Genomic DNA, 84,796 nt, shown 5'->3' on the forward strand with positions numbered 1-84,796 from the left:
TCACTCACCGCGCTCCCCCGCCCCGCGCTCCCCGGGGGGGGGCCCCCCCCGCCCCCCCCCGGCCCGTTATGAGGAGTAAGCATGGCTGTCTACAACTACGACGTAGTGGTGCTGGGTTCCGGCCCGGCGGGTGAGGGGGCGGCGATGAACGCTGCCAAGGCCGGGCGCAAGGTTGCGGTAGTGGACAACCGCCCGTTGGTCGGCGGCAACTGCACCCACTTGGGCACCATCCCGTCCAAGGCCCTGCGTCACTCGGTACGGCAGATCATGCAGTACAACACCAACCCGCTGTTCCGCCAGATTGGTGAACCGCGTTGGTTCTCCTTCCCTGACGTGCTGAAGAGCGCGGAGCGGGTGATCGCCAAGCAAGTGGCCTCGCGCACCGGCTTTTACGCGCGCAACCGTGTAGACGTGTTCTTTGGCACCGCCAGCTTCGCCGACGAGCAAACCGTGGAGGTCGTCTGCGCCAGCGGTGTGGTGGAAAAGCTGGTGGCCAAGCAGGTCATCGTCGCCACGGGCTCGCGCCCCTATCGCCCGGCAGATGTCGACTTCAACCATCCGCGCATCTACGACAGCGACACCATTCTCAGCCTCACCCATACACCGCGCCGCATCATCATTTACGGTGCCGGGGTGATCGGCTCCGAGTATGCGTCGATCTTCAGCGGTCTGGGCGTGCTGGTGGACCTGATCGACAACCGTGACCAGTTGCTCAGCTTCCTCGACGACGAAATCTCCGACGCTCTCAGCTACCACCTGCGCAACAACAACGTGCTGATCCGCCACAACGAGGAGTACGAGCGCATCGAGGGCCTGGAGAACGGTGTGATCCTGCACCTCAAGTCCGGCAAGAAGATCAAGGCCGACTGCCTGCTCTGGTGCAACGGCCGTACCGGCAACACCGACAAGCTGGGCTTGGAGAACATTGGCATCAAGGTCAACAGTCGCGGCCAGATCAATGTCGACCAGTACTACCGTACCGAGGTCAGCAACATCTTTGCCGCCGGTGACGTGATCGGTTGGCCGAGTCTGGCCAGCGCCGCCGCCGACCAGGGGCGCTCGGCAGCCGGTAGCGCGGTTGAGAACGATAGCTGGCGCTTCGTCGACGATGTGCCCACCGGCATCTACACCATTCCGGAGATCAGCTCTATCGGCAAGAACGAGAAGGAGCTGACCCAGGCGAAGATCCCCTACGAAGTGGGCAAGGCCTTCTTCAAGGGTATGGCGCGTGCGCAAATCTCCCATGAGCCGGTAGGGATGCTGAAGATCCTGTTCCACCGAGAGACCCTGGAGATTCTCGGCGTACACTGCTTCGGCTACCAGGCCTCGGAAATCGTGCACATTGGCCAAGCGATCATGAACCAGAAGGGCGAGGCGAACTCCATCAAGTACTTCATCAATACGACCTTCAACTACCCGACCATGGCTGAAGCCTACCGGGTGGCGGCGTTCGACGGCCTCAACCGGCTTTTTTGAGCGGCACCGGCCGGGTGCCTGAGCCGGCCGGGGAGGACCCTCTCGGCGATCCGCGCCTGTGGCGCTGGCCGAACCGGGAGAGCTTCTGATCAGGCGACGCCATGAATGAAGAACCGGCCCTCGCGGCCGGTTCTTCTTTATGGCTCAGCGCATCCCGACGGTCGCGCTCGCCAGACCGGGGAAGTCGGTGATGATGCTGTCCGCACCGAAATCGGCGAGGCGGCGCATCAACGCCGGTTCGTTGACCGTCCAGACAGAGACGTGCAACCCTTCCTTTTGTGCGCGTAGCAGGCGCTCCGGGGTGCATAGCGTCCAGTTCAACGCCAGCAGGTTGCAGCCGTGGTGCTTGGCCACTTTCAACGGGTCCAGCCAGGCATACTCGGCCACCAAGCCACGAGACAGCTTTGGCGTCAGCCTGTTAAGCGCGCGCAGTACCTCCCGCGAGCTTGAGGTGACCGTCACCTTGTCCGTCACGCCGTAGCGTTCGGCCAGTTCCTGGATCGCCAGCACGGTTCGCGCCGCTCGCACCCGTGAGGCGCTCTTCACCTCCAGTTGCCAGTGTTCGAAGTCGCAATGCTCGAACAAGGTCGCCAGCCGCGGGATGGGGCAGGGCTGTTGCCAGCCCGGGCCACCCAGTCTGGCGTCATAGGTCACCAGCTCCTCGGCGTCATGCTCCGCCACTTTGCCGCGACGGCCAGTGGTGCGTTTCAGACTGGGGTCGTGGATCACCATCAGCTCGCCGTCACGAGACAGGTGCAGGTCCAGCTCGCAACGCTTCACACCATGTGATAGGCATTGCCGGAAGCTGGCCAGGGTGTTTTCAGGGCATTCGCCCTTGGCGCCTCGATGGCCGTAGATCAGGGTCACGTTTATTCCCTTGGTGCTCTGGGTTGATGGTGGCGGACGCTGTCGATGACGCGTCCGCTTTCGAAATAGACCGAGAAATCGCGGTAGTCCCAGCGACTGATGGGTGGCTTGCCCACCGCAGCATGTTCTTCGTCGGGCAGACCGAAACGCTGCAGAACGCTGCGCTGGCTCTCGCCGCGAGCTGGTAGCGAAACACCTTTGTCGCCCTGATTGCCAACGGGAATTTCGATGGTTTCGGCACCAACGGGCAGTGCGAGGAGAAGACAGGTCAGCAACAGGCCGGGGCGCATCATGCGAGGGTCTCAGGGAGTAGGGGAGGAGCGTTCGCGAGCCTGGCGTCGCTGCTGGGCCTGCTTTTGCAGAATGTGCCGTGCCAACAACTGACGCTGAGCGTCGGTCAGTGCCTCGAACTCAGTACCGATCTCGAACTGACCGTCATCACGGGGCTGGCTGTGGATCACCACTGCGCGCAGCATCAGGCCGAGGGCCTGTGGCATCAGAACGATCTTGATCGCCAGGTGGGTGCCCAGCTCGATGGATTGGGCGCTGCTGAAGCCGATGCCGCCTTCGGACAGGGTGACTTGGCGTGCCGGGCCTATGTCGCGCAATAGGCTGTGGGCCACGGCTTGGCCAAGCAGATCGATGCGCTTGTTGATGACCTTGAGGTAGCTGGCCAGCGTCCGATCGCGCTCATGGATATGCCGCAACAAGTGCTGGGATTCGAAGTCCATAAGATGCAATTCGCTGAGGAGATTGAACAGCTGCGAAGCACTGTCCACGCCGCTTCCATCAGCTGTTTCGCCCTGTTTCAGCGGGCGAAATTCCAGTGCGATCGTATCTTCGATGCGGTAGTATTCGCGGCGGTCATCCGCGTCTCGTGTCGACATGGCGAACCCATGGCAGCAGTGGTGGTCGAAGAGCTGTTCCGTATTTGCAAGTCCGTTTGCGTCGCCCGGGGCGCCGCAGCAGATCACGAACAGAATTTGAGTGTAAACGCTGCTTGCCAAGCCCCGCCACAAGGACGTCCCTTCTTTCGCCAGCGAACTCCACTTCCATGTTCAGACCGCTGTCCCTGTATATAGGCGCCCGGTACACGCGCGCCAAGCGCCGCAACTACTTCGTCTCCTTCATTTCCCTGACTTCCATGATCGGTCTGGCACTCGGCGTGCTGGTCATGATCCTGGTGCTGTCGGTCATGAACGGCTTCGATCACGAGATGCGCACCCGCGTGTTGGGCATGGTGCCCCACGCCACCGTGGAGTCCGCGGTGCCAATCAACGACTGGCGCAAGCTGGCCGAAGATGTTGTCCGTCATCCCGAAGTGAAGGCCGTGGCGCCCTACACGCAGGTGCAGGGGCTGCTGACCGCCGACGGCAAGGTGCAGAAGGTGCTGGTCAACGCCGTGGACCCGCAGGAAGAGTCCAAGGTTTCCATCATCGGCGACTTCTTCCGCCAGGGCAGCCTGGCCGCCCTGAAGCCCGGTGAATTCGGCATCGTCATCGGCGACCGCGCCGCCAGCAAGCTGGGCGTAGGCATGGGTGACAAGGTCACCTTCGTGCTCCCCGAAGTGGCGGTGACCCCAGCCGGCGTCTTTCCGCGCATGAAGCGCTTCACCGTGGTCGGTATCTTCCACGTCGGCGCGGGCGAACTGGATGGCTTCCTGGCCATCGCCAACCTGTCCGACGTCGCCCGCCTAAAGCGCTGGCGGCCCGACCAGGTGCAGGGGCTGCGCCTGAAGCTCGATGATCTGTTCCAGGCGCCCCAGTTGGCCTGGCAGATCGCTGGCGAGTTGAAGGGCGAAGACTTCTATGCCCGGGACTGGACCCGTACCCACGGCAACCTCTACCAAGCAATCAAGATGGAGAAGGCCATAATCGGCCTGCTCCTGCTGCTGATCGTGGCCGTCGCCGCCTTCAACATCATTTCCACCCTGGTGATGGTAGTGACCGACAAGCGCGGTGACATCGCCATCCTGCGCACCCTTGGCGCCACGCCCAGGCAGATCATGGGCATCTTCATGGTCCAGGGCACGGTAATCGGCGTCGTCGGCACCGCCATCGGCGGTGTACTGGGCGTTCTCGCGGCGCTGAAGGTGAGCGATGCCATTGCCCTGCTGGAACGCCTGATGGGGCACAAGTTCCTCAGTGCCGAGGTCTATTTCATCGATTACCTGCCATCCCAGCTGATGGTCGAGGACGTGGTGCTGGTCTGTTCGGCCGCGCTGGTCCTGAGCTTCCTTGCCACCCTTTATCCCGCCTGGCGTGCCGCCCGCACCCAGCCAGCAGAGGCTTTGCGCTATGAGTAACAAGGCAGTCCTGAGTTGCCGCAATCTGGGCAAGAGCTACGACGAAGGCCCTCAGTCTGTCGAGGTGCTGTCGGGCGTTGAGCTGGAGCTGCATCCGGGAGAGCGAGTGGCCATTGTCGGCAGCTCCGGCTCCGGCAAGAGCACTCTGCTGAACATGCTGGGCGGGCTGGATACCCCGAGCAAAGGGAGTGTCTGGCTGGCTGGCGAGGAACTGTCCGCCCTCAGCGAGACGGCCCGTGGCCTGCTGCGAAACCGTGCCTTGGGTTTCGTTTACCAGTTCCACCACCTGCTGCCGGAGTTCACCGCCCTGGAGAACGTCTGCATGCCGCTTCTGATTGGTCGTACTGCCATTGGCGAAGCGCGCCAGCGAGCCACCGCACTGCTGGAGCGCGTGGGGCTGGGCCATCGCCTGTCGCACAAACCGGCAGAGCTCTCTGGCGGTGAGCGTCAGCGCGTGGCCATCGCACGTGCCCTGGTCAATAACCCGGCCCTGGTGCTGCTCGACGAGCCTACGGGTAACCTCGACCAGCACACAGCCCATGGCATCCAGGATCTGATGCTCGAGCTGAGCGGCTCTGTGCAGACCGCGTTCCTGGTGGTGACTCACGATTTGCAACTGGCCCGCCAGATGGATCGGGCGCTGCGCCTTGAAGACGGCCGACTGGTGGCTGCCTGAGATGTTCAGACCTCTTCCGATCTTCATCGGCACGCGCTATACCCGCGCCAAACGCCGTAACCACTTCATTTCCTTTATCTCGCTGACCTCGATGATCGGTCTGGCGCTGGGCGTGCTCGCCATGATCGTGGTGCTCTCGGTGATGAACGGTTTCCAGAAGGAGATGCGCTCGCGCATCCTCGGCATGGTTTCCCACGCCACCCTGAGCGCGGAGCAGCCCTTGGAGGATTGGCGCCGGGTGGCCGATGCAGCGATGAAGCACCCGGAGGTGGTGGGGGCGGTGCCCTTCGCCGAGCTGGAAGGCATGCTGTCCTACAAGGGCATGATGCAGCCGGTGCAGATCAACGGTGTCGATCCAGCCGAGGAGCCCAAGGTTTCCATTATCGGCAAGCACATGGTTCAGGGTGACCTGAATGCCCTGAAGCCTGGCGAATCCGGCATCGTCATCGGCGAGATCACCGCGCGGCGTTTCCGACTCAACGTCGGTGACAAACTGACCCTGATCGTCCCCGAGGTGAGCAGTGCGCCAGGCGGCATCACCCCGCGCATGCAACGCCTCAATGTGGTAGGCGTCTTCAAGGTTGGCGCCGAGCTGGACAGCTCCCTGGCGTTGATCAACATTGCTGATGCGTCGGCTATCCAGCGTCTGCCGGAAGGGCAGGTGCAAAGCGTACGGATTGCCCTTAAGGATTTGTTCCTGGCACCGGAGGTGTCGAAGCAGATCGCCGCAGAGCTGGGGCAGGGCTACCGTGCAGATGACTGGACTCACACCCAGGGCAGCCTGTTCAGCGCCATGAAGATGGAAAAGACCATGATCGGCCTGCTCCTGCTGCTGATCGTGGCCGTGGCTGCCTTCAACATCATCGCCACGCTGATCATGGTTGTGGCCGACAAGCGCGCGGATATCGCGATCCTCCGCACTTTGGGGGCGACGCCGCGGCAGATCATGGCCGTGTTCATGGTTCAAGGCAGTGTGATCGGTGTCATCGGTACTCTGATCGGTACTGTTCTGGGTGTCATCACCGCGCTCAACGTCAGTCAGTGGATCGCCGCCCTGGAGCGTGCCAGCGGTCGGCAGATCTTCAGCTCAGACGTTTACTTCGTGAGCTACCTGCCGTCCGAACTGCAACTCGGTGATGTGATGTTGATCTGCACCGCTGCCCTCGTGCTGAGCTTCCTGGCCACCCTCTATCCGGCGTGGCGAGCGGCGCAGACCCAGCCAGCCGAGGCCTTGCGCTACGAGTAATCGGCTGTGACCGCAAATAAAAACGCCGCTTTCGAAGCGGCGTTTTTCATGTCGGAATGCGGGGTCATGCGTCATCGGCTCTGCCTGTGACGATCGAAATGCCTGGTGTACAGGATGAAGTCGGATTGTCTGTAGGAGCCCGAATGAATCCGCGATGCCCCCTTATAGGAGCCAAAGGCAAGTCCATGTTTTACGAACGTGGATGTTTACTTCAGCGGCTGGTTTCTCGGCGCGCTTTCTGGCGCTTGCGCCAGCTATGGCCAACCCACCAACGCCAATAGAGCATGGTCAGCATGTAGGCCAGTGCCCCGACCAATACGCCGCAGACCAGCGAGCCTAGGAGAAATGGCTGCCAGAGCGTGGAAAGTTCCTGGGTGATCCATTCCCAGGTCAGTTCATCGGGTAGGGCGCGCGGAGAAATCTGCATGATCCAGGCCCCCATCTTGTAGGTGCAGTAGAAGACCGGCGGCATGGTGATGGGGTTGGTCAGCCAGACCAGGCCTACCGAGATCGGCAGGTTAGCGCGCACCGCGATAGCCAGGCCGGCGGCCAGCAGCATCTGCATGGGAATGGGGACGAACGCCGCGAACAGACCCATGGCCATGGCGCGGGCGACCGAGTGGCGATTGAGGTGCCAGAGGTTCGGGTCATGGATGAGCGTGCCGAGAAAACGCAGGGACTTGTGTTCCCTGATAGTGTCCGGATTCGGCATGTAGCGTTTGAAGATGCGACGCGGCATGAGCGGTCTCTGGCGGACGAAAGCGCCGGGTATTATGCACACCCGGAAATGACAGCGCCGGGTCAGATTGTGTCGGCAAGTTTAACGGGAATTGCACCGGTCGGATCGACCCGTGCAGGGTGGCACAGGATGTTGCCGCGCTTTTCATCCCAGGGAAAGGGAGTTGGATACCCATGGTGTCGGGTCTGGCGACGCTTGCCGTCGGCCTTCTTCTACTGCGTTGGATACCCAGTCTGCCGCCTGTCTGGTGGCTCTATTTCCAGCTGGTTCTCGGTTTCGGGTTGCTGATGTCACGCGCCTGGCGCCCCGGCCTCTTTCTCCTCGGCCTTGGCTGGGCGTGTCTGAGTGCCCAGTGGGCGCTGGATGACCGATTGGACTCGCGTCTGGATGGCCAGGTGCGCTGGCTGGAAGGGCGGGTAGTCGGTTTGCCGAGTGCTGCCGACGGTGTGGTGCGCTTCGAGCTGTCCGATCTTCATTCCTCACGGGCACAGCTGCCTGGCCGCCTGCGCTTGTCCTGGCACGATGGGCCGCGTGTGCTCGCGGGTGAACGCTGGCGCCTGGCGGTCCGTCTCAAGCGGCCGCGGGGTTTGGTGAACCCGGCGACTTTCGATTACGAAGCCTGGTTGCTGGCGCGGCGTATAGGTGCGACCGGCTCGGTAAAGGCTGGCGAACGTGTCCAGCCGGCTGACGGCCTCGTTGCCTGGCGTGATGCACTGCGTCAACGTTTGCTGGAAGTGGATGCCAACGGGCGGGCCGGAGGACTCGCCGCCCTGGTGCTGGGCGATGGTTCCGGCCTGCAGGATCGGGATTGGCGACTGCTGCAGGACACCGGAACCACTCACCTGATGGTGATTTCAGGCCAGCACATAACTCTCTTTGCCGGCGTGCTCTATAGCGTGGTCGCGGCGCTTGCGCGATTCGGACTCTGGCCCCGGCGCCTGCCCTGGCTGCCCTGGGCCTGCTTCATGGCTTTCGCCGGAGGCCTTGGCTACGGCGTGATGGCTGGCTTCGACGTGCCGGTGCAGCGGGCCTGTGTGATGCTCGCCGTTGTCCTGCTCTGGCGTTTGCGTTTTCGCCACCTGGCCTTCCTCACGCCGCTCCTGGTTGCTCTTTGCGTCGTGTTGTCAGCGGAGCCACTGGTGATCCTGCAGCCGGGTTTCTGGTTGTCCTTCGGTGCAGTGGTCTTGCTGATCCTGGCCTTCGCCGGCCGTCTCGGCGCTTGGCCCTGGTGGCATACCTGGTGGCGTGCCCAGTGGGTGATGGGCTTGGGACTTGCGCCGCTGCTGCTGGCCCTGGCTTTGCCCATCAGTCTCAGTGGTCCATTGGCGAACCTGGTGGCGGTGCCCTGGATCAGCCTGGTGGTATTACCGCTGGCGCTGCTGGGTACCTTGCTGCTGGGCATTCCTGTTGTGGGAGACGCGCTGCTCTGGTTGGCTGGAGGCGCACTGGACCTTCTGTTTCAGATGCTGGCTTGGATGGCGGCGCAGCTACCCGCCTGGATCCCGGAGCAGGTCCCGCTTTGGGCCTGGCTCCTGGGGGCATCAGGCGTCCTGCTTCTGATCGCTCCGGCGGGTGTGCCGCTGCGGGCTCTTGGCCTGGCGTTGCTGATGCCGATGCTGTTTCCGTCGAATGAGCCCTTCGCGCACGGTCAGGCCGAGGTGCGGGTGCTGGATGTGGGGCAGGGACTTTCGGTGTTGGTGCGCACCCGCGAGCATGCGCTGCTCTACGATGCCGGACCACGCCGGGGTGACTTCGATATCGGTGAGCGGGTAGTGGTGCCGACCTTGCGCGGCCTGGGGGTGTCCAGGCTTGACCTGATGCTGATCAGCCATGCCGACTCCGACCACGCCGGGGGAGCCCTGGCGGTGCAGCGGGGGGTGGCCGTGGAGCGAGTGCTGGCTGGCGAATTGGAGCGCCTGTCTCCTGAGCTGGGGGCGGAACGCTGTTCGGCGGGGGATGCCTGGACCTGGGATGGGGTGGACTTCCTGGTCTGGCAGTCGCCGCTGACCGGGGACAGTAACGACGATTCATGCGTACTGGCGATCGAGGCCGCTGGTGAGCGCATTTTGCTCAGCGGCGATCTGGGCATCCGTGGCGAAGCGGCTTGGGTTGCGAGCGGCCAACCACTGGTCGCGCGCTGGCTGGTGGCCGGTCACCACGGCAGTCGGACGTCTTCCAGTAGCGCCTTCCTGCGTGTCGTGGCGCCTGAGAAGGTGCTGATCTCCCGTGGCCACCTGAATTCCTACGGTCACCCGCATCCACTGGTCGTTTCGCGTATACGCGCGCTGCCGGCCGATATCCATGACACCGCGGAACAGGGCCACTTGCTGCTGCGCCTGGGGGCGAATCGCGAGCCCGAAAGCGGGCGAGAAAAGTCTGTGTTCTGGAGGGAAAAATGAGAACAGCGACGGTCGGCGCAGGCCCGACCCTATGCTAGAGTGGCGCCACTTTTCCGAAGGGGATTTCCTACCGTGTGGGAGTTGGTCAAAGCCGGTGGCTGGATGATGCTGCCGATCATTCTGTGTTCCATCGCCGCCACTGCTATTGTCGCTGAACGCCTGTGGACCCTGCGTCTCAGTCGGGTCTCGCCTCCGCATTTGCTGGGTCAGGTCTGGCGCCAGATCAAGGACAAGCAACTGAACAGCCAGAAGCTCAAGGAGTTGCGCGCGTCTTCGCCCTTGGGTGAAGTGCTGGCTGCGGGCCTGGCGAACTCCAAGCATGGCCGGGAAATCATGAAAGAGTGCATCGAGGAAGCTGCCAGCCGGGTCATCCATGAACTGGAGCGCTACCTCAATGCCCTGGGCACCATCGCCGCCATGGCGCCGTTGCTGGGGCTGTTGGGTACGGTCTTCGGCATGATCGAAATCTTCGGCGGATTCATGGAGAACGGCATGGCCAATGCGCCGGTCCTGGCCGGCGGCATCGCCAAGGCCCTGGTGACCACTGCGGCGGGCCTGATCGTTGCCATCCCGGCCGTGTTCTTCCATCGCTACCTGTTGCGTCGTGTCGACGAACTGGTGGTCGCGATGGAGCAGGAAGCGATCAAGCTGGTGGAAGTGGTCCAGGGTGATCGCGAAGTCGACTTCGCAGAGGAAGCCAAAGCGTGAAGTTCCGCCGCAGGGCGGGCAATGTCGCCCGCGAAGAGGTGTTCCTCAACCTTACTTCGTTGATTGACGTGATCTTCGTGCTGTTGCTGTTCTTCGTGGTGACCACCACCTTCAGCAAGCCCAACCAGTTGAAGATCGAGCTGCCTGAAGCGGTGAGCGGCACGCCGCCCGAAGAGACGCAGCTGAAGACGCTGGAGCTTTCCATTGGCGCCGATGGCCAGTATTCGCTCAATGGCCAGAATCTGGTGAAGAGCGACCTGGAGACCCTGATCTCTGCGCTGGGACGTGAGTCGGAGGGCGACAACAGCCTGCCGCTGGTGATCACCGCTGACGCTCGCACCACTCACCAGGCGGTGATTACCGCCATGGACGCCGCCGGAAAGCTGGGCTTCAGTCACCTGCGAATGACCACCGTCGAGGCCGAAGCGGCCAAGAAGCCCTGATGGCCTTCTCCGATCGTCTGCTGGACGCCTGGTACCGGGGCCACCCGGCCCTCGGCCTGCTAAGCCCGCTGGAGTGGCTCTACCGTCGGGTGGCCAAGCGCAAGCGCGCATCATTCCTGGCGGGGCAGGGCAACAGCTATCGCCCGCCCGTACCGCTGATCGTGGTCGGCAACATTACCGTTGGTGGCACCGGCAAGACCCCGATGATTCTCTGGCTGATCGAACACTGCCGGGCGCGCGGACTGCGCGTTGGCGTGGTCAGTCGTGGTTACGGGGCGAAACCGCCACAGCTGCCCTGGCGGGTGCGTGCCGAACAAGGCACCGAACAGGCCGGTGACGAGCCGCTGCTGATTGTCCAGCGCAGTGGCGTGCCCCTGATGATCGACCCTGACCGTTCCCGTGCAGTAAAGGCCCTGCTGGAGCAGGAAGAGCTGGACCTGATCCTCAGCGACGATGGCTTGCAGCATTACCGCCTCGGGCGCGACCTGGAGCTGGTGCTGATCGACGCTGCCCGTGGCCTTGGCAATCGTCGCTGCCTGCCGGCCGGGCCCTTGCGTGAGCCGCCGGAGCGCCTGGACTCTGTGGATGCGGTGCTGCGCAATGGCGCCGAGGCCGATTCCGCCGAAGGCTTCTCCTTCAAACTGCAACCCGGCGTGCTGGTCAACGTGCAGAGCGGCGAGCGTGTGGGGCTGGCGCATTTTCCGTCCGGCCAAGCCGTGCATGCGGTGGCGGGCATCGGCAACCCTCAGCGTTTCTTCACGACTCTGGAGGCGCTAAACTGGCGCCCGATTCCGCACCCCTTCGCCGATCACGCGGTCTATAGCCCGGAAGCCCTGGATTTCAAGCCGCCGCTGCCCGTGCTGATGACCGAGAAGGATGCGGTGAAGTGCCGGGCCTTCGCTGCCGCCGACTGGTGGTACCTGGTGGTCGATGCCACACCGTCGCCGGCCTTCGTCACCTGGCTCGACGATCAACTGGCCCGCCTGCTGCCGGACCGCTTCTAACCTCAGGTAGCCCTCGGGCTGCCGCCTCAAGGATTGCCCCATGGACCCGAAACTTCTCGATATCCTCGCCTGCCCCCTGTGCAAAGGGCCGCTGAAGCTGGCCGATGACAAGAGCGAGCTCATCTGCAAGGCCGACGCCCTGGCCTTTCCGGTACGCGACGGTATCCCGGTAATGCTGGAAGGCGAGGCCCGTCCCCTCAATGTCGATGAGCGTCTGGACAAATGACCCAGGCTTTCACCGTCGTCATTCCCGCTCGCTACGCCTCGACCCGCTTGCCCGGCAAGCCGCTGCAGGATATCGCCGGCAAACCGATGATCCAGCACGTCTGGGAGCAGGCAAAGCGCAGCGCGGCTCAGCGCGTGGTAGTGGCCACCGATGATGCGCGCATCGTCGACGTTTGCCGGGCCGTTGGTGCCGAGGTGCTGCTGACCCGTGAAGATCACAACTCGGGCACCGATCGCCTGGCCGAAGTGGCCAGCCAGTTGGGCCTGGCCGATGACGCCATCGTGGTCAACGTGCAGGGTGACGAACCGCTGATCCCGCCGGCTATCATCGACCAGGTGGCGGCTAACCTGGCCGCGCACCCGGAAGCTGGCATCGCGACCCTGGCCGAGCCGATCCAGGACGTGCAGGCGCTGTTCAATCCCAATGTGGTGAAAGTGGCCGCCGACCTCAACGGTCTGGCTCTGACCTTCAGCCGTGCGCCACTACCCTGGGCCCGCGATGCTTTCGCTTCCGACCGTGACCAACTGCCGGAAGGCGTACCGTATCGCCGGCATATCGGCATCTACGCGTACCGCGTTGGCCTCCTCCACGACTTCGTCGCCTGGGGACCGTGCTGGCTGGAGAACACCGAATGTCTGGAACAATTGCGTGCGCTCTGGCACGGCGTGCGTATCCATGTGGCTGATGCACTTGAGGCGCCGCCCACCGGCGTCGATACCCCGGAAGACCTCGAGCGCGTCCGGCGCTTGCTGGGGGCCTGATGCGAGTGCTCTTCGTTTGCCTGGGCAATATCTGTCGCTCGCCAACCGCTGAGGGCGTGCTGCGCCACAAGCTGCGTGAGGCCGGGCTCGCCGGGCAGGTGCAGGTGGACTCAGCAGGCACCGGTGACTGGCACGTGGGCAAGGCGCCAGACGCTCGCACCCGCGTGGCTGCTCAGCGTCGTGGTTACGACCTGTCCCAGCTGCGCGCGCGCCAGGTGGCCGTGGACGACTTCGGCCACTTCGACCTGGTCCTGGCGATGGACGAGAGTAACCTGGCCGACCTGCATCGTTTGCGTCCCGGCAACGCCGCCGCTGAACTTGACCTGTTCCTGCGCCGCTACCAGCTTGAGCTGGACGAGGTGCCGGACCCTTACTACGGCGGCGAAGCAGGCTTCGAGCAGGTCCTCGACCTGGTGGAGCAGGCCTGCGATGCACTGATCCTGGAAATCAAGGGGCGCCTGTGAGCCTGGTCCTGCACGAATATCTGTCCCTAAAGCCGTACAACACCTTTGGCGTAGACGTTAAGGCGCGGTTGTTCGCCGAGGCGCATGACGACGCCGAGGTGCGTGAAGCTATCGCCCTGGCGGCCGAGCGTGACCTTCCGCTGCTGGTGATCGGTGGCGGTAGCAACCTGCTACTGACACGCGATGTAGAGGCCTTCGTCTTGCGCATGGCCAGTCGAGGTGTGCGTGTTCTGGCGGATGACGGAATGAATGTGCTGCTGGAGGCCGAAGCCGGCGAGCCTTGGCATCCTCTGGTGCTCTGGACGTTGGAGCAGGGCCTGGGGGGGCTGGAAAACCTCAGCCTGATTCCCGGTACCGTGGGGGCTGCGCCCATGCAGAACATTGGTGCCTATGGCGTTGAACTGAAGGACGTGTTTGTCGGGCTGGTCGCGCTGGACCGGGAAACCGGCGAGCTGCGCGAGTTTGCGCTGGAGGACTGCCAGTTCGCCTACCGCGACAGCCTGTTCAAGCGTGAAACCGGCCGCTGGCTGATCCTGCGGGTGCGCTTCAATCTCAGTCGCGCGCCGCAGCTGCATCTGGATTACGGTCCGGTGCGCCAGCGCCTGCAGGCCGAAGGCATCGATGCACCAACGCCCAAGGATGTCAGTCGCGCCATCTGCGCCATTCGCAGCGAAAAACTGCCGGACCCGGCCGAGCTGGGCAATGCTGGCAGTTTCTTCAAGAATCCGCTGATTAGCGCTGAGCTCGCGCAGCACCTGCGTGACGAATATCCCGATCTGGTCGCCTATCCCCAGACAAACGGGCAGGTCAAGCTGGCCGCTGGTTGGTTGATCGAGCGTGCTGGCTGGAAGGGGTTCCGCGAAGGTGATGTTGGCGTCCATCGCCTGCAGGCGCTGGTGCTGGTCAACTACGGCTCAGCAACGGGGAGTCAGCTGCATGACCTGGCCCAGCGCATTCGTGCGGATATTGCCAAGCGCTTTGGCGTGGAGCTGGAAATGGAGCCGAACCTGATCTGAATGGCGCTGCCTGAAACAAAGAAACCGGCCTGATGGCCGGTTTCTTTTGTGCTGACGTTTAGCGGTATTCACACAGGTAAGCGGTGTCCTGGGCGACTTTCAGCTGGAATTTGCTGTTGGCCGGAACGGTGAACTTGCTACCGGAGGCGAAGGTTTCCCAGGCGTCGCTGCCCGGCAGCTTTACAGTCAGGGCGCCGGCGATGACGTGCATCACTTCCAGCTGGCTGGTGCCGAATTCGTACTCGCCAGCGGCCATCACGCCGATGGTGGCCGGACCTTCAGTCATGCCGAACGCAATGGATTTGACGGTGCCGTCGAAGTATTCGTTGACCTTGAACATGCTGGGCTCCTGGATGGGGTCTGAAAGGGCTCGACAGTATGCCCAAGGCCGGTTTTGCCGTCACTAGGTCCGCAAGCTTCAGGCGGGGAGTACAAGGGGCAGCAGGCGTGCGGTGTTGCGGGCGTCTTCGAGGGCTCGGTGTTGCTGGCCCTGGAAGTGCAGGCCAGCCAGTTGCAAGGCGGTGTGCAGGCCTACCGCGCGCTTTAGCTGACGCGCATCTGCGAACCGCTGTTTGAGGTTCAGATGGGGTATGGCGGCCAGGAGGCTGTGCAGCCCGTGCAATTGCCACTCTTGCTCCAGTTGGCGACGGTCATAGTCACCCCAGCTTGCCCAGCCCGCCAGGCGCGGGCTGTGGTGGCCGAGCCAGCGCTCGAAGGTCTGCCAAACTTGGGGCAGGTGTGCGGCACTGTCCACGTTGGCCTGGCTGATATGCGTGAGCTGGCGGCAGAAGCCGGTCAAGCAGGGACGGCGTGCGGGGCGGACAAAACGCTGGAAATGGTCCACCTCATGACCGTCCGCACGAACCAGGGTGGCGCCTATCTCGATGATTTCCATTTCTTCCAGTGGCCAGCCACCTTCTTCGGTGGTGGCTTCCAGGTCGATGACCAGCCAGTGCGGCATGGGGTTCTCCTTGGCATAGGGGCGGCTGGGCCGGCCTGGACCGAGTATGGTGGTGCTTTCGCGGGGCGGCAAACTGCGTGTTAGGCTTTTCCGCAGGTCGACGAAGGAGAACAACAATGGCTGAAGTAGCGTTCATCGGTCTGGGGGTCATGGGCTTCAATATGGCTGGGCACCTGGCTTGCGAAGGGCACTCGGTGCGGGTTTACAACCGCACGCCGGGCAGGATCTCACTGTGGTGCGACGAGTTCGGCGGCGATGCCTTTGCCACGCCGCGCGAAGCGGCCGAGGGGGCGGAGTTCGTGATGGTCTGCGTTGGAAATGACGCTGATCTGCGTGCGGTTCTGCTGGGGGAGGACGGCGCCTTCGCCGGGATGGCACCCGGCTCGATCCTGGTGGACCACACCACGGCGTCGGCGGATGTGGCGCGGGAAATGGCCACGCTGGCTGCCGAGCGCGAGCTGGGCTTCCTCGATGCACCGGTTTCTGGCGGCCAGGCGGGCGCCGAAGCGGGCATGCTGTCTGTGATGGTTGGTGGGGAAGGGGTTTTCTACGACCGCGCCGTGCCGGTAATCGACAGCTACGCCAAGATGATTCGACATATGGGGCCGGCAGGTAGCGGCCAACTGACCAAGATGGTCAACCAGATCTGTGTTGGCGGCCTGCTGCAAGGGCTGGCCGAGGCGCTTCACTTTGCCCAGTGCGCCGGCCTGAACGCGCAAGGCGCCATGGAGGTGATCAGCAAGGGGGCCGCCCAATCCTGGCAGCTGGAACATCGTCACCAGACGATGCTGGAGGGCAATTTCGATTTCGGATTTGCCGTGGACTGGATGCGCAAGGACCTGTCCATTGTCCTCGATGAGGCGGCGCGTAACGGGGCGCAACTGCCGGTTACGGCGCTGGTTGACCAGTTCTACGCTGAGGTCCAGGCCATGGGGGGTGGGCGCTGGGATACGTCCAGCCTGATCGCGAGGCTGAAAAAGCCCGCGTAGCGAGTGATGTCGGCGTCCTGAGCAAAAATCAGGCTAGGCGGAAGGCGGGGAGAAAGCGGAGTTGACGACCGTCAATGAGCATTTTGAGCTGATTTCCAACAACGCCTGGTCGACGATCAGGTCGCCTAGCTGCGGAAAATGAAGTAGACCGCGCCTAGCAGGCATAACCCCGCCCAGAGGTAGTCCAGCTTCAACGGCTGTTGCATGTAGAGCACGCTGAACGGCACGAAGATCGCCAGGGTGATCACTTCCTGCATGATCTTCAGCTGGCCAACCGAGAGCTCGGTGTAGCCGATCCGGTTGGCCGGCACCATGATCAGGTACTCGAACAAAGCGATGCCCCAGCTGATGAGCGCCGCAATTACCCAGGGTTTGGTGTTCAGGGTCTTCAGGTGGCCATACCAGGCAAAGGTCATGAAGACGTTGGACAGGGTGAGCAGGGCGGCGGTCTGCATCCATACCGGCATGATCTGAGGCTCTGTGTTGAGGGCGACGCGCAAGCCTAATGGGTGCTGATTCTCAAGGAAAGGGGAGAGCCATGGCCTTCTGGCGTGGATTGGGATTCGCGGCGCTGGTGCTGCTCGGGGTTGTAATCGCGACGCTGCGAGGCATTGATGTCGCGCGCAAGCAGCCGGTGATCGCGGAGCTGCACCTGCCGCCGGCGTTCGCGGCGGCGCGGGATTTCGATTTCGGGCGCTACCGCCTGTCCTGGCGTGGCCAGGGGTTCGTGGTTTATCCGCGAAGCCGGCCGGAGAAGGTGCTCTGGGCTGTCGATGGTGGCTTCCTGGCGGCGGGTACCGGGCAGGCTGAGCCTGATTCGCTCAAGCCGGGGCAGGAGCTGCGCGACCGGCGTGAGTTGATCTGTCGCGAACAGAGCCTTGAAGCGTTCGAGCGCCTGGGGAGTAAGTTGATGCTGAAAGGGCGCCTGCGCTGCGTCGACGGCAGTCTGAGCCGCTACGTGGTGGCCTTGGTGGATGATGGTGAGCGTGGCCTGGTGCTGGAAGTGACCCTTGAAAATCCAGATTTAAACCGGCTTTTCCTGAGCTGGCGCCGGGAAGCGGGCGAGCGGGTGTTCGGTTTCGGCGATGCTTCCGGGGCGTACGACATGTCCGGTAGGCGTATGGTTGTGCCAGCTGCCGGGAGCTCGCCAGTAGAGGAGGGGGGCTCGGTCGCCGCCCAGGCCTTCTACGCCACCTCGCGCTTGCGAGCTTTCCACAGTCAGTCTGCGGCCTATCAGTTGTTCGATCTGCGTGAGCCGCAGCGTGTGGGGCTGGAAGTGCATGAAAGGTGGCTCGTGGCACGTATCTACAAGGGCGATAGCCCGGAGGAGCTGCGTGAGCATCAGGCATCGGTCGTCGGGGTCGTGTCAACACCGCCTCCGGCCAAGTAAAATGCGCCTTCGTGCTGCCAATCCTATCGTTCGAGGTTCTTCATCATGCTCTGCCGCCCCGGCTGCGGTGCCTGCTGCATTGCGCCGTCCATCAGTTCCCCGTTGCCCGGTATGCCTTCAGGCAAGCCTGCGGGCGAACGCTGCCTGCACTTGTCCGCTGAGAACCTCTGTCAACTATTCGGCGACCCGCGCCGGCCAGCAGTGTGCGGCGACTTCGATGCTGATCCCGAGGTTTGCGGTGACAGCCGGGAGGATGCCATCCGCCTCCTTGGCTGGTGGGAGCAGGCAACCTCGGCGGCCTAATCTTTCAGCCTGCTTTCGGTCGGTACTGTTCGAGCAAGGAGAGATCATGAGAATCAAGGTTGTGGCGCTCTGTGCCCTGGGTTTGCTGGCGGCATCCGTTGCCCATGCCGAGGACTGGAAGCTGGCCAAGGACGAAGACGGCATCAAGGTTTTCCTGAGTGAGGTGCCGGGTTCCAAGTACAAGGCCTACCGCGGTGTTGCCACCATGAAAACTGATATCGCCACCCTGCGTGCCCTGCAGGAGGATGTCGCCGGTTCCTGCGCCTGGATCCATGAGTGCAAGGATCAGAAGTTGCTCAAAAACGAAGGGGCCCAGAGCTGGACCTACACCCGCTTCAATACGCCCTGGCCGGTCACGCCGCGGGATTCAGTGATCCACGTGACTTCCGAGCTGGCGGCGGATGGAGGCGTGACGCGCATTCTTGAAGGGGTGCCGAAGTACCTTCCGGAGGCTGACGGCTATGTCAGGGTGACTCAGGTGGTCGGTTTCTGGAAGCTGGTGCCAAAGGGGGCGGGGGAGGTGGAAGTGACCTATCAGGCGCACACCGAGCCGGGCGGTAGCGTTCCATCCTGGCTTGCAAATAGCTTCGTGGTCGATGCGCCCTTCAATACCTTGAAAGCGATGCGCCAGCGGGCGGAAAAGCGCTGAAGGGCTAGACAAAGTTGAAATAAAAAAGGCTGCCGATCGGCAGCCTTTTTCATGGTGCAGTCAGCCTTACTTGCGGCCGTCCAGCGAGACGAAGTCACGCTTTTCGTAGCCGGTGTAGAGCTGGCGCGGACGGCCGATCTTGTACGGGCCGGAGAGCATTTCCTTCCAGTGCGAGATCCAGCCGACGGTGCGTGCCAGGGCGAAGATCACGGTGAACATGCTGGTCGGAATGCCGATGGCCTTCAGGATGATACCCGAGTAGAAGTCCACGTTCGGGTAGAGGTTGCGCTCCTTGAAGTAAGGATCGTTACGCGCGATCTCGTCGAGCTTCATGGCCAGTTCCAGCTGCGGGTCGTTGATGCCTAGCTCAGCCAGGACTTCGTCGCAGGTCTGCTTCATGACCTTGGCGCGCGGGTCGAAGTTCTTGTACACGCGGTGGCCAAAGCCCATCAGCTTGAACGGATCGTTCTTGTCCTTCGCTTTAGCGATGAACTTGTCGATGTTCGAAACGTCTCCGATCTCGTCCAGCATGCTCAGCACGGCTTCGTTGGCGCCACCGTGTGCCGGGCCCCAGAGGGCGGCGATGCCGGCTGCGATGCAAGCGAAGGGGTTGGCGCCGGACGAGCCGGCCAGGCGTACGGTGGAGGTGGATGCGTTCTGCTCGTGGTCCGCGTGCAGGACGAAGATGCGATCCATGGCCTTGGCCAGTACCGGGCTGATCGGTTTGATCTCGGCCGGGGTGTTGAACATCATGTGCAGGAAGTTTTCCGCGTAGTTCAGGTCGTTACGCGGGTACATCATGGGCTGGCCCATGGAGTACTTGTAGGCCATCGCCGCGATGGTCGGCATCTTGGCGATCAGGCGCATCGCCGAGACTTCGCGGTGCTGCGGGTTATTGATGTCCAGGGAGTCGTGGTAGAAGGCGGAGAGGGCACCGACCACGCCGCACATGATCGCCATCGGATGGGCGTCGCGACGGAAGCCGTTGAAGAAGCTCTTCAGCTGCTCGTGAACCATGGTGTGGTTCTTGATGGTGCCAACGAACTTGGCCTTCTCTTCAGCGTTCGGCAGCTCGCCGTTCAGCAGCAGGTAGCAGGTTTCCAGGTAGTCGGATTTCTCTGCCAGCTGTTCGATTGGATAGCCACGGTGCAGCAGTACGCCCTTGTCGCCGTCGATGTAGGTGATCTTCGACTCACAAGAGGCGGTCGACATAAAGCCAGGATCAAAGGTGAAGCAGCCCGTGGAGGTCAGGCCCCGCACATCGACTACATCGGGTCCCATGGTTCCGGACAGAACGGGCAGCTCTACGGGGGCTGCGCCCTCGATGATCAACTGCGCTTTTTTGTCAGCCATAGCGGCCTCCTAGTTATGCTTGAAATCATCAGACAGCCCCCCACGCAGGGCCCGGGACACTATAGAGGTATAAATTCGAATGTCAATTTGAAGAAACCCATGTGGCAGTGGGGTTTGCGTGGGTTTTTCGGCGAAAAAAGAGGGGCTACTTACGCCTTTTATATAGGCAGTGCAATCCGCTTTTAGGGGCAGGTGTTCGCATTGTCATTAGTCAGCTAACTGTCTATACTCAGCGCCCGATCGCCAGGGGCCTTAAGCCCGTATTCTGGAGGTCGGCACTCCCTTTGGTGAGGGGTACCTGATCAGTGCACTTCCCGACAACTTGCCCTGTTAGTTAGGGGCCTCAGTGTGAAAAAAAAGCCGTGAATAGCCAACGACCTGTAAACCTAGATCTCAGGACCATCAAACTCCCCATCACTGCTTACACGTCCATCCTGCATCGTATCTCTGGTGTCATCCTCTTCTTCGGCATTGCCGTGCTGCTGTTCGCACTCGACAAGTCGCTGAGCTCCGAGGAAGGCTTCGAGCAGGTCAAGGCGTGCCTGACCAGTCCGCTGGCCAAGCTGGTGGTTTGGGGCCTCCTGTCCGCACTGCTTTACCACTTGGTTGCCGGTGTGCGCCATCTGGTAATGGATGCGGGCGTCGGCGAGACGCTCGAGGGCGGCAAGCTGGGCTCGAAAATCGTCATCGTAGTTTCTGCGGTGCTGATCGTGCTGCTGGGAGTGTGGATATGGTAACCAACGTTACGAACTTCTCGCGTTCGGGCCTTTATGACTGGATGGCCCAGCGCGTTTCTGCGGTCGTTCTCGCGGCTTATTTCCTTTTCCTGCTGGGCTACCTGCTGTTCAGTCCGGGTCTGACCTACGCCGACTGGCACGGTCTGTTCTCCCACACCGCGATGCGCATCTTCAGCTTGCTTGCCCTGGTCGCCCTGAGCGTCCACGCATGGGTCGGCATGTGGACCATCTCCACCGACTACCTGACGCCGATGGCGCTGGGCAAGGCGGCGACTGTCGTGCGTTTCCTGTTCCAGGCGGTATGCGGCATTGCAATGTTCGCGTTCTTCGTCTGGGGCGTGCAGATTCTCTGGGGTGTGTGATCCATGGCTAGCATTCGTACTCTTTCTTTCGACGCCATCATCGTAGGTGGCGGCGGCGCCGGCATGCGTGCTGCGCTGCAACTGGCTCAGGGCGGCCACAAGACCGCCGTTGTGACCAAGGTGTTCCCGACTCGCTCTCACACCGTTTCGGCCCAGGGTGGCATCACCTGCGCAATTGCTTCGGCCGACCCGAATGACGATTGGCGCTGGCACATGTACGACACCGTCAAGGGTTCCGATTACATCGGTGACCAGGACGCAATCGAATATATGTGCTCCGTTGGTCCGGAAGCCGTGTTCGAGCTGGAGCACATGGGCCTGCCGTTCTCCCGTACCGAGCAGGGCCGCATCTACCAGCGTCCGTTCGGCGGTCAGTCCAAGGACTTCGGCAAGGGCGGCCAGGCTGCCCGTACCTGCGCTGCGGCCGACCGTACCGGTCACGCCCTGCTGCACACCCTGTATCAGGCCAACCTGAAGAGCGGCACGTCGTTCCTCAATGAGTGGTATGCCGTAGATCTGGTGAAGAACCAGGACGGCGCCGTGGTGGGCATCATCGCGATCTGCATCGAGACTGGTGAAACCGTCTACATCCGTTCCAAGGCCGTGGTTCTGGCCACCGGCGGTGCCGGCCGTATCTACGCCTCCACCACCAACGCCCTGATCAATACCGGTGACGGCGTGGGCATGGCCCTGCGTGCAGGCGTGCCGGTTCAGGACATCGAAATGTGGCAGTTCCACCCGACCGGTATCGCCGGCGCCGGCGTGCTGGTGACCGAAGGTTGCCGCGGTGAGGGTGGTTACCTGATCAACGCCCATGGCGAACGCTTCATGGAGCGCTATGCTCCGAACGCCAAGGACCTGGCTGGCCGCGACGTGGTCGCCCGCTCCATGGTGAAGGAAGTGATCGCCGGCAATGGCGTGGGCCCGAACAAGGACCACGTACTGCTGAAGCTCGACCACCTGGGCGAGGAAGTTCTGCACAGCCGTCTCCCCGGCATCTGCGAACTGTCGAAGACCTTCGCGCACGTCGACCCGGTCGTCGCGCCGATCCCGGTTATCCCGACTTGCCACTACATGATGGGCGGCGTTGCCACCAACATTCATGGCCAGGCCATCACTCAGGACGCAAACGGCAACGACACCATCGTCGAAGGCCTGTTTGCAGTGGGCGAAGTGGCTTGCGTATCGGTACACGGTGCCAACCGTCTGGGTGGCAACTCGCTGCTCGACCTGGTTGTGTTCGGTCGTGCCGCCGGTCTGCACCTGGAGAAGGCACTCAAGGAAGGTATCGAGGCGCGCGGCGCCAGCGAAACCGACATCGAGCAGTCGCTCAAGCGTCTGTCCGGCGTCAACGAGCGCACCAGCGGCGAAGAAGTTGCCCCGCTGAAGCGCGAGCTGCAGCAGTGCATGCAGAACTACTTCGGTGTGTTCCGTACCGGCGAATACATGCAGAAGGGCATTGCCCAGTTGGCCGACCTGCGTGAGCGCATCGCCAACGTCAAGATCAACGACAAGAGCCAGGCCTTCAACACCGCGCGCATCGAAGCGCTCGAGCTGCAGAACCTGCTGGAAGTCGCCGAGGCTACCGCGATCGCCGCGGAAGTCCGCAAGGAGTCTCGTGGTGCTCATGCCCGTGAAGACTTCGAAGACCGCGACGACGAGAACTGGCTGTGCCACACCCTGTACTTCCCGGGTGATAAGCGCGTTACCAAGCGCGCCGTCAACTTCGCGCCGAAGACCGTTCCGGCGTTCGAACCCAAAGTACGTACTTATTAAGGGTGGCCGACATGTCCAACACTCTCACTGTCAGCGTCTATCGCTACAACCCGGAGCGCGACAGCGCTCCGACCATGCAGGATTTCCAGATCGATACCGACGGCAAGGACGTGATGGTCCTCGACGTACTGGCGCTGATCAAGGAGCAGGACGAGGGTTTCTCCTACCGTCGCTCCTGCCGTGAAGGCGTCTGCGGTTCCGACGGCATGAACATCAACGGCAAGAACGGCCTGGCGTGCATCACTCCGCTGTCCGCCGCCGGCCTGAAGGGCGGCAAGCTGGTGATTCGCCCGCTGCCCGGTTTGCCGGTCATTCGTGACCTGGTCGTTGATATGAGCATCTTCTACAAGCAGTACGAGAAGGTGAAACCCTTCCTGCAGAACGATACGCCGGCTCCGGCCATCGAACGACTGCAGTCTCCGGAAGAGCGCGAGAAGCTGGACGGTCTGTACGAGTGCATCCTGTGCGCTTGCTGCTCGACCTCCTGCCCGTCCTTCTGGTGGAACCCGGACAAGTTCCTCGGCCCCGCTGCACTGCTCCAGGCCTACCGTTTTCTGGCCGACAGCCGTGACAGCAAGACCGAAGAGCGCCTGGCTGCGCTGGATGACCCGTTCAGTGTGTTCCGCTGCCGCGGCATCATGAACTGCGTGAACGTTTGTCCGAAGGGTCTGAACCCGACCAAGGCAATCGGTCACGTACGCACCATGCTGCTGCAGAGCGGTACCTGATTCGATTGCGGTACCCGTAACACCTGCGGCACCGGCCTGGCTGGTGCCGCAGTAAAACCAGGAGCGCAGCTCACAAAGCCGTGTTCCTTATTTGAAAAATATATAGATGACCAGCAGGGGCAACCGGGCTGGTGCCCGGACTATCAGCGGGATCCTTGGTGGCTTACCGAAGTCGCTGTGCCAGGACTTCTAAGCCCTAGTGGTGTCCATGCCGATGGCGTCCCCTTATCGAGGGTGACAAAGCATGCAAGAAAGCGAAATGCAGCGCATGTGGAACAGCGCCCACCTATCCGGTGGTAACGCTGCATATGTGGAAGAGCTCTATGAGCTCTACCTGCACGATCCCAACGCTGTGCCCGAAGAGTGGCGCACCTACTTCCAGAAGTTGCCGACCGACGGCAATCTTGCCACCGACGTTTCGCACTCCACTATCCGCGATCATTTCGTTCTGCTCGCCAAGAACCAGCGCCGCGCTCAGCCGGTTTCCGCTGGTGCTGTAAGCAGTGAACACGAAAAGAAGCAGGTTGAAGTCCTGCGCTTGATCCAGGCTTTCCGCATGCGCGGCCATCAGGCCTCCAAGCTCGATCCGCTTGGTCTGTGGCAGCGTCCGGCTCCGGCTGACCTGTCGATCCGTCATTACGGACTGACCGATGCCGACCTCGATACCACCTTCCGCACGGGTGAACTCTACATCGGCAAAGAAGAGGCTACTCTGCGTGAGATTCAGCAGACCCTCAACGAGACGTATTGCCGCACCATCGGCGCGGAGTTCACTCACATCGTCGATTCCGAACAGCGCAAGTGGTTCCAGCAGCGTCTGGAAAGCGTGCGCGGTCGTCCGGCATTCTCGCCGGAAGTTCAGAGTCACCTGCTTGAGCGTCTGACCGCTGCCGAAGGCCTGGAAAAGTACCTGGGCACCAAGTACCCGGGCACCAAGCGTTTCGGCTTGGAGGGTGGCGAGAGCCTGATCCCGCTGCTGGACGAGATCATCCAGCGCTCGGGCTCCTATGGCTTGAAGGAAATCGTCATCGGCATGGCCCACCGCGGCCGTCTGAACGTTCTGGTCAACACCTTCGGCAAGAATCCACGCGACTTGTTCGACGAGTTCGAAGGCAAGAAGACCGAGGGCCTGTCTTCCGGTGACGTGAAGTATCACCAGGGCTTCTCCTCCAACGTCATGACCCCGGGTGGCGAAGTTCACCTGGCCCTGGCGTTCAACCCGTCCCACCTGGAAATCGTTTCCCCGGTGGTCGAGGGTTCCGTGCGTGCCCGTCAGGATCGTCGTCAGGACAAAACCGGTGACAAGGTACTCCCCATCTCCATCCATGGCGACGCGGCCTTCGCTGGCCAGGGCGTGGTCATGGAGACGTTCCAGATGTCGCAGACCCGTGGTTACAAGACGGGCGGCACCATCCACCTCGTGATCAACAACCAGGTCGGCTTCACCACCAGCCGTCCGGAAGACTCGCGCTCCACCGAGTACTGCACCGACGTCGCCAAGATGATCCAGGCGCCGATCCTGCACGTGAACGGCGACGATCCGGAAGCAGTGCTGTTCGTCACCCAACTGGCTGTCGATTACCGCATGCAGTTCAAGCGTGACGTGGTCATCGACCTGGTCTGCTACCGCCGTCGCGGCCACAACGAGGCTGACGAGCCGAATGGCACCCAGCCGTTGATGTACCAGCAGATCACCAAGCAGCGCACCACCCGCGAGCTGTATGCCGATGCTCTGAGCACCTCCGGTGTGCTCGACACCGCCGCCATCCAGGCAAAGGTCGACGAGTACCGTACCGCTCTGGACAACGGCCAGCACGTGGTCAAGAGCCTGGTCAAGGAGCCCAACAAGGAGCTCTTCGTTGACTGGCGCCCTTATCTGGGCCATGCCTGGACTGCTCGCCACGACACCCGCTTCGAGCTCAAGACCCTGCAGGAACTTTCTGCCAAGGTGCTGGAGATCCCCGAAGGCTTCGTGGTCCAGCGCCAGGTCGCCAAGATCCTCGAAGACCGCCAGAAGATGGGCGCGGGTGCAATGCCGATCAACTGGGGCTACGCCGAGACCATGGCCTACGCCACTCTGTTGTTCGAAGGCCATCCGGTGCGCATCACCGGCCAGGACGTTGGTCGTGGCACCTTCTCGCACCGCCACGCGGCGCTGCACAGCCAGAAGGACGCCAGTACCCACCTGCCGCTGCAACACCTGTTCGACGCGCAGCCCAAGTTCGAACTGTACGACTCCTACCTCTCGGAAGAAGCCGTACTGGCATTCGAATACGGTTACTCGACCACCATGCCGAACGCCTTGGTGATCTGGGAAGCCCAGTTCGGTGACTTCGCCAACGGCGCCCAGGTCGTAATCGACCAGTTCATCACCAGCGGTGAGCACAAGTGGGGCCGTCTCTGCGGTCTGACCATGCTGCTGCCGCATGGCTACGAAGGCCAGGGTCCGGAGCACTCGTCCGCGCGTCTGGAGCGCTACCTGCAGCTGTGCGCCGAGCACAACATCCAGGTTTGCGTGCCGACCACCCCGGCTCAGGTCTACCACATGTTGCGTCGCCAGGTGATCCGTCCGCTGCGCAAGCCGCTGGTGGCCCTGACTCCGAAGTCGCTGCTGCGCCACAAGTTGGCCATCTCGACCCTGGAAGATCTGGCCGAAGGCTCCTTCCAGACCGTCATCGGCGAGATCGACCAGATCGATCCGAAGAAGGTCGACCGTCTGGTCCTGTGCAGTGGCAAGGTCTACTACGATCTGCTGGAGAAGCGTCGTGCCGAAGGCCGCGAAGATATTGCCATCGTGCGTATCGAGCAGCTGTATCCGTTCCCCGAGGACGATCTGGCCGAGGTACTGGCTCCGTACAAGAACCTCAAGCACATCGTCTGGTGCCAAGAAGAGCCGATGAACCAGGGCGCCTGGTACTGCAGCCAGCACCACATGCGTCGTGTCGCGGCGGCTCACAAGAAGGGCCTGTTCCTCGAGTACGCCGGTCGTGAAGGTTCGGCAGCTCCGGCTTGCGGTTATGCCTCCATGCACGCCGAGCAGCAGGAAAAACTGCTGCAAGATGCATTTACTGTTTAACGCCTTCGCGCAGAAGAAACCGAATTAGATAGGAACCCTACAGAATGGCTATCGAGATCAAAGCCCCCACTTTCCCGGAATCGGTTGCCGACGGCACTGTGGCTACCTGGCACAAGAAGCCGGGCGATGCGGTCAAGCGTGACGAACTGATTGTCGACATCGAAACCGACAAAGTGGTCATGGAAGTCCTCGCGGAAACCGACGGCGTCCTGGCTGAAATCGTCAAGAACGAGGGCGACACCGTCCTCAGCGGCGAACTGCTCGGCAAGCTGAACGCGGGCGCCGCCGCTGCTGCCGCCCCGGCCGCTGCTGCCGCCGCTCCGGTTGCCCAGGCTGCTGCTCCGGCTGCCGCTGCTGCCGACGACGCCATCCTCTCTCCGGCCGCCCGCAAGCTGGCTGAAGAGAACGGCATCGACCCGAACAGCATTGCCGGTACTGGCAAAGGCGGTCGTGTGACCAAGGAAGACGTGGTCGCTGCCGTTGAAGCCAAGAAATCCGCTCCGGCTGCTGCTCCGTCTGCCAAGCCCGCCGCTCCGGCTGCCGAGGCTCCGGTCTTCGCCGCTGGCGACCGCGTCGAGAAGCGCGTACCGATGACCCGCCTGCGTGCCAAGGTTGCCGAGCGTCTGGTCGAAGCCCAGTCCACCATGGCCATGTTGACCACCTTCAACGAAGTTGACATGACCGAAGTCATGGCACTGCGTTCGAAATACAAGGACCTGTTCGAGAAGACCCACAACGGTGTGCGCCTGGGCTTCATGTCCTTCTTCGTCAAGGCTTCCGTCGAGGCGCTGAAGCGCTTCCCGGCGGTCAACGCTTCCATTGACGGCAACGACATCGTCTACCACGGCTACCAGGACATCGGCGTAGCTGTTTCCAGCGACCGTGGCCTGGTGGTTCCGGTCCTGCGCAACGCAGAGCTGATGAGCCTGGCCGAAGTCGAGAACGGCATCGCGACCTTCGGCAAGAAGGCCCGCGAGGGCAAGTTGTCCATCGACGAGATGACCGGTGGCACCTTCACCATCACCAACGGCGGCACCTTCGGCTCGATGATGTCGACCCCGATCGTCAACCCGCCGCAGGCCGCCATCCTTGGCATGCACAACATCATCCAGCGCCCGATGGCCATCAACGGTCAGGTTGTTATCCGCCCGATGATGTACCTGGCTCTGTCCTACGACCACCGCCTGATCGATGGCAAGGAAGCTGTAAGCTTCCTGGTGACCATCAAGAACCTGCTGGAAGACCCGGCTCGTCTGCTGCTGGACATCTGATCGGCAGTCTCTCTTTACGGCGGCCCCCCTTGCAGGGGTCGTCCGGTTTCATATGAGAAGGAATGAGTTATGACCCAGAAATTCGACGTGGTAGTGATTGGTGCGGGCCCTGGCGGCTACGTTGCCGCCATCAAGGCAGCTCAGCTCGGCCTGAAAACCGCCTGCATCGAGAAGTACCAGGACAAGGAAGGCAAGACCGCTCTGGGCGGCACCTGCCTGAACGTCGGCTGCATTCCGTCGAAGGCGCTGCTGGACAGCTCCTACAAGTACCATGAGGCCGTTGAGGGCTTCAAAATCCACGGTATCGAAGCCAAGGGCGTCACCATCGACGTACCGGCTATGGTTGGTCGCAAGAACACCATCGTTAAGAACCTGACCGGCGGTGTGAGCACCCTGTTCAAGGCCAACGGTGTGACCCTGCTGGAAGGCCACGGCAAGCTGCTAGCCAACAAGCAGGTCGAAGTGACCGGCTCCGACGGCAAGGTACAGATCGTCGAGGCCGAGAGCGTGATCCTCGCTTCCGGCTCCAAACCGGTAGACATCCCGCCGGCCCCGGTCGACCAGGACGTGATCGTCGACTCCACCGGCGCCCTGGACTTCCAGACCGTTCCGAAGAAGCTGGGCGTGATCGGCGCCGGCGTTATCGGCCTCGAACTGGGCTCCGTCTGGGCCCGCCTGGGCGCTGAAGTGACCGTCATCGAAGCGCTGGATAAGTTCCTCCCGGCTGCTGACGAGCAGGTTTCCAAGGAAGCCCTGAAGGTCCTCACCAAGCAAGGCCTCAAGATTCGTCTGGGTGCTCGCGTGACCGGCTCGGAAGTAAAGAAGAAGCAGGTCACTGTGAACTTCACCGACGCCAACGGCGAGCAGAAAGAAACCTTCGACAAGCTGATCGTGGCAGTGGGCCGTCGCCCGGTGACCACCGACCTGCTGGCCGCAGACAGCGGTGTGACCCTGGACGAGCGCGGTTTCATCTTTGTCGATGACTACTGCAAGACCAGCGTTCCGGGCGTCTACGCCATCGGCGACGTGGTGCGTGGCGCCATGCTGGCCCACAAGGCTTCGGAAGAGGGCATCATGGTCGCCGAGCGCATTGCCGGCCACAAAGCCCAGATGAACTACGACCTGATTCCGTCGGTCATCTACACCCACCCGGAAATCGCATGGGTTGGCAAGACCGAGCAGGCTCTGAAGGCCGAAGGCGTTGAAGTCAACGTCGGCACCTTCCCGTTCGCTGCCAGCGGCCGCGCCATGGCTGCCAACGACACCGCCGGTTTCGTCAAGGTCATCGCCGATGCGAAGACCGACCGCGTACTGGGCGTCCACGTTATTGGCCCAAGCGCTGCCGAACTGGTCCAGCAAGGTGCCATCGGCATGGAATTCGGCACCAGTGCCGAAGACCTCGGCATGATGGTCTTCTCGCACCCGACCCTGTCCGAAGCGCTGCACGAAGCGGCCCTCGCGGTGAATGGCCATGCCATTCACATCGCCAACCGCAAGAAGCGCTAAGCAATAACCCCTGCACGGGTCGCGCGCGAACTCGTGCAGGACGAAGAACCACGGCGGGTGGCCCGTCGTGAGCATCGCCCAGTAGGGCGAGGCTCACCGCGGAAAGCCCGCCGGACTGCCTTCATCAGCAGTCACAGGTGGCGCGGCACCACGAATGCAGCGCCGAATGCGCAATACCTAAACGAAGACGGTAGACAAGCATGAATCTCCACGAGTATCAGGGTAAGCAGCTGTTCGCTGAATACGGCCTGCCCGTATCCAAGGGCTTTGCCGTAGACACCCCGGAAGAAGCCGCAGAAGCCTGCGAAAAAATCGGTGGCAGCGAATGGGTTGTGAAGGCCCAGGTCCACGCTGGCGGCCGCGGTAAAGCGGGCGGCGTGAAGCTGGTCAAGAGCAAGGAAGACGCCAAGGCGTTCGCAGCCAACTGGCTGGGCAAGCGCCTGGTGACTTACCAGACTGACGCCAATGGTCAGCCGGTCAGCAAAATCCTGGTCGAATCCTGCACCGACATCGCCAAGGAACTGTACCTGGGCGCCGTGGTAGATCGTTCCAGCCGCCGTATCGTGTTCATGGCTTCCACCGAAGGTGGCGTGGACATCGAGAAAGTAGCTCACGACACTCCCGAGAAGATCCTCAAGGCCACCATCGACCCGCTGGTCGGTGCTCAGCCCTACCAGGGCCGTGAGCTGGCATTCCAGCTGGGCCTGGAAGGTGACCAGATCAAGCAGTTCACCCACATCTTCGTTGGCCTGGCCAAGCTGTTCCAGGACTACGACCTGGCCCTGCTGGAAGTGAACCCGCTGGTCATCAAGGCTGACGGCAACCTGCATTGCCTGGACGCCAAGATCAACATCGACAGCAACGCCATGTACCGTCAGCCCAAGCTGCGCGCCATGCACGACCCGTCCCAGGACGACGCTCGTGAAGCCCATGCGCAGAAGTGGGAGCTGAACTACGTCGCCCTGGAAGGCAACATTGGCTGCATGGTCAACGGTGCCGGCCTGGCCATGGGTACCATGGACATCGTCAACCTCCACGGCGGCAAGCCGGCCAACTTCCTTGACGTTGGCGGCGGTGCAACCAAAGAGCGCGTGACCGAAGCGTTCAAGATCATCCTCTCCGACAGCAACGTTCAAGCCGTTCTGGTGAACATCTTCGGCGGCATCGTCCGCTGCGACATGATCGCTGAAGGCATCATCGGTGCCGTGAAGGAAGTCGGCGTGAAGGTTCCGGTCGTGGTTCGTCTGGAAGGCAACAATGCTGACCTCGGTGCCAAGGTACTGGCCGAGAGCGGTCTGAACATCATCGCGGCGACCAGCCTGACCGACGCTGCACAGCAAGTCGTCAAGGCCGCGGCGGAGGGCAAGTAATGAGCGTCCTGATCAACAAAGACACCAAAGTCATCTGCCAAGGCTTCACCGGTAGCCAGGGTACTTTCCACTCCGAACAAGCCATCGCCTACGGCACCAAGATGGTTGGCGGCGTGACCCCCGGCAAGGGCGGCACCACCCACCTGGGCCTGCCGGTGTTCAACACCGTCAAGGAAGCCGTTGAAGCCACTGGCGCCGAAGCTTCGGTCATCTACGTTCCGGCTCCCTTCTGCAAGGACTCGATCCTGGAAGCGGCCAACGGCGGCATCAAGCTGATCGTTTGCATCACCGAAGGCATCCCGACCCTCGACATGCTGGACGCCAAGGTCAAGTGTGACGAGCTGGGCGTACGCCTGATCGGCCCGAACTGCCCGGGCGTGATCACTCCCGGCGAGTGCAAGATCGGCATCATGCCGGGTCACATCCACCTGCCGGGCAAAGTAGGCATCGTGTCGCGTTCCGGCACCCTGACCTATGAAGCCGTGAAGCAGACCACCGACGCCGGCTTCGGCCAGTCCACTTGCGTGGGCATCGGCGGTGACCCGATCCCGGGCTCCAACTTCATCGACATCCTGAAGCTGTTCCAGGAAGACCCGCAGACCGAAGCCATCGTCATGATCGGCGAGATCGGCGGTTCCGCTGAAGAAGAAGCTGCTGCCTTCATCAAGGCCAACGTGACCAAGCCGGTGGTGTCCTACATCGCTGGTGTGACCGCACCGCCCGGCAAGCGCATGGGCCACGCCGGCGCCATCATCTCTGGTGGCAAAGGCACTGCGGACGAGAAGTTCGCTGCGCTGCAAGACGCTGGTGTTAAAACCGTGCGTTCGCTGGCCGACATCGGCAAGGCCCTGGCCGAGCTGACAGGCTGGGAAGTCAAGAACGCCTAAGGCATCTTGACGCAAGCAAAGGCCACCCCTCGGGGTGGCCTTTGTCGTTGTGCGCCAGGCATGGCGCGTTGCACGTAAGCGCAACCCGTTTGGCTGTGGTGGCTGAGCGGGTGACTTGGAGGTGAAAGCCCTCTACACACCCGGCAAGGGGAAGTGTTAGCCAGGGGCAAGGGTGTCGCGGGTGACTGCGAATCGGAAGGAAGCCCAAGGCAAACTGCTGGCCTGACGAACAGGAAGCGGATCAGGCGGCGTAGCGGGGTAAGGTCGCAATGACTACCAAAGCCCAATACTTGCACGGAACGCTACGACGTAAAGATGACAAGCGTCATCGAGCGGATCAACCCGGTGCTGCGTGGCTGGGCTGGCTGTTTCAAGCTGAGCCAGAGCAAGCGACCGCTGGAGGATCTGGATGGCTGGATCAGGCACAAGCTTCGCTGTGCCCTGTGGCGTCAATGGAAGCGGCCCTCGACGAGGGCACGCAATCTAATGCGTCTAGGGCTTGACGATGCTAAGGCCCGTAAATCCACCTCTAATGGCTGTGGTCCATGGTGGAATTCGGGAGCACCCCACATGAATCGGGCGCTACCGAAGAAACTGTGGGATCAGCTTGGATTGATCTCGATACTGGATACGGTTAACCCGCTCACTCGCATGACCTGAACCGCCGTATACGGAACCGTACGTACGGTGGTGTGAGAGGACGGCGGGGGGTGACCCCGCCTTCTACTCGATTCTGGTGCAACCTTTTTCATGCTTGGTGTAACCGCTTGTCGGTTAAGCGACAGAAATGGTTGCTACTCCGACAGCCTGATCCACGTCAGGCGCCTGGCACAGTAAAATCGGTAGGGTTGCACCTATCCCGCTTTCAAAGCTTCAAAAGAGCCGAGGCGGGCAACAGCGATCAATCCCAAACGGATGGATGACGTTTCCCCAAACCCCAAGGGAAACCCTTCGGAACGTATGAAATTCTGCCTGTGGTACTTCCCCTCATGATTCGATTGAAAGGCTCGGACCTCGTTGCCCTTGGTTTTATGACCTTTGCGCTTTTCCTTGGCGCAGGAAACATCATCTTCCCACCCAGCGCTGGCATGGCTGCGGGTGATAACGTCTGGCGTGCTGCGTTGGGCTTCCTCCTGACGGGTGTTGGCTTGCCGCTGCTTACCGTCGTCGCCCTGGCTCGCGTAGGGGGTGGCATGGATCGCTTGACCGCGCCGCTCGGTAAGCGTGCCGGCCTACTCCTGGCAGTTGCCGTGTATCTGGCCATCGGCCCGCTGTTCGCGACTCCGCGAACCGCTGTGGTGTCCTTTGAAATGGGCGTTGCCCCCTTTACCGGCGATAGCGGCGTTGCCCTGTTCCTCTACAGCGCTGCCTATTTCGCTGCCGTGCTCATCCTTGCCCTGAACCCGGGCAAACTGGTGGATAGCATCGGTAAATTCATCACGCCGGTTCTGCTTTCTGCACTGTTGGTGCTGGGTGGCGCCGCGCTGTTCGCCCCCGCTGGGACGATCGGCACTTCGGCTGCCGACTATCAGGCCGCTCCCTTCGTTCAGGGCTTCCTGCAGGGCTACCTGACCATGGACACGCTTGGCGCCCTGGTCTTCGGTATCGTGATTGCCACCGCGATTCGCGACCGCGGCGTCCAGGACCTGCGGCTGGTGACCCGCTACTCTGTGATAGCTGGCGCCATCGCCGCTCTTGGCCTGTCGCTGGTTTACCTGGCGCTGTTTTATCTTGGCGCGACCAGCCAGGGTATCGCCGGCGAAGCGCACAACGGTGTGCAGATCCTCACTGCCTACGTGCAACACACCTTCGGCACTGCGGGCAGCCTGCTGTTGGCCGTGGTCATCACCCTGGCCTGCCTGACCACCGCGGTCGGCTTGCTCACCGCCTGTGGCGAGTTCTTCAGCAAGTTGCTGCCGTTCTCGTATCGCACGGTGGTCCTGGCGTTTGGTCTGTTCAGTCTCCTAGTGGCCAACCAGGGTCTGACCCAACTCATCAGTCTGTCGGTGCCGGTGCTGGTCGGGCTTTACCCGCTGGCCATCGTCCTCATTGCCCTCAGCCTGCTGGATAAGCTCTGGGTCGACCCGCGTCGTGTCTTCGTCCCGACAATGTCCATCGCACTGGTCTTCGGCGTGGCCGATGGCTTCGCAGTCGCAGGGTTCAAAGACGTTGTTCCTGCGTTGTTTGGCCAGATGCCGCTAGCCCATCAGAGCCTCGGCTGGCTGGTACCGGTGCTGGTTGTCCTGGGAATCTCGATGGTGGCCGACCGTGTTATGGCACGCGCTGTCACCAGCCCTGTCTGACCGTTGCCGGATCGAGGAAGGCCGCCGAAAGGCGGCCTTTTTCGTGGCGCCGGGTTAAAGGGGAGGAGAGGCGCCTGCTTTGCCATCGGATCTCGTAAAGTGCGCCGGAATCCCACTTCAGGAGTTCCGTCCGCTCAGGTCTCCCGGCGCAGCTTGCCGACCCGGGTACCGGTCGAATGAGCTGCGTGTTTCCCCCTGGTAGTGCATTGCACGTGTCGTGTTGTCATGGCCATGGATCGCTATAATTCGCCGCGTTCTTACAAGGAATTTGCATGTCGACCATTCTGCGCAACTGGCCTCATCTGGTGGCCATTCTCTGGTTCATTACCTGCTGGGTGGGGTACACCCGCTACGCCATCTGGAAAGGCAAGGACACCGCCTGCCTGGCTTCGGTCCTGCATCTTTACCGCGAGGACTGGATGCGTCGCCTGTTGCTGCGCGACAACCGTATCGCCGACGCCAGTGTGATCGGCAACCTTGAGCGCAATGCCTCGTTCTTCGCCTCCAGTACCTTGATCATCCTGGCCGGCATTCTCACGGTGTTCGGATCCACTGATCGCGCGGTGTCGGTGCTGGCCGACCTGCCGTTCGTGCAGGCTGCCAGCCGCAGTATTTCCGAGTTGAAGCTGTTAGGCCTCGCCGTCGTCTTCGTCTACGCCTTCTTCACTTTCAGTTGGTGCATGCGTCAGTACAACTTCGCCGCCATCCTCGTGGGATCGGCGCCGATGATCGGAGAGAAACACGTCAGCGAGCAGGAGAGGAAGGCCTTCGCCGAGCGTACCGCGCGGGTGATTTCCCTGGCGGCCAACCAGTTCAACTTCGGCTTGCGCAGCTACTATTTCGGCTTGGCCATGCTGGCCTGGTTCATCAATCCCTGGTTTTTCATCATTGCGACCACGGGTGTTGTGCTGGTGCTTTACCGCCGCGAATTCCATTCCGATGTACTGGATGTGATGGTCTACACCCCAACTCACGCGCTGGAAGCGCCCAAGGAGAAGGTCGAATGAGTATTCCGTTCTGGTGCCTGTTCATCGCGGCCTTGCTCATCTACGTGGCCAAGGCGCCCGTGGCCAAAGCCATGAGTGAAGAAGGGAAGGGCTACGACAACCGTCATCCACGTGCGCAGCAGGCACGGTTGACTGGTTTCGGTGCGCGGGCTGTGGCGGCGCATCAGAACAGCATCGAGATTTTCCCGCTGTTCGCCGCCGGTGTGCTCATGTCCCATGTCACCCAGACCCACGGCTACTTCGTCGACCTGCTGGCGATCATCTTCATCGTGTCGCGCGTGCTTTACCTGTTCCTCTATTGGAACGACAAGGCCACCCTGCGCAGCTTGGTCTGGTTCGTCGGCCTGCTCTGCTGCCTGTTGTTGATGCTCAGTCCGGCACTCTGACGCCAGAAACGACAAGGCCCGCGAATGCGGGCCTTGTCGTTCCAGGAGGCTGGATGCTTACTGGCTTTGCTCGGGCTCGGCCGGCGCAGTGCTAGGAGCGGCCGGGGCGGGCTCGGTCGGAGCCGGGGTGGCCTCCGGAGCCGGGGTCGGGGTGGGCGCGGGCGCGCTCGGCTGGGATTCGGTTGCCGGTGCAGCCGGGGCCTGGGCCTCTTCCTTCTTGTCGCAGGCAGCGAGACCAAGGCTGGCGGCCAGCAGCAGGGCGAGAGACAGGGTTTTCTTCATAAATAGAGCCTCCATGTGTGGCTTTCCTCATCGATAGCCGTTTGAACGTGTGAGCTTATTCGAAGTTCAATGTTTTCGCGCGAAAAATGCATTAATTCCTGAAGGATATTCCGGCAGGGCGGTCGGCAGCCGAAAAAGCCCGTCGCTGAGCGATTGCTTACGGCGCGAAAGGCCCCTCCAGCAGGGTATGATTCCGGCCTTCGCCACCCTCCGCCAAGGTCGTAGTCATGTCGGACAATTCACTTATCGAACGGGCACAGCGCTTTCTTTCCGCGCTGCGCCATTGCCAAGTGCTCGGCCTGAGCGTGCATGACGCCACACCGGCAGGCCTGACCCTGAAATTGCCCTACAGCGCCCAGATCATCGGCAACCCGGAGACCGGCGTGATCCATGGCGGCGCCATCACTACCCTGATGGACACCACCTGCGGCATTTCCACGGTCTGCGTACTGCCGGAGTTCGAAATCTGCCCGACCCTGGATCTGCGCATCGACTACATGCACCCGGCCGAGCCGCACAAGGACGTATTCGGCTTCGCCGAGTGCTACCGGGTGACGCCCAACGTCATCTTCACCCGTGGCTATGCGTATCAGGACGACCCGGCCCAGCCCATCGCCCATGTGGTCGGCGCCTTCATGCGCATGGGCAAGCCCGGCCAGTTGAAGCAGGGAGGTGCGGTATGAGCCTCGACTTCAACGCCATGGTGCGCGAGGCCCACGAGAAGAATGACTACAACTCGCTGGTGTGCATGATCCCCTACGCCAAGCTGATCGGCATCGAATGCCTGCGCCTGGGGGATGACATGGTGTTCCGTCTTCCGGCGAGCAAGGACAACATCGGCAACCCGACCCTACCGGCCATCCACGGCGGGGTGATCGCAGGTTTCATGGAGCATGCGGCCATGCTTCACCTGCTGATGTTCATGGGCACGCCACATATGCCCAAAATCATCGACTTCTCGATAGATTACCTGCGCGCCGGACACTATCGTGACACCTTCGTCCAGTGCCAGGTCTGGCGACAAGGCCGCCGCGTAGCCAACGTCGCCATCACTGCCTGGCAGACCACCCAGACCGAACCCATCGCCACGGCACGCGCCCACTTCAAGGTCGACGAACCCTGAGGTGCGCCAGTAGGGTCCGGTCGCTCTCAAGGAAAGTCCGATGGTTGCGTTACTGATACTTGGTGGCCTGCTGCTGATCGTCACCGGCCTGGTCTGGCTGGTGATGCTCGCCTTTGGTACCAGTTTGCTCTGGGGCTTTGGCAGCTTGTTGCCGCCGGTCACGCTGGCCTATGTGCTCAATCATTGGCGCACCGCGCGCAAGGCTGTGGCCCTGGGCGCGATGGGCTTCATTCCGCTGGTGGTGGGGTTGACGATGTTGGCCGCGCAGGACCCGGAGCGGCTGCAGGCGATCATCAGCCTTCGCTGGCTGGGTGATGAGCCGCAGGCTGTGTCAGAACTGGATATCCGTCTCAACGGTGAGCTCAACGGCCAGCGGTTCTCGCCGCTACAGGCCGAACTGGTGGACGGCATTCTCAGTCTGCGCGAGGGGCAGGATTTCTACGCCCGTCGCGAGTTGACCATACGTGTCGGCAACCTGCCGAAGGGGGCCTTGCGCCTGGACGTGCTGCCCCAGGACCCTGGACCGCAACCAGAAGTCGAGATCAGTTGGCTGCTACCGGAGCAGGAACTACCGGAGGCCAGGCGTATCCCCCGTGGCTACACCCTGCATCTGGACTTGCAGCCCGTGGCGCCAAACCGTCTGGCCGGCGACTTCCATCTGGTCTTGCCGCCGAAGTTCGCCACTACACTCACGGGCCATCTGGAGGTCTTTACCGACCGCCTGCGCTACCGAGATGGACGGGTGGATACCACCTACGACTCTCGCGACACCCTGGCCCATGTGATTCGTGACTACCTGCAGCGGCGCTTCGCCACCCATAACGTAGAGCTGGCCCAACTGCCAGCGGTCAGCCTGCCGGCGCGCGAGCTGGATCTGGACGTGGAGGCCCGTGTCGACGGCCAGGTTCAGCAACTGCCCTTGCAGCTGGCCAAGAGCGAGGCTCGGGGCTGGCGTGTGCGCGATGACAGTTTCCCGCCATTGACGACTCCCAGCGTGGCACCTGAAGCGCCGAGCGGGGCACAGGAGCTTGCGCCTGTCGCGGACGCCTCCGGTCCGGCGGATCGTCGCTTGCGTTTCTCACTGCAACGTTTGCTGAATACCCCCAGCCAGTACCAGGAGCTCAGCATGCGCGTGTACACAGTGCGTGGCAGCACCGCCGAAGGCCGCTTCGCCGGGCTGGATCGCGATGGCCGGATCCTCATTCGTCGTAACCTGGGCGGGGCAGGGGCCGCCAGCTTCAGTTTCGATGTCGAAGAGGTGTCCGACGTGGAGTTGCTGGAGCCCTGAGCCGGTCGAGTGAAACGCGCTTCTCTTTTCACTGTTTCCGGTCCAATAGCAGGTGCCATTGGCGGGCAAGTACCGTTCGATTTTCCTAAGCACTTGAAATCCTTGTTGAAGCCCCCATCTGGATGACATCCGCCGCCGTATGCGGCTCAAACCATCCACGTGGAGTTAGACGACCATGAGTGTGGAAACTCAAAAAGAAACCCTGGGCTTCCAGACCGAGGTGAAGCAACTGCTTCACCTGATGATCCATTCCCTGTATTCCAACAAGGAAATCTTCCTCCGCGAGCTGATTTCCAACGCCTCCGATGCTGCCGACAAGCTGCGCTTTGAAGCGCTGGCCAAGCCCGAGCTGCTGGAGGGCGGCGCCGAGCTGAAGATCCGCGTCAGCTTCGACAAGGACGCTCGCACCATCACCCTCGAAGACAACGGCATCGGCATGAGCCGCGACGAGGTAATCGCGCACCTGGGCACCATTGCCAAGTCCGGCACCGCCGACTTCCTGAAGAACCTTTCCGGCGACCAGAAGAAGGATTCCCACCTCATCGGTCAGTTCGGCGTGGGCTTCTATTCCGCCTTCATCGTCGCCGACAAAGTAGAAGTTTTCACCCGCCGCGCCGGTTTGTCGGCGAGCGAAGGCGTGCACTGGTCGTCGCAAGGCGAGGGCGAGTTCGACATCGCCACCGTCGAGAAGGCAGAGCGTGGCACCCGCATCGTCCTGCACCTGAAGAGTGGTGAAGAGGAGTTCGCCGATGGCTGGCGTCTGCGCAACGTCATCAAGAAGTACTCCGACCATATCGCCCTGCCCATCGAACTGCCGAAAGAACACCACGGCGAAGATGCGCCCGCCGAGCAGGAGTGGGAAACCGTCAACCGCGCCAGCGCGCTCTGGACTCGCCCGCGTACCGAGGTCAAGGACGAGGAATACCAGGAGTTCTACAAGCACGTTGCCCATGACTTCGAGAACCCGCTGTCCTGGAGCCACAACAAGGTTGAAGGCAAGCTGGAATACACCTCGCTGCTTTATGTTCCGGCCCGTGCTCCGTTCGATCTGTATCACCGCGAGGCACCGCGTGGCCTGAAGCTGTATGTGCAGCGCGTGTTCATCATGGACCAGGCCGAACAGTTCCTGCCGCTCTACCTGCGTTTCATCAAGGGCGTCGTGGACTCCAATGACCTGTCGCTGAACGTCTCCCGCGAGATCCTGCAGTCCGGTCCGGTGATCGACTCCATGAAGTCGGCTCTGACCAAGCGTGTGCTGGACATGCTGGAGAAGCTGGCGAAGAACGAACCCGAGCAATACAAGGGCTTTTGGAAGAACTTCGGCCAGGTGTTGAAGGAAGGTCCGGCGGAAGATTTCGCCAACAAGGAGAAGATCGCCGGCCTGCTGCGTTTCGCAGCCACCAGCGACGACTCGGGCGAGCAGAGCGTTTCCCTGGCCGACTATATCGGCCGCATGAAGGAAGGCCAGGACAAGATCTACTTCCTCACCGGCGAGAGCTATTCGCAGGTGAAGAACAGCCCGCACCTTGAGGTCTTCCGCAAGAAAGGCATCGAAGTGCTGCTGCTCACCGACCGTATCGACGAGTGGCTGATGAGTTACCTGTCCGACTTCGACGGCAAGGGTTTCGTGGATGTCGCCCGTGGTGACCTGGACCTCGGCAAGCTGGACTCGGAAGAGGACAAGAAGGCCCAGGAGGAAGTCGCCAAGACCAAGGAAGGCCTGATCGAGCGCCTGAAGAAGGTGCTGGAAGAGCAGGTCAGCGAAGTGCGCGTCTCCCACCGTCTGACTGACTCCCCGGCGATCCTCGCAATCGGCGAGCAGGATCTGGGCCTGCAGATGCGCCAGATACTCGAGGCCAGTGGCCAGAAGGTGCCGGACTCCAAGCCGATCTTCGAGATCAACCCGGCCCACCCGCTGATCGAGAAACTGGATGGCGAGCAGGACGAGGACCGCTTTGGCGAGTTGTCCCACATCCTCTTCGACCAGGCCGCCCTCGCCGCCGGCGACAGCCTAAAGGACCCGGCCGCCTACGTGCGCCGCCTGAACAAGCTGCTGGTGGAGCTCTCGGCCTGATAAGAGGCTGGAACGGAACAGGCCCGCGAATTGCGGGCCTTTTTCGTTCTGTTGTCGGGGCTTGATTCTTCAGTGGATCGAGTTCGTTCGCTATGCAGACCGCACAAGGTCAGGTCGACATTGCCGCGATCTTGAAATCCCATGCAATGAACCCGGCAGGAGGGCTCAGCCGGCATTGGGTCTAACCTTAGTCATTTCCCCTGGCACAGGAGAGTCCCCATGAACCGTTTGCTCCTGCCTTCGCTGCTGTTCGCATTTGCTTGCCCCGCTTGGGCTGCCATGGTTACCCAGGCTGTTCCGTACGAGATCGACGGCAAGGCCTTCGAGGGCACCCTGGTTTATGACGATGCGGTGAAGACCCCACGCCCCGGCCTGCTGATGGTGCCCAACTGGCTGGGCGTGACCCCGGCCGCAGCCGAGCAGGCCAAGGAAATTGCCGGCCAGCGCTACGTGATCTTCATTGCCGATATGTATGGAAAGGACGTTCGCCCAACCAATCCAGACGAAGCCAGGGCCGCCGCGACGGCGGTACGCGGTGATCGGCCCTTGATGCGCAAGCGTGCCCAAGCCGGTGTGGAGACTCTCAAGGCCCAGGCTGGGCAGGTGTCGCTGGACCTGGCGAGTCTCGGCGCCATCGGCTTCTGCTTCGGTGGCGGCAGCGTCCTGGAACTGGCGCGTTCAGGCGCACAGCTGAAGGGCTTCGTGTCTTTCCACGGCAACCTGGACACGCCGAACCCGGCCGATGCGCGCAATATTCGCGCGCCGGTACTGGTGTTGCATGGCGCGGACGACCCTGCCGTGCCCAAGACCCAGGTAGAGGCTTTCACGGCCGAAATGACGGCCGCCAAGGCCGATTGGCAACTGGTCAGCTACGGTGGTGCGGTGCATTCCTTCACCGAGCGCGGGGCCAGCGTGCCAGGGCGCAATGAATACAATCCCAAGGTCGCTGCCCGGGCCTACCAGGCCATGAACGACCTGTTCGACGAAGTCTTTGGCGGAACGAGGTAATCCATGACGCAGATCCAATCCCAGGTCCTCGGGTATACCTGCGATGGCGCGTTGGACCCGCTTGAGCCCCGTGAACAGTTACCGGTCTTCGCCAGGGAGATGGGCGAGGCTGGGGTGGATTGGCAATTGCTGAGTCATGGTGGCGCGGTGCATTCGTTCACCGATCCTGCCGCCAACAATCCGGGCACCGCGCAGTACAACGCCACGGTGTCACGGCGCGCCTTCACCGCCATGTACACGCTGCTGGACGAAATCTTCGCCTGAGCCCCAAGCCATTTGTGGGAGCCCGTAGGGTGGGCTTCAGCCCACCACCCGACGTCCAGATCAGCGCGGCAACTCGATGCGGCTGGTCTCGCCCGGCACAGTCGGCCAGTCACCGGCCGCCCAACGGCTGCGCGCCTGCTCGATCAGTTCCGGACTGCTGGACACGAAGTTCCAGTTCATCCGTCGCGGCCCATCCAGTGGTTCGCCGCCGATCATCACCAGTTGGCTACCGCTGCATGCGGAGAGCACGTACTCCACGCCCTCTGGCAACACCACCAGACTGCGTGCTTCGATCGGCTGGTCGTCCAGCATTGCTTCGCCTTCCAGCAGATAGAGCGCCCGCTGGGGATGTTCGCAGGGGATGGTCAGGGTGGCGCCGGCTTCCAGTTGCAGGTCGGCGTAGAGGGTAGGGGAGAGCACTGGTACAGGCGATTCCAGGCAGAAGCCGTTTCCGGCGATCAGGCGGATGCGTACACCGAGTGCTTCCTGCTGCGGCAGGCTCGCCGCCGGATGATGGCTGTAGCTGGGTTCGCAATCCTCGAATTCCTTTGGCAGGGCCAGCCAGACTTGCAGGCCGTGCGCGCGCGAGCCGCTGGCCATCAGCTTCGACGGCGTGCGCTCGACATGGGCAACGCCGCGGCCGGCGGTCATCCAGCTGACGTCGCCCGGCTTCACCAACTGGTCAGAGCCCAGGCTGTCCTTGTGTTGCAGCTCGCCTTCGAACAGGTAGGTGAGGGTGGAAAGGCCGATATGGGGGTGCTGGCGCACGTCCATGCCGGTGCCGGGGGCGTAGTCAGCTTCCAGCATGTGGTCGAAGAATACGAAGGGGCCGACGCTTCGGCACTGGGCCGACGGCAGCGGTCGGAGGATGGGTTGCCCGGCGACTTCTTCGGCGCGCGGGCGGATAGTGAGGATGTTCATACTCAGGTTTCCTGCTCGGGTCACTGGCTGAAGCTACCTTCGGCAAGGCGCGTTTCGATGCTCACTTCCACCTGGGTCATCAGCTTGTGTACCGGACACTTGTCGGCGATGCGCAGCAGGGTGGCGCGTTGCTCGTCGGTAAGGGCGCCGCGCAGGGTCAGTTTCACATCCAGGCGGTAGTGCCCCTTGCGTTCCTCGCTGTCGTCGCGGGTCACCTCAACGTCCACGCCAGTCAGCGGGATGCCGTTTTTCTGGGCGTAATAGGTGACGGTCAGGGCCTTGCAGCTGCCCAGTGCTACGTCGAAGTAGTCATGAGGCTCCGGGTCCGCACCGGCACCGCCAAGGTCCGTCGGCAGGTCAGTGAACAGCGGTGCCTTGCCTTCCAGTTCGATGCGTTGGCGGGTGCCGTTGGCGGAATCACGGGTGAGACGGATGGTCATGGGGGCCTCCTGGCCGATGAGCGGAATAGTCCCCGCTAGGCTAGCGCAAAGGGCGGCGGCCGGGCAGCAGGGCGCCAGGTTGAACGCGGTCAGCCGGCTGCCGGTCTATAGTCGCTCATACACCCGGGAGGACCTGCCTTGTATCGACTGAGGACCAGTCTCGCCGCACTGCTGCTGACGACGACCATGCCGGGAGAAGCACGCGAGTACCACTACAGCGACGCCCACCTGCACTACGTGGATTTCTTCCAGGAAACGGATGGCATGAAATCCCTCCTGCACGCGATGGACAAGGGGGGCATCGACCACGCAATGATCTCTGGTATTCCAGTGGCCAAGAAGTGGCATGAGGATGAACCCAAGCGGCCGCGCTACTACGCTGGCGACGACGCCGGGGCCTACTGGTACAGCGCCACCGACGTGCTGGTGGCCGCAGCGGTGAAGCAACTGCCGGTCGATCAGCGCAAGCGTTTTCATCCCTTTCTCAGCGGCTTCAATCCCAACGACAAGAATTCCGACGCGCATATTCGCCGCATGCTGGAACTGGATCCGGGCCTTTGGCAGGGCATAGGCGAGGTGTTCACCCGCCACGATGATCTCACCGCCCTCATCGATGGCGACACGCCGCGCGCCAACAACGAGGCCATGAATCGCATCTACCACCTGGCGGCCGAGTACGACCTGCCGGTGCTGCTGCACTCCAACATCACCTCCAAGCGTGAGCGCAATCCGCTCTACCTGCAGGAAGTGGAAGAGCCGCTGCGCAACCATCCTCACGTGCGCTTCATCTGGGCCCACGCCGGCTCCAGCCTGGAGATCCACCGCCACCAGACGAAGCTGGACTTTCTCCTGTCCACCCTCGAGCGGATGCTGGGGGCCTACCCGAACCTCTACGTCGACTTGTCCTGGAGTGTGCTCAAACCCTACTTGCTGGATGCCGACGGCAAGCCGGACCGGCGCTGGCTGGCACTGGTGGAGCGGTATCCGGACCGCTTCATGCTGGGTTCCGACGTGGTCGGGCATTTCGACGGCCTGGGGGACTACCTGGCGGCCTACAACGCCTTCCTCGACGCCCTGCCCGAAGCGGTGGCGCGCAAGGTTGCGCGGGACAATTTCCTGGCAGTGCTGCCGCGCAAACACCGGAGTGACCGCGCGCAGTGAGTCTGTCACGAGGCTGTCATGGCCACGTCATAACCTCGCGCCACCGCAAACAAGGAGCGCGATATGATCCCCTTTCGAATGACAGCACTCGTGGCCCTGGGCCTGGCTTCCGGCGTGGCCCTGGCTGATGTACGGGTGGACGGCCCGGTGGAGTACGGCATCTTCGAATCGCAGTATCAGGACTACCAGCCGGGCGAGCGTGTGCTGACCCGCAGCAATCAGAACATCGAGCAGACCGACGAGATCCCGGCCAAGTTGGGCACCAAGTTCGGCATGCGTTACACGCTGCTCGGAAAGCAGGAAAAGGACACCCCGCTGACCCTGCTGTACTTGACCCCCGGCGTGGTTACCCCGGACGGCAAGCGTCACGACAAGTTCGTGGTTGAGCAGAAGATGGCTCCCGGTGCGCCGATGGACGTGATGGCCTACGAATTCACCGAGCACTACGAAGTGGTGCCGGGCGAGTGGCGTTTCATGGTGTTCCAGGGCGACCGTCTGTTGGCCGAGCAGCGTTTCACCGTCCGCTGATCCCGCGCGTGTCGCCAGAGCGCGCTATATTCGCTGGGTCATAGGTGGGCGCGAGGCGCGGGTCCATGGCCGAACAGATCAGCATCCTGGTGGTGGACGACGACGAGGCGATCCGCGAACTGCTGCTGGATTACCTCGGCGGCCAGGGCTACCAGGTGCACGCCGTCGGCGACAGCGGCCAACTGCGTGCGCGGTTGGCCGAGGCGCTGCCCGATCTGGTGCTGCTGGATGTAGGGCTGCCCGGTGAGGACGGCCTGAGCCTTGCGCGGTACCTGCGCGAACATCACGACCTGCCGGTGATCATGGTCTCCGGCGCCGGCACGCCACTGGATCGCATCGTTGGGCTGGAGGTCGGTGCTGACGACTACCTGGCCAAGCCCTTCGACCCGCGTGAGCTGCTGGCGCGGGTCAAGACCGTGTTGCGGCGCTATCGTCGCGCCCCGGCGGCTTCCACTCAAACCGCCACGGAAAGCGAGCGGGCCTGCCTGCAACTCGGCCTCTGCCGCCTCGATCTGCAAAGCCGCCAGCTGCTTGACGCCTCAGGAGAGGAAATCCCCCTCACCGCCATGGAGTTCGACCTGCTCCAGGCCTTCGCCCAGCGGCCTAACCGGCCGTTATCTCGCGACCAGTTGTTGAACTTGACTCAGCATCGCGACTGGAACCCCTTCGACCGCTCCATCGACATCCGCATAGCGCGCCTGCGCCGCAAGCTGGAAACGGACCCGGACAAACCACAGATCATCCGCACCGTTCGCGGCGTCGGATACATGTTCGTCCCAGGCTGAGTCCGCAAGAAGCGGTAGGGGCGAATTCATTGCCCGTAGGCGCTGGCTCTTGGGCCGCTGGTAAATCTCTCGCAACAGCTAACATTGAGTACAGCCGTCTAGCCCCGGCACCTCCAGGCCTCCGTGCCAATCCTCCCCCTCGCGCCGTGCCCCCTGGCGCTGCTTGCAGCGAACGCACTTCAGTGCGGCCCGAAGGGCGAGCGAAGCGAGTAACAACGATGGAGCGAGGGAACCCCGGCGAAGCCGGGGCCGGATGCAGGGGCAAGCCCTTTGGTTCCTTTCGGGGCTTGAGAAGGGGACTCGTCCGGGGGGACGAAACCAGAAGTATCCGCAGAACTCGGCGAGCAGCCTGGCTAAGGACGTTCTAGCGACACTTAACGCAGACATAGCCAATGAATTCGCCCCCACGTCAGCTCTTTGTTTCAATTGTTTCAATGGCTCCAGGGCCCTCCGGGCGTGGCCCGGCTGTCTCTATACTCAGGCTGTCCGCTACCTCCGGAGGGCCTACCGGTGAGCCAGCCTCTGACCAGCCGCTTCCCCGTCAGTGCCGAAGAGCATCGCTTGCGGCAGATTGTCGATAACAGCAGTGCGGTGATCTATGTGAAGGACCTCGACGGCCGCCTGGTCCTGGTCAACCGGGCCTTCGAGCGGCTGTTCAAGGTCCGCGCGGAACGCGTGCTGGGGCATACCGACCACGATTTCTTTCCCAGGGAAATGGCCGATGTGCTGCGCGCCAACGACGTGCGTGTAGCGCAGCTCGGCCATGAGCTGGAGTTCGAGGAACAGGTGCCCATGGGCGGTGGTATCCGCACCTATCTGTCGAACAAATTCCCACTCTTCGATGGTGAAGGGCGGGTCAGCGCCATCTGTGGCATTTCCACTGACATCAGCTCACGCAAGAGCCTGGAAGAGGTGCTGCGGTTTGTTGCGCTGGGAGTTTCCGCCGCCACTGGCAACGAAGTGTTCGAGGCCATTGCCCGCTACATGGTGCGCTCCCTGAATGCCGACTTTGCCTTTGTCAGCCGCATCAGTGACCAGGGGCCGCAATGCCTCACCACGCTGGCGCTCTACTACGAAGGACGCTTGCACCAGAACGCTACCTATGACCTGAAGGGGACGCCCTGTGCCGAGGTATTCGGTCGCAGTTTCCATTTCGTGCCTCGCGACCTGCGCTGTTCCTACCCCAGCGACGAAGTGCTGGCCGCTTTCGGTGTCGACAGTTATGCCGGCTACCCGCTCTTTGCCAGTGATGGCCGGCCGCTGGGCCTGATTGCCGCTGGCCGGCTGGGGACGATGAGCGATCGTGACAGGGTGGAATCCGTTCTGCGGATTTTCTCGGTGCGGGCCGCCGCGGAAATCGAGCGGCTGGAGGCGGAAGCCAGCTACCGGGCGATTTTCAACAACTCCGAAGACGCGATCTTCGTCCACGACATCGAGAGTGGCGCCCTGGTGGACGTCAATCCCAAGGCCTGCCGTGCCTATGGCTACAGCTACGAGGAAATGCTCAAGCTGGACATCGATGCCTTCAGCGCCGGCTACGCCCCGTACACCGGCAAGGACGCGGCGGGTTACCTGGCCCGCGCCGCGGCCGGCGAGGTGCAGCGCTTCGAATGGCATCGACGCAACCGCGACGGAAGCCTGCACTGGGATGAAGTGCTGTTGAAGCGCGTCACCATTGGCGGCGTTGACCGCATCCTGGGCATCACCCGCGAGATTACCCAGCGCAAGGAGGCCGAGCAGGCCCTGCGCGCCAGCGAGCTGCAGTACCGGGCCATCACCAACACCGCCCTGGACTGCTTCATCAGCATGGACGAGGCCGGGCGCGTGCTGGCCTTCAACCCGGCGGCCGAGCAGTGCTTTGGCATCAGTCGTGAGCAGGCGCTGGGGCATTCGCTGCTGAAGTTGATCATCCCGCCGCGTTTCCGCGATGCCTATGAACATGCACTGGAGCACTACGTGAAGACCGGCCATGGCGCATTCCTCGGCAAGCGCATGGAGGTGGTGGCGCAGCGCGCCGACGGCCGAGAGTTTGCTGCAGAGCTCGCCCTGACCCAGGTGCCCGGTGATGAAGGGCCGCGCTTTATCTGTTACTTGCGCGACATCACCGAACGTACCCAGGCTGAAGAGGAACGTGCCCGCCTGGAGCAGCAGCTCCGCCAGGCTCAGCGCATGGAGGCCATCGGGCACCTGACGGGTGGCATCGCACACGATTTCAACAACTTGCTGACCAGCATGTTGGGCTACACGGTGATGGCCCAGGAGCTGGCGGAGCAGGACAGTGATGAGCGCCTGCGCAAGTACCTGTCGCGGGTTCAGCGCTCGGCGGAGAAAGCTCGCGACCTGATCCAGCAGATGCTCACCTTCAGCCGGGGCAGCCGCGGTAAACCGCAGGTGGTGGCGCTGGACTTGCTGCTGGGGGACTTTATTCGTCTCGTGGAGTCCACCCTGCCGGCCACGGTCGAGCTGGAGGTGCAGCTGGGTCACGACTTGCCCCGGGTACTGGCCGATCCTGTGCAGCTGGAGCAGGTGCTGATGAATCTCTGCATCAATGCCCGCGACGCCATGGGCAGCGTCGGGCAGTTGCGGGTGAGCCTGGCACAGCAGGAACTGGCGGGCGTCTGTGCTTCCTGCCAGCAGCGGATCGCGGGACACTTCGTGGCGCTTACCGTCAGCGACAGCGGGCCGGGGATCGATCCGGCGCTGCGGGCGCAGATATTCGAGCCGTTCTTCTCTACCAAGGCCAGCGGTCAGGGCAGTGGCATGGGCCTATCCATGGTGCACGGCATCGTCCATGAGTATGGCGGCCATATTCATCTGGACAGCGCGCCGGGGCAGGGCGCCACCTTCCGTGTGCTGATGCCGGCCCATGGCTCGGCGTCGAACGCGGACGCTGCAGTCGCTCCGGCCGCCGAGCGCCCACAATTGCGCTCCGCCTTACAGGGGCGGGTAGCCGTGGTGGACGACGACGCTACGGTAGCCGAGTTCATGGGTGAGCTGCTCGAGGGCTGGGGGTTGGAGTCCGGCATCTTCTGCGATGCGGAGCAGGCCAGCCTGCTGCTCTGTGCCGACCCGTATGCCTGGGACTTCATCATTCTGGACCAGAGCATGCCGCGTCTCTCCGGCCTGCAACTGGCGCGGCGCCTACTGGCGTCTCGTGCCGACCTGCCCATCGTGCTTTACACCGGTTTCAGCGATTCCCTGCTGGAGAGCGAGGTACAGCAGCAGGGCGTCAAGGCACTGTTGACCAAACCCCTGAACCAGCAGCGCCTGCACCAACTGTTGCAGGCCTGGCTGGGCAGTCCGGGGGGCGGATACAAAGCCGAAACAAACTGAGCGCTGCCAGCCATAGGGCTGATACAGGACGGGATGAAGCTGGTGTCCAAGGCGGGGCGATTCCGCCGACCAGAACCCGAGGCAGGAGCGCATCATGTTCACTTACTTCAAGCGCAGTTCGATTTTCTTCTACGGCCTGATCAGCTACCTGATCTTCCTGGCCACCTTCGCCTATTCCATCGGCTTCATCGCCAACCTGCCGTTCGCGCCGCGAACCCTGGATGGTGAGCCGCGCCTGCCGTTCTGGATCGCCCTTGGAATCGATGTGGCGCTGCTGGCCATCTTCTCCGTACAGCACAGCCTGATGGCCCGCCCGGCCTTCAAGGCCTGGTGGACGCAGTGGATACCACCGGCGGCCGAGCGCAGCACCTATGTTCTGTTTTCCAGTCTCGCGCTGATCCTGCTGTACAGCTACTGGCAACCCCTGGGCGGTGAAATCTGGACCATCGAAAACCGTTCGGGCCGCCTGGTGATGGGCGCGATCTTCGGTTTCGGCTGGGCGCTGGTGCTTTACGCCACCCTCCTGATCAATCACTTCGATCTGTTCGGCCTGCGCCAGGTCTGGCTGAACCTGCTGGGCAAGCCCTACACCGAGTTGGAGTTCAAGACTCCGGGCGCCTACAAGCTGGTGCGCCATCCGCTCTACCTGGGTTGGTTCCTGTGCTTCTGGGCCACTCCAACCATGAGCGCGGCTCATCTGCTGTTCGCGGTGCTGACCAGCATCTACATCCTGGCGGCCATTCAGCTGGAAGAACGCGACCTGCTGCGGGCGCATCCTGAATACTCCGACTATCGGCGCCAGGTGCCCATGCTGCTGCCGCGTATGGGGGGCAGGGACAAAACTGAGCACGGTCGCGAAGCGGCCTGAGCCGCAGAAAACAGAAAGGGCGCCAATGGCGCCCTTTCTTCGTTGCGAAACAGCCGTTAGCCGTTGAAGCGGCGCAGCACCAGGGTGGCGTTGGTGCCACCGAAGCCGAAGCTGTTCGACATCACGGTGTCGACCTTGGCGTTCTCGCGGGTCTCGCGCAGGATCGGCAGGTCAGCGACTTCCGGGTCCAGTTCGTCGATGTTGGCGGAACCGGCCATGAACTTGCCTTCCATCATCAGCAGGCAGTAGATGGCTTCCTGCACGCCAGCGGCGCCCAGGGAGTGGCCAGACAGGCTCTTGGTGGAGCTGATGGCCGGGGCCTTGTCGCCGAACACTTCGCGCACGCCACGGATTTCCGCCACGTCGCCCACCGGAGTGGAGGTGCCGTGGGTGTTCAGGTAGTCGATCGGGGTATCGACGGTCGACAGCGCCAGCTGCATGCAGCGGATGGCGCCTTCGCCGCTCGGGGCGACCATGTCGTAGCCGTCGGAAGTCGCGCCGTAGCCGACGATTTCGGCGTAGATCTTGGCGCCACGCTTGAGCGCGTGCTCCAGTTCCTCGACCACCACCATGCCACCGCCACCGGCGATGACGAAACCGTCACGCTTGGCGTCGTAGGCGCGGGAGGCCTTCTCCGGGGTTTCGTTGTACTGGGTGGAGAGGGCGCCCATGGCATCGAACAGGCAGCTCTGGCTCCAATGTTCTTCTTCACCGCCGCCAGCGAAGACCATGTCTTGCTTGCCCAGTTGGATCTGCTCCATGGCCTGGCCAATGCAGTGCGCGCTGGTGGCGCAGGCCGAGGAGATGGAGAAGTTCACGCCCTTGATCTGGAAGGGAGTGGCCAGGCAGGCGGATACGGTACTGCCCATGGTGCGGGTCACACGGTATGGGCCAATACGCTTGACGCCCTTTTCACGCAAGGTGTCGATGGCTTCCATCTGGTTGACGGTCGAAGCGCCGCCGGAGCCGGCGATCAGGCCAACGCGCGGGTTGGAGATCTGCTCTGCGCTCAGGCCGGCGTCTTCGATGGCCTGCTGCATGGCCAGGTAGGCGTAGGCAGCGGCATCGCCCATGAAACGGAAGATCTTGCGATCGATCAGCTCTTCCAGGTTCAGGTTGACGGAGCCGGACACCTGGCTGCGCAGACCCATCTCCGCATAGGAGGGGTTATGGCGAATGCCGGCACGGCCGGCACGCAGGTTGTCGGAGACGGTGGCTTTGTCATTGCCCAGGCAGGAAACGATGCCCAGGCCAGTGATCACGACGCGACGCATGCGGATGTCCTTCAGAAGCTGTCGGTAGAGGTGAACAGGCCGACGCGCAGGCCTTCGGCGCTGTAGATCTCGCGGCCATCGACGGCAACGGTGCCGTCGGCGATGCCGAGGATCAGCGAACGATTAATAGTGCGCTTGATGTGGATGTTGTAGGTGATCTTTTTCGCGGACGGCAGGACCTGACCGAAGAACTTGACTTCGCCGGAGCCCAGGGCGCGGCCGCGGCCGGGGTTGCCCTGCCAGCCGAGGTAGAAGCCGACCAACTGCCACATGGCATCGAGGCCAAGGCAGCCGGGCATGACCGGATCGCCCTCGAAGTGGCAGGCGAAGAACCACAGGTCGGGATTGATATCGAGCTCGGCGACGATCTCGCCTTTGCCGTACTTCCCGCCGGTCTCGCTGATATGCACGATGCGGTCGATCATCAGCATGTTGGGGGCGGGCAGTTGCGCATTACCAGGGCCGAACAGCTCGCCGCGACTGCAGCGCAGCAGGTCTTCCCGGGAATAGGCGTTTTGTTTGGTCATGCGAGCTCCTCAATGGTCCCCGTGCGGCACAGGGCTTTGCATTCATCCTTCTGCCGTGGCCGTTGTAGGGGGGCCAGTTGGCAGACTAGTCATAGACTGTTGCGTTGCGGTGAAAGTCACAGAGTGGCGAGCACAGTCGTTCACCTGAGTGACCTTGACTCGCCCAAAGGGCGCGACAGGGGCATCCCGCTCGCAAAGCGTGATGCACTTTAACATCCCGGAACACTCGACGAATGTCTGGAAACAGCATCAATCATTTCAGTCCGACGGTTTGCTCAGCCAGCGCTGCATCACCCGCAGCAGGTCGGCGCGCTTGAAGGGCTTGGCCAGGTAGTCATTCATGCCTGCGGCCAGGCAGGCCTCGCGGTCGCCCTGCAGGGCGTTGGCGGTGAGGGCGATAATCGGCAGCGTTGCACCGCCATTCGTCTGGCGAATCTGGCGCGTGGCTTCATAGCCATCCAGCACCGGCAGGCGGCAGTCCATGAGAATAGCGGCATAGTGGTGGCGTGACGCCTGGTGCACGGCCTGTGCACCGTCGCCCACCAGGCTAACCTGGTAACCGAGGCTGCGCAGCATGGCCTCTATCACGGTCTGGTTCACCGGGTTGTCCTCCACCAGCAGCACGTGCTGACCGCTGCCTTCACTGGGGGCGTGTGCCTGATTGGTGAGCGTTTCGGCTCCCTCGGGACGGAAAGGCAGGGGAATTTCCAGGGTGAAGACCGAACCCGAACCTTCATGACTTTCAGCCCGCAGTGTGCCGCCCATGCGTTCGGCCAGGGTGCGGGCGATGGGCAGGCCGAGGCCGGTGCCGCCATAGCGGCGGGAGATCGAGTGATCGGCTTGCTGGAATGCATCGAACATATGCTCCAGGCGGTCGGGGGGGATGCCGATCCCGCTGTCGTGCACGGCACAGGTGAGCCAGAGCACTTCGCTGTCCAGTGCCTGCCAGCGGGTTACGACCTTGATGCCACCTTCTTCGGTGAATTTCAGGGCATTGCCTACCAGATTGACCAGGATCTGCCGTAGACGCGTCGGATCGCCCTGGGCCTCGACCCGCTCCAGGCCTCCCTGGGTGTCCAGCGTCAGCACCAATCCGCGCTGCTGGGCACTGTGCTGGAACACTTGCACCGAACCCAGGATCAGGTCCAGCAGGTTGAAGGGAATGCGTTCCAGCTCCAGGGCGCCGCGTTCGATGCGAGAGAAGTCGAGGATGTCGTTGATCACCTTGAGCAGGTGCTCGGTGGACTCGGTGGCCAGCGCCGCGTACTCCGCCTGTTCCTCGGTCATCTCCGTGGTTTCCAGCAGCTGGAGCATGCCCAGCACACCGTTCATGGGGGTGCGCAGTTCGTGACTCATCATCGCCAGGAAGTCGGATTTGGCCCTGTTTGCCATTTCTGCTTCCTCGCGTGCCTTGATCAACTGACCCATCGCCTGCTGCTGCTCGCGGCTGGCCTGTTCCAGGCCGCTGGCGAGGTTGTTGATGTGGCGGCCGAGGTCGCCCAGTTCACTGTCGTCTACCACGGGGAGGCTGGCGTCGTAGTTACCGTCCTGGATGGCCTTGACCGCGTCGCCCATCGCGCTGATGGGTTGCGACAGGCGAGTGGCCAGGCGGCGCGCGAGCAGGAAGGTGAGGAGAAGGGCCATGAACGCGAGCACAGTGGCCTTGAGGAGGATCTCCTGCTGGCGGCTGCTGAAGGCGTCGTTGGACATGCCCACGACTACGCGGCCCAGGTAGTTGCCGTCGTTGCTGCGGCTGTCTCCCCTGGCCAGGGTGCGCTGTGCCTGCAGGTGCATCTGCTGCTGGATGATGGGCGCATGGAAAACTTCCACCTGCGCGCCGCTCTTCTCGAGGCGGTCCTGCTGCTCCAGGTAGACCAGGATATTGTCGGCGCGGTCGCGCACTTCGAGAAACCGCACATGGGGCGTGCCCAGGCTGGCCTGGAGCAAGCCTTCCAGTACCTCCAGGTTGCCGGTGACCACGCCGTACTCCGCTGCCGGTGCGAGCTGGCTGGCGATCAACTGGCCAGTGTGATTCAGCTCCTGACGCAGGTCCTGCAGGCGGGCGAAGGTGAAGAACCCGGTGAGCAGCAAGGTCAGCAGCAGCGCCGGGCCGAGGCTGATCAACTGGGTGCGGGTGTGGATGTCCCAGCGATGCCGCAAGGTCATGGGCGCGGCTCTCCTTCAGCGGCGGGAGAGATCGGCGATCGGGGGGAGGGTAGGCACATCTTCCTTTTGCCTCGGTGCGGGGGCGTCCGTGAGGTGAATCTATGTTGGAACTTTAGTCTTGTTATGCCCCAATGCTGGGGGATTTTTTGATGCGCGGCGGTTGTTGGGGCGCGAATGCGGCAACCTTGACGTCAGAGAACTGCGGCATCTTAACCGAGGATGATCGCTTTGCCAGCGCGATGGCTCTGGATTGATGCTGGCCGGTAGACGGCGCCTCCGTATAATGCGTGGATTCGCCATTCCTTTGGCCTACATGGACCCGTTATGACTGAACAGCAACCCGTCGCGGTGCTCGGCGGCGGCAGCTTCGGCACCGCCATCGCCAACCTGCTGGCCGAGAATGGCCAGCGCGTACGCCATTGGATGCGCGACCCCGAACAGGCCGAGGCGATCCGTACCCTGCGGGAGAACCCTCGCTACCTCAAGGGTGTGAAGATCCACTCCGGCGTCGAGCCGGACACCGATCTGTCCGCCGTGCTCGCCGATTGTGAGCTGGTCTTCGTTGCCGTGCCGTCCAGTGCATTGCGACCCGTGCTGGAACCGGTGTCCGGGCAACTGACCGGCAAGCTCCTGGTCAGCACCACCAAGGGCATCGAGGCGAAAAGCTTCAAGCTGATGAGCCAGATTCTCGAAGAAGTGGCACCGGATGCGCGCATTGGCGTCATTTCCGGCCCCAACCTGGCCAAGGAAATCGCCGACCACGCGCTGACTGCCACGGTGGTTGCCAGCGAGGATGCCGAGCTCTGCCAACGCGTACAGTCCGCGCTGCATGGCCGTACCTTCCGTGTCTACGCCAGCCAGGACCGCTTCGGTGTCGAGCTGGGCGGTGCGCTGAAAAACGTCTACGCCATCATCGCCGGCATGGCTGCTGCCCTGGACATGGGCGAGAACACCAAGAGCATGCTGATCACCCGCGCCCTGGCGGAGATGACCCGCTTTGCCGTCAAACTGGGCGCCAACCCCATGACCTTCCTGGGCCTGGCTGGTGTGGGCGACCTGATCGTCACCTGTTCCTCCCCCAAAAGCCGCAACTACCAAGTGGGCTACGCCCTGGGCGAGGGCCTGTCCCTGGAAGACGCGGTTTCACGTCTGGGCGAGGTTGCAGAGGGCGTCAACACCCTCAAGGTTCTCAAGAGTCGTTCCGAGGAGCTGCAGGTCTACATGCCGCTGGTCGCGGGGCTGCATGCCATACTTTTTGAAGGGCGTACGTTGGCCCAGGTGATCGAGCTGCTGATGCGCGGCGAGCCGAAGACCGACGTAGACTTCATTCCAACCACCGGCTTCTGATTCACACTTTCGGACAAGGAGATTCCCCATGAGTGAAGAACGCGAAGACCTGCAGCGCGAGCACATCCTGCTGCGCGTCCTGTGGATGCTGATCTTCGTCATCGTCTGGCAACTGGCTGAAATCGTGCTGGGTGCCGTGGTCCTGCTGCAACTGGGTTACCGCGCCTTCTACGGCGCACCCAATGCCGGCCTGCTGTCGTTCGGCGACAGCCTGAGCCAGTACCTGGCTCAGATAGGCCGTTTCGGCACCTTCAACACTGAGGAGAAACCCTGGCCCTTCGCCGATTGGCCCGAGGCTCGTGCTGCCGAGGGCGAGGCGCCCCATGCGGTGCCGCCAGCTGCTCACCCGGTGCGTGACGAAGAGCCCAAGCTGTGAGGCTCTGGCTGCTGCGCCATGGCGAGGCTGAACCCCGCGCCCGGACCGATGCCGAGCGCGAGTTGACTCGCCACGGTCGCAAGGACGTGCTGCACAGTGCCGCTCAACTCGCCGGGCAGCCGCTGGACGCAATTCTGGCCAGCCCGTATGTGCGGGCGCAGCAGACCGCTGAGCTGGTTCGTGATGCCCTGGCCTTCAGCGGTGCCGTTGGCACCGCTCCCTGGCTGACCCCGGACAGTGACCCGCGGGAGGCGCTCGACTTCCTCGCCGAACGCAGCGAGCAGGACCTGTTGCTGGTCACCCATAATCCCTTCGTCAGTGAACTGGCCGGTCTGCTGATCCACGGCCATCGCCAGGAGCCGCTGCCTATGGGCACTGCCAGTCTGGCCGAGTTGGAGGGTGACCTGCTGGTCCCCGGTCTCATGTCCTTGCGCGCTGTCCATCACGTTCGTCATCACTGACGATTCGCAACATTTCTTAACTTGCGCCTCCTCCCAAGTGCGTGGAATAGTCGACCAAGCAAGTGCTTGGTTGTCCCCTAAAAAAAGAACAAAGGAGGAGGCCCTGTGGCTGATGCAGTCCGTTTGCCGCTTGAAATGTTTTTCGAGCGTGAAGCCCGTCACCCGAATACGCGCTACCTGGTCCAGCCGCTAGGCGGCGGACGGATCGAGGAGCTGACCTGGGCCGATGTGGGCGAGCAGGCCCGTCGGGCCGCCAGTTGGCTGCGGGGGCGTGACCTGCCCCAGGGCAGCCGTATCGCAATCATTTCCAAAAATTGTGCCCACTGGATCGTTGCCGACCTCGCCATCTGGATGGCTGGCCACGTTTCCGTTCCCCTCTACCCCAACCTCACCGCCGAGTCGGTGCACCAGGTGCTGGAGCATTCCGAATCGGCCCTTGCCTTCATTGGCAAGCTCGATGACTGGGCCGCCATGGCCAGCGGCGTCCCTCAGGGCGTGCCGACCATCGCACTGCCCATTCACCCGGCGGGTGAGTTCGACTTCAGCTGGGCCGACCTGCAGGCCGTCAACCCGATCCAGGACAGTCCCAAGGGCGCCCCGGATCAGCTCGCCACCATCATCTACACCTCCGGGACCACCGGTACGCCCAAGGGCGTCATGCACAATTTCAGCAATTTCGCCTTCGCTGCCGGCCATGGCGTGGAACTGTTCCAGACCGGGGAGGACGATCGCCTGCTGTCCTACCTGCCGCTGTGCCACGTGGCTGAGCGGATGTTCGTGGAGATGGGGTCGCTCTACGCCGGGCAGACGGTGTTCTTCGCCGAGAGTCTGGAAACCTTTCTCGATGACCTGCGCCGTGCCCGTCCCACCGCGATCTTTGGTGTGCCGCGTATCTGGACCAAGTTCCAGATGGGCGTCTATTCGAAGATGCCGGCGGCAAAGCTCGATCGCCTGCTTCGGTTGCCTGTCATCGGCCGCATCGTCGGCCGCAAGGTGTTGGCTGGCCTGGGCCTGGATGCCGTGCGCAACGCCCTGTGCGGTGCCGCGCCAGTGCCCGGTGCGCTGCTGAACTGGTACAAGCGCCTCGGCCTGGAGGTGGCGGAGGTGTATGGCATGACCGAGAACTGCGGCTATTCCCACCTGTGCCTCAAGGGTCGGCACAAGCCCGGCTGGATCGGCCAGAACAGCCCCGGCGTGGAGGTCCGGATCAGTGAGGAGGGCGAGGTGCAGGTGCGCAGCGGCGCCACCATGCAGGGGTACTACAAGGACCCGGAGCGCACTGCCGAGACCATCACCCAAGACGGCTTCCTGCGTACCGGCGACAAGGGCGAGCAGGACGCCGACGGCAACCTGCGCCTGACCGGCCGCATCAAGGAAATCTTCAAGACCAGCAAGGGCAAGTACGTGGCGCCGGCGCCCATCGAGAATCGCCTCGCCGTGCATCCGCGCATTGAGCAGGTCTGCGTGGTGGGCGACGGCCTGCCCCAGCCCATGGCTCTCTGCGTGCTCTCCGATGTTGGGCGGCTGGAGGCGGCGAACAGTGCCCGCGCCGAGCTGGAGGTCAGCCTGCGCAACCTGCTGGAGGAGGTCAACGGCGACCTCGACAAGCACGAGCGCCTGCAGGGGCTGGTGTTGGTCAAGGAGGTCTGGGCGGTGGACAACGGCTTCCTCACCCCAACGCTGAAGATCAAGCGCAACGTGGTGGAAGATGCCTACGGCAAGCGCTTCCCTGAATGGCTCGAACGCCAGGAAGCGGTTGTCTGGCACGAATGATCCAGCCTGGCCGGGACGCTTCGTCCCGGCCTCCCACAAGGAATGACCCCATGGGCCTGTGGCGACAAATCCCCGATCTCACGCATCTCAACGAATCCCTGACGAATACCATTGGCGAAGGCCTGGACATCCGCTTCGAGGCCTTCGACGAAGAATCCCTGACCGCCAGCATGGTGGTCGACCAGCGCACCCATCAACCCTACGGCCTGCTTCACGGCGGCGCCTCAGTGGTGCTGGCGGAAACTCTGGGCTCCACCGCCAGCTACCTGTGCATCGATACCGCGCGTTTCTACTGTGTGGGGCTGGAGGTCAACGCCAACCACCTGCGAGGCCTGCGCAGCGGTCGCGTCATGGCTGTTGCTCGCCCGGTGCACCTGGGCCGGACCACCCATGTCTGGGACATCCGACTCTCGGCCGAAGACGGCAAACCCAGCTGTATTTCCCGCCTGACCATGGCCATCGTGCCCCTAGGCGCCGAGCCGCCGCGGGGCGGCTGACATGTAGGAGCGAGCTTGCTCGCGAAAGATCGTGCTCGGGCTGTTCGCGAGCAAGCTCGCTCCTACAGAAAGTCCGTCTTCATGCTGATAATCGGTGCATTTCAATCGTCACAGGCAGAGCCGATGACCCATGACCACGTCCTAAGGACGTGGTTTCCCAATTTCAAATGAATGCGCTTCACGGCGTATCCGCCGGCTTTCACCCCGCAATTTTGTCCAAGAAGCGCACGGCGCCGCGGAGTAAAGTGGCGCCCATGGACCAGACCAACCACATCCCCAGCTACTTGCCGGGCGTCCGCCTGATCGACGCTCAGTACCAGCACTTCGCCTTTCCCCGGCACTTCCATCTGGAGTACCACCTGGGGCTGGTGGTGCGCGGTCGGCAACGCTACCTGCACCAGGGTGAAAGCCATCAGGCCGACACCGGGGACGTGTTGTTGATGGCGCCGGAGCAGATCCACGATGGTGCCGGAGTCGATGGCCAGAGCTATCAGATTCGCGTGCTGGCTTTCGACCCGCAATGGCTGGACGACGCCAGTCGCAGCCTCAGTGATGAGCGCCAGGGCGCGCCGCGCCTGACTACCAGTATTCTTCGCGACGCCACACTACGCGGACAGTTGCAAGCGTTGCACGGCGCGCTAGCCCTGGGCTCGCGGCTGGAGCAGGAAAGCCAGCTCTGGCCGACTCTCGCCAACCTGTTGGGGCAGGGTTCCACGCTACGCGTCCGTGAGCCGGAGCATGGCTTCGATGCCCGCACCTGGGCGCGCTTGCGGGAGTGGCTGGAATCGCGCCTTGACTCGCCGCCATCGCTGGAGGATCTGGCCGCATTCTGCGGCCTCAGCCCCTGGCAGGCGTTGCGCCGCTTCAACCGCCAATGCGGACTGCCTCCTCACCAGTGGCTGACGCAGTTACGTCTGGAGCGCGCCCTGCCAAGGGTGCTGCGCGGCGAGGTTCTGAGCGAAGTGGCGCTGGACCTGGGCTTCTACGACCAGGCGCACTTCTCGCGGCTGTTCCGCCGCACCTACGGCGTGCCGCCGGCCAAGCTGCGCAACCGCTGATCTGTCATCACCGCTGAATCCTCACGATCCTGGAGAACATCCATGCAGGAGACTTCCGTCTTGCTGTCGCTGGCGGCCGTGTTCGCCGTCGCTCTGGTCAGCCCCGGCCCCGATGTCGCGCTAGTCGTTCGCACCGCCGTGCATCAGGGGCGTCGAGCCGGGCTGCTCAGCGCGCTGGGCCTGGCCTGCGGCATCCTTGTTCACGGCACCCTGGTGCTGACCGGTGTGGCGCTGTTGCTCAGTCGCTCGCCGCTACTGTTCGATCTGCTGCAACTGCTCGGCGCCAGCTACCTTGGCTGGCTCGGCGTCGGTGCCGTGCGCAGCTGGTTCCAGCGTCGGGAGGGCACTCATGGGCGGCTGGCCAGCGCGCTGCCGCCCTCGGCCCTGGGGCCCTGGCTGCGCGGGCTGGCCACCAACGTGTTCAATCCGAAAGCGCTGGTGTTCTTCCTCGCGCTGCTTTCGGGGCTGATTCCGGCGGATATGTCCGTTGCCGGAAAGCTCGGTGCCGCCGGCATACTTTTCGGAATGGGGCTAGCCTGGTTCAGCGTGCTGGGCCTGGCGTTGACCCGTGGCAGCGTTCAGCAGCACCTGCTGCGTGTCTCGCCGGCCATCGACCTGGCCTGCGGGCTGGTGTTCCTGCTGGTGGCGTTGGCCATAGTCGGGCGACTGTTGGCACCGGGGTTTTGGCAGTAGCGCCATCATCACTGGCGGTTACAGTCATTGCCGCGTGAGCGGGGCTGCCGGAAAATCCCCTGCATTCCCCGACGAGCCGGACGCCATGTCGCACACCATCTTCTTCGCCCACGCCAACGGCTTTCCTTCGGCCACCTACGGCAAGCTCTTCGCCGCCCTGGCCCCGGACTTCCACGTCGAGCACTTGGAGCAGCACGGGCACGACCCGCGCTTCCCGGTGAACGACAATTGGGAGAATCTGGTGGACGAATTGATCCACCACCTGGAAGGGCGCGGCGATCCGGTCTGGGGCCTGGGTCATTCTCTCGGCGGCGTGCTGCACTACCATGCCGCGCTCCTACGGCCCGACCTCTATCGCGGCGTGGTGATGCTGGACTCCCCGGTACTGACCTTGGCTGATCGCATCGTCATCCGTGCGGCCAAGCGCTTTGGCTTCATTGACCGCATCACCCCGGCCGGCCGCACCCTGGGCCGTCGCGAGGAGTTCGGTGATTTCAACGAGGCCCGTGATTACTTCGCCGGCAAGACCTTGTTCCGCCGTTTCGACCCCGAGTGTCTGGAGGCCTATGTCCAGCATGGCCTGGCACGCCACGGCGAAAGCCTGCGGCTGAAGTTCGACGCCGCCACCGAAATCAGCATCTACCGCAGCGTGCCGCACCGCACGCCAGGCCGTCCGCAGCAGCTCAAGGTGCCTTTGGCGCTGGTGCGCGGACGCCACAGCAAGGTGGTGTTGCCGCACCATGCGCGGTTGCTGAAGCGGGTACCACAAGGGGAATACCTGTCGCTGCCCGGTGGGCATATGTTCCCTCTGGAACGCCCGCAGGAAACCGCCGAGCTGCTCAAGTCCGTATTCGGCCGCTGGGACGGCCGCCGTCAGGAGGCCAGCGCATGACTGCTCAGGTCGAAGAAATCCGCCTCAACCTACCCCACATCGAACTGGCGGCGCACCTCTACGGGCCCGAAGACGGCCAGCCGGTGATAGCCCTGCACGGCTGGCTGGACAACGCCAACAGCTTCGCCCGCCTGGCGCCGCGCCTGCCGGGGCTGCGCATCGTCGCCCTGGACTTCGCCGGCCATGGGCTGTCCGCCCATCGCGCACCGGGGGCCAGCTACCTGCTTTGGGACTATGCCGCTGATGTGCTGCTGGTGGCCGAGCAACTGGGCTGGGAGCGTTTCTCCCTGCTCGGCCACTCCATGGGCGCCATCGTCTCGGTGATGCTGGCCGGTGCCATGCCCGACAGGGTCGAGCGCCTGGCCCTTATCGATGGCTTGATGCCCTACACCGGCGAGGCCGAGCAGGCGCCGACCAAGCTGGGAGAGGCGTTGCGCGCGCAACTGGCGCTGGTGGGCAAGCGCAAGCCGGTCTACGCCGCTATCGATCGCGCTGTTGAGGCACGCATGCGTGGCACCGGAGGGGTCAGCCGCGAGGCCGCTGAACTGCTTGCCGAGCGCGGCCTGATGCCGGTGCCTGGAGGCTACACCTGGCGCACCGATAGCAGACTCACCCTGCCGTCGCCACTGCGCCTGACCCGCGCCCATGCGCTGGCCTTTGTCCATGCGGTGAAGTGCCCGTCCATGCTGGTGCTGGCGGAGGAGGGGCTGCTGCATGTGGAGCCCAAGTTTGCCGGTCTGCTGGAGGGATTGCCATTCGACGTGCATCGCTTGCCTGGCAAGCATCACCTGCACCTGGATGACGAGGCCGGTGCTCAAGCGGTAGCAGACTGTTTCAATCCCTTCTTCGCGATTCCTTGACTTGCACCCGCCAACCGGGAAGGCTGGCGGTTTTTGGTCAGGGAACAGCGGGATGGTCGAAACCGTTGTGCGGCGCGGCTCGATCCGTGGCAAGCGGCAGGAAAAGGCCCGAAAGCTGGTCCAGACTGCTCACTCCAGGACACATCGATAAGGATGCGCATGCGCCTCACCCTTCTTGCCGGCTTGCTGCTGGCTGCATCCGCCCAAGCTGCCGATCCGCCTGGCAGCCACGACCTGGCAGCGCTGCCGCGCTTCCCCCACGCCGAAATCACCGATTTCCAGGAGCGCCCGGACCAGGAACGGGTCTTCCCGCAAAGCTCCATCCGCCGCATCAGCAACAAGTTGCGCATGGAGCGCAAGGTCGAAGTCGAAGGGCTGCAGACCTCGGTGACTTATCGCCTGCCCGCTGGCCACAGCTCTGCCGACGCCTTCGACCGCGCCCGAAAGGACCTGCTGGACAATGGGGCCGAGCTGCTCTACTGGTGCCAGGGACGCGACTGTGGTTCCAGCAGCCTCTGGGCCAATTCAATCTTTGGAAACGCCAAACTGTATGGCCCTGATGAGCAACAGGCCTACCTGCTGTTGCGCCTGGCAGAACCGCATCAGGATAGCCTTCTGGCCCTATACAGCATCACCCGGGGCAACCGCAGGGCCTACCTGTATGCCGAGCAACTGGATGCCGGCGCGCCCCTGGGCGAACTGCTGCCCACACCCGATACCCTGATGCGTGAGCTCAAAAGCAGCGGCGAGCTGCACCTGGCGCGCCTACCAAACGAGCCGTCGGTCGCATGGGCCACACTGCTGGGGCGCTGCCTCAACCTCGACAGTACCTTGCGCGTCAGCCTGGCCGGCGCGGGTGCAGAGGCCTGGCGCGAAGCGCTGGTGGGGCAGGGCGTGCGTGCTGCTCGACTGGAACTGGGCGAAGGCAGAGACGTTGGCCTGCACCTGAACCTTCTGCGCTGAGAAACGGTCAGGATCAGTCTCTATGCTTGTGATTGCCGGTCACGCAATGCGTTCTGGCAGGCACGGCCTTTCTTATTCGGCTCGCCGGAGTGATTCAGGGATGTTGAACAACGATCGCTTATTGGTACAGATACTCCTGCTGACCTTACTCGGCGCCTGCCTCTGGGTGCTGGCGCCCTTTGTCTCGGCGCTGTTCTGGGCTGCCGTGCTGGCCTTTGCCAGCTGGCCGCTGATGCGCCTGCTGTGCAACCTGATGAAGGGGCGCGAAACTGCTGCCGCCGGTCTGCTCACGGCGGGCTGGATTGTGCTGGTGGCGTTACCCCTGGCCTGGCTGCTGGGCAACCTGGCCGAGCATGTGCGCGACGTCACCGAACTGGTGAAGGACGTGCAAGTGGAAGGGTTGCCACCGTCGCCGGCCTGGCTGCCGGAGATTCCCCTGGTGGGTGATCGCCTGGTGCGCGTCTGGCATTCCATCGATGCCCAGGGCGCGGCCATCTTCGCCAGCCTCAAGCCTTATATGGGACAGGCCGGCAACTGGGTGCTGGCGCGCAGCGCGCAGATCGGCGGCGGTATTGTCGAGCTGGTAGTGAGCCTGGTGCTGGTGTTCTTCTTCTATCGCGATGGCCCGCGCATGGCCTTGTTCGTCGAACGTGGCCTGGAGCGGTTGATTGGCGAGCGCGCCGAGCATTACCTGGCGCTGGTGGCCGGCACTGTTCAGCGGGTGGTCAACGGCGTGATCGGTACGGCGGCTGCCCAGGCCGTGCTGGCGCTGATCGGCTTCTGGATTGTCGGCGTTCCCGGTGCCCTGGTGCTGGGTATGGTCACCTTCGCCCTCAGCCTTATCCCCATGGGGCCACCGCTGGTGTGGGGGCCGGTCACCGCCTGGCTGGCCTGGCAGGGCGATTATGGTTACGCCATATTCCTCGGTATCTGGGGCATGTTCGTTATCAGCGGCGTGGACAACGTGCTGAAGCCCTACCTCATCAGCCGAGGCGGTAATCTTCCGCTGGTGGTGGTACTGCTCGGGGTGTTCGGCGGCATTCTCGCTTTCGGCTTCATGGGGCTGTTCCTCGGTCCCACCCTGCTGGCGGTGGCCTATAGCCTGATCTCGGACTGGATCGGCGATGCGCAGCCACAGGTGGTGGTTCCGCCGGAGACCAAGGTGCAGGAGGATCCGCCATCCTGAGGGGCATTTGAGCTTGGGCAACCACGTCCTTAGGGCGTGGTCATGAGTCATCGGCTCTGCCTGTGATGATCGAAATGCCTGATTTACAGGATGAAACCGGATTGTCCATAGGTGCCCGGATGCATCCGCGATGCTCCCTTACAGGGGGTCATTAGCAAGTGCACGTTCTACGAACCAGGATGTTTACTCGGCAGGGGTAACCCAGTTGTCCCATGGCTTCGGAGAAGAAACTGTCCTACCCGGAATGGCCCGCGCGATAAAGGGGACCGCAGTTATTGTCTTCCGATGCCGTGCCATCAACTGCGCGTCTTGATGAGCGAGGGCCCGCCTTGGATCGTTGTCCGGCGAAGCGGCGCGTCCGATCCTCAGCTGCTGCTTGTGAACGACCGCATTCGGCCGATTCTATTGAAAAAGGCGGTGCCGTCGCGGTTTGCTGGCGCAAAGCCGAAAAAGCACCTGACGGCGGCACTGCAACGCGAAATCTAGAGCAGTTCGGTGGCAGGCATTGGCTCGGATTTCAACGTCAGCTGCTCACGTTCACCGGCAGAAAATGCAGCGGGTGTTTTTCAACCGAATCGGCCAGAAGCGGTCACCGATTGCCCACACTATCAGGGGCGATTCAACGATGCGTGAGGAGAACTTGGGTTGGAAGCGAGCTTTGTATGCTCGGTTAAGTCCGCTTGGTTAATTGATCTTGAGGTTCGCCGCGAGAAAATCCATGAACGCTCTGACACGAGTGGGCAGCCGTCCACCTTGCCCTACGTAAACGGCATGAACTTCGATCTTATCCGTGGGCATGAAATCTTCCAGAACCGAGACAAGGCGGCCATCGTCCAGGTCCTGCTCGACCTGGCAAAACCCGACGCGGGCAAGGCCAAGCCCAAGAATTGCCAGATCCCTTACGCCATTGCCGTCACTTACCCGGATGTTGCCGGTCACGGAAATGGAGGTGAGTTGGCCGTCAGCCCCCTTGAGGCTCCACTCCATGGCGGGTTGGCTGAACGTGAACCCCAAGCAGTTGTGTCCCACGAGATCGGTCGGAACCTTCGGGGTGCCCTGGGCTGCCAGGTAGGCCGGTGATGCGACGATAAGGCCTCGCGTCTCGCCCAGGCACCTGGCCACGAGATTGGAGCTTTTGAGTGGGCCGCTGCGGATGGCCACGTCTGCCCGCACGCCAATCAGATCGACGACTTCGTCGCTGAGGAAAACTTCCACCGACACCCCAGGGTAGTCTCGCAGGAACTCGTTCAACAGGGGCAGCAGATACAAGCGCCCGATATCGACGTTGCAATTCACCCTTACCGTCCCCTGTGGTGCGGAACTGGCTGCTGCTTCCTGCTCGGCCTCATCGAGTGCAGCCAGGATGGTCAGGCTGCGCTCATAGAATGCTGTCCCTTCAGGCGTGAGCAACTGCCGCCGCGTCGAGCGATTGAGCAAGCGAGCACCCAGCCGGTTTTCCAGCCGCGAAATCAGTTTGCTGACTGCCGAGGGAGTCATGGCACAACTCTTGGCAGCTGCGGTGTAGCCGCCGTCTTCGACGACCCTGACGAACACGCTCATTTCGGCGAAGCAGTTTATATCCAACCGTCTCATATGAATTCACGTCACAAGTTGTATGCCCCGGGGCCGGCTATATCCGCCGTGACGGCGCTCTTACTCTGTTTTCCATAGCCTGCACCACAGCTCGAAACTGGGCAATAGACGTGCCACCGATGGAAATGCCGAGTCTGGAGGATGAGATGAACAGCAAGATCAAGTTAGTCCTGATCTACGGCGGTAAGGATGAAGAAGGCCTCAGTCCTACGCTGGTGAAATGGGCTTCTGAGGTTCTAGCGCAACGTGCTGAGTTCGAGTTCTGCGTCATCGAGGCCGCTGACCTCGTTATCAGTCCTGACCCGGCTGAACACGTACAGCGACACGAAAGTCTTCGCCATCTTGCAAGGGCTGATGCCTTCCTGATCGTCACCTCGGAGCAGAGCAATGGGTATCCCGCCGAGCTGAAAGCGTTCATCGACCAGGTTCCGGTTCGTTGGCACGCAAGGCCTGTGGCGTTCATCGGTTACGGCGGAGAGTCGGGTGGAATGCACGCGATCGATCAGCTCCGCCAGGTCCTGGCCGGGCAGCACGCGGTCCCCATCTGCAACTTCGTGTCCTTCCCCAATCCCTGGGCGCTGATCGATGAGTCCGGGGTGATGCGTCAGCCCGATCAAGCCAGGCTTCCAATGGCTCGGATGTTGGTGCAGCTGAACTGGTGGGCGAGAGCCCTGAAGGCTGCGCGGGAACAGGTGCCCTATGAACTGGTGAGCTAAGAGTCAGCACAACGGAGTCGCCGCAGAAATGGGCAAATACTCCGGAGGAATCGACTAACGGGCGCTAGTTGCCCGTCCTTAACCTTGTTTCCAGGCCCGCTCACTGGGCGAACAGAAGAGGAAACCGACCATGTTGAACATCCAAGGAAAAGTCATCGCAATCACCGGCGCAAGCAGCGGTATCGGTGAGGCTACCGCGCGACTGCTGGCGAGCCATGGCGCGAAAGTGGTGCTCGGCGCTCGGCGCACCGACCGCCTGGAAATGATCGCTCGCGATATCAGCGCCGCTGGCGGCATCGCGAAGTTTCGCGCTCTGGACGTCACAGACCGCAAGGACGTCCAGGACTTCATCGACTATGCCGTTGCCCAGTTCGATCGGGTCGATGTGCTGGTGAACAACGCTGGTGTGATGCCGCTTTCCAAGCTTGAGGCGCTCAAGGTGGATGAGTGGGACCGCATGATCGATGTGAACATTCGTGGTGTGCTGCACGGTATCGCCGCGACATTACCGCTGATGCAACGCCAACGGGCGGGACAGATCATCAACATCGCCTCTATTGGTGCCTATGCGGTGAGTCCGACTGCGGCCGTTTACTGCGCCACGAAGTACGCCGTGCGAGCCATTTCCGAAGGCCTTCGCCAGGAGGTCGGCGGGGACATCCGGGTCACCGTCATCGCGCCTGGCGTTACCGAGTCTGAACTGGCCGAAAGTATCTCGGACGAGGGTGGTCGCGCCGAGATGATGGAGTTTCGCAAGATCGCCATTCCGGCCGACGCCGTTGCGCGAGCGATTGCCTACGCCGTCGAACAGCCTGCGGAGGTGGATGTGAGCGAGCTGATTGTGCGGCCCACGGCGAGCCCGTTCTGACGGGGCGCGCAATTGAGTACTGAGTTCGACGCTGGCCTTCGGGCCAGCCCAGCGCTTTGGTTGTTGTCTTGGAGCTTGACCATTGCTCTGCTGTTGCCGCTCTCACAGGCTGGAGCCGGGCAATCCCCTACTCAACTCGCACAGAGGAGCGATGAAATGGCACGTCCTTCAGGTGATCAGAACAAGTATGTCGGCATGTGGGTTACCGCAGATGGCCGTATTCGTCATGAGCTACTGGTCGGCGGCCGCTATGACGAAGCCCGCGGCATCAAGAAAAGCGCTTACCAAGGGCGCTACTGGCTGGAGGGCGACCACATCGAGTACGTGGACGATACCGGCTTCACCGCTGACGGTGAGTTCCGCGACGATGTCCTCTATCACGCCGGCATGGTCTTGTATCGCGAGAGGTAGTCGGTTGTTGAGCGGCCAGGAGACAGTCCCTGCTGGCCAGCCCGTGTCCATCGCAGGCATTCAGGCAATACTGCGCGGGCTCAATGAATCCCTCGACGGCGCCACTCCAAACAACCTGCTGTACTCGCGGCTGAACTGCGAGGGGCTCTCATAGCCGACCTGAAAGCAGGCTGACGAGACGTCGAATCCTTCACTGATGATGAGCCGCCTGGCCTCCTGAAGGCGCAGCTGTTTCTGATATTGCAGCGGGCTCATGGCCGTGACGGCCTTGAAACGCTGATGCAGGGTGGAGGCGCTGAGATTCACTCGCTTGGCGAGGTCCTCGATGCGCAGTGTGTCTGTGTAGTGCTTGTTCAGCCAGTCGATAGCCCGGGTGATTCTGTGAGTCTGGCTATCGGTGAAGGTGACTTCGTAGAGGCGTTGGCCCTGGCCGCCGTGCAGCAGGCGGTAGAAAATTTCGCGTATGGCCAGAGGCGCTAGCGGCGCGACGTCCCGAGGCGTATCCAACAGGCGGACCAACCGGAGCAGCGCATCGAGTATCGGCACGTCGATGCGCTCCAGGTAGAGCCCAGGTTTTGGCGGACTTGGCACTCCAATCGGGCTGACATCGGTAATCAGTTGCGCAATCTCGAGTGGGTCTATGTCCAGCCTGACGCAGAGGTACGGCTTCCGTGGACTGGCTTCGATCACCTTGCCGGCCAGCGGCAGGGTTACCGAGACGACCAGGTAGTTCAGTGGGTCGTAGATGTAGCGCTCATTGTGCAGCTGTATCTCTTTCCTGCCTTGTGCGACTACGCAGAGTCCGGGCTTGTGCACGGTGTGGATCAGGTCGGTGGGGGAGTCACTGCGAACAAGATGCAGTGAGCTGATTGTGGTTTCGTGCGTGCCGTGGGTCGAGGCGTGCCGTTGTATCAGGGCGGCCAGCTCCTCATGACGGCGGATGATGTCCTCTGCTGCGCACTCAACATTCATAGCTCTGCACTCTCCTGTGGCCGAAGGGGGACTGAAAAGGTCATCCGAGCCTTTTACCAGAATCTCTTCTAGTCCTTGTGATAACGCTGGTAGGCCGGTATCCAGAATGAGATATGAATGCAATTTCTAGACTATCTCGACATCGACGTGACACTCGGTTGGTGTTGGGCGAACGTCACGCCCGACAAGGCCATGGTGCAGCTCAGCCGTTGGATTGAAAAATGTGGAGATGCGTCCATCAGTCGAAGTCAGTGAACAATAGGGTGCCGTCGGCGCATCTCGTCAAGGGAGATAGGGCTGGAGAGGTTGGTTCGGCTCCTGAAGGCGCTGGTCCAGGCAGTGGACAGTGTCGTCGAGAAGCATTGACGTGATTGGAAGTGAGGAGCGCGAAGTGAGCAGTACGGATCGCACGTCTGCGGAAGGACTGGAGGCCTATATCCAGGGCGAGCGACTGGCTGCATCCGCAGACAGTGCCTCCAGGGACGTCCTGGTTCAGATCTTCAACCGCAGGCGGGTTGAGGAGACATTCATAGTTCCCGCGGTAGCTGAACCTCTGGTCGTCTGGATCCTCTCTGGGCATGCCATTGTGGAAGAGCGGGAGCTTGGCGGCGAATGGGCGCGCACCGAAGTTTCCAACGGCGACTTCTTTCTCACAACCTCTGCCGTGCCCTACGAAATGCGCTGGAAGGTCAGCGGCCATGAGCCGTTCGAGGTGATGCACATATATCTCGGCATCTCGTTGCTTGAACGCGCGATGCAGGAGGTGCATGGCGCAGCGGCGGTTAGCTTGAAAGAAATCTCAGGCGGACAGGACGCAGCGCTCTCTCAGCTCCTCGAGCAGTTTCGAATTGAGCTGACCAGTCACCATGAGGTCAGTGGTTTGTTCATCGCTGGCATCGCCCAATGTCTGGCCGTGCACCTGGCAAGGAACTACCTGGATGCCTCCGCCGAGAACCTCGCTCGGCGTAATGCCCTGCCAGCCTTCAAGCTCAAGCGCGTCTTGGGCTTGATGGAGAAGGGGCTCCATCTGGAGTTCAGCCTTGGCGACCTGGCGCTGGAGGCAGGTATGAGCGAATACCACTTCAGCCGGTTGTTCAAGAAAGCCACGGGCCATTCGCCCTCCCAGTACTTCATTAGCATGCGGATGGCCAAGGCACGTCAGCTGCTGATGGAAACGGGGATGAGCATCATCGACATTGGCATGGAAGTAGGCTATTCCAGCCCCAGTCACTTCTCCCAGGTGTTCCGCCGTCAAGTGGGACTGTCACCTAGCCAGTATCGGGCGCAGCGTTAGTGCCCGGATATTGATGCCGCACTCCTGGCTGTGCCGAATGAGGTCGTAGCTGTGGTTGCCGGTCCAGATGTAGCAGCCGAACAACGCAGGGGAAAACTGCATCATCATGTGCCACCCCATGGTCATGATGTTCCTCTCGCCTTTGTAGGCGGAAGTCACCAGCACAATGGGGCCCGTTTCAAGGTGGCGCCTGGTCTCGATAAATGGGTAATCGGATTTCTTCTACGCGGGCATGGCCATCTCCTTACTGGGTCCCGTGTCGCTACTGGGGAGGGGATACAGCGACTTTCTGTACCCCCTCAAACCGAGTGGATCAGCCCACTCGAACACTCATCCCGCCGTCGGCCATCACCACCGAACCGACCATGAAGCTGGCGCGATCGGAGGCGAGGAACGCAACAATCTCGGCAATTTCCTCGGGAGAGGCTGCGCGACCGATCGGAGCCGACTTGCCATGTTCCGCCAGGAAGCTGGGGCCATCCTCCATGAAGTGGTTGAGGAGGTTGGTGACCACGTTGCCGACGCCGATGGCATTGACCCGAATGCCATGCTCGATGACTTCCAGGGCAAGCGTACGGGTCAACTGGGCTAAAGCGCCCTTGGACGCGGTGTAGGCGGCGATGTCGGGGAAGGCGAAGTAGGAGGCGTAGGAGGCGATATTCACGATCGCGCCCGCCTTCTGCTTCGTCATCGCCTTCACCGCTTCACGCGAATGCAGGAAAGCGCCGGTGACGTTGGTCTCCATCTGCCAGTTCCACTCCTCGCGAGTCAGCTCTACCACCGGTTTGTAGATGATGCGGCCGGCGTTGTTGACCAGGATATCCAGCCTGCCGAACTCCTTTACCGCCAACGCAACAGCCTGCTCCGCTGAGCCGTCTTTGGTGATATCGGCAATGAAAGGGACCAGCCCGGGACGGGCCAGTGACTCGACGCTCGGGTCGATATCTTCGGCGATGATCTTCGCGCCGCGGGCGTGCAGTACCTCGGCTATCGCTTTACCGATACCGCTGGCGGCGCCGGTTACCAGGACGACCTTACCGGCTACTTCATTTGGGGTAGATGTGAAATCAGTCATGTCATCTCTCCAGTGAGAAGGCTTGGTTACTGAGATTCGAAGCAGATCGCTTCGGACGATTTCACTTTCTCTCAGGAAGGCTCGCGCCTCTCTTGGGGAATTGCGGAGGCTGTTGGGGTTTTGCGCGAAACTGCCCAAAGGGATAACTCGCCTGGAAAGGCGAAACCAGAAACATCCGCAGAACTCGGCAAGCAACCAGTCTCAGGACGCTCTAGCAAGACTTAACGCAGGCATAGCCAATGGGTGAGCCGGCCACCCCGGAGGTGGCCGGCACCTTCAGGCTGACAGGCTCAACTGGCTTCCCACGCGGCGGCTGCTGTAGCCGGCTCCTGTTTCGTACCGCTTGAGCAAGGCCGCCACCAGGCGCTCGTACCCCTGGTCTTCGGTGCTGCTCGCCGCCTCGTCGGTTTGGCCGAACTGCTGCTGCGGCTGTCGGCGTGTGGCGTGTCGCGGTCGTCGCGCACCCGGCGCAGGATGGTCTGGATGCGTGCCACCATTTCGCGTGGCTCGAAGGGTTTGGCCAGGTAGTCATCGGCACCCAGTCCCAGGGCGATGATGCGGTCCGCCGGCTCACAGCGGGCGGCGAGCATCAGGATCGGGATATCCGACTTCGCGCGCAGCCAGCGGCACAGGGACAGGCCATCCTCGCCGGGCAGCATCAAGTCCAGCATCACCACGTCGAAGCGCTCTTCGGCCAGAGCCAGGCGCATGGCCTGGCCATCGTCCACGCCCACCGCCTCGATATTGAAGCGTGGCAGATAGCCGCAGAGCAGCTCACGGATGGGCGCGTCATCGTCCACGATCAGGGTGCGGACGCTCCAGCGGTTCCGGGTAAAGGGCGTGTCCGAAGCGGAAGTCGATTGCATGGTGAAGCTCGTGCCGAGGGGGAGGGCGGACGTTTGCCGGCCCAGGAACTCAAGAAGGGATGCTGCCGCCCGCGAGGCGTTGCGGCCATTAGCGGGCAAGACTGGGGCAGGTGGGCATCGAGGGCATGTCGGGTTTGTATCGGGGAGGATACAAAGCGGCCGAACGCGTGCGTGCTTCTGCTGGACGAGCTCATTGGCGATGGACGTTGTGAGGCGCGGTGGATTCCCTCACGTCCAGCCCTTCCCCATTCTGAGAGGGCTGGGAGTGGAGGATGCCTCAGCCTGCCCGAGCGAGAATGGCACGCGCCACCCTCGACCCGTTCTCCTTGCCCAGCACCGCGCAGATGCGTTGCCCGGCGTCCACCAGCTTGTTCATATCGATACCGGTCTCGATGCCCATGCCGTTGAGCAGGTAGAGCACGTCCTCGGTGGCGACGTTGCCGGTGGCACCCTTGGCGTAGGGGCAGCCGCCGAGGCCGGCGACCGAGCTGTCGAACACGGTGATGCCTTCCAGCAGGCTGGCATGGATGTTCGCCACGGCCTGGCCGTAGGTGTCGTGGAAGTGGCCGGCGAGGCGGTCACGCGGTACACGGGTGCCCACCACATTGAACAAGTGGCGGGTGGCGCCGGCGGTGCCGGTGCCGATGGTGTCGCCCAGGGAGACTTCGTAGCAGCCCATGGCGTAGAGCTCGGCGGCAACGCTGGCCACTTGCTCGGCGGGCACCTCGCCGTCATAGGGGCAGCCCAGCACGCAGGACACATAGCCACGCACGCTGATGCCGTGGGCCTTGGCCGCGTCCATCACCGGCACGAAACGCTCCAGGCTCTCGGCGATGGAGCAGTTGATGTTCTTCTGCGAAAAGGACTCGGACGCGGCAGCGAACACCGCCACTTCCTTCACCCCGGCCTCCACGGCGGCTTCGAAGCCCTTGAGGTTCGGCGCCAGGGCGGCGTAGGTCACGCCGGCCTTGCGCTGGATCTGCGCGAAGACTTCGGCGGAGCCTGCCATCTGCGGCACCCACTTGGGCGAAACGAAACTGCCCACCTCCACATAGCCGAGGCCAGCGGCGGTGAGGTCGTCCACCAGGCGCACCTTGTCGGCGACGCTGATGGGTTGTTTCTCGTTCTGCAGGCCATCGCGCGGGCCGACTTCGACCAGACGGACCTTGCTGGGAATAGTCATTGCGTCATCTCTCGATTCGGGTGTTGGGCAGCTCGTAGGATGGGTTTCGCGGACTTTACCCATCCTACGGTCTTACCGGGTCAGGCCTCTTCCAGCTCGACCAGGGCGGTGCCTTCGTTGACCAGTTCGCCCTCGTTGCAATACAGCGCCTTGACCACGCCATTGTGGGGCGCGCGGATGCTGTGTTCCATCTTCATGGCTTCGAGCACCACCAGGGCGGTGCCGGCTTCGACTTTCTGACCGGCCTCCACCAGGACGCGCACGATACTGCCGTTCATCGGCGCCGTCAGCCCGCCGTGATGGGCGTGGCTGGCTTCGACTTCCTCGATCGGGTCGACGCGGCCGACGCTGCGCAGCTCGCCATCCCACTCCAGGTAGAGGGTTTCGCCCCGGCGGATCGCCAGGTGCTGGCGGCGCAGGCCATCCTGCTCCAAGGTGACGTGTTCGCTCTTGAGCTGGATCGGGCTGACGGCGGTGCCGCGCAGGCGGACCACCTGGCGCTCGTCGCCACAGCTCAGGTGCAGGTCGGTCGCGCTCGGCAGGCCGGCACGCCAGCCGCTGTTGCGGCTCCAGGGCGAGTGCGGGTCGTCGCCGCGCACGCGCTCGATTTCGCTCTGGCGGAAGGTTTCGCCAGCCACCTGCCAGAAGAGCGGGGGCAGGGCGGCCGGGGCGGGGAGCAGCTGCTCCTGATGACGGGCAATGAAACCGGTGTCCAGCTCGGCAGCGGCGAAGGCCGGGTGGGCCAGCACGCGGCGCAGGAACGCCAGGTTGGTCTTGAAGCCGCCCACGGCGGTTTCGTCGAGCATGGCCAGGAGGCGTTGACGGGCTTCTTCGCGGTTCTCGCCCCAGGCAATCAGCTTGGCCAGCATGGGGTCGTAGAAGGGCGATACCTCGTCGCCTTCAGCCACACCGCTGTCCACGCGGCGGCCCGGGCCGGCGCTGGCTTCGCGGTAGAGGGCGAGGCGGCCGCTGGCGGGCAGGAAGTCTTGGTCCGGGTCTTCGGCGTAAAGGCGCACTTCGATGGCGTGGCCGATCAGCGGCACCTGCTCCTGGGTGATGGGCAGCGCTTCGCCACGGGCCACGCGAATCTGCCAGGCCACCAGGTCCAGGCCGGTGATGGCTTCGGTAACCGGGTGCTCCACTTGCAGGCGGGTGTTCATCTCCATGAAGAAGAAGTCGCCGCGCTCATCCAGCAGGAATTCCACGGTGCCGGCGCCCACGTAGCCGATGGCCTGGGCAGCACGCACAGCGGACTCACCCATGGCCTTGCGGATTTCCGGTGAGAGGCCGGGGGCGGGCGCTTCTTCCACGACTTTCTGGTGACGGCGCTGGATGGAGCAATCGCGCTCATTCAGGTACAGGCAGTTGCCATGGCTGTCGGCGAATACCTGGATCTCCACATGGCGCGGTTTGAGGACGTACTTCTCCACCAGCATGCGCGAGTCGCCGAAGGCAGACTGCGCTTCGCGCTGGGCGGAGGCCAGGGCTTCGGCCAGCTCGCTTTCACGCTCCACGACCTTCATGCCCTTGCCACCGCCACCGGCGGCGGCTTTCAGCAGCACTGGGTAGCCAATGCGCTCGGCTGCGGTGCGGAAGGTTTCCAGGTCCTGGGCCTCGCCGTGGTAGCCAGGCACCAGTGGCACGCCGGCCGCTTCCATCAGCGCCTTGGCGGCGGACTTGCTGCCCATGGCGTCGATGGCGGTGGCCGGCGGACCGAGGAAGATCAGTCCGGCCTCGGCGATGGCGCGGGCGAAGCCGGCGTTCTCCGAGAGGAAGCCGTAGCCGGGGTGGATGGCCTGGGCGCCGCTGGCTTTGGCGGCGGCGATCAGCTTGTCCACCAGCAGGTAGCTCTCGGCCGGCTTGGCGCCGCCCAGGTCCACCGCCATGTCGGCCTCGCGCACATGGCGGGCGTTGCGGTCGATGGCGCTGTGCACGGCCACGGTGCGGATACCCAGCGCCTTGGCAGTGCGCATGACGCGGCAGGCGATTTCACCGCGGTTGGCGATCAGCAGGGTCGTGATCATTGTTATTGCTCCTGCCAGGACGGTTTGCGTTTCTCCAGGAAGGCGCGCAGGCCCTCCTGGCCTTCGGGGCTCACGCGGATGCGGGCGATGGCGCTTTCGGTGTAGCGGCGCAGGTTGGGGCTGAGGTCTCCGCTGCCGACTTCGCGCAGCAGGTCCTTGGTGGCGCTCATGCCCTGCGGGCTGTTCTGCAGCAGGTTGGTCGTCCAGGCTTGCACCGCCTGGTCCAGCTCCTCGGTTGGATAGCACTCGGCGAGCAGGCCCAATTCACGGGCGCGTTCACCGCTGAAGCGTTCGGCGGTCAGGGCGTAGCGGCGCGCGGCACGCTCACCGATGGCCTGGACGACGAAGGGGCTGATCACCGCTGGGGCCAGACCAATGCGCACTTCCGACAGGCAGAACTGCGCGTCCACGGCGCCGATGGCCATGTCGCAGCAACTGATCAGGCCCAGCGCGCCACCGAAGGCCGCGCCCTGCACCACCGCGAGGGTTGGCACCTTGAGGTGGTAGAGGTTGTACATCAGCTCGGCCAGCTCGCGGGCATCGTCGAGGTTGGCGGCATAGTCGAGCTGTGCGGACTCCTGCATCCAGGCCAGATCCGCGCCAGCGGAGAAGTGCCGGCCACGGCCGCGCAGGACCAGGAAGCGCACCTTGCCGTGGTCCTTGACGGCATCCAGGGCGAGGATCAGCTCGCGGATCATCCCGGCGTTGAAGGCATTGTTCTTGTCCGGACGGTTCAGCCAGAGGGTGGCGACGCCGTTGTCGGCGATGTCCAGTTGCAGCGTGTTGAAGTCGGTCATCCTGCTCTCCTGTAGGAGCGAGCTTGCTCGCGATCAGCGGTGGTACCCGGGTTCGCCAGCAAGCTGGCTCCTACGATGGCTCCACCGGTCGCGAGCAGGGTTTACATGCGGAACACGCCGAAGGTGGTTCGCTCGATCGGGGCGTTGAGGCTGGCCGAGAGGGCGAGGCCGAGCACGTCGCGGGTCTGCGCCGGATCGATCACACCGTCGTCCCACAGTCGCGCGCTGGAGTAATACGCATGCGCCTGGCGCTCGTATTGCTCGAGGATCGGCTGCTTGATGCGGGCTTCGTCTTCGGCGCTCAGGCTGTGGCCGGCACGCTCGCTCTGTTCGCGCTTGACCTGGGTGAGCACGCCGGCGGCCTGCTCGGCGCCCATCACACCGATGCGCGCGTTGGGCCACATCCACAGGAAGCGTGGGTCGTAGGCGCGGCCGCACATGCCGTAGTTACCGGCACCGAAGCTGCCGCCGATGATCACGGTGAATTTCGGCACCTTGGCGCAGGCCACGGCGGTCACCAGCTTGGCGCCGTGCTTGGCGATGCCGCCTTCTTCGTACTTCTTGCCGACCATGAAGCCGGTGATGTTCTGCAGGAACAGCAAGGGGATGCCACGCTGGCAAGCCAATTCGATGAAGTGCGCGCCTTTCTGCGCGGCTTCGGCGAAGAGGATGCCGTTATTGGCGAGAATGGCGATGGGGTAGCCGTGCAGGTGGGCGAAGCCGCACACCAGGGTGGCCCCGAACAGCGCCTTGAATTCATCGAACTCGGAGTCGTCCACCAGGCGGGCGATGACTTCGCGCACGTCGAAGGGCTGCTTGGCATCGGCCGGGATCACCCCGTACAGCTCATCGCTGGCATAGCGCGGGGCCAGGGGCGTGCGCAGGTTCAGCTCGCCAGCCTTGCGCCAGTTGAGGTTGGCGATGCTGCGGCGGGCCAGGGCCAGGGCGTGCTCGTCGCTCTCGGCGTAGTGGTCGGCCACGCCGGATACCTTGCAGTGCACGTCGGCGCCGCCCAGTTCTTCGGCGGTCACCACTTCACCCGTGGCGGCTTTCACCAGCGGCGGACCGGCGAGGAAGATGGTGGCCTGGTTGCGCACCATGATGGTTTCGTCGCTCATTGCCGGCACGTAGGCGCCGCCGGCGGTGCAGGAGCCCATGACCACGGCGATCTGCGGGATGCCCATGGCACTCATGTTGGCCTGGTTGAAAAAGATGCGGCCAAAGTGCTCACGGTCCGGGAACACCTCTTCCTGGCGCGGCAGGTTGGCGCCACCGGAGTCCACCAGGTAGATGCAGGGCAGGCGGTTCTGCTGGGCGATGGTCTGGGCGCGCAGGTGCTTCTTCACGGTCAGCGGGTAGTAGGAGCCGCCTTTCACCGTGGCGTCGTTGGCCACGATCATGCATTCCACGCCTTCCACGCGGCCGATGCCGGCCACCACGCCAGCGGCCGGTACGTCTTCGCCATAGACCTCATGGGCGGCGAGCTGGCCGATTTCCAGGAAGGGCGAACCGGGGTCCAGCAGGCGATTGATGCGCTCGCGGGGCAGTAGCTTGCCGCGCGAGGTGTGGCGTTCCTGGGCCTTGGCGCCGCCGCCTTCATGGATGCGGCCGAGCAGGCTGTGCAGGGCGCCGACCTGTTCGAGCATCGCCGCGCTGTTGCGGGCGAAGTCCGGGGAACGGGTGTTGATCTGGGTGTGCAGGATGGCCATCTGGCGCGCTCCGTCGGGTGTCTGTGCCGGCGCTTTCCTGTAGGAGCCAGCTTGCTGGCGAAGGCTTGTTCGCGAGCAAGCTCGCTCCTACAGGGGCTCGGTGTGGCGATCAGCGAGTTTCGTTGTACAGCTCGCGGCCAATCAGCATGCGGCGGATTTCGCTGGTACCGGCGCCGATCTCGTAGAGCTTGGCGTCGCGCAGCAGCCGGCCCGCCGGGTACTCATTGGTGTAGCCGTTGCCGCCGAGCAACTGGATGGTGTCCAGGGCCATCTTGGTGGCCATTTCGGCGGTGTAGAGGATCACCGCGGCGGCATCCTTGCGCGATTCCTCGCCGCGGTCGCAGGCCTTGGCCACGGTGTACAAATAGGACTTGGAGGCGTTCATGCCGGCGTACATGTCGGCCAGCTTGCCCTGCACCAATTGGAACTCGCCGATGGACTGCTTGAACTGCTGGCGCTCGTGCACATAGGGCAGCACCACGTCCATGCAGGCGCTCATGATCCCGGTCGGGCCGCCGGAGAGCACGGTACGCTCGTAGTCCAGACCGCTCATCAGTACGGCCACGCCACGGCCTTCCGCACCGAGGATGTTTTCTTCCGGCACCTCGACATCTTCGAACACCAGCTCGCAGGTGTTGGAGCCGCGCATCCCCAGCTTGTCCAGCTTCTGGTGGCGGGAGAAGCCCTTGTAGTCGCGCTCGACGATGAAGGCGGTCATGCCGCGAGAACCGGCGTTGACGTCGGTCTTGGCGTAGATCACGTAGGTGTTGGCGTCCGGGCCGTTGGTGATCCACATCTTGTTGCCGTTGAGCACGTAGCGGTCGCCTTTCTTCTCGGCGCGCAGCTTCATCGACACCACGTCCGAGCCGGCGTTGGGCTCGCTCATGGCCAGCGCGCCGACATGCTCGCCGGAGCACAGCTTGGGCAGATACTTGAGCTTTTGCTCGTGGGTGCCGTTCTTGCGGATCTGGTTGAGGCACAGGTTGGAGTGGGCACCGTAGGACAGGCCGACCGAGGCGGATGCGCGGCTGATTTCTTCCATCGCCACCACGTGTGCCAGGTAGCCCATGTTGGTGCCGCCGTATTCCTCTTCCACGGTCATGCCGAGCAGGCCCATGTCGCCGAACTTGCGCCACATGTCCATGGGGAACTCATTATCACGGTCGATCTGCGCGGCACGCGGGGCCAGTTCGGCTTGGGCGAACTGATGGACGGAATCGCGCAGCATGTCGATGGTCTCGCCGAGACCGAAGTTGAGGGTGGGATAGCTCATCGTTACACCTGTGCTTGTCATTGTCGGTGAGTGGGGAGGGGTCAGGCGTTGACGCCCTGTTTGCGTTCGGTTTCGGCCATGGCCGCCAGGCAGCGTTCCTCGGCCGTATCCAATTCCAATTGCATCTGCTGGATATCCAGCAACTGCTGCTCAAGCTGCGCGCGGCGCGCGGCGATCTTGTCCATGAAGGTCTGCAGCTGCTTGCGGTTGCCGCTGCTGGGGTCGTAGAGGTCGATCAGTTCCTTGCATTCGGCCAGCGAGAAACCGATGCGCTTGCCCCGCAGGATGAGCTTGAGCGCCACCAGGTCCTTCGGGCTGTAAATGCGTTCCTGGCCACGGCGCTCGGGGCTGAGCATGCCTTGCTCCTCATAGAAGCGGATGGCACGGGTGGTGACGTCTAGTTCGCGGGCCAGGTCGGAAATGCTGTAGGTGGTGGGCATGGTCGGGACTCGTGGCGATGTTTACCTTTACGTTAACGTAAACCTGTGCCAACCTGACTGTCAACTACGCTGCGCAGCAGCAGGCGACGGCCGGAATGGCCTGATACTTGCTGCCTGCAGGGGAGTTGGCCCGCTCTTTACGGACGTGGGCCGGGGGTGTAGACATTCAAGGCGTGCGACTTCACCGCCGGTCCATGCCGGGGCGCACGCTGGAGCGAGAGATGGCGCAAGACATTCGAATAAAAACCGCTGCCGATCCCATGCACGAGTCGCGGCAGGCTCGTTTGAAACTGGCCAGCGAAGGCGAACTGCCCCAGGGCGTGCTGCGCGACGAGATCGATGCCTCGTGGCGGCGCAGTCTCGGGCACGGCCTCAATTGCCTGGAAGGTGAGCAGGTGGAGCAGAGGCACGACCTGCAAATGCTGCTCGACAGCAACCGCCTGCTGATCGATGCCGCCACGCCGGAACTGGAGTACCTGGTCAGCCAGCAGGGCAAGGGCGGGCTGATCATCCTCGGCGATGCCCAGGCCAACGTCCTGGCTATCGAAGGCCAGACCGAATTCCTCAAGAGCTTCGGCCTGCGCGACCTGCGCCCTGGCAGCTGCTGGAGCGAGTCCCTGCGCGGCACCAACGCCATCGGCACCGCAGTAGTGGAAGGGCGCCCGACCCTGATCAACTGCGGCGAGCACTACCTGGATCGCCTCAGCCCGTTCTCCTGCACCTCGGTGCCCCTGCGCGACCCCCAGGGCCGGGTGGTCGGCGTGATCGACCTGACCCGCGAAGGGGTCATGGCCCAGCCCCAGGACAACCTCGCCACCCTGATGCTGGCCGCCGGCAACATCGAGAGCCGCATGTTCGGCCTCTGCTTCCCGGATCATCTGGTGCTGGCCTTCCATAGCCGCCCGCAATACCTGGGTAGCGCCTGGCACGGCCTGCTGGCCGTCAGCCTGGACGGCGAAGTACTCGCGGCCAACGAGCGTGCCTGCGACCTGTTGCAGATACGCCGCGAAGCGCTGGTGGGCCGCCGTTCGAGCGACCTGATCGGTGAACGCTCGCCGCAATTCATCGCTCGTCTGTTGCAGGGCGGGGTGAGCAGCGTGCAGACCGCCAAGGGCGAGTTCTTCTTTCGCGCCCTTCAGGTGCCGCGCCACACCAGCCTTGGTGGCCCTGCACCCGCTGCCAAGGCGCCGGCCTCGCAGAAAGCCTTGCTACTTGATGAACTGGCCGGACGCGACAGCCGCTTCGCCCGCGCCCTGCGCATGGCGCGCCAGGGCCTGGCCAACGAGCTGCCAGTGTTGTTGCTGGGCGAGACCGGCACCGGCAAGGAAGTGGTAGCCCGCGCGTTGCACCAGTCCAGCCCGCGTGCCGACAAACCCTTCGTGGCGGTGAACTGCGCCGCCATCCCGGAGGGCCTGATCGAGTCCGAACTCTTCGGCTATCGCGAAGGCGCCTTCACCGGTTCGCGTCGCGGCGGCATGGTCGGACGGCTGATGCAGGCCCACGGCGGCACCCTGTTCCTCGACGAAATCGGCGACATGCCGCTGAGCTTGCAGGCGCGCCTGCTGCGGGTGCTGCAGGAGCGCAAGGTGGCGCCGCTCGGTGCTGGCGAAGAACAGGACATCGACGTCGCCGTGATCTGCGCCACCCACCGAGACCTCAAGCGCCTGGTGCAGGAAAAGCACTTCCGCGAAGACCTCTACTACCGCATCAATGGCGTCAGCCTGCGCCTGCCGGCCCTGCGCGAGCGCGATGACCTGGTCGGGATGATCAACGGCGTGCTGCACAAGTTCGGCGCGTCCAACGTAAGCCTCGACAAGGACCTCACCGAGCTGCTGTCCGGTTACGACTGGCCGGGCAACATCCGCCAGCTGGAAATGGTCCTGCGCTCGGCGCTGGCCATGCGTGAGGCGGGCGAGAAAGTGCTGGGGCTGGATCACCTCACCGACAGCCTGCTGGACGAACTGACCGCCAGTTGCCGCCAGCCCGGCAGCATCCGCGAGAACGAGCTGGAGCTGATCCGCGGCGCGCTGGACCGCCACCAGGGCAACGTTTCGGCCGCCGCCGACGCCCTCGGCATCAGCCGCGCGACCCTGTATCGCAAGCTCAAGCAGCTCAGGGGATGAGAGGCTCTTGTAGGGGCGAATTCATTCGCCAAGGGCAACGCAGTTGCCCCAGACACCCATGGGGCAGACCTGCGGCCTGCTTGGCAAATGAATTCGCCCCTACAGTGCTCCGGTTCTCCCTGGCAGTGATTCCATGACCCGTCTCCTCCTCAAACTGGTGGAAACCAGCGACCCCGACCTGCTGCGCCGCGCCCTGGCCTGGCTCTATGGCTTCGTCCGCCCGCAACTGCGTGCCATCCTCGTGCTGTTGGGCCTGTCCCTCGGCGCCTCCCTGTTGGTGCTGGCCCAACCCTGGCTGACCAAGACCCTGATCGACGACGGTCTGCTCGCCAAGGACTTCGGCCTGCTGGTGCAGGTGGCGGTGGCGATGATCGCCGTCGGCATCCTCGGCACCGTGCTGTCCGGCATCAACCGTTACCTGCACACTCGGCTCTCGGGGCGCATCCTCTTCGCCCTGCGTGATGACCTCTATCGCCACCTGCAGCAACTCTCGCCCGCCTTCTACGGGCGCAAGCGCATCGGCGACATCCTGTCCCGGCTGGATGGTGACGTGGCGGAGATCCAGCGTTTCGCCGTGGATTCGCTCTTCTCGGCGGTTTCCAGCGTCATCGGCCTGATCGGTGCGGTGACCCTGATGCTGCTGCTGTCCTGGCAACTGTCATTGCTGCTGGCGCTGCTGATCCCCATCGAAGTGCTCTGGCTGCGCTGGATGCGGCGTAAGGTCGAGCGCGAGGTGCGCAGCCTGCGCGAGCGCTCCGCGGACGTGTCGTCGTTTCTGGTGGAAACCCTGCCGGCGATGAAGTTCATCCAGGCCGCCGGTCAGCAGAAACGCGAATCGGGCCGCCTGGAAAGGCTCGGGCAGGGCTATATGAGCCAGTTGCTGCGCGTGCAAATCACCGAGTTCTTCACCCATGCCGTGCCCGGCACCCTGACCTCGCTGTCCCGCGCCTGTGCCTTCCTCATCGGCGGCTATTGGGTGATCCAGGGCACCTGGCAGTTGGGCGCGCTGATCGCCTTCTCCACCTACCTTGGCATGGCCGTGGGGCCGGTGCAGAGCCTGTTGGGCCTCTACGTTGCACTGCAACGGATGACCGTGAGCCTCGGCCGGGTGATGGAACTGCAACAGGAGCCGGTGCCCGTGCGCCAGCCCGAAGCGCCCAAACCCATGCCAGAGGGCAGGGGAGAATTGCGCCTGGAGGGCGTTCATTTTGCCCACGAGCAACGTGCCGGTGCCGTGCTGTGCGACGTAGACGCCTGCATTCCCGCTGGCCTCAAGGTCGCCATCAGCGGCGCCTCGGGCGTCGGCAAATCCACCCTGATCGACCTGCTGCAACGCTTCTACGACCCGGACCAGGGGCGCGTCCTGCTGGACGGCGTCGACCTGCGCGAGCTTGACCTCTTTGCCCTGCGCCGGCGCATCGCCGTGGTCAGCCAGGACATCGTCCTGTTCCGTGGCACCCTGGCCGAAAACCTCGGCTACAGCGCCCCCGACGCCAGCCGCGAGGCCCTGGAACAGGTGGCGCGCCTGGCCCGTCTGGACAGCCTGATCGACTCCCTGCCGCACGGCCTGGACAGCCAGTTGGGCGAGCGCGGCCAGCAACTTTCCGGCGGCCAGAAACAACGCATCGCCATTGCCCGTGCGTTGCTACAGGACCCGCTGATCCTGGTGCTGGACGAAGCCACGTCGGCGGTGGACGAAGCCACCGAGCGCGAAGTGATCGCCGCCATCGACCAGCTTTTCGCCGGGCGCACGCGCATCCTTATTAGCCACAGGCCATCCACCCTGGCGCAGGCCGACATCGCCTTCCGCCTGGAACACGGCCAGTTGCACAGCCTGGAATCCGAGCAGGTAAGCCATGGCAAATGAACTTGCCGTCGGCATCATCGACAGCGGTTTCGCGCGGGAGCAGGGGAGCCGCGTCACCCTGTCCCGACGCTTCTGGCTGGAAGGCAATGAGTTGCTCGATGGCGACACCCAGCCGGATGCCCTTGGCCACGGCAGCGTGGTGCTGGACACCCTGACTCGTCAGGCTGCGCCGATGCGCCTCTGCGTGGCCCAAGTGTTTGTGGAGCGCTGGCAGACCAGCCCGCTGCAGATAGCCGCTGCCCTTCACTGGTTGATCGAGCAGAACGTCGCCCTGGTGAACATGAGCCTTGGTCTGCGCCACGACCGCCCGGTACTGCGTGAGGCCTGCGTGCTGGCCCACACCGCTGGCATCCTGCTCTGCGCCTCCAGCCCGGCCCAGGGCGAGCCGGTGTACCCGGCGGCCTATCCGGGCGTGATCCGCGTGACCGGCGACGCACGCTGCGCGCCGGGGCAATGGTCCTGGCTGAACAGCCCGCAAGCCGACTTCGGCGCCCCTGTGGCGGCGGCCAATGGCGTGGCCGGTTCCAGCGTCGGTTGCGCGGCCCTCTCCGGCATCATCGCCGGCTTCCTGCAAGCCCGTCCCGGCGCCGGTCGCGAGGATGTGCTCCAGTGGCTACGCGAGGGGGCGGCCTTTACCGGACGGGAGCGCCGTGGCCATGACTGAGATCGTCGTGCTCGGTGCCGGCCCAGCTGGCGCGGCGGTGGCCCTCGGACTGCGTCGGCTGGGCTACTCCGTGCGGGTGGTCAGCGAATGGCGCCGTTTTGCGGCGGTGGAAGGGGTGTCCCAACGGGTACTCGATGGGTTGCGGCAAGCCGGTCTTGATCGTGCGCTGGCCTGCGCCGCCGCTCCCTCGCCGCGGCGGGTGCAGTGGAACGGCGATGGCCAGTCGATCAATCAGGAATGCCTGCTGGATCGCCCTCAGTTCGATGCTGCCATCCGCGAAGACCTGCGCGCTGTCGGCATCGAGGTGCTGGAGTCGCGCGTGCTGAAAGTGGAAGGCACGGGTAACGGCCATCTGATCCATATCGAACCCGGCGAACCCCTGCGCGCAGACTTCCTCGTCGAAGCCCGTGGCCGCCAGGCGCCGCTGGCCGGTGGTCGCCTGCGCGGACCGGAAACCTTGAGCCTGCTCAACCAGTGGCAGGACGTCCCCGATCAACCGGCCTCGGCGGTGGAAAGCCTGCCCGATGGCTGGGCCTGGATGGCGCGTCTGACGGACGGCCGCTGCTACTGGCAGATCACCCTGGATGCCCGCGATCTGCCGCCCAAGGAGCAACTTCCCGACTACTGTGCCCACCGCCGCAGCGAGTCCGCGCTGGTGCGCGAGCTGTTTGGCGCCCAGGCACTACAGCCGGCCAGCCTGCACGCCCGCAGCAGCACGGCGATTCTCTTCCACGAGGCGAGTGGCCCCAACTGGCTACGGGTAGGGGATGCCGCGATGGCGGTGGACCCGCTGTCCGGCAACGGCATCTTCCAGTCGCTGTCGTCGGCCCTGCAGGCCCCGGCGGTGATCAACACCCTGATTCAACGCCCCGAATGCGCCGAACTGGCCCGGCGTTTCCACCATCGCCGGGTGGAACACCTCTTCCTGCGCTTCGCCCGCACCGGGCGGGACTTCTACGCCCTGGAACAACGCTGGCTGGACGCAGCCTTCTGGCGCGATCGCCGTACCTGGCCCGACGCCGAGCCCCTGCACGCGCCGACGGACTTCAGCCAGGTGCGCGTGGAGCGCGCACCGGTGATCCATGGCGACCTGATCGAAGACGCCGACGTGGTTGTAACGGCGGACCAGCCGCTGGGCATCTGGCACCTGCAAGGCATCGAACTCGCCCCCATCGTTTCCGCCCTGCATCGGGGTGAGCTGACCCAGGCCCTGGCCACCCTCCCGGAACAGCCTCGTCGCCTGGTGCAAGGCTGGCTGCTGGCCCAGGGTTACAGACCCTGAACCCGCTTAGGCCATTGCTTGTTCTGTGGGGGCGAATTCATTCTGCTTGGCGATTGAAATGGCTATGCCTGCATTAGGTGTTGTAGGCAGCTGCATTGCCCGTAGGA

At 63.0% G+C, this 84,796-nt stretch carries 82 protein-coding genes and 3 pseudogenes; 60 read left to right on the forward strand and 25 right to left on the reverse strand.

Translation table 11 applies throughout. From position 1 onward, the window contains the following. The first annotated feature begins 81 nt into the window (after positions 1 to 81). Positions 82 to 1,476 (forward strand): Si-specific NAD(P)(+) transhydrogenase, encoded by a 1,395-nt coding sequence (gene sthA / locus AAHM40_RS17190; RefSeq protein WP_342245734.1) that lies wholly within the window; start codon positions 82 to 84, stop codon positions 1,474 to 1,476. 144 nt (positions 1,477 to 1,620) lie between these two features. On the opposite strand, the gene AAHM40_RS17195 is transcribed toward sthA, so the two are convergent. The 3 genes from AAHM40_RS17195 to AAHM40_RS17205 are packed head-to-tail and all read right to left on the reverse strand — an operon-like array spanning position 1,621 to position 3,230. Then, positions 1,621 to 2,343: a glycerophosphodiester phosphodiesterase gene (locus AAHM40_RS17195; RefSeq protein ID WP_342245735.1), complete on the reverse strand. Its 723-nt coding sequence runs from the start codon at positions 2,341 to 2,343 to the stop codon at positions 1,621 to 1,623. Positions 2,344 to 2,345: 2 nt separating this feature from the next. Continuing rightward, positions 2,346 to 2,636: a phosphodiesterase gene (locus tag AAHM40_RS17200; protein WP_342245736.1), complete on the reverse strand. Its 291-nt coding sequence runs from the start codon at positions 2,634 to 2,636 to the stop codon at positions 2,346 to 2,348. 9 nt (positions 2,637 to 2,645) lie between these two features. Then, positions 2,646 to 3,230 (reverse strand): PilZ domain-containing protein, encoded by a 585-nt coding sequence (locus AAHM40_RS17205; protein WP_342245737.1) that lies wholly within the window; start codon positions 3,228 to 3,230, stop codon positions 2,646 to 2,648. A gap of 167 nt (positions 3,231 to 3,397) precedes the next feature. On the opposite strand from AAHM40_RS17205, the gene AAHM40_RS17210 reads away from it, so the two are divergent. From AAHM40_RS17210 to AAHM40_RS17220, 3 genes are read left to right on the forward strand one after another with little or no spacing between them, the layout of a single operon-like run. After that, the gene (locus tag AAHM40_RS17210; RefSeq protein WP_342245738.1) at positions 3,398 to 4,648 is read left to right on the forward strand and encodes a lipoprotein-releasing ABC transporter permease subunit; all 1,251 of its coding nucleotides are present in this window, start codon (positions 3,398 to 3,400) and stop codon (positions 4,646 to 4,648) included. Further along, entirely contained in the window at positions 4,641 to 5,324 is a 684-nt protein-coding gene (gene lolD / locus AAHM40_RS17215; protein WP_342245739.1) for a lipoprotein-releasing ABC transporter ATP-binding protein LolD, read from the forward strand. Before AAHM40_RS17210 ends, lolD begins: the two co-directional genes overlap by 8 nt. A 1-nt stretch (position 5,325) precedes the next feature. Continuing rightward, positions 5,326 to 6,570: a lipoprotein-releasing ABC transporter permease subunit gene (locus AAHM40_RS17220; protein WP_342245740.1), complete on the forward strand. Its 1,245-nt coding sequence runs from the start codon at positions 5,326 to 5,328 to the stop codon at positions 6,568 to 6,570. Positions 6,571 to 6,781: 211 nt separating this feature from the next. On the opposite strand, the gene AAHM40_RS17225 is transcribed toward AAHM40_RS17220, so the two are convergent. Further along, on the reverse strand, positions 6,782 to 7,309 hold the full coding sequence (locus AAHM40_RS17225) for a DUF2062 domain-containing protein (protein ID WP_137822482.1): 528 nt from the start codon (positions 7,307 to 7,309) through the stop codon (positions 6,782 to 6,784). Positions 7,310 to 7,482: 173 nt separating this feature from the next. Here AAHM40_RS17225 and AAHM40_RS17230 point away from each other — a divergent pair, with 173 nt between their 5' ends. From AAHM40_RS17230 to murB, 8 genes are all read left to right on the forward strand, one after another. Then, positions 7,483 to 9,708, forward strand: coding sequence for a DNA internalization-related competence protein ComEC/Rec2 (locus AAHM40_RS17230; RefSeq protein WP_342245741.1), 2,226 nt, complete (start codon positions 7,483 to 7,485; stop codon positions 9,706 to 9,708). 72 nt (positions 9,709 to 9,780) lie between these two features. Further along, positions 9,781 to 10,416, forward strand: coding sequence for a MotA/TolQ/ExbB proton channel family protein (locus AAHM40_RS17235; protein ID WP_028629450.1), 636 nt, complete (start codon positions 9,781 to 9,783; stop codon positions 10,414 to 10,416). Continuing rightward, positions 10,413 to 10,859, forward strand: a complete 447-nt coding sequence (locus tag AAHM40_RS17240; protein WP_280283255.1) for an ExbD/TolR family protein — start codon at positions 10,413 to 10,415, stop codon at positions 10,857 to 10,859. Before AAHM40_RS17235 ends, AAHM40_RS17240 begins: the two co-directional genes overlap by 4 nt. Continuing rightward, positions 10,859 to 11,863, forward strand: coding sequence for a tetraacyldisaccharide 4'-kinase (lpxK, locus tag AAHM40_RS17245; RefSeq protein WP_342245742.1), 1,005 nt, complete (start codon positions 10,859 to 10,861; stop codon positions 11,861 to 11,863). Before AAHM40_RS17240 ends, lpxK begins: the two co-directional genes overlap by 1 nt. Positions 11,864 to 11,903: 40 nt before the next feature. Further along, positions 11,904 to 12,089 (forward strand): Trm112 family protein, encoded by a 186-nt coding sequence (locus tag AAHM40_RS17250; protein WP_280283257.1) that lies wholly within the window; start codon positions 11,904 to 11,906, stop codon positions 12,087 to 12,089. Then, the gene (gene kdsB, locus AAHM40_RS17255) at positions 12,086 to 12,850 is read left to right on the forward strand and encodes a 3-deoxy-manno-octulosonate cytidylyltransferase (protein ID WP_342245743.1); all 765 of its coding nucleotides are present in this window, start codon (positions 12,086 to 12,088) and stop codon (positions 12,848 to 12,850) included. Before AAHM40_RS17250 ends, kdsB begins: the two co-directional genes overlap by 4 nt. After that, positions 12,850 to 13,314, forward strand: coding sequence for a low molecular weight protein-tyrosine-phosphatase (locus tag AAHM40_RS17260; protein WP_342245744.1), 465 nt, complete (start codon positions 12,850 to 12,852; stop codon positions 13,312 to 13,314). The genes kdsB and AAHM40_RS17260 overlap by 1 nt, the downstream gene beginning before the upstream one ends. Then, positions 13,311 to 14,330 carry a UDP-N-acetylmuramate dehydrogenase gene (murB, locus tag AAHM40_RS17265; protein WP_342245745.1) on the forward strand — a complete coding sequence of 340 codons (1,020 nt, stop codon included), beginning with the start codon at positions 13,311 to 13,313 and terminating at the stop codon, positions 14,328 to 14,330. The genes AAHM40_RS17260 and murB overlap by 4 nt, the downstream gene beginning before the upstream one ends. A gap of 58 nt (positions 14,331 to 14,388) precedes the next feature. On the opposite strand, the gene ppnP is transcribed toward murB, so the two are convergent. Together ppnP and AAHM40_RS17275 are read right to left on the reverse strand one after the other, a co-directional pair. Then, positions 14,389 to 14,670, reverse strand: a complete 282-nt coding sequence (gene ppnP / locus AAHM40_RS17270; protein ID WP_342245746.1) for a pyrimidine/purine nucleoside phosphorylase — start codon at positions 14,668 to 14,670, stop codon at positions 14,389 to 14,391. Positions 14,671 to 14,748: 78 nt separating this feature from the next. Beyond that, positions 14,749 to 15,291: an exonuclease domain-containing protein gene (locus AAHM40_RS17275; RefSeq protein ID WP_342245747.1), complete on the reverse strand. Its 543-nt coding sequence runs from the start codon at positions 15,289 to 15,291 to the stop codon at positions 14,749 to 14,751. A gap of 116 nt (positions 15,292 to 15,407) precedes the next feature. On the opposite strand from AAHM40_RS17275, the gene AAHM40_RS17280 reads away from it, so the two are divergent. Further along, positions 15,408 to 16,280, forward strand: coding sequence for an NAD(P)-dependent oxidoreductase (locus AAHM40_RS17280; protein WP_342245748.1), 873 nt, complete (start codon positions 15,408 to 15,410; stop codon positions 16,278 to 16,280). A 125-nt stretch (positions 16,281 to 16,405) separates the two neighbouring features. On the opposite strand, the gene AAHM40_RS17285 is transcribed toward AAHM40_RS17280, so the two are convergent. Further along, positions 16,406 to 16,747, reverse strand: a complete 342-nt coding sequence (locus AAHM40_RS17285; RefSeq protein WP_280283264.1) for a DMT family protein — start codon at positions 16,745 to 16,747, stop codon at positions 16,406 to 16,408. A 71-nt stretch (positions 16,748 to 16,818) separates the two neighbouring features. Here AAHM40_RS17285 and AAHM40_RS17290 point away from each other — a divergent pair, with 71 nt between their 5' ends. The 3 genes from AAHM40_RS17290 to AAHM40_RS17300 are packed head-to-tail and all read left to right on the forward strand — an operon-like array spanning position 16,819 to position 18,622. Next, the gene (locus AAHM40_RS17290; RefSeq protein ID WP_342245749.1) at positions 16,819 to 17,670 is read left to right on the forward strand and encodes a hypothetical protein; all 852 of its coding nucleotides are present in this window, start codon (positions 16,819 to 16,821) and stop codon (positions 17,668 to 17,670) included. Between the two features lie 45 nt (positions 17,671 to 17,715). Next, a complete protein-coding gene (locus AAHM40_RS17295; RefSeq protein WP_280283266.1) occupies positions 17,716 to 17,973 on the forward strand; it encodes a YkgJ family cysteine cluster protein in 258 nt (85 codons plus the stop codon). A 46-nt stretch (positions 17,974 to 18,019) separates the two neighbouring features. Next, positions 18,020 to 18,622: an START domain-containing protein gene (locus AAHM40_RS17300; RefSeq protein ID WP_342245750.1), complete on the forward strand. Its 603-nt coding sequence runs from the start codon at positions 18,020 to 18,022 to the stop codon at positions 18,620 to 18,622. 66 nt (positions 18,623 to 18,688) lie between these two features. On the opposite strand, the gene gltA is transcribed toward AAHM40_RS17300, so the two are convergent. Then, positions 18,689 to 19,975: a citrate synthase gene (gene gltA, locus AAHM40_RS17305; protein ID WP_028629437.1), complete on the reverse strand. Its 1,287-nt coding sequence runs from the start codon at positions 19,973 to 19,975 to the stop codon at positions 18,689 to 18,691. A 362-nt stretch (positions 19,976 to 20,337) separates the two neighbouring features. Between gltA and sdhC the strand changes: the two genes are divergently transcribed. The 13 genes and pseudogenes from sdhC to AAHM40_RS17370 all read left to right on the forward strand — a co-directional run bounded on the left by sdhC (position 20,338) and on the right by AAHM40_RS17370 (position 35,384). Next, the gene (sdhC, locus tag AAHM40_RS17310; protein WP_028629436.1) at positions 20,338 to 20,712 is read left to right on the forward strand and encodes a succinate dehydrogenase, cytochrome b556 subunit; all 375 of its coding nucleotides are present in this window, start codon (positions 20,338 to 20,340) and stop codon (positions 20,710 to 20,712) included. Continuing rightward, entirely contained in the window at positions 20,706 to 21,074 is a 369-nt protein-coding gene (sdhD, locus tag AAHM40_RS17315; RefSeq protein WP_028629435.1) for a succinate dehydrogenase, hydrophobic membrane anchor protein, read from the forward strand. The genes sdhC and sdhD overlap by 7 nt, the downstream gene beginning before the upstream one ends. Before the next feature lie 3 nt (positions 21,075 to 21,077). Next, positions 21,078 to 22,850, forward strand: coding sequence for a succinate dehydrogenase flavoprotein subunit (sdhA, locus tag AAHM40_RS17320; RefSeq protein WP_028629434.1), 1,773 nt, complete (start codon positions 21,078 to 21,080; stop codon positions 22,848 to 22,850). A gap of 11 nt (positions 22,851 to 22,861) precedes the next feature. Beyond that, on the forward strand, positions 22,862 to 23,578 hold the full coding sequence (locus AAHM40_RS17325; protein WP_342245751.1) for a succinate dehydrogenase iron-sulfur subunit: 717 nt from the start codon (positions 22,862 to 22,864) through the stop codon (positions 23,576 to 23,578). Positions 23,579 to 23,822: 244 nt separating this feature from the next. Further along, the gene (locus tag AAHM40_RS17330; RefSeq protein ID WP_342245752.1) at positions 23,823 to 26,654 is read left to right on the forward strand and encodes a 2-oxoglutarate dehydrogenase E1 component; all 2,832 of its coding nucleotides are present in this window, start codon (positions 23,823 to 23,825) and stop codon (positions 26,652 to 26,654) included. 44 nt (positions 26,655 to 26,698) lie between these two features. After that, the gene (gene odhB / locus AAHM40_RS17335; RefSeq protein ID WP_342245753.1) at positions 26,699 to 27,925 is read left to right on the forward strand and encodes a 2-oxoglutarate dehydrogenase complex dihydrolipoyllysine-residue succinyltransferase; all 1,227 of its coding nucleotides are present in this window, start codon (positions 26,699 to 26,701) and stop codon (positions 27,923 to 27,925) included. Between the two features lie 69 nt (positions 27,926 to 27,994). Further along, complete coding sequence (gene lpdA / locus AAHM40_RS17340; protein WP_342245754.1) at positions 27,995 to 29,431, forward strand: dihydrolipoyl dehydrogenase; 1,437 nt, start codon at positions 27,995 to 27,997, stop codon at positions 29,429 to 29,431. A gap of 200 nt (positions 29,432 to 29,631) precedes the next feature. Continuing rightward, positions 29,632 to 30,801, forward strand: coding sequence for an ADP-forming succinate--CoA ligase subunit beta (sucC, locus tag AAHM40_RS17345; RefSeq protein WP_028629429.1), 1,170 nt, complete (start codon positions 29,632 to 29,634; stop codon positions 30,799 to 30,801). Further along, complete coding sequence (sucD, locus tag AAHM40_RS17350; RefSeq protein WP_028629428.1) at positions 30,801 to 31,688, forward strand: succinate--CoA ligase subunit alpha; 888 nt, start codon at positions 30,801 to 30,803, stop codon at positions 31,686 to 31,688. The genes sucC and sucD overlap by 1 nt, the downstream gene beginning before the upstream one ends. A gap of 309 nt (positions 31,689 to 31,997) precedes the next feature. Then, positions 31,998 to 32,348 (forward strand): annotated as a pseudogene (locus AAHM40_RS17355) (group II intron maturase-specific domain-containing protein); the annotation flags it as partial. 329 nt (positions 32,349 to 32,677) lie between these two features. Next, complete coding sequence (brnQ, locus tag AAHM40_RS17360; RefSeq protein ID WP_342245755.1) at positions 32,678 to 33,991, forward strand: branched-chain amino acid transport system II carrier protein; 1,314 nt, start codon at positions 32,678 to 32,680, stop codon at positions 33,989 to 33,991. A 272-nt stretch (positions 33,992 to 34,263) separates the two neighbouring features. Next, complete coding sequence (locus tag AAHM40_RS17365; RefSeq protein ID WP_028629426.1) at positions 34,264 to 34,998, forward strand: DUF599 domain-containing protein; 735 nt, start codon at positions 34,264 to 34,266, stop codon at positions 34,996 to 34,998. Next, a complete protein-coding gene (locus AAHM40_RS17370; protein ID WP_342245756.1) occupies positions 34,995 to 35,384 on the forward strand; it encodes an MAPEG family protein in 390 nt (129 codons plus the stop codon). Before AAHM40_RS17365 ends, AAHM40_RS17370 begins: the two co-directional genes overlap by 4 nt. Before the next feature lie 57 nt (positions 35,385 to 35,441). Here AAHM40_RS17370 and AAHM40_RS17375 read toward each other — a convergent pair whose 3' ends face one another. Beyond that, complete coding sequence (locus AAHM40_RS17375; RefSeq protein WP_342245797.1) at positions 35,442 to 35,666, reverse strand: hypothetical protein; 225 nt, start codon at positions 35,664 to 35,666, stop codon at positions 35,442 to 35,444. Positions 35,667 to 35,893: 227 nt separating this feature from the next. On the opposite strand from AAHM40_RS17375, the gene AAHM40_RS17380 reads away from it, so the two are divergent. From AAHM40_RS17380 to AAHM40_RS17405, 6 genes and pseudogenes are all read left to right on the forward strand, one after another. Further along, entirely contained in the window at positions 35,894 to 36,349 is a 456-nt protein-coding gene (locus AAHM40_RS17380) for a PaaI family thioesterase (protein WP_342245757.1), read from the forward strand. Further along, the gene (locus AAHM40_RS17385) at positions 36,346 to 36,789 is read left to right on the forward strand and encodes a PaaI family thioesterase (protein ID WP_342245758.1); all 444 of its coding nucleotides are present in this window, start codon (positions 36,346 to 36,348) and stop codon (positions 36,787 to 36,789) included. Before AAHM40_RS17380 ends, AAHM40_RS17385 begins: the two co-directional genes overlap by 4 nt. Before the next feature lie 40 nt (positions 36,790 to 36,829). Next, positions 36,830 to 38,077 (forward strand): MFS transporter, encoded by a 1,248-nt coding sequence (locus tag AAHM40_RS17390; protein ID WP_342245759.1) that lies wholly within the window; start codon positions 36,830 to 36,832, stop codon positions 38,075 to 38,077. Between the two features lie 175 nt (positions 38,078 to 38,252). Beyond that, positions 38,253 to 40,151, forward strand: a complete 1,899-nt coding sequence (htpG, locus tag AAHM40_RS17395; protein WP_342245760.1) for a molecular chaperone HtpG — start codon at positions 38,253 to 38,255, stop codon at positions 40,149 to 40,151. A gap of 219 nt (positions 40,152 to 40,370) precedes the next feature. Next, the gene (locus tag AAHM40_RS17400) at positions 40,371 to 41,159 is read left to right on the forward strand and encodes a dienelactone hydrolase family protein (RefSeq protein ID WP_342245761.1); all 789 of its coding nucleotides are present in this window, start codon (positions 40,371 to 40,373) and stop codon (positions 41,157 to 41,159) included. Positions 41,160 to 41,201: 42 nt separating this feature from the next. Next, positions 41,202 to 41,423: pseudogene (locus tag AAHM40_RS17405) on the forward strand (dienelactone hydrolase family protein); the annotation flags it as partial. Positions 41,424 to 41,483: 60 nt separating this feature from the next. Here the strand turns inward: AAHM40_RS17405 and AAHM40_RS17410 are convergent. Together AAHM40_RS17410 and AAHM40_RS17415 are read right to left on the reverse strand one after the other, a co-directional pair. After that, the gene (locus tag AAHM40_RS17410) at positions 41,484 to 42,344 is read right to left on the reverse strand and encodes a pirin family protein (RefSeq protein WP_342245762.1); all 861 of its coding nucleotides are present in this window, start codon (positions 42,342 to 42,344) and stop codon (positions 41,484 to 41,486) included. A gap of 20 nt (positions 42,345 to 42,364) precedes the next feature. Further along, a complete protein-coding gene (locus AAHM40_RS17415; RefSeq protein ID WP_342245763.1) occupies positions 42,365 to 42,784 on the reverse strand; it encodes an OsmC family protein in 420 nt (139 codons plus the stop codon). A 186-nt stretch (positions 42,785 to 42,970) separates the two neighbouring features. On the opposite strand from AAHM40_RS17415, the gene AAHM40_RS17420 reads away from it, so the two are divergent. The 5 genes from AAHM40_RS17420 (at position 42,971) to mddA (ending at position 49,459) form a co-directional block, all read left to right on the forward strand. Then, positions 42,971 to 43,945 carry an amidohydrolase family protein gene (locus AAHM40_RS17420; protein WP_342245798.1) on the forward strand — a complete coding sequence of 325 codons (975 nt, stop codon included), beginning with the start codon at positions 42,971 to 42,973 and terminating at the stop codon, positions 43,943 to 43,945. Positions 43,946 to 44,008: 63 nt separating this feature from the next. Next, a complete protein-coding gene (locus tag AAHM40_RS17425) occupies positions 44,009 to 44,473 on the forward strand; it encodes a DUF3859 domain-containing protein (protein ID WP_342245764.1) in 465 nt (154 codons plus the stop codon). A gap of 65 nt (positions 44,474 to 44,538) precedes the next feature. Next, positions 44,539 to 45,258 carry a response regulator gene (locus AAHM40_RS17430; RefSeq protein ID WP_342245765.1) on the forward strand — a complete coding sequence of 240 codons (720 nt, stop codon included), beginning with the start codon at positions 44,539 to 44,541 and terminating at the stop codon, positions 45,256 to 45,258. 510 nt (positions 45,259 to 45,768) lie between these two features. Continuing rightward, complete coding sequence (locus tag AAHM40_RS17435) at positions 45,769 to 48,591, forward strand: PAS domain-containing hybrid sensor histidine kinase/response regulator (RefSeq protein WP_342245766.1); 2,823 nt, start codon at positions 45,769 to 45,771, stop codon at positions 48,589 to 48,591. A gap of 94 nt (positions 48,592 to 48,685) precedes the next feature. After that, positions 48,686 to 49,459, forward strand: a complete 774-nt coding sequence (gene mddA, locus AAHM40_RS17440) for a methanethiol S-methyltransferase (RefSeq protein ID WP_342245767.1) — start codon at positions 48,686 to 48,688, stop codon at positions 49,457 to 49,459. Positions 49,460 to 49,515: 56 nt separating this feature from the next. Here mddA and fabB read toward each other — a convergent pair whose 3' ends face one another. From fabB to AAHM40_RS17455, 3 genes are all read right to left on the reverse strand, one after another. Next, a complete protein-coding gene (gene fabB / locus AAHM40_RS17445; RefSeq protein WP_028629410.1) occupies positions 49,516 to 50,733 on the reverse strand; it encodes a beta-ketoacyl-ACP synthase I in 1,218 nt (405 codons plus the stop codon). Between the two features lie 11 nt (positions 50,734 to 50,744). Next, the gene (gene fabA, locus AAHM40_RS17450) at positions 50,745 to 51,260 is read right to left on the reverse strand and encodes a 3-hydroxyacyl-[acyl-carrier-protein] dehydratase FabA (RefSeq protein ID WP_028629409.1); all 516 of its coding nucleotides are present in this window, start codon (positions 51,258 to 51,260) and stop codon (positions 50,745 to 50,747) included. A gap of 258 nt (positions 51,261 to 51,518) precedes the next feature. Further along, entirely contained in the window at positions 51,519 to 53,426 is a 1,908-nt protein-coding gene (locus tag AAHM40_RS17455) for an ATP-binding protein (protein WP_342245768.1), read from the reverse strand. Positions 53,427 to 53,750: 324 nt separating this feature from the next. Here AAHM40_RS17455 and AAHM40_RS17460 point away from each other — a divergent pair, with 324 nt between their 5' ends. The 11 genes from AAHM40_RS17460 to AAHM40_RS17510 all read left to right on the forward strand — a co-directional run bounded on the left by AAHM40_RS17460 (position 53,751) and on the right by AAHM40_RS17510 (position 63,532). Next, a complete protein-coding gene (locus AAHM40_RS17460; protein ID WP_342245769.1) occupies positions 53,751 to 54,773 on the forward strand; it encodes an NAD(P)H-dependent glycerol-3-phosphate dehydrogenase in 1,023 nt (340 codons plus the stop codon). Positions 54,774 to 54,801: 28 nt separating this feature from the next. Further along, positions 54,802 to 55,149 carry a DUF4389 domain-containing protein gene (locus AAHM40_RS17465; RefSeq protein ID WP_028629406.1) on the forward strand — a complete coding sequence of 116 codons (348 nt, stop codon included), beginning with the start codon at positions 54,802 to 54,804 and terminating at the stop codon, positions 55,147 to 55,149. Further along, positions 55,146 to 55,610, forward strand: a complete 465-nt coding sequence (sixA, locus tag AAHM40_RS17470; protein ID WP_342245770.1) for a phosphohistidine phosphatase SixA — start codon at positions 55,146 to 55,148, stop codon at positions 55,608 to 55,610. The genes AAHM40_RS17465 and sixA overlap by 4 nt, the downstream gene beginning before the upstream one ends. A gap of 105 nt (positions 55,611 to 55,715) precedes the next feature. Next, positions 55,716 to 57,383 (forward strand): AMP-binding protein, encoded by a 1,668-nt coding sequence (locus AAHM40_RS17475; protein WP_342245771.1) that lies wholly within the window; start codon positions 55,716 to 55,718, stop codon positions 57,381 to 57,383. Between the two features lie 50 nt (positions 57,384 to 57,433). Next, positions 57,434 to 57,880, forward strand: coding sequence for a hotdog fold thioesterase (locus tag AAHM40_RS17480; protein ID WP_342245772.1), 447 nt, complete (start codon positions 57,434 to 57,436; stop codon positions 57,878 to 57,880). A 254-nt stretch (positions 57,881 to 58,134) separates the two neighbouring features. Continuing rightward, the gene (locus tag AAHM40_RS17485) at positions 58,135 to 58,938 is read left to right on the forward strand and encodes an AraC family transcriptional regulator (RefSeq protein WP_342245773.1); all 804 of its coding nucleotides are present in this window, start codon (positions 58,135 to 58,137) and stop codon (positions 58,936 to 58,938) included. Between the two features lie 42 nt (positions 58,939 to 58,980). After that, complete coding sequence (locus AAHM40_RS17490) at positions 58,981 to 59,631, forward strand: LysE family translocator (protein WP_342245774.1); 651 nt, start codon at positions 58,981 to 58,983, stop codon at positions 59,629 to 59,631. Between the two features lie 85 nt (positions 59,632 to 59,716). Further along, a complete protein-coding gene (locus AAHM40_RS17495) occupies positions 59,717 to 60,523 on the forward strand; it encodes an alpha/beta fold hydrolase (protein ID WP_342245775.1) in 807 nt (268 codons plus the stop codon). Next, positions 60,520 to 61,383 (forward strand): alpha/beta fold hydrolase, encoded by an 864-nt coding sequence (locus AAHM40_RS17500; RefSeq protein WP_342245776.1) that lies wholly within the window; start codon positions 60,520 to 60,522, stop codon positions 61,381 to 61,383. The genes AAHM40_RS17495 and AAHM40_RS17500 overlap by 4 nt, the downstream gene beginning before the upstream one ends. Positions 61,384 to 61,542: 159 nt before the next feature. Then, complete coding sequence (locus AAHM40_RS17505; protein ID WP_446731586.1) at positions 61,543 to 62,346, forward strand: DUF4892 domain-containing protein; 804 nt, start codon at positions 61,543 to 61,545, stop codon at positions 62,344 to 62,346. Between the two features lie 100 nt (positions 62,347 to 62,446). After that, positions 62,447 to 63,532: an AI-2E family transporter gene (locus AAHM40_RS17510; RefSeq protein ID WP_342245778.1), complete on the forward strand. Its 1,086-nt coding sequence runs from the start codon at positions 62,447 to 62,449 to the stop codon at positions 63,530 to 63,532. Between the two features lie 684 nt (positions 63,533 to 64,216). Here AAHM40_RS17510 and AAHM40_RS17515 read toward each other — a convergent pair. Beyond that, complete coding sequence (locus AAHM40_RS17515; RefSeq protein ID WP_342245779.1) at positions 64,217 to 65,125, reverse strand: LysR family transcriptional regulator; 909 nt, start codon at positions 65,123 to 65,125, stop codon at positions 64,217 to 64,219. A gap of 146 nt (positions 65,126 to 65,271) precedes the next feature. Here AAHM40_RS17515 and AAHM40_RS17520 point away from each other — a divergent pair, with 146 nt between their 5' ends. The 3 genes from AAHM40_RS17520 (at position 65,272) to AAHM40_RS17530 (ending at position 67,120) form a co-directional block, all read left to right on the forward strand. Continuing rightward, positions 65,272 to 65,841, forward strand: a complete 570-nt coding sequence (locus tag AAHM40_RS17520; RefSeq protein ID WP_342245780.1) for an NADPH-dependent FMN reductase — start codon at positions 65,272 to 65,274, stop codon at positions 65,839 to 65,841. Between the two features lie 130 nt (positions 65,842 to 65,971). Then, on the forward strand, positions 65,972 to 66,709 hold the full coding sequence (locus AAHM40_RS17525) for an SDR family oxidoreductase (RefSeq protein ID WP_342245781.1): 738 nt from the start codon (positions 65,972 to 65,974) through the stop codon (positions 66,707 to 66,709). Positions 66,710 to 66,865: 156 nt separating this feature from the next. Continuing rightward, positions 66,866 to 67,120: an Atu4866 domain-containing protein gene (locus AAHM40_RS17530; RefSeq protein ID WP_342245782.1), complete on the forward strand. Its 255-nt coding sequence runs from the start codon at positions 66,866 to 66,868 to the stop codon at positions 67,118 to 67,120. A gap of 60 nt (positions 67,121 to 67,180) precedes the next feature. Here the strand turns inward: AAHM40_RS17530 and AAHM40_RS17535 are convergent, their stop codons facing one another. After that, positions 67,181 to 68,092, reverse strand: coding sequence for an AraC family transcriptional regulator (locus AAHM40_RS17535; protein WP_342245783.1), 912 nt, complete (start codon positions 68,090 to 68,092; stop codon positions 67,181 to 67,183). A 117-nt stretch (positions 68,093 to 68,209) separates the two neighbouring features. Here AAHM40_RS17535 and AAHM40_RS17540 point away from each other — a divergent pair, with 117 nt between their 5' ends. Together AAHM40_RS17540 and AAHM40_RS17545 are read left to right on the forward strand one after the other, a co-directional pair. Then, a complete protein-coding gene (locus AAHM40_RS17540; protein ID WP_342245784.1) occupies positions 68,210 to 68,347 on the forward strand; it encodes a hypothetical protein in 138 nt (45 codons plus the stop codon). Between the two features lie 136 nt (positions 68,348 to 68,483). Then, positions 68,484 to 69,386, forward strand: a complete 903-nt coding sequence (locus tag AAHM40_RS17545; RefSeq protein WP_342245785.1) for a helix-turn-helix domain-containing protein — start codon at positions 68,484 to 68,486, stop codon at positions 69,384 to 69,386. Here AAHM40_RS17545 and AAHM40_RS17550 read toward each other — a convergent pair. The 9 genes and pseudogenes from AAHM40_RS17550 to AAHM40_RS17590 all read right to left on the reverse strand — a co-directional run bounded on the left by AAHM40_RS17550 (position 69,357) and on the right by AAHM40_RS17590 (position 78,753). Then, positions 69,357 to 69,551: a flavin reductase gene (locus AAHM40_RS17550; protein ID WP_342245786.1), complete on the reverse strand. Its 195-nt coding sequence runs from the start codon at positions 69,549 to 69,551 to the stop codon at positions 69,357 to 69,359. The genes AAHM40_RS17545 and AAHM40_RS17550 overlap by 30 nt on opposite strands. A gap of 148 nt (positions 69,552 to 69,699) precedes the next feature. Then, entirely contained in the window at positions 69,700 to 70,461 is a 762-nt protein-coding gene (locus AAHM40_RS17555; protein WP_342245787.1) for an SDR family NAD(P)-dependent oxidoreductase, read from the reverse strand. 425 nt (positions 70,462 to 70,886) lie between these two features. Beyond that, positions 70,887 to 71,327: pseudogene (locus AAHM40_RS17560) on the reverse strand (response regulator); the annotation flags it as partial. A gap of 277 nt (positions 71,328 to 71,604) precedes the next feature. Then, positions 71,605 to 72,510: a hydroxymethylglutaryl-CoA lyase gene (locus AAHM40_RS17565; RefSeq protein ID WP_342245788.1), complete on the reverse strand. Its 906-nt coding sequence runs from the start codon at positions 72,508 to 72,510 to the stop codon at positions 71,605 to 71,607. A gap of 80 nt (positions 72,511 to 72,590) precedes the next feature. Beyond that, entirely contained in the window at positions 72,591 to 74,534 is a 1,944-nt protein-coding gene (locus tag AAHM40_RS17570) for an acetyl/propionyl/methylcrotonyl-CoA carboxylase subunit alpha (protein ID WP_342245789.1), read from the reverse strand. A gap of 2 nt (positions 74,535 to 74,536) precedes the next feature. Further along, complete coding sequence (locus AAHM40_RS17575) at positions 74,537 to 75,331, reverse strand: gamma-carboxygeranoyl-CoA hydratase (protein WP_342245790.1); 795 nt, start codon at positions 75,329 to 75,331, stop codon at positions 74,537 to 74,539. Between the two features lie 101 nt (positions 75,332 to 75,432). Continuing rightward, positions 75,433 to 77,040, reverse strand: coding sequence for a carboxyl transferase domain-containing protein (locus tag AAHM40_RS17580; RefSeq protein ID WP_342245791.1), 1,608 nt, complete (start codon positions 77,038 to 77,040; stop codon positions 75,433 to 75,435). A 109-nt stretch (positions 77,041 to 77,149) separates the two neighbouring features. Continuing rightward, positions 77,150 to 78,313, reverse strand: coding sequence for an isovaleryl-CoA dehydrogenase (locus tag AAHM40_RS17585; protein WP_342245792.1), 1,164 nt, complete (start codon positions 78,311 to 78,313; stop codon positions 77,150 to 77,152). 41 nt (positions 78,314 to 78,354) lie between these two features. Beyond that, on the reverse strand, positions 78,355 to 78,753 hold the full coding sequence (locus AAHM40_RS17590; protein ID WP_028630063.1) for a MerR family transcriptional regulator: 399 nt from the start codon (positions 78,751 to 78,753) through the stop codon (positions 78,355 to 78,357). Between the two features lie 221 nt (positions 78,754 to 78,974). Here AAHM40_RS17590 and AAHM40_RS17595 point away from each other — a divergent pair, with 221 nt between their 5' ends. The 4 genes from AAHM40_RS17595 to qhpG all read left to right on the forward strand — a co-directional run bounded on the left by AAHM40_RS17595 (position 78,975) and on the right by qhpG (position 84,689). Beyond that, a complete protein-coding gene (locus AAHM40_RS17595; RefSeq protein ID WP_342245793.1) occupies positions 78,975 to 80,876 on the forward strand; it encodes a sigma-54-dependent Fis family transcriptional regulator in 1,902 nt (633 codons plus the stop codon). Between the two features lie 133 nt (positions 80,877 to 81,009). After that, the gene (locus AAHM40_RS17600) at positions 81,010 to 82,743 is read left to right on the forward strand and encodes an ABC transporter ATP-binding protein (RefSeq protein ID WP_342245794.1); all 1,734 of its coding nucleotides are present in this window, start codon (positions 81,010 to 81,012) and stop codon (positions 82,741 to 82,743) included. After that, complete coding sequence (gene qhpE, locus AAHM40_RS17605; protein WP_342245795.1) at positions 82,733 to 83,407, forward strand: subtilisin-like serine protease QhpE; 675 nt, start codon at positions 82,733 to 82,735, stop codon at positions 83,405 to 83,407. Before AAHM40_RS17600 ends, qhpE begins: the two co-directional genes overlap by 11 nt. Next, on the forward strand, positions 83,400 to 84,689 hold the full coding sequence (qhpG, locus tag AAHM40_RS17610; protein ID WP_342245796.1) for a flavin-dependent monooxygenase QhpG: 1,290 nt from the start codon (positions 83,400 to 83,402) through the stop codon (positions 84,687 to 84,689). The genes qhpE and qhpG overlap by 8 nt, the downstream gene beginning before the upstream one ends. Positions 84,690 to 84,796 lie beyond the last annotated feature (107 nt).

The organism is Pseudomonas sp. OTU5201 (assembly GCF_038440135.1).
GTDB classification, from domain to species: Bacteria; Pseudomonadota; Gammaproteobacteria; order Pseudomonadales; family Pseudomonadaceae; genus Metapseudomonas; species Metapseudomonas resinovorans.

Bases quoted from the DNA above. Each gene is read 5' to 3' on its own strand.
- sthA (WP_342245734.1), top strand. From the start codon at position 82: ATGGCTGTCTACAACTACGACGTAGTGGTGCTGGGTTCCGGCCCGGCG.
- AAHM40_RS17200 (WP_342245736.1), bottom strand. From the start codon at position 2,636: ATGATGCGCCCCGGCCTGTTGCTGACCTGTCTTCTCCTCGCACTGCCC.
- AAHM40_RS17205 (WP_342245737.1), bottom strand. From the start codon at position 3,230: ATGTCGACACGAGACGCGGATGACCGCCGCGAATACTACCGCATCGAA.
- AAHM40_RS17210 (WP_342245738.1), top strand. From the start codon at position 3,398: ATGTTCAGACCGCTGTCCCTGTATATAGGCGCCCGGTACACGCGCGCC.
- lolD (WP_342245739.1), top strand. From the start codon at position 4,641: ATGAGTAACAAGGCAGTCCTGAGTTGCCGCAATCTGGGCAAGAGCTAC.
- AAHM40_RS17220 (WP_342245740.1), top strand. From the start codon at position 5,326: ATGTTCAGACCTCTTCCGATCTTCATCGGCACGCGCTATACCCGCGCC.
- AAHM40_RS17225 (WP_137822482.1), bottom strand. From the start codon at position 7,309: ATGCCGCGTCGCATCTTCAAACGCTACATGCCGAATCCGGACACTATC.
- AAHM40_RS17230 (WP_342245741.1), top strand. From the start codon at position 7,483: ATGGTGTCGGGTCTGGCGACGCTTGCCGTCGGCCTTCTTCTACTGCGT.
- lpxK (WP_342245742.1), top strand. From the start codon at position 10,859: ATGGCCTTCTCCGATCGTCTGCTGGACGCCTGGTACCGGGGCCACCCG.
- AAHM40_RS17250 (WP_280283257.1), top strand. From the start codon at position 11,904: ATGGACCCGAAACTTCTCGATATCCTCGCCTGCCCCCTGTGCAAAGGG.
- kdsB (WP_342245743.1), top strand. From the start codon at position 12,086: ATGACCCAGGCTTTCACCGTCGTCATTCCCGCTCGCTACGCCTCGACC.
- AAHM40_RS17260 (WP_342245744.1), top strand. From the start codon at position 12,850: ATGCGAGTGCTCTTCGTTTGCCTGGGCAATATCTGTCGCTCGCCAACC.
- ppnP (WP_342245746.1), bottom strand. From the start codon at position 14,670: ATGTTCAAGGTCAACGAATACTTCGACGGCACCGTCAAATCCATTGCG.
- AAHM40_RS17275 (WP_342245747.1), bottom strand. From the start codon at position 15,291: ATGCCGCACTGGCTGGTCATCGACCTGGAAGCCACCACCGAAGAAGGT.
- AAHM40_RS17280 (WP_342245748.1), top strand. From the start codon at position 15,408: ATGGCTGAAGTAGCGTTCATCGGTCTGGGGGTCATGGGCTTCAATATG.
- AAHM40_RS17285 (WP_280283264.1), bottom strand. From the start codon at position 16,747: ATGCCGGTATGGATGCAGACCGCCGCCCTGCTCACCCTGTCCAACGTC.
- AAHM40_RS17290 (WP_342245749.1), top strand. From the start codon at position 16,819: ATGGCCTTCTGGCGTGGATTGGGATTCGCGGCGCTGGTGCTGCTCGGG.
- AAHM40_RS17295 (WP_280283266.1), top strand. From the start codon at position 17,716: ATGCTCTGCCGCCCCGGCTGCGGTGCCTGCTGCATTGCGCCGTCCATC.
- AAHM40_RS17300 (WP_342245750.1), top strand. From the start codon at position 18,020: ATGAGAATCAAGGTTGTGGCGCTCTGTGCCCTGGGTTTGCTGGCGGCA.
- gltA (WP_028629437.1), bottom strand. From the start codon at position 19,975: ATGGCTGACAAAAAAGCGCAGTTGATCATCGAGGGCGCAGCCCCCGTA.
- sdhD (WP_028629435.1), top strand. From the start codon at position 20,706: ATGGTAACCAACGTTACGAACTTCTCGCGTTCGGGCCTTTATGACTGG.
- sdhA (WP_028629434.1), top strand. From the start codon at position 21,078: ATGGCTAGCATTCGTACTCTTTCTTTCGACGCCATCATCGTAGGTGGC.
- AAHM40_RS17325 (WP_342245751.1), top strand. From the start codon at position 22,862: ATGTCCAACACTCTCACTGTCAGCGTCTATCGCTACAACCCGGAGCGC.
- AAHM40_RS17330 (WP_342245752.1), top strand. From the start codon at position 23,823: ATGCAAGAAAGCGAAATGCAGCGCATGTGGAACAGCGCCCACCTATCC.
- odhB (WP_342245753.1), top strand. From the start codon at position 26,699: ATGGCTATCGAGATCAAAGCCCCCACTTTCCCGGAATCGGTTGCCGAC.
- lpdA (WP_342245754.1), top strand. From the start codon at position 27,995: ATGACCCAGAAATTCGACGTGGTAGTGATTGGTGCGGGCCCTGGCGGC.
- sucC (WP_028629429.1), top strand. From the start codon at position 29,632: ATGAATCTCCACGAGTATCAGGGTAAGCAGCTGTTCGCTGAATACGGC.
- sucD (WP_028629428.1), top strand. From the start codon at position 30,801: ATGAGCGTCCTGATCAACAAAGACACCAAAGTCATCTGCCAAGGCTTC.
- brnQ (WP_342245755.1), top strand. From the start codon at position 32,678: ATGATTCGATTGAAAGGCTCGGACCTCGTTGCCCTTGGTTTTATGACC.
- AAHM40_RS17365 (WP_028629426.1), top strand. From the start codon at position 34,264: ATGTCGACCATTCTGCGCAACTGGCCTCATCTGGTGGCCATTCTCTGG.
- AAHM40_RS17370 (WP_342245756.1), top strand. From the start codon at position 34,995: ATGAGTATTCCGTTCTGGTGCCTGTTCATCGCGGCCTTGCTCATCTAC.
- AAHM40_RS17375 (WP_342245797.1), bottom strand. From the start codon at position 35,666: ATGAAGAAAACCCTGTCTCTCGCCCTGCTGCTGGCCGCCAGCCTTGGT.
- AAHM40_RS17380 (WP_342245757.1), top strand. From the start codon at position 35,894: ATGTCGGACAATTCACTTATCGAACGGGCACAGCGCTTTCTTTCCGCG.
- AAHM40_RS17385 (WP_342245758.1), top strand. From the start codon at position 36,346: ATGAGCCTCGACTTCAACGCCATGGTGCGCGAGGCCCACGAGAAGAAT.
- AAHM40_RS17390 (WP_342245759.1), top strand. From the start codon at position 36,830: ATGGTTGCGTTACTGATACTTGGTGGCCTGCTGCTGATCGTCACCGGC.
- htpG (WP_342245760.1), top strand. From the start codon at position 38,253: ATGAGTGTGGAAACTCAAAAAGAAACCCTGGGCTTCCAGACCGAGGTG.
- AAHM40_RS17400 (WP_342245761.1), top strand. From the start codon at position 40,371: ATGAACCGTTTGCTCCTGCCTTCGCTGCTGTTCGCATTTGCTTGCCCC.
- AAHM40_RS17410 (WP_342245762.1), bottom strand. From the start codon at position 42,344: ATGAACATCCTCACTATCCGCCCGCGCGCCGAAGAAGTCGCCGGGCAA.
- AAHM40_RS17415 (WP_342245763.1), bottom strand. From the start codon at position 42,784: ATGACCATCCGTCTCACCCGTGATTCCGCCAACGGCACCCGCCAACGC.
- AAHM40_RS17420 (WP_342245798.1), top strand. From the start codon at position 42,971: ATGCCGGGAGAAGCACGCGAGTACCACTACAGCGACGCCCACCTGCAC.
- AAHM40_RS17425 (WP_342245764.1), top strand. From the start codon at position 44,009: ATGATCCCCTTTCGAATGACAGCACTCGTGGCCCTGGGCCTGGCTTCC.
- AAHM40_RS17430 (WP_342245765.1), top strand. From the start codon at position 44,539: ATGGCCGAACAGATCAGCATCCTGGTGGTGGACGACGACGAGGCGATC.
- mddA (WP_342245767.1), top strand. From the start codon at position 48,686: ATGTTCACTTACTTCAAGCGCAGTTCGATTTTCTTCTACGGCCTGATC.
- fabB (WP_028629410.1), bottom strand. From the start codon at position 50,733: ATGCGTCGCGTCGTGATCACTGGCCTGGGCATCGTTTCCTGCCTGGGC.
- fabA (WP_028629409.1), bottom strand. From the start codon at position 51,260: ATGACCAAACAAAACGCCTATTCCCGGGAAGACCTGCTGCGCTGCAGT.
- AAHM40_RS17455 (WP_342245768.1), bottom strand. From the start codon at position 53,426: ATGACCTTGCGGCATCGCTGGGACATCCACACCCGCACCCAGTTGATC.
- AAHM40_RS17460 (WP_342245769.1), top strand. From the start codon at position 53,751: ATGACTGAACAGCAACCCGTCGCGGTGCTCGGCGGCGGCAGCTTCGGC.
- AAHM40_RS17465 (WP_028629406.1), top strand. From the start codon at position 54,802: ATGAGTGAAGAACGCGAAGACCTGCAGCGCGAGCACATCCTGCTGCGC.
- AAHM40_RS17480 (WP_342245772.1), top strand. From the start codon at position 57,434: ATGGGCCTGTGGCGACAAATCCCCGATCTCACGCATCTCAACGAATCC.
- AAHM40_RS17485 (WP_342245773.1), top strand. From the start codon at position 58,135: ATGGACCAGACCAACCACATCCCCAGCTACTTGCCGGGCGTCCGCCTG.
- AAHM40_RS17490 (WP_342245774.1), top strand. From the start codon at position 58,981: ATGCAGGAGACTTCCGTCTTGCTGTCGCTGGCGGCCGTGTTCGCCGTC.
- AAHM40_RS17495 (WP_342245775.1), top strand. From the start codon at position 59,717: ATGTCGCACACCATCTTCTTCGCCCACGCCAACGGCTTTCCTTCGGCC.
- AAHM40_RS17500 (WP_342245776.1), top strand. From the start codon at position 60,520: ATGACTGCTCAGGTCGAAGAAATCCGCCTCAACCTACCCCACATCGAA.
- AAHM40_RS17505 (WP_446731586.1), top strand. From the start codon at position 61,543: ATGCGCCTCACCCTTCTTGCCGGCTTGCTGCTGGCTGCATCCGCCCAA.
- AAHM40_RS17510 (WP_342245778.1), top strand. From the start codon at position 62,447: ATGTTGAACAACGATCGCTTATTGGTACAGATACTCCTGCTGACCTTA.
- AAHM40_RS17515 (WP_342245779.1), bottom strand. From the start codon at position 65,125: ATGAGACGGTTGGATATAAACTGCTTCGCCGAAATGAGCGTGTTCGTC.
- AAHM40_RS17520 (WP_342245780.1), top strand. From the start codon at position 65,272: ATGAACAGCAAGATCAAGTTAGTCCTGATCTACGGCGGTAAGGATGAA.
- AAHM40_RS17525 (WP_342245781.1), top strand. From the start codon at position 65,972: ATGTTGAACATCCAAGGAAAAGTCATCGCAATCACCGGCGCAAGCAGC.
- AAHM40_RS17530 (WP_342245782.1), top strand. From the start codon at position 66,866: ATGGCACGTCCTTCAGGTGATCAGAACAAGTATGTCGGCATGTGGGTT.
- AAHM40_RS17535 (WP_342245783.1), bottom strand. From the start codon at position 68,092: ATGAATGTTGAGTGCGCAGCAGAGGACATCATCCGCCGTCATGAGGAG.
- AAHM40_RS17540 (WP_342245784.1), top strand. From the start codon at position 68,210: ATGCAATTTCTAGACTATCTCGACATCGACGTGACACTCGGTTGGTGT.
- AAHM40_RS17555 (WP_342245787.1), bottom strand. From the start codon at position 70,461: ATGACTGATTTCACATCTACCCCAAATGAAGTAGCCGGTAAGGTCGTC.
- AAHM40_RS17565 (WP_342245788.1), bottom strand. From the start codon at position 72,510: ATGACTATTCCCAGCAAGGTCCGTCTGGTCGAAGTCGGCCCGCGCGAT.
- AAHM40_RS17570 (WP_342245789.1), bottom strand. From the start codon at position 74,534: ATGATCACGACCCTGCTGATCGCCAACCGCGGTGAAATCGCCTGCCGC.
- AAHM40_RS17575 (WP_342245790.1), bottom strand. From the start codon at position 75,331: ATGACCGACTTCAACACGCTGCAACTGGACATCGCCGACAACGGCGTC.
- AAHM40_RS17580 (WP_342245791.1), bottom strand. From the start codon at position 77,040: ATGGCCATCCTGCACACCCAGATCAACACCCGTTCCCCGGACTTCGCC.
- AAHM40_RS17585 (WP_342245792.1), bottom strand. From the start codon at position 78,313: ATGAGCTATCCCACCCTCAACTTCGGTCTCGGCGAGACCATCGACATG.
- AAHM40_RS17590 (WP_028630063.1), bottom strand. From the start codon at position 78,753: ATGCCCACCACCTACAGCATTTCCGACCTGGCCCGCGAACTAGACGTC.
- AAHM40_RS17595 (WP_342245793.1), top strand. From the start codon at position 78,975: ATGGCGCAAGACATTCGAATAAAAACCGCTGCCGATCCCATGCACGAG.
- AAHM40_RS17600 (WP_342245794.1), top strand. From the start codon at position 81,010: ATGACCCGTCTCCTCCTCAAACTGGTGGAAACCAGCGACCCCGACCTG.
- qhpE (WP_342245795.1), top strand. From the start codon at position 82,733: ATGGCAAATGAACTTGCCGTCGGCATCATCGACAGCGGTTTCGCGCGG.
- qhpG (WP_342245796.1), top strand. From the start codon at position 83,400: ATGACTGAGATCGTCGTGCTCGGTGCCGGCCCAGCTGGCGCGGCGGTG.